Consider the following 110,233-nt stretch of genomic DNA (forward strand, 5'->3'; position numbering starts at 1 on the left):
GGTGCCGGGTTGCTCGCCGGTCGGATCGACGACGATCTGGCGGCGAAATTCCGGTTTGACCTTGAGGTAAGGCACTTCCGGCACGTTGAAGCCGCCGTCGGTGAGCGCGGCGTACATCACGTCAGGGCTGGTGATGTTCTTGTCGACGCTGATGCTCGGGCGGACCGGCCGGATCGAGCCGGTGGCGACGTCGTCGAGCTGGAGCGACGGCAAATCCAGCGTCTGGCTGCAGCCGGCGATGCCGAGCAGTGCCAGCGCGCCGGCGCCGGACAGCACCGTGCGGCGGGAAAGTTGTATTTCGGTTTCGATTGCGTGGCCATTGTACGGCGGCGTCAGACCTTGCGGCAACTCACGCATATTACCCAAACCCTACGCTGTCGGCGGGAAACACGGTCCGGCCGAATAGCAGGCATTTTCACCAATTATGGTTGAAAAAGCGTGAAGGCTGGCCGCCTGGTTTAACGAGGGGCTTTTTCGATTTTGCCTCTTTACATCTTCGCCGGGCCAAGGATTTATCCTCATCTTTGAGCTCAAGGAGAAGAAAATGTCCTTCGAAAACTGGGCCGCCTTTGCCGCCGCCTCGGCAGTCCTTCTGGTCATTCCGGGCCCGACCATTCTGCTGGTGGTGTCCTATGCGCTCGGCCAGGGCTGGCGTACCGCGCTGCCGATGGCGGTCGGCGTGGCGCTCGGCGACTTCACCGCCATGACATTGTCGATGCTGGGCATCGGCGCGCTGCTGGCTGCGTCGGCCACCGTATTCACCGTGCTGAAGGTGATCGGCGCCGGCTATCTGATCTATCTCGGCATCAAGCTGTTTCGCGCCGGCGGTGCGCTCAGGGCCGAACCGCGCACCGATGCGGTGTCGTCGGCGAAAATGATGGCGCATGCCTGGCTGGTTACGGCGCTCAACCCGAAAAGCATCACCTTCTTCGTCGCCTTCCTGCCGCAGTTCCTCGACCGGCATGCGGATTTCTGGACACAGATGCTGATTTTTGAGACGACCTTCCTGGCGCTCGCCTTCGCCAATGCCTTCGGTTACGCGCTGATCGCCGCAAGGGCGCGCACCGTGGTGCGCAATCCGAAGGCGATCCGCATCTTCAACCGCACCGGCGGCACGCTGCTGGTCGGCGCCGGCATCGCGACAGTGGCGATGCGATCGGGCAACTGAGGACAAGGCATGGCAGCAAGGAACGCATTCGGCCTGACGCTGTCGGGCGCGACGGAGGCCGGGCTTTCGTCCTACAGCCGGGCTGTGCGCGAATTGCAGTGCTTTATCGGCGATCCTGTCAGTTCCGTTGACCGGGCAATCGCCGACGATCCCGGCTTCGTCATGGCGCATGTGTTTAAGGGCTATCTGTTCGGCCTCGCCACCGAGCGTGACGCGACGGCGGTGGCCAAGGCATGTCACGAGGCAGCGCTGCCGTTACCGGCAACGGCGCGCGAGCAGGCGCATGTCGCCGCACTTGGCCACCTTGCAGAAGGACGCTGGCACGAAGCCGCTCGCCTGCTCGAGGATATCGCCATCGAGTTCCCGCTCGATGCGCTGGCGCTGCAGACCGGCCACCAGATCGACTTCTTCACCGGCAACGCCCGCATGCTGCGCGACCGCATCGGCCGTGCACTGCCGTCTTGGCAGAGCGGCATGCCGGGCTACCATGCCATACTCGGCATGCAGGCCTTCGGGCTGGAGGAAATGGGCGACTATGCGCGCGCCGAAAAGCTTGGCCGCACGGCGGTCGATCTCGAGCCGCGCGACGGCTGGGCCCAGCACGCCGTCGCCCATGTCATGGAGATGCAGAGCCGGCAGAAGGACGGCATATTGTGGATGCGCGCCAATCCCGAAGCGTGGACGCGGGAAAGCTTCCTGCAGGTCCACAATTGGTGGCACCTGGCACTGTTCCACTATGATCTCGGCGAGACCGACGAGGTGCTGGCGCTCTATGACGGGCCGATCTATGGCGAGCGCTCGACGCTGGCGCTCAACATGGTCGATGCCTCGGCGATCCTGTGGCGGCTGCATCTCGGCGGCGTCGACGTCGGCGATCGCTGGACGGCGCTCGCCGCCAATTGGGTGCCCAAGGCCAGCGCCGGCAACTATGCCTTCAACGACGCCCACGCGATGATGGCGTTTGTCGGCGCCGGCCTCGAAGCGCCGGCCCGCAACTTGCTCGACGCGCAGCGCGAGGCGATGCGCGGCAAAGACGACAACGTGGGTTTCACCAGGGATGTCGGCCATCCCTTGACGCTCGCCATCAAGGCGTTCGGCGAAGGCAATTATGCCGAGACGATACGCCTGATCCGGCCGATCCGGGCAATCGCCCATCGCTTCGGCGGCAGCCATGCACAACGCGACGTCATCGACCTGATGCTGGTCGAGGCGACATTGCGTTCGGGCGATGGCGCGCTGGCGAGGGCGCTTGCGGCGGAACGCGCCCTGGCGCGGCCGGACAGCCCGTTGTCTGCACTATTTTTGCGGCGCGCAACCGATCCCGCGGCGAATTGACCAAGGCTAAATCTTGCCTTAAAAACTGCCCCGGCGAGATTTTTTCGAGTGTCGAAAAAATCTTCGCGTGTTGACCGGAGGGCGTTTCCGGCGGCACGATTGCCGGGTTATCTTCGCCACCGTGTCGCAGGACAGGGCCGGGGAGCAAGGAAAAGACCGTCGCCGCCAGGCATGACGGACGTGGGAGGAAACATGTATCTCGGCCTCGATCTCGGCACGTCGGGCGTCAAGGCGCTGCTGATCGATGCCAGGCAGAGCATCGTCGGTTCCGGCCATGCGCCGCTCGATGTGTCGCGCCCGTATCCCGGCTGGTCGGAGCAGAATCCCGCAGACTGGATCCGGGCCTGCGAAGCGGCGATCGCCGAACTGCGGTCCACGCATACGAAGGAGCTCGCGGCGGTCAAAGGCATCGGCCTCTCCGGCCATATGCATGGCGCCACTCTGCTCGATGCCGGCGACCAGGTGCTGCGCCCTTGCATCCTGTGGAACGACACACGCAGCCACGCCGAGGCTGCCGCACTCGATGCCGACCCGCGTTTTCGCAAGCTGACCGGCAACATCGTCTTTCCCGGCTTTACCGCGCCAAAGCTCGCCTGGGTCAAGAACAACGAACCGGATGTTTTCGCCAAAGTGGCAAAGGTCCTGCTGCCGAAGGACTTTTTGCGGCTCTGGCTCTCCGGCGAGCACATTTCGGAAATGTCGGATTCGGCTGGCACGTCGTGGCTCGATGTCGGCAAACGAGCCTGGTCTGCCGAACTGCTCGCCGCCACCTCGCTCGACGAAAGGCAGATGCCGTCATTGGTCGAAGGCACGGCAAAGGCCGGTGCCTTGCGCAGCGAACTGGCTGCGAAATGGGGCATGCTATCAGGCATCCCGATCGCCGGCGGCGCCGGCGACAACGCGGCCTCGGCCTGCGGCATGGGCACGGTCGGCGCCGGCCAGGCGTTCGTTTCCCTCGGCACGTCCGGCGTGCTTTTTGCCGCCAACGCGTCCTATCTGCCCAACCCGGAAAGCGCCGTACACACATTCTGTCATGCGCTGCCCGGTACCTGGCACCAGATGGGCGTCATTCTGTCGGCGACCGATTCGCTGAACTGGCTGTCGGGAATCGCGGGCAAAGGCGCCGGCGAGCTGACCACCGAACTCGGCAACGCGCTGCAGGCGCCGACCGGCGTCTCCTTCCTGCCCTATCTCTCAGGCGAGCGGACGCCTCACAATGATTCCGCCATTCGTGGCGCGTTTACCGGGCTTGCCCATGAATCCGGCCGCGCGGCACTGACCCAGGCCGTGCTCGAAGGCGTCGCTTTCGCTTTCCGCGACAGTCTGGAAGCACTGGCCAAAGCCGGCACGACGCTGACCCGGGTGACGGCGATCGGCGGCGGCTCGCGCTCGCACTATTGGCTGAAGGCAATCGCCACGGCACTTGGCCTGCCCGTCGATATTCCAGCCGACGGCGATTTCGGCGCTGCCTTTGGCGCGGCCCGACTTGGCCTGGTCGCGGCGACCGGTGCCGATCCGCGCGCCGTCTGCGCGGCGCCGGCGACCGACGCCACGGTCGAGCCGGTCGCCGCCCTCGCCGATGCCTATGCGCAAGCCTATCAGCGCTATCGCCAGCTTTATCCGGCGATCAGAGGCGCCACGGCGTGAACGGTTTCCCGCCCTCGCCGCGGCCTGCCGAGAAGGCCTCACTGTGCCGGCACTTTGTCGAGAAAGCCGGTGACGCTTTTCAGCCGGCCATTTTCGATGACGCCGATATCCGTGCCTTCGATGACGGATTCGATGCCGTCCGGCCCAAGATTCCACGAAAAGCGGATGGAATCGGCGAAGCCGTCCGGCTTGCCCTTCAGCGAAAACCTAAAGCCGGCAAAGCGCTGCTGCACGCCGTCGATCAGCGCGGCAATGCCGTCATGGCCGTCGCCCTGCATGATCGGATCGCGGTAGCTGACGTCTTCGGTGAAGGTCGCCTTGAGCAAGGCTTGCCTGCGCGCGGCGTCGCTCTCGTTCCAGGCGGTGATGTAGTTTTCGGCAATGGTGTTGAGGTCGGTCATGGTCTGTCTCCTTCGTTGGGTGGCTTTGACACGAGCCTTTTCGACCAGCGTAAGCGCGAAACCAATTACGCCTGAGGTAATCAGGCAGAACCATGCGAGAGGAAGAGAACATGACCAGCGGTTTTTTCGGCGACATCCAACAGATCAGATATGAGGGACCGGATTCGACCAATCCGCTGGCCTACCGGTTCTACAATCCCGACGAGATTGTCGCCGGCAAGCGGCTTGAAGACCACCTGCGCTTTGCCGTCGCCTATTGGCATTCCTTTGCCTGGCCGGGCGGCGATCCGTTCGGCGGCCAGACGTTCGACCGGCCATGGTTCCCCAAGGCCGGCGGTACCGACACGATGGAGCTGGCCAAGCTCAAGGCCGACGTCGCCTTCGAGATGTTTTCGCTGCTGGGTGCGCCTTATTTCTGCTTCCACGATGCCGATGTGCGGCCGGAGGGCCGCGACTTTTCCGAAAGTGCGGCGCGGCTCGACGAGATCGCCGATTACTTCTCGGGAAAGATGAAGCAGACCGGCGTCAAGCTGTTGTGGGGGACTGCGAACCTGTTCTCCAACCGCCGCTTCATGTCGGGCGCCGCCACCAATCCCGATCCGGACGTCTTTGCCTATTCGGCGGCGACGGTGAAACACTGCATCGACGTCACCAAGCGGCTGAACGGCGAGAACTACGTGCTGTGGGGCGGCCGCGAGGGCTATGAGACGCTGCTCAACACCGACCTTGCCCGCGAGCAGGAGCAGGCAGGCCGCTTCCTCAATCTGGTCGTCGACTACAAGCACAGGATCGGCTTCGAAGGTACCATCCTGATTGAGCCGAAGCCGCAAGAGCCGACCAAGCACCAGTACGATTACGACGTCGCCACCGTCTATGGCTTCCTCAAGCGTTTCGGACTGGAGAATGAGGTGAAGCTCAACATCGAGCAGGGCCATGCGATCCTGGCCGGCCATTCGTTCGAGCATGAATTGGCACTCGCCAACGCGCTGGGCGTCTTCGGCTCGATCGACATGAACCGCAACGACTACCAGTCGGGCTGGGACACCGACCAGTTCCCCAACAATGTACCGGAAATGGCACTGGCCTACTATCACGTGCTGCAGGCTGGCGGCTTCAAGACCGGCGGCACCAATTTCGACGCCAAGCTCAGGCGCCAGTCGCTCGATCCGCAGGATCTGCTGATTGGGCACATCGGCGGCATGGATTGCTGCGCTCGAGGCCTCAAGGCAGCGGCACGCATGATTGAGGACAAGGCGCTGTCCGCCCCGCTCGCCGAGCGCTATGCCGGCTGGAATTCGGCCGAGGCCAAGGCGATGCTTGCCGGCAAGCGTACGCTGGAGGAGATCGCTGAGCGCGTCATCAAGGAGGAGATCGAGCCGCAGCCCAGGTCCGGCCGCCAGGAACTGCTCGAAAATATCGTCAATCGATACGTCTAAGGCGTACCGTTTTCACGGCCGCATTGTTCAGCGGCCGCTGGCTAAAGACGGCTTTCAGCAGGGCTGAGACCGACGACAAGGTTTGCCCCGTGCGAATGCGCGCGGCCCGTCCGCTGACCGGGTCTAGCGCTTGTCCTGGCCGTGATCGAGGCCTCTCAGGTAGGCGCAGAACATGTCGGCCATGGCGTCGGCGTAGGCTTCGATCTCCGTGGCGGTTCGAGGTGCCTCCGAGAACTGCTTCCCGACCGTGCTGAGCGTCGTCATGACCAGGTCGCCGGCCAATTCGCGAGTCACTTCCGAGGCCTTGGGCAGCGCCTCCTCCATGAAGGCCCGGATGATGCGGTCTCCGGACGCCCTTGCCGCCTGCGCCTCAGGCGCGTCGCGGTAAAGCGGTGCGGCGTCGTCGAGCGCCACACGTACCGCGGCCTCGTCACACTCCGAGCGGAGGAAGGTGCGGACAAGGGCGCGCAGCCGCTCGAGCGGCGGTTTCCTAATATCCTCGAGGATGAGGCGCAGCAGCTCGGTCGTCTGCCGCCATTCGTCGCTCTGGAGCCGGAACAGGATCGCCGCCTTGTTCGGAAAATACTGATACAGCGATCCGATGCTGATACCGGCCTTCTCGGCCACCCGCGCCGTGGTGAAGCGCTGCGCGCCTTCCCTCGCCAAAACCTGAACAGCAGCCTCCAAAATCGCAGCGACGAGCTCCGCCGAGCGGGCCTGCTTGGGCTGTTTTCGCGAGGAAATCCGGGGACTTCGGTGATCGCTCATGGAGGGGCGTGCCAATGCGATTAGCAAACGCGAATGATTAGTCGTATTTTGAGCGCCGCGCAAGAACGCATTCAATTCTGACTGGAGACCGATATGACTACACTGACGACAACGCCGCTCGCGCCCTTGCTGGATCGCCTGTTCGAGGAAGCCGCTGCGGCAACGAGCCCTGCGGTGGCGGAGCTCTCCGCCGAAGAGCGGATGCGCCTGGTTCGGAGCAAGACCGAATACCTCGATTTCTATGGGCAGCTAAAGGATCTCTGGCTTCCCGTTTCGCGAGAGACGGGCACGCTGCTCTACATGCTGGCACGAAGCAGCGGCGCACGTACGATCGTCGAATTTGGAACCTCGTTCGGCATCTCGACCCTGCATCTCGCCGCAGCCTTGCGGGACAATGGCGGCGGCCGCCTGATCACCAGCGAGTTCGAGCCATCCAAGGTGGCGCGCGCGCGGAACAATCTGACAGCCGGCGATCTCATCGACCTGGTGGAGATCCGAGAGGGGGACGCCCTGCAGACGCTTAGCGTCGATCTTCCCGAAACGGTCGACCTGCTTCTGCTCGACGGCGCCAAAGCGCTCTATCCCGAGATCTTGAGACTGGTTGAAAGCCGCCTCAGGCCAGGCGCCTTCGTCGTTGCCGATAACGCCGATCTTTGCCCAGAATACCTCGAGCGGGTGCGCTCGACCGGGAGTGGCTACATGTCCACGCCGTTCGGGGAGGACGTCGAACTGTCCACGCGGCTTGGCTGAAGCACCGCCTGACTTGCCGGAAAGATCGTGCCCAAGATGGGCGGCGGCGGACAAAACTTTGCCCAGCATCGCCCCTCAATCGCCTCGCTCTTGCCTTCAAACAGCCGTCACGAATCTCGTATAGTGTGGTTCGTGGCGGGAACAGAAGAAGGAGGCGAAACGATATGCAGCACGAACGCGAAATCGACGCCCTGCTCTCATCTGGCGAAGCCGGATCGATCATCGACCGGCTGATGGCGCTGCCGCACCCGAAGCATGGTGCGCGGAGTGCGAACGAATGGGATCGCGCGGTCGCCAGCCGCTTTGAGACCCATCTTGCGAGGCAAATGCGCTCGCAGATCGACGGCAACAGCGACCGCCAGGACGCTGCCTGATCCACCTTTGTCTATGCATGTCGTTATCCCAAAACCGCTACGCACTTTTGGGCGACATGCATTATCCTCGACGCAGCCTGACCGGCGCTTCGCCGAACGCTCTTGAAAACGCTCTGGAAAATGCCGCGGCGGACGAAAACCCCGTTCGCCCGGCAATGTCCGCCATGGCGATGCGCGTATCGACGACCAGCCGGCGCGCGGCGCCGAGGCGCAGCCTGAGGTAATAGGCGCCGGGCGTTTCGCCGATCGACTTGCGAAAGATGCTTTCCAGCGTCCGTGCCGTCACCCCGGCCCGCTTTGCCACGGCGGCGATGGTCAGCGGCTGGTCGACATGCGCTTCCATCAGCCGGATGGCTTGCGCCAACCGCGGATCGTAGCCGTCAAGGCGGCCGAGCGAGACCAGCGGCTGCGCGTCGGTCGCGGCGCGCGCCTGGTCGTAGATGAAGACGCTCGCGACATCGAGCGCCACGGCCATGCCGAGCCGCGTGCGGATCAGATGCAGCATCAGGTCGAAGGTCGGCGAGGCGCCGCCGGAGGTGAACACAGGCCCGTCGATGACGTAGCGATCGGGGCGCACGTCGACACCGGGAAAGGCCGACGAAAAATCCTCCATGTCCTCCCAGTGGGTGGTGGCGCTGCGGCCTTCGAGCAGGCCGGCGCGCGCCACCAGCCATGTGCCGGCCTCGACGCCGCCGCAGGCGCGTGCCGCACGCGCCGCACGGCGCAGTCCCGACAGCAAGGCTGACGTGGCATAGTTCTGCGTGCCGAAGCCGGCGACGACGACCAGCATGTCGGTTGTCTCAGCCGCATCGAAGCGGCCGCTGACCGCCACCGGCAGGCCGCATGTGGTGACCGGCGCTTCGCCCGTCACCGAGACCAGCCTGAAATCGAACAGGGTCTCGCCGGCGACGCGGTTAGCGGCGCGCAACGGATCGATGGCCGACGCGACGCACATGATCGACGAGCCGGAGAACACCAGCAGCGTCACCTTGAGCGGCAAACGTTCGGCACGAAAGATCGTCGGTTTTTCGTTTTTGATCACATGATCTTCGTAAAACGCAAAACAGTTTCCGGCAAGTCAGGCATTCTTGCCCTACGTTCTATTGGGAGAGAGTCCGATGCCGTTAGCGATGAACCGTGAGGTTTTCATTACCTGTGCCGTGACCGGGTCCGGCAGTTCGCAGGACCGCAGCCCGCATGTGCCGCGCTCGCCCAAGCAGATCGCCGATTCGGCCATCGAGGCGGCAAAGGCAGGTGCGGCGATCGTGCACTGCCACGTGCGCGATCCCAAGACCGGCAAGCCGCGCCGCGACGTGCATCTCTATCGCGAGGTAACCGAGCGCATCCGCGCGGCGGATGTCGACGTGGTGCTGAACCTGACTGCCGGCATGGGCGGCGACATGGTGTTCGGCTCGCCGGAGAACCCGCTGCCGCTGAACGAAAAAGGCACCGATATGGGCGGCGCGACCGACCGCGTGGAACATGTGCGCCAGTGCCTGCCGGAAATCTGCACGCTCGACTGCGGCACCATGAACTTCGCCGAAGCCGATTATGTGATGACCAACACACCCGGCATGCTGCGCGCCATGGGTGGCATGATGACGGCGCTCGGCGTCAAGCCGGAGATCGAGGCCTTCGACACCGGGCATCTGTGGTTCGCCAAGCAATTGGTCGAGGAAGAAGTGCTGAAGCCGGACGCATTGGTGCAATTGTGCATGGGCGTACCGTGGGGGGCGCCGGACGACCTCAATACCTTCATGGCGATGGTCAACAATGTGCCGCCGACCTGGAACTGGTCGGCCTTTGCCATCGGCCGCAACCAGATGGCCTATGTCGCGGCTGCGGTGCTGGCCGGCGGCAATGTCCGCGTCGGGCTGGAGGACAATCTCTGGCTCGACAAAGGCGTGCTGGCGACCAATGCGCAGCTGGTCGAGCGGGCGGTCAGCATCGTGTCGAATATGGGCGCCAGGGTCATCGGCCCGGACGAAGTGCGCAAGAAGCTGAACCTGACGAAGCGCGCACCGCTTTGAGCAGGGAAATCGGTTGGGAGGAGCCGCCGATGACCACCGTGAAATTCACAACCATGAAGGCCGGCGATGGCGGGGAGTCCGCCTTCCGGCCCTCCGTCAATCCCGCAACCGCCAGAACAAGAACCGGAGCCTCCGCATGAGCATCATCAACAAAGCGGCCGCCATCGGCGGCGGCGTGATCGGCGCCGGCTGGGTGGCGCGGCTGCTGTTGAACGGCATCGACGTGTCGATCTTCGATCCGGACCCCGAAGCCTCGCGCAAGGTCGGCGAGGTGATGAAAGGCGCGCGCCGCGCCTATAAGCAGATGCTGCCCGACGGCCTGCCAAAAGAAGGCAGACTGACCTTCGCCAAGACCATCGCCGACGCTGTCGCCGACGCCGATTTCGTCCAGGAAAGCGTTCCGGAGCGGCTCGACCTCAAGCACCGCGTGCTGGCCGAGATCGACCTTTATGCGCCGGCTAACGCCATTGTCGGCTCCTCGACTTCCGGCATCAAGCCGACCGACATGCAGGTGGCGATGAAGAAGCACCCAGAGCGGCTGGTCGTCGGCCATCCATTCAATCCGGTCTACCTGCTGCCGCTGGTCGAGATTGTCGGCGGCGAACAGACCTTTCCCGAGGCGATCGAAGTCGCCAAGGAGATGTATGCCTCGATCGGCATGAAGCCGGTGGTGATCCGCAAGGAGATCGAAGCCTTCGTCGGCGACCGCCTTCTCGAAGCCGCATGGCGCGAGGCGCTGTGGCTGGTCAAGGACGGCATCTGCACAGTCGAGGAGCTCGACGACATCATGCGCTATGGCTTCGGCCTGCGCTGGGCGCAGATGGGCATGTTCCAGGTCTATCGCGTCGCCGGCGGCGAGGCCGGCATGCGCCACTTCATGGCGCAGTTCGGCCCGTGCCTGAAATGGCCATGGACCAAGCTGATGGATGTGCCGGAGTTCAACGACGAACTGGTCGAGCTGATCGCCACGCAGTCCGACGACCAGGCGCACGGTCTGTCGATCCGCGAGCTCGAAAAGATCCGCGACGACAATCTGGTCGCCATCATGGAGGCGCTGTCGAAGCAGAACAAAGGCAAGGGCTGGGGCGCCGGTGCCTTGCACAAGGACTATACCAAGCAGCTGGCCAAGCTTGCGGCGAAGAAGCCCACCGCCTCCAAGGCGGCCGCAAAGGCCAAGGCGAGCAAGCCGGTGAAGGCCAAAGCTGAAATGCCGAAGAAAAAGAAGAAAGGCTGAGACCATGGATTTTGGTCTTTCGGAGGAACAGAAGCTCATCATCGAGACGACGCGCGCCTTCGTCGAGAACGAGCTCTACCCGCATGAGCGCGAGGTCGAGCGTACCGGCGTGCTGCGCCGCGAGCTGATCGAGGAGATCAAGGCCAAGGCGATCGAAGCCGGGCTCTATGCCGCCAACATGCCGGCGGAAGTCGGCGGCGCCGGGCTCGATACGGTGACCTGGCTGCTTTACGAAAAGGAACTCGGCCGCGCCAATTACGCGCTGCATTGGACCTGCGTGGCGCGGCCTTCCAACATCCTCTTGGCCGGCACGCCGGAGCAGCGCGAGAAGTATCTGTTCCCCTGCATCCGCGGCGAGAAATGGGACTGCCTGGCGATGACCGAGCCGGGGGCCGGCTCCGATTTGCGCGGCATGAAGGCAACCGCCGTGCAGGACGGCGACGACTGGGTGCTGAACGGCACCAAGCACTTCATCAGCCATGCCGACCTTGCCGATTTCGCCATCGTCTTCATGGCCTCGGGCGAAGAGGATTCGCCGCGCGGCAAGCGCAAGAAGATCACCGCCTTTTTTGTCGACAAGGGCACCAAGGGCTTTACGGTGCGCGATGGCTACCGCAATGTCTCGCATCGCGGCTACACCAACGCCATCCTCGAATTCGACGATTGCCGGCTGCCGGCGAGCCAGGTGCTCGGCGATTTCCACAAGGGCTTCGACGTCGCCAACTCATGGCTCGGCGCGACGCGCCTGCAGGTCGGCGCCACCTGCCTCGGCCGCGCCGAGCGGGCGCTTGGCCACGCCGTCGAATACGCCGCGCAGCGCCAGCAATTCGGCCAGCCGATCGGCAAGTTCCAGGGCGTGTCGTTCAAGCTCGCCGACATGGCGACCGAGCTGAAAGCCGCCGACCTGATGGTGTTCGAAGCCGGCTGGAAGTACGATCAGGGCACCGTCACCGATCAGGACATGGCCATGGCCAAGCTGAAGGCCACCGAAATGCTTGCCTTTGTCGCCGACGAGGCGATTCAGATCCATGGCGGCATGGGGCTGATGGACGACCTCCCGCTGGAGCGCATCTGGCGCGATGCCCGCGTCGAGCGCATCTGGGAGGGCACTTCGGAAATCCAGCGCCACATCATCTCGCGGGCGCTGCTGCGCCCGTTCGGGGCCTAAAGCATGATCCCAAAAAGTGGAATCCGGTTTTTGGAAAAGATCATGCTCAGACGAAAAGATGACAATGCATAGACTTGAACGTCTTCTGCGGCCGAAATCGATCGCCGTCTTCGGTGGCGCGCAGGCTGCTGCCGTCGTCGCACAATCGATCAAAATGGGCTTTGCCGGCGAGATCTGGCCGGTGCACCCTACCAAGGATGAGGTCGCCGGCCGCAAGGCCTATCGCTCGGTGGCCGATCTGCCCGGTGCGCCGGACGCCGCTTTTGTCGGCGTCAACCGGCATTTGACCATCGAAGTGGTCAAGGCACTGGCCGAGCGCGGCGCCGGCGGCGCTGTCTGCTTTGCCGCCGGCTTCCTCGAAACCGAGGCCTATGACGAGGACGGCGAGCGGCTGCAGGCCGAGCTGGTCGCCGCGGCCGGCCGGATGCCGATCATCGGGCCGAACTGCTACGGCCTGATCAACTACGCCGACGGCGCGCTTTTGTGGCCCGACCAGCATGGCGGCATCAGGCTCGCCGAGGGCGGCCGCGGCGTTGCCATCATCACCCAGTCGTCGAACATCGCCATCAACATGACGATGCAGAAGCGCGGCCTGCCGATCGCCTTTCTGATGACCGCCGGCAACCAGGCGCAGACCGGGCTTTCCGAAATGGCGCTCGGCCTGATCGAGGACGACCGCGTCACCGCGCTCGGCCTGCATATCGAGGCCTTCGATTCGGTAGCCGGCTTCGAAAGGCTGGCGGCACGGGCGCGCGAGCTGAAGAAGCCTATCATCGCCATGAAGGTCGGCCGCTCCGAGCAGGCGCGGCAAGCGACCGTTTCGCATACGGCGTCGCTGGCCGGCTCCGACGCGGCGTCTGGCGCCTTCCTGAAGCGGCTCGGCATCGCCCGGATCGATTCGATTCCCGCCTTCATCGAGGCGCTCAAGCTACTGCACGTCACCGGCCCCCTGCCCGGCTACCGGCTGTCGTCGATGAGCTGTTCGGGCGGCGAGGCGTCGATCATGGCCGACAGCGCAGAAGGCCGCTGGGTGAGATTTCCGCCACTCACCCCCGAGCACCGCACGCAGGTCAAATCGACGCTCGGGCCGCTGGTCGCGGTGGCCAACCCGCTCGACTACCACACCTTCATCTGGAACAACGAGCCGGCGATGACCGCCACCTTCACCGCCATGGTGTCGGGCGGCTTCGACCTCAACATGCTGGTGCTCGACTTTCCACGCCCCGACCGCTGTTCCGACACCGACTGGTGGGCGACGCTGCGCGCCTTCGAATCGGCGCTGAAGACCAACAAGGCGCAAGGCGCAATCGTGTCCTCGCTGCCGGAGAACCTGCCCGAGGAATACACCGCCGGGCTGATGGCGCGCGGCATGGTGCCGCTGTTCGGCATATCCGAGGCAATGGACGCCGCCCAGGCGGCAGCCTTTATCGGCTGGGCATGGCGCGAGCCGCAGGCGCAGCCGATCGACACTTCGGCTTCCGGCGCGCCGGCCGGCGACCATGTCACGCCTGATGAGGCCGAGGCGAAAGCGCGGCTCATCGAGGCTGGGCTTCCGGTGCCGAAGGGCGAGCGCGCCGGCAATGCGGTCGAGGCGGTGATCTCCTCGATGGCGCTCGGCTTCCCGGTGGCACTGAAGGCCTTGGGTGTCACCCACAAATCCGAACTTGGCGCGGTGCGGCTCAACCTCAGGGATGCCGAATCCGTCAGCACCGCCGCCCATGATCTCGGCCCGCTCGGTACCGGTCTTTATGTCGAGCGCATGGTGCGCGACGGCGTCGCCGAGCTGCTGGTCGGCTTCACCCGCGACCCGATGTTCGGCGCGGTGATGACGCTCGGCACCGGTGGCGTGCTGGTCGAGCTGTTGCGCGACAGCGTCACGCTGATGCTGCCGGCGACGCGCGACGACATCGAGGCCGCATTGCGCGGGCTCAAACTGTTCCCGCTGCTCGAAGGCTATCGCGGCCGGCCGAGAGCCGACATTGTGGCGGCCATCGATGCTATCGCAGGTATTGCCGCCTTCGTGCAGCAAAATGCCGGCGAGATCGAGGAGCTCGACATCAACCCGCTGATCGTCTGCACCGAGGGCAATGGCGCCTGGATCGCCGACGCGCTGCTGGTGCTGGGAGAGAAAAAGAATGTCTGACGTCATTTCAACCCGCCGCGAGGGCACTATCCTCGAAGTCACGCTCGACCGGCCCAAGGCCAATGCCATCGACCTGAAGACGTCGCGCCTGATGGGCGAGACATTCAAGGCGTTCCGCGACGATCCGGATCTGCGGGTCGCCATCGTCAAGACTGCCGGCGACAAGTTCTTCTGCGCCGGCTGGGACCTGAAGGCAGCGGCCGGCGGCGATGCGGTCGACGGCGACTATGGCGTCGGCGGGTTCGGCGGGTTGCAGGAATTGCGCGACCTCAACAAGCCGGTGATCGCCTGCGTCAACGGCATGGCGGTCGGCGGCGGCTTCGAACTGGCGCTGTCCTGCGACCTCATCTACGCGTCGGACCACTCCTCTTTCGCGCTGCCCGAAATCCGCGCCGGTACGCTGGCCGATGCGGCAACGATCAAGCTGCCGAAGCGCATCCCCTATCACGTCGCCATGGACCTTTTGCTCACCGGCCGCTGGATGGATGTCGCAGAGGCGCATCGCTGGGGTCTGGTCAACGAGGTGCTGCCCAAGGACAGACTCGAGGACCGCGTCTGGGAGATCGCCCGGCTGCTCGCCAGCGGCCCGCCGCTGGTCTTTGCCGCCATCAAAGAGACGGCGCGGGTGGCCGAATCGCTCACCTTCCAGGACGCGATGAACAGGGTGACGCGCCGCCAATTGCCGGCGGTTGACGCACTCTACGGCTCGGAGGACAATCTCGAGGGCTTTCGCGCCTTTGCCGAAGCGCGCGACCCGGTGTGGAAGGGGAAGTAGTTCCCCCTCACCCGACCTCCGCTTCGCTACGGCCACCCTCTCCCCGAGGGGAGAGGAGGTCGCCAACGGCGCCGCCAGGCCTCTTCTCCCCTCGGGGAGAAGGTGGCCGCGAAGCGGCCGGATGAGGGGGCATCGTTGAACAAGAAAGCAACGCGCCCATGACCGACTACAAAAAGCTGATCGACGCCGAGACCTGGGCCTTCATCGAGCGGACCAATTCCTACTATCCGCCGGATACGATCGACTACACAATCGATCAGCAGCGCGAAATCTACGACCGCATGTGCCGTGAGTTCTCTGCCGGCTATCCCCAAGGCGTCACTGCGGAAACCACCGCCATTGCCATACCCTGGCACATCCCGATCCGAATCTATCGCACCCCGGCGCCGGACGCAGCAGCGATGGTGCTGTATTTCCATGGCGGCGGCTTTATCCTCGGCGGGCTCGACAGCCATGACGACCTCTGCGCCGAGCTTTGCGCCCGGACCGGCTACGAGATCGTTTCGATCGACTACAGGCTGGCACCGGAACACCTTCACCCCGCCGCCTTCGACGATGCCGTCAGCGCCTTCGAATGGGCGTCGACCACTTACAAGCGTCCTATCCTGCTCTGCGGCGACAGTGCCGGCGGCAATCTCGCCGCCTCTGTGAGCCATGCGACGCGCGGCCACGCGCGCAAGCCGATCGGCCAGATTCTGGTCTATCCCGGCCTTGGCGGCGACAGCTCCACGGGTTCCTACGTCACCCACGCCGAAGCGCCGATGCTGACGGCACGCGATCTCGCTTTCTACAACGACATCAGGACCGGCGGCGAGGACCGAACCGGCGATCTCACTTTGTCGCCGCTCGCCGACGCCGACTTTGCCAATCTGCCGCCTACCGTGGTGATCACCGCAGAATGCGACCCGCTGTCGTCCGACGGCGAAGCCTATCGCGACCGCATCGTTGCAGCAGGCGGACGCGCCTGGTGGCTCGAAGAGCCGGGGCTGGTGCATGGCTATTTGCGCGCCAGACACACGGTCGGCCGCGCCCGCTCGAGCTTCACCCGGATTGTCGATGCAGTGGCGGTTCTGGGGAAGCGCGAATGGATCTGGTGAGGGATGTTCTCCTCGCCTCAATGGGGCTTTATCCGCCGGTATAGCTCTACTCGCGGCCGCGTCGCCGGCTGGAAACCCGCTTCAGCCAAGGTCCTAAATGAAAGGCGCTCATCAGCAGGTACATCGGGACCATGCCGCCCAGCGGTGAAGCATCTTGCGCGGCAGAGCAGATCATGTCCGGCGCTCCGCCAAGAAGCGTCAGCAACGCCATGGTTGCGAAGGTCGGCGCGGCCGCGAAGGACAGCCAGTCGGCTGCGCCAAGGGCGGCCGGGCTTGCGTTCTCATCCTGGATCGCATTGCCGGCGGATCCGCTTGCATGAATCTCGCTCATGTTTTTGTCCTGGAGTAGTGAGCGGGATGCGTTCGAATTGAACTGGCCATCCCGCTCCATCCACTTGTCTTAGCCGCATTTCTGCGACGCCAAAGATGTTCTATTCAGTGCGGTTCCGGAACGCGGCCTCTCCGGCGTCAGACACCTCGACCCACTTTTTGTCGGGGGCGGCTTCGGCGCCGTAGTTGTCATGCCAGTTCCACCACTTGTACGTCGGCGTCTGGGGATAGCCTTCGGGCGAATCCTCCCAGACCTCCTGGCGGCCTAGCGGCGTCAGGTCGAGGTAGCTCCATACGGTCCCCATCGCCTCGTCGCCGCGGTTGTTGATGAAGTAGGTGCGAAACACGCGGTCGCCGTCGCGGATGAACACGTTGTGGCCGTGCCACTCGTCAACGCCGAAGTCGGCATCGAAGCTGTCGGTGATGGTGTACCAGGGCATCTTCCAGTCCATCCGCGCCTTCAGCCGCGCAATGTCCGCCTGCGGTGCGCGCGAGGCGTAGGCTAAGGTGGTGTCGCGGGCGTTCAGATGGGCAAGGTTGCCGACCTGGTCTGCCCCCAGCGAACAGCCGCGGCAGGCGTGATCGGGCCAGCCGAATACGCCGGGTTCGAAGAAGGCGCGGTAGACGACCAGCTGACGGCGGCCCTCGAACAGGTCGAGCAGGCTCACCTTTCCGTCAGGCCCTTCGAACGTATAGGGCTTCTCCACCGCCATCCACGGCATCCGCCGGCGCTCGGCGGCCAGTGCGTCGCGAGCCCGGGTCACGGTCTTCTCTTTCACGAGCAGTTGCTGGCGCGCGGCCTCCCATGCGTCAGGCGAAACGACCGGTGGTGTCTTCATCGCGAGCCGCGTGGCCTGCTCGCCTGTGCCATTCTGATGTGCCGTCATTATGCTTCTCCCTTGCTGGTCTGTCGCCGCACCGGCGCGACGTGTTGCTGAATTGGTCATGGGCTAGGATAGGGGCGATAGCGGATTGGCGAGAGTGACAAGTGTGACGCGATTCCGACGGGTCCGCTGATCACGGCCGACTTCGCCGCCCGCGACGCTCCTGCGTTCATTCGTCCCCGGACTGCTGAATGGGCCGTGCGCCGGCCAGGTAGCGATCATTGTCAAACGGCTCGGCCTGGTTGCTTTCCGGGCTCCACAGCTGCCGGTGGGTTCGCGTGAGATCGCCGAGATAGACATGCAGCGCACCCGATCGCGCGTTGCCGGTGTTCGCAACCGCATGCACGGTATCTGACGGCAAGTGCACCACGGCAGGTGCGGCGATGTCCTGCCTTTCCGGGATATCGAGTTCGCTGCCGGCAACAGGGTAGATGAAGTTCGTTTCGCTACCCTTGTAGATGCCGATCAAGGCATCCATCAGGTGGTTGTGAGGCGGGTACTGCAGGCCGGGCGACAACGTGATGTGATAGATCGTCAGATTCGGGCTCGCATGCAGAAGCACCTCGTCGTCGTCTTCTTCATGAGCGAGTGTCCCCGAGGAGTGAAAACGCTTGGTGTAGTCACCCAGGACCACCCTTACCGCTTCGAGGGGATCTGGCCCTTTCGCGGCGTTGACGATATCATTGGCAGCAGCGTAGAGAGGCGAGTTGGCGAGTACAGGTATAGCAGTTGTCCTCCCTGAGATGCTCAGATTGCAGGTCTGAGATGTTCAACGCTACTGAATGCTGATGCCAGCGTCAACCGGACAGCCAGACGGATAAAATATGAAAATGACCAAGTTGACAGCCGAACCGGCAAGACCGGCCGCGGTCGAGGCCACAGCACTGTCGGCCGCCGACGTCCTTCGCAGGGAACAGGCATATGAGCAGTTGAGGAACGACATCATTGCCTGCGTGCTGCGCCCCGGTGAAGCTCTGACCGAGAAGCAGATCGGCGATCGATACCAGATCAAAAAGGCGACGATCCGCGCGGCGTTGGCCCGCCTGATGCAGGAAGGGCTGGTCAGGAGCGAGCCGCGCCGCGGCTACGTCGTCGCGACGCTTAGCCTGCGGGATGTCAACGAGATCTTCGACGTCCGCAGCTTGATCGAACCGGAAGTGTTCAGGGTGGCTGCATCGAACATTACCGAGCGAGGATTGGAGGATGTCAGGCTGGCAGCGAAAAAAGTGCTGAAGCCGGAGACACTACGCAGCCAAATTGCCTTCCTTGCGGCCGATCGTGCCTTTCGTCTGGCCCTTGCGGAACTCTCGGGAAATTTACGACTGGCGCATCTGCTGGACCAGATACTTGACCAGTCGGCGCGAGTTCTCCACCTCGGGTTCAAGTCGCGCGACTTCACCCAGCTGATCATCGCCCAGCAAAAGGATCTGGTTCTTGCCTGCGAGGCAGGCGAAGTTCCCGGCATCGTGAAACTTGCCCGTTCGCAGTGCCTGTTTCTCAAGAAGCAGGTGCTCGAGGCTTTGCTTGCGAGCTCCAAGATTCAAGACGTCAATTTGCAGCCCTTCGCCTGATGCACGCCGTTGGGCGCCAAATGGCTTACGCTACCGCTCGCGCGGCCGCCCGTCCGGCGCAGCGGCCGGAAAAGATGCAGCCGCCGAGAAACGTGCCTTCGAGCGCTGCATAGCCATGCATGCCGCCGCCGCCGAAACCGGCGGCTTCGCCCACCGCGTACAGCCCCTCGACCGAGTGGCCCTCGGCGCCAAGCACGCGGCTGTCGAGATCGGTCTCAAGGCCGCCGAGCGTCTTGCGGGTCAGGATGCTGAGCCTGACGGCGATCAGCGGGCCATTGGTAGGATCAAGCATCTTGTGCGGCCTCGCAGTGCGGATCAGCCGGTCGCCGAGATAGGCTCGCGTGCCGCGCAACGCGGTGATCTGCATGTCCTTGGAGAACGGATTGTCGAGCTGCCGGTCGCGAGCGCGGATTTCGCGCTCGACCTGCCCCAGTTCGAGCAGCGGCTCGCCGCCGACAAGTGCATTCATGCGGGCGACCAGTGCCGGCAAATCAGGCTCGACGATGAAATCCTCGCCCTTGTCCATGAACGCCTTGACCGGCGCGGGCACGCCGCTGGTGGCGCGGCCAAGCACCTGGCGCCAGCTCTTCCCCGTCAAATCGGGGTTCTGCTCGGAGCCGGACAGCGCGAATTCCTTCTGGATGATCTTTTTGGTCAGAATGAACCAGGAATAGTCGTAGCCCGTGCCCATGATGTGACTAAGCGTGGCCAGCGTGTTGAAGCCGGGATAGAGCGGCACCGGCAGGCGTTTGCCGCGCGCATCGAGCCACAGCGATGACGGGCCGGGCAGGATGCGGATCGCATGATCGGTCCAGATCGGCGCCCAGTTCCTGATGCCCTCGACATAGTGCCACATGCGGTCGCGGTTGATGAGCCTGCCGCCAGCCGCCTCGGCGATCGCCAGCATGCGGCCGTCGACATGGTCGGGAACGCCGGTGATCATGCGCCCGGGCGGCCCACCCAGCCGCTGCGGCCAATTCTTGCGGACCAGCTCGTGATTGGCGCCGATGCCGCCGGAGGCGACGATGACCGCTTGCGCCTTCAGCACAAAATCGCCGGCGATCTCGCGTAAGCTCTTGCGGCCGCGTTCGACATCGCTCGCCACCAAGATGTCGCCGCGCACGCCATCAACGACAGAGCCCGTCCGGGTCAGCTCATTGACCCTGTGGCGGAACCTGAAGCTGATCAGCCCGTGCTTCTCGGCCTCGCGCACGCGCTGCACGAACGGTTCGAGCACACCCGGCCCGGTGCCCCAGGTGATGTGGAAGCGCGGCACCGAATTGCCGTGGCCGACCGCATTGCCGCCGCCGCGCTCGGCCCAGCCGACCACCGGAAAGAACTTCATGCCGCGCTGCCTGAGCCAGGAGCGCTTTTCGCCGGCGGCGAAGCCGACATAGGCCTCGGCCCAGCGGCGCGGCCAGAGATCTTCCGTGCGGTCGAAGGCTGCGGTGCCCAGCCAGTCCTCGAGCGCCAGATCATGCGAATCGCGGATGCCCATGCGCCGCTGTTCGGGCGAATCGACGAGGAAGATGCCGCCGAGCGACCAGAACGCCTGGCCGCCAAGCGACTGCTCCGGCTCCTGCTCGACGATGATGGTCTTCTTGCCGGCTTCGGCCAGTTCGGCCGCCGCGACAAGACCGGCAAGACCGGCGCCGACAATGATCACATCCGCGTCGTCGGGCATTTTATTTGGCCCTGATCTCGGCCAAAAACCGGTCCCCACTTTTTGGGATCATGGCTCGCCTAGACTGTCTCCCAGCCTTCCTTCTCGCCGGCGCGGAAGATGGCATCGATGACCTTCTGGTTGAGCACGGATTCTTCCAGCGTGAAGACGCGGTCCTTGCCGCCCTGTGCCGCCCGTGCGAAGGCCTCGACCTCCAGACGGTACTGCTGCGTGCCGGGAAAGCGGAAAACCTGCGCCTCGCTGTGGTTCTGGTTGTGCAGCTCGATGCGGTGATGATCGTAGAGTCCGGCGTTGAACGGTGAGAACACTTCGATGAAGCCGTTCTCGCCGTGGAACACCATCACCTGCCGCGCTGCCATCTGCGTCGACAGATAGAACGACAGTTCGAAGTCGCCGAAATCGGCGCGGATCGAGGAATAGATGTCGGTGCCGAATGTCTTGTCGCGCTCGATCGTCGCCTGGACGCGCAGCGGCTCCTTGCCGGTCGAAAAGCGTGTCGACACCGTCGGGTAGACGCCGATGTCGGGCAGCGCGCCGCCGCCCAGATCGAGTTTGTTGCGCATGTTGTTGGGATCGACATTGTAGTAGGAGAACGCGCCCTGGACGTGGCGCAGCCGGCCGATGGCGCCGTTGGCGATCAGCTCGCGCACCTTGATCCATTGCGGATGGTAGACGACCATGAAGGCTTCGCAGACCAGGACCTTTTTGGCATCGCGCAGCTTGATCAGCGGCGGAATGTCCTTGACGTCGAGCGCCAGCGGCTTTTCGACCAGAACATGCTTGCCGGCCTCGATCGCCTTGGCCGTCCATTCGACATGCTGCGAGGTCGGCAGCGGAATGTAGACGCCGTCGATATCGCTGGAGACGAGCAGTTCCTCATAGGAACCGAAGGCGTGGCGCGCGCCGAAGCGTTCGCCCAGTGCACGGGCTTTCGACAGGTCGCGGCTGGCGATCGCCGACAGTACGCCGTTCTCCGCCTCGACCATCGCAGGCAGAAGCTGCTCGCGGCCGATCTTGGCCGTTGACAAAACACCCCATCGAAACATCAGGCTTCTCCTCTCGATTGCAGGCTTGGAGGTTTGCCCTAATTCAGGAGAAAAGCCAATGCGGGAGCATGGTGGCGAAAGGAGTGATCGCCTAAAGCTCGGATCGGTTCCGGATGTCGGCGCCGCCATTCGCAGAACTCAAGTTCTGCGACCGCTCAACCCCTTCTACCCGTCAGCGTCATGTCGAAATCGACGACGTTGGAATAGATCGGCGTGCCGACATCCATGCCGTAGCGCGACCGCAGCACCTTGCCGGTGACATGGAATTCTATCTTGCCCGCCTTGAGGCCGCCGAATTCGGCCGTGAACCTTTCCTGAAAGGTTTTGCCGCGCGCCGTCAGCCTGCCGGTAACCAGGGCTGACGTGTCGCTGGTGCGTTTGACGCTGATCGAGCGGAACTGGATCTCCGGGTTGTTTGCCGCGTCGAAGACCGCGTCCGAGCGGCATCGATGCGACTTTGGCCGGTACCGACGCTTTCGGGAAAGATGGTGAAATTGACCTGTGACCTGCCGACATCGCTGTTGTCGATGCGGATATTGCCCTTGAAGCGGGCGAAGGCGCCGTCGAACCCGCCGCCGCCGAGCTTGGCGATCGAGAAGTGAATGCTGGAGCTCCCCGGGCTGATCGTATAGCTGCCGGCCGCGTCACCAAGTGCAACGGCAGCGAAAACAGGCATGGCAAAGCAAGCGGCGGCCGCAAATCCGAAGATGCGCGCGTACATGGGCTGGTCCTTTGGGAGGCAACGCTTTCTTGCGTCCTCGCCCCATGAACGAATGAGCCGCCCGCTCTATTCCGCGTCGCGATGTGAAGGCGTGATCATGCGCGTCAGCACGGTATCCTTCAGCCAGAAATGATGGCGCAGCGCCGCGGCCAGATGCAAAGCGACAAGTCCGATGCCGGCATAGGCGAGATACCAGTGTGCTGCCGCCCAGAAGCTTTCAGCCGTGTCCGATTCGGCGAGCGGCAGGTTGGGCATGACGAACAGATTGAATGGCACGCTCGGGATCTCCAGCACCGAGACCGAGACCAGCGCCCAGCCGGACAACGGCAGAGCGAGCTGAAATGCATAAAGCGCAAGATGGACAAGGGGCGCCATGCGGCGCTCGAAAGGGCCGACCGAGCGCGGCAGCGGCGGGACCGCATTGCCAAGGCGCCAAGCGATGCGCAGGATCACCAGCCCAAGCAGCAGGAAACCGAAGGATTTATGCAGCTGGATCAGCTCAAAGGCGGCGCGCTGGCTGGACAGCCGCACCATGACGAAGCCGAGCGCGAACTGGCCGATGAAGATCGCGGCGATCAGCCAATGAAGGATGATCGCCGCCCAGCCATAGCCGGTCGTCTGGTTCTTGAGCAATGCGGGCATGATTGGTGAACGCTGGCGAGGTCGGCTTTCTTCCACCCTCCCCCTTGTGGGGAGGGTCGCGCAGCAAATGTCGCCAGGCGGCTTTTGCGAAGCGGGGTGGGGGTCTCGTAAGGCGCTGCTCCCACCCCGTCTCGCAGCCTCCGCTTCGCTCCGACTGCGAGCCGACCCTCCCCACAAGGGGGAGGGTGGCTTATCCGCCGACCTTGAAGAAATCGACAAAGGCCCTGAGCGCCGGCCGCATCTGGCGGCGGCTTGGGTAATAGACGAAGAAGCCATCGAAGGGCGGGCACCAGTCCTCCAGCACGCGAATGAGCTTGCCGGCGGCAATTGCGTCGCGGACATAATCCTCGAACACGAAGGCGAGCCCGGCGCCGTCGACCGCGGCGTTGGCTATCAGATGGTCCTCGTCGAGGATCAGCGGCCCCTGCACCGGTATCTCGATCTCCTCGCCGTTTTTCTCGAATTCCCAGCGATAGAGAATGCCGCTGGAGAAGCGGAAGCGGATGCAGCGGTGACCGGCAAGGTCGTGCGGGTGCTGCGGATTGGGGCTGGTCTCGAAATAGAACGGCGCGCCGACCACGGCGCCGCGAAGGTCTGGTCCGATGCGCACCGCGATCATGTCGCGCTGCAGGCTCTCGCCCAGCCGCACACCGGCATCGAAGCCGCCTTCAACCACGTCGGTGAAGCGATCCTCGATGACGATCTCCAGCACGATGTCCGGATAGGCAGAAGCAAAGGCACCCAGCCGCGGCGTCAGCGCCAGATGCGCGGCGGTACGCGGCACGGTCAGTCTGAGATTGCCGGCAGGCCGGTCGCGCGCCTCGATCGCCGATTCCAGCGCCAGGTCGATCTCCGACAGCGCCGGCCTGAGGCGCTCGAGCAGTTGCGCGCCCTCCTCGGTCGGAGCGACGCTGCGCGTGCTGCGCGCCAGAAGGCGCACGCCAAGACGCGCTTCCAGGCTGGACACCGCGTGGCTGACCGCCGATGGCGCGATTGCCAGCTCCTTAGCGGCGCCGCGAAAACTGCCGCATTGGGCGACGGTTGCCAGCACAGCGAGCTGTGAAAGATGGGTTCGCTTCATTGATCTATTTTTTGGAACAGCCTGTGCAAAAGAGAGCCGATTATCGAACGCAGCGCAAGACGCTATCTCTGCGGCATCACAACCATCACAACAAGGAGACGCGTGATGCAAACCCGCAAGCTTGGCAATGAACTTGACGTCTACCCGGTCGGTCTCGGCTGCATGGGGATGAGCTTCGTCTATGGCGGTCAGCCTGAGGCCGACGCGATCGCCACGCTGCGCCGCGCCGTCGACATCGGCGTGAATTTCTTCGACACGGCCGAGGTTTACGGCCCCTACGAGAACGAGATCCTGGTTGGCAAGGCGCTGAAGCCGGTGCGCGATCAGGTGACGATCGCAACAAAATTCGGCTTCAAGATTCTTGAGGAAGGCAACGGCGTCGAGCGCATGGCCGGCGTCGATAGCCGTCCCGAACACGTCAAGGCGGTCGCCGAGGCGTCACTCAAGCGGTTGGGCACCGAAGTGATCGACCTTTACTACCAGCATCGCGTCGACCCCAACGTGCCGATCGAGGATACGGTCGGCGCCATGGCCGAGCTGGTGCGCGAGGGCAAGGTGCGTGCGCTCGGTCTGTCGGAGGCGAGTGCGGCGACCATCCGCCGGGCGCATGCCGTGCATCCGATCGCTGCCGTGCAGAGCGAGTATTCCCTGTGGAGCCGCGATCCGGAGAAAGAGGTGTTTGCCGTCTGCCGTGAGCTCGGCATTGGCTTTGTCCCCTATAGCCCGCTCGGCCGTGGCCTGCTCACCGGCACGATTGCCAAGCCTGACGTTCTCGGCGCCGACGACTGGCGCCGTGGGTTGCCGCGCTTCCAGGCCGACGCCATGGCGGCCAATGCGGCGGTCATCGCCGTGCTGGAAAAGATTGCCGCCGAGAAGGGCGTGACGCCGGCGCAGCTGGCGCTCGCTTGGGTGCTGCATCAGGGCGACTTCATCGTGCCGATCCCCGGTGCCCGCAAGATCCGCCATCTCGAACAGAACACCGCGGCAGCGGATATCGTGCTGAGCCAGGCCGAGGTGGCCTCCATCGGCGACGCCCTGTCGCCGGAAAAGGTCGTCGGCAAGCGCTACACCGAAGAGCTGCTGGCGCTGGTCAACGGGTGATTGTCGCAATTTTCGGAACGGAAAGGGGCGCTTCGGTGCCCCTTTTTTCGTGCGCCGCGCCATGCAGAGGCTGGGAGACGTGGCGGGACAGCGCCCCCCTCTGTCCTGCCGGACATCTCCCCCACTTGGGGGAGATTGGCAGCTTCGCAGTCTCGCCCACCTTACAGCGTTGGTAGTTGGCGAAAGCCGAGGAGATCCGATCTCCCCCCTTGTGGGGGAGATGTCCGGCAGGACAGAGGGGGGCGCTGTCCCGCCAACGTCTGAGGAGAATACTAGGCTCACCACGGCACGACTGTGATCTCCGGCCAGTTTTCCCTGGCGCGGGCACCCTTGTTCTGATGCGTCTGCTGATTGTCCAGCGCCCGGTTCGGCGATATGCGAAATGAGAAGATGTCGTCGAGACCAAACGGCGCCACCAGCTCAAGCCGTCCATCCGCGTCATACCGAACGCCGACCGCATGCGTTTTCGAGGCGAACCAGGACAGCGCCTCGGCGGACGAGGACAGGCTGGGATAGGCGCTGCCGAAGCGCGCCTCGTACCACAGATGCACCCGCGCCTGATTGCGGATCTCGACCGGTAGGGGCAGATCGGCAAAGACCGGCGCGGCGCGGGCGATCACACTGTCCTCGGCCTCGTAGGAGAGATCGCTCTCATCGAAATAGAACAGGTCGACATCCCTGATGCCGTAACCCGACGGCTTTCCCGCCAGATGGTTCCAGACGCTGTTGTAGAGCGCGCCGGAGACGACCAGCCAATCGGGCAAGTCAAGCGTGCGCACCCGCGACTGCGTCTCGCCGATCAGTGGATCGGACGAGACGATATCGAGAAACACCGCCCGTTGAGTTTCGAACGAGAGCCCGGAATAGCGCAGATGGTTCATCGTCCTTTGGAGGGCGATTCGTCACCTGCTGGCAACCCCTCTAGGTCCTCAGCGCGCCATTCGTCTATTGTGCAATTATCGAAAAGGGTGTCGTGACGCCCATTTCTGCAGGGCTAGTTTCGCCCCCGCCCAAGGCTCATTGTTCGGTCGGTCTCGGACCAGAAGACTGGCTCCTCGATTGACGGCCATTCTTCGCCATACACAAAGCCTTCGATCGCATCTAGCTTTCCTTCAATCTCATCGAAGAACAGCACCATGCCGCAAAGAAGCTGGTCAGGTCCAACGCACGCTACCCGAAGCGAACTGAACACCCGACTCTCAAAACGCAATTCCGGGGGAACCGATGAGGGAATGATTGTGGTCATGAACCCTACGGGGTCGTGGCTGCGGTCTTTGACTTTCAGCCCGCTTGCTATGTCAGAAGAAATGCCCGCGAAACGACAGAACTCCCGAACGAAAAACATTTCGAGCGAGGTCAATTTCATCCAGCTATCCCCGCAGCACGCCGCCGGTCTGCTTGTGCACATTCTCGACGATGCGCTTGGCCAACGCCTCGAAATCCTCGTCGGTCAGCGTCTTTTCGAGCGGCTGGATCGACACCTCGATGGCGATGGATTTCTTCGCCGCGCCAAGTGAGGCCCCCTCGAAAACGTCGAACACCGAGACGCCGGAAATCAGCTTCCTGTCGGCGGCAAGGGCGGCGCGAACAAGTGTGCCGGCTTCGATCGCCTTGTCGACGACGAAGGCGAAATCGCGCTTGACCGCCTGGAAGGCGGACAGATCCAGCCTCGGCTTTGTCCGCGTCGGCTTGGCCTTCGGCTCGGGCACGGCATCAATGAAGACCTCGAAGCCACAAAGCGGGCCGGAGACGTCCAGCCCCTCCAACGTCTTCGGGTGGAACTCGCCAAACGTGCCGAGAACGACCTTCGGTCCGAGCTTGATCGTGCCGGAGCGGCCGGGATGATACCAGGCCGGACCGCCTGCCTCGATCTGCAGCCGGTCGACCGGCGCGCCGCAGGCTTCGAGCGCCGCGATCGCATCGGCCTTGGCATCGAACACACCGACCGCGCCGGCATTGCCGGCCCAGTGCCTGCCGGAGCCTTCGAGCCTGGCGGTGCCGCGCCGCACACCGGCGGCAACGCGCCGCTGCTGGTCGGGGCCGTCGCCCTCATAGGTGCCTGACACTTCGAACAGTGCGACGTCGCCGATGCCCTTGTCGGCGTTGCGCTGCGCTGCCGCAATCAGCCCCGGCAGCAACGACGGCCGCATGTCGGACATGTCGCTGGCGATCGGGTTGGCAAGCTTCAGCGCCTGCTGGCCGCCGCCGAACAATTCGGCATGTTTTGCCGGAATGAACGACCAGGTGACGGCCTCCATCATGCCACGCACGGCAAGCGCCCGTTTGGCGGCGCGGGTGCGGACCTGCAGCACAGTCAGGATCTTGGCGTTGACCGCGTCATGGGAGCCGAGCGGCTGTGGCGCGATGTTGTCGACGCCGTGGATGCGCATGACCTCTTCGACCAGGTCGGCCTTCCCATCGACATCCGGCCGCCAGGACGGCACGGTGACATTGACGACATCGCCCATGCCCTCCGGCTTGAAGCCGAGGCGGTCAAGAATGTCGAGGCTTGTCGAGCGCGGCACTTCGATGCCGGTCAGCCGCTTCACTTCCGACAATGGCAACGAGACGATCTTCGGCTGATGGCCGGCATAGCCGACGACGTCGGTTTGCGCCGGCGTGCCGCCGCAGAAATCGAGCACCAGCTTCGTTGCCAGCTCCACACCGGGAACCATCAATTCCGGATCGACGCCGCGTTCGAACCGGTAGCGTGCATCGGTGATGATGCCGAGCGTGCGGCCGGTGCGCGCGGTGGCCATCGGGTCCCAAAGTGCGGACTCGATCAGCACGTCGGTGGTGTTCTCGTCGCAGCCGGAATGCTGACCGCCCATGATGCCGGCGATCGACTCGACACCATCCTCGTCGGCGATGACGCACATCTCCGGCGTCAGCGTGTATTCGCGGCCGTCGAGCGCCAGCACCTTTTCGCCATCACGCGCCCGGCGCACGGTGAGATTGCCGGTGACCTTCCCAGCGTCGAAGACATGCAAGGGCCGGCCACGATCGAAGGTGACGTAGTTGGTGATGTCGACCAGCGCGCTGATCGGCCTCAAGCCTATGGCGATAAGCCTTTGCTGCAGCCATTTCGGCGACGGGCCGTTCTTGACGCCGCGCACCAGGCGCAGTGCAAAACCGGGACAGAGCTCCGGCGCTTCGATCGTCACCTTGACCGGCGTCTCGCCCTTGCCGGGGATCGGCTCTATCGGCTCGCTCTTCAGCGTGCCAAGCCCACTCGCCGCCAGATCGCGGGCGATGCCATAGACGCTGGTCGCATCCGGCCGGTTCGGCGTCAGATTGATCTCGATCAACGGATCGTCGAGATGGGCATAGGCGGCGAAGCTGGTGCCGACCGGTGCGTCGGCAGGCAGGTCGATGATGCCGTCATGCTCCTCGGACAGCTCGAGCTCGCGCTCGGAGCACATCATGCCGTGGCTTTCGACGCCGCGGATCTTGCCGACCGTCAGCGTCACGTCGATGCCGGGAATATAGGTGCCGGGCGCGGCAAAGGCGCCGATCAGGCCGGCCCGCGCATTTGGCGCGCCGCAGACCACCTGCGCAGGCGGCTTGCCGTCGCCGGTGTCGACGGTCAGCACGCGAAGCCGGTCGGCATCGGGATGCTGGACCGCCGTCAGCACCTTGGCGATGACGAAGGGGGTCAGGCTCGCCCGGTCGTCGACATGCTCGACCTCGAGGCCGATCGAGGTGAGACGCTCGACGATTTCCGCCAGCGAGGCGTCGGTCTCAAGGTGGTCCTTGAGCCAGGAGAGGGTGAGTTTCATGACTGTGTTCCGTCTGGTCTTTGCAGGCTGACTGGTCTGGGCACGCTGGTCTTCGGATGTCTCGGCAAGTCGTCGACCATATGCAGGAAGGCAAGCTGCTCGCCCACATAGGCATGGTGCGTCGGCCTGAAAGCGGCCGGCAGGTCCATGGCGCCGAGCATGAAGTAGATGTGGTCCTCCAGCCGCTCATCGACATAGGCAATCGGCGAGCCGCAGACCCCGCAGAAGGAGCGCGTCACCGGCCCGTTCTCGAACATCTTCAGCGCCTTGCCGGTGAAAACGACCTGGCCGGTCATGAAGCCGACAAAGGCCGAGACCGGCGCGCCGCTGGCCCGCCGGCAATCGCCGCAATGGCAATAGCTGACATGGTGCGGTTCGGCCGAGGCCTCGAACCGCACGGCGCCGCAGCGGCAGCCGCCGGTGTGCAGCGCTGTCATGCGCTCAAGCCCCCGAACAGCGTCGGCATGTCGAGCGGCCTAAAACCGTAATGCGACAGCCAGCGGACATCGGCGTCGAAGAAGGCGCGCAGGTCCGGCATGCCGTATTTCAGCATGGCGAGGCGGTCGATGCCCATGCCCCAGGCAAAGCCCTGATACTCGTCGGGGTCGAGACCACCGTAGCGGAGTACATTGGGGTGAACCATGCCGCAGCCGAGGATCTCCATCCAGTCGGAGCCTTCGCCGAAGCGCACCTCGCCCGGCCGCGAACGGTCGCACTGGATGTCGACCTCGAGGCTGGGTTCGGTGAACGGGAAGAAGGACGGTCGGAAGCGCATTTTCACGCTCGGCACCTCGAAGAAGGCCTTGCAGAACTCCTCCAGCACCCACTTCATGTTGGCGACGTTGGCTGATTTGTCGATCACCAGCCCCTCGACCTGATGGAACATCGGCGAGTGGGTGGCATCGGAATCCTGGCGGTAGGTTTTTCCAGGAATGACGATGCGGATCGGCGGCTTCTGCATCTCCATGGTGCGGATCTGCACCGGCGAGGTGTGGGTGCGCAAAAGCTTGCGCTCGCCCTTCTCATCCGGCTGGAAAAAGAAGGTGTCGTGCATCTCGCGCGCCGGATGCCCTTCCGGGAAATTCAGCGCGGAGAAATTGTAATAGTCGGTCTCGATGTCCGGACCTTCGGCGATGGCAAAGCCGAGATCGCCGAAGATCGCCGCGATCTCGTCGATAACTTGGCTGATCGGATGGATGCGGCCGCGCTCGGCCGGCGATTGCCGCACCGGCAGCGTGACGTCGACCTTCTCGGCGGCAAGACGTGCGGAGATCGCCACGTTCTTCAGCTCGGCGCGGCGCGCCGAAAGTGCCTCGGTGACGCGGTTCTTGAGGCCGTTGATCGCCGGGCCTTTGACCTGCCGCTCCTCGGCGCTCATCGAGCCGAGCGTCTTCAGCATCTCGGAGACCGAACCCTTCTTGCCGAGGGCCGAGACACGCACCGCCTCGATCGTCTGCTCGTCGGCGGCCGATGCAATCTCGGCCATCAGGGAATTTTCGAGAGTTTCCATGTCACTCATGTTCCAGACCCGATTGGAAGCAAAGAAAAACCCGCGCCAGCCCTGCCAGCGCGGGTTTCCCAAATCAAGTGTCGAATAGCTTGGGAAGCGCTGGTCTTAAGCGACAGCGCTTTCAAAAGCATTCGGCGTGGTATTCTTGAGGTATTCGAGCGCAACCTTGGCCTTGGCCACGAGTGCGGCGAAGGCCTGCGGCTCGTGGATGGCCATGTCCGACAGGATCTTGCGGTCGATCTCGATGCCGGCCTTGTTGAGACCGTCAATGAAGCGGCCATAGGTCAGGCCATGCTCATGCGTCGCCGCATTGATGCGCTGGATCCACAGAGCGCGGAACGAGCGCTTGCGGTTCTTGCGATCGCGATACGCATACTGCATCGACTTTTCCACCGCCTGCTTGGCGATGCGGATGGTGTTCTTGCGGCGGCCGTAGAAACCCTTGGCGGCTTTCAGAACCTTCTTGTGCTTGGCGTGCGAGGTGACGCCTCTCTTTACGCGTGCCATGTCATGATCTCCTTAACGCTGTCCAGACCGAATGCTCAGAGGCCGTTCGGCAGAAAATTCTTGATGACCTTCTTGCCATCCGGTTCAGCCAGAACCATCGTGCCGCGGGCATTTCGAATGAACTTGTTGGAACGCTTGATCATGCCGTGACGCTTGCCGGCCGCAGCCGACAGAACTTTACCGGTACCTGTGATCTTGAACCGCTTCTTAGCGGCCGACTTGGTCTTCATCTTGGGCATTTTGCTACTCCGTTTATATGCGCACCAATGCGCTTTTTGTTCGCTTCAGGCCGACCACAGCCCGAAAAGCAAATGAAACCGCCACGGCATGCCCTGCCGGGCGGTTTTTTAGGAACGGCGGTCCTATACGTCAAAGCGGGCCGGCGCGCAACACCCAGTGGTCACGGGAAACGGAACAGCACCGGCAGTATGCCAGCCTGCTGGGCGCCGTCGATCAGTTCGAAGGCCGGCAAGGCAACCAGGAACACCAGACCGTCGAGCAGCGTGGTCAAGAGCAGGCGCGGCTTGAAGCCGCCGGTATTGCCCTCCTGATACAGCGAAAGCTTCGGAAAGAAGCGCGGTACCCGCGCCACATAAGCCTCGAATGGGGCGCCGAGTGCGTATCTCAGGTACTTCTCCTCGCGCAAAATGACGATATGGAAGGCGGCAGCGCACAGGACTGCAAAGCCGATCATGGCGGTGACCGAGCCGATCTGCGCGCCGACGCCGGCGGCCGCCACGGTGGAGAAGACATAGAGCGGGTTGCGGGTGATCGAATAGGGCCCGCCGGTAACGACTTCGGAGGATTTTCGCCCACCGATATAGAGCGTCGACCACAAGCGTCCGACAATGCCGAGAAAGATCAGCAGGATGCCGACCATTTCGATCGTTTCATGCACTGGCGTATCGGGCGGAAAAACCGACTGCCCGAACAAAAGCATCGCGAACAGGACGACGACGACCCCGGCAAGCACCATCCTGCGCGTGTGCTGGTAGCTGCCCAGCCCATATTTGGCTTCCGGATGTTTGACTTCCGAATGCTTGACTTCATTGACCATGTCGGGAATCCGATCGTCGAGGGAACCAGAGCGTCTTCGCTCTCGCCGGCGATCGCAGCGTCTGGACAAGAAACAGGCGCCCCGCCGATCGCCGGGACGCCTTGCAACATGATTCAGGCAGATTTTAGCGGGGCGCCAGCACCATCATCATCTGGCGGCCTTCGAGCTTCGGTTCGGCTTCGACCTTGGCGATGGGCGCCACTTCCTCGCGAACCTTGTTCAGAAGCTGCATGCCGAGTTCCATATGCGCCATCTCGCGACCACGGAAACGCAAAGTCAGCTTGACCTTGTCGCCTTCCTCGAAAAAGCGCCGGACGGCCTTCATCTTCGTCTCGTAGTCGTGGCTGTCGATGTTCGGGCGCATCTTGATCTCCTTGATCTCGATGACCTTCTGGTTCTTGCGCGCCTCGGCCGCCTTCTTCTGGTTGGCGTATTTCAGCTTGCCGAGATCGAGGATCTTTACGACGGGCGGCACTGCATTGGGCGATATCTCGACCAGATCGAGCCCAGCCTCTTCGGCGAGCAGCAATGCGTCGTTGATGGAGACATCGCCGCGGTTCTGGCCTTCGGCGTCGATTAGCTGGACCCGGGGAACCCGGATGTCGCGATTTGAGCGCGGGCCTTCCTTGGTGGGCGCCGCTGCTTTGAAAGGTCTGCGAATGGTCGTGGTCTCCTTGAGCCGTTTCGTTAAGGGGTTCTTCAGTTCAGATTGCGAACGCGCAATGTGGTGAGCGCGCGGTCGGAGTCAATAGCACAGCATTCTCAGGAAATCACCTGCTCGATGAATGCATCGCTGCACCAAGCAAAGAAAACGCAGAGCACTTTTCGTCGAACCCCCGCTTGTGCCAAAACACCGTCACGAGGGAACACGTCATGAGCGCCACCACCCCGATCTTTCTGGACGTCGACGGGACGAGCATCGCCGTCAGGCATGCGGCAGGCACTGAGCCCGGCATCGTCTGGCTTGGCGGCTACAAATCCGACATGCTGGGCACCAAGGCCGAAACGCTGTCGGAATGGGCGCTTGGGGAAGGTCGCGCCTTCCTGCGCCACGATTATTCCGGCCATGGCGAGTCAGGCGGCGCCTTTACCGACGGCACCATCTCGAAATGGCTAGACGAGAGCCTGGCGGTTTTCCGCCGCTTCACCCAGGGCAGGCAAATCCTGGTCGGCTCGTCGATGGGCGCCTGGATTGCGCTGCGCATGGTGCAGGAATTGCGCAAGGCGGCCGAGAACAGCGTCGCCGGTCTTGTGCTCCTGGCCCCGGCGCCTGATTTCACCTTCGAACTGATCGAGCCGGTGCTGACTGAGGCGCAGAAGCGCGACCTCCGGGAAAAGGGCCTTTTCGAGGAGCCGTCGGACTATTCCGCCGAGCCTTACATTTACACGCGCGCACTGATCGAGGACGGCCGCACCAACCGGGTGATGACCGGCCCGATCGACACGCATTGCCCGGTCCACATCCTGCAAGGCCTGGCTGACCCCGACGTGCCGCCGAGCCATGCGCTGAAGCTCGTCGGCCTGCTTCCGGCCGACGATGTCACGCTGTCACTCATTCCCGACGGCGACCACCGCCTGTCGCGGCCGCAGGATCTGGACATGCTGGTGCGGGCGATCGACGCGATGGTGCGGCAGGCCGGGTAGCCGCCGTTGATCGCGGCCATAGATCGCAGATGCTGCAACTGAAGGTATTCAGCCGTTGCGGAATGTATAAGCATATCCGTTGATGGCCGGAGCGCCGCCGAGGTGGGCGTAGAGCACTTTCGATCCCTTGGGAAAGTAACCCTTCTCCACGAGATCGATCATGCCCTGCATGGATTTTCCCTCGTAGACCGGATCCGTGATCATGCCTTCAAGGCGCGCGCAGAGACGGATCGCTGCCTTCGTCTCCTGCGAGGGGACGCCGTAGACCGGATAGGCATAATCTTCGATCAAGACGACATCGTCCTCATCGAGCTCCTTGCCGAGTTCGACCAGCATCGCGGTGCTCTGCGCGATCTTCAGCACTTGCGCCTTGGTCGGCGCCGGGGTGCAGGATGCGTCGATGCCGATCACCTTGCGCTCGCGGCCGTCCTTGGCGAAGCCGACCAGCATGCCGGCATGAGTCGAACCGGTGACGGTACAAACGACGATGTAGTCGAAGGCAAAACCGAGCTCCTTCTCCTGCGCGCGGACCTCCTCGGCGAAGCCGACATAGCCCAGGCCCCCATATTTGTGTACCGAAGCCCCGGCCGGAATTGGATAGGGTCTGCCACCCTTGGCCTTCACATCCGCGATTGCCTGTTCCCAGCTTTCCCTAATCCCGATGTCGAAACCCTCATCGACCATCTGGACATCAGCGCCCATGATCCGGCTCAAAAGGATATTGCCGACGCGATCGTAGACGGCGTCCTCGTGGGGCACCCAGCTTTCCTGCACGAGGCGGCATTTCATGCCGATCTTCGCCGCGACGGCCGCCACCATGCGCGTATGGTTGGATTGAACGCCACCGATCGACACCAGCGTGTCGGCGTTTGAGGCGATCGCGTCCGGGACGATGTATTCGAGCTTGCGCAGTTTATTGCCACCGAAGGCAAGGCCGGAATTGCAATCCTCCCGCTTGGCATAGAGATCGACCTTCCCGCCGAGATGACCACCAAGCCGCTCCAGTTTCTCGATATGGGTCGGCCCGAAAGTGAGCGGATAGCGTTCGAATTTCTCGAGCATGAGAGTGCCCTCCCTTGTTCCATTCATTGCGGTGTGGTGCGATGAACACTATCAGCTCTGCCTTGAAAGGTGCTCTCAAAGATCGAGCCTGAAATGTCCAAAATATCGCTTCATGGCATTGAAATGTCATATATATTCGATTCTTAATTAGAATAACGGAAGAATCTTTCATGCGCGCACCGCTCGACCGGATCGACCTGAAAATGTTGCGCCTGCTCCAGGGCAATGGGCGACTGACCAATGCGGAGCTGGCGCAGTCGGTCGCTGTCAGCCCGGCGACGTGCCACCGCCGGACGCAACGCCTGTTCGATGAAGGCTACATCAGCCATGTCAGAGCGATGGTGACCCCGCAGAAGGTCGACAGAGGCGCGTTGGTGATGGTTGGCGTCGTACTCGACCGTTCGACCCCGGAGAGTTTCGCGGAATTCGAAAAGGCCGTCGCCAAACTGAAATTCATCCTCGACTGCCATCTGGTGGCAGGCGACTTCGATTATTTTCTGAAGATCAGGGTTGGTGACATGGCGGATTTCAACCGAATCCACGGGGACCAATTGATCGCACTGCCCGGCGTTCGCCAGACGAGAACCTTCTTCGTGATGAAAGAAGTCGTCGACAATGCGCCTCTGGATTTTTGAACGGACGGCTTCGAAGCGTCAAACCATTGCACTCAGCCAGCAGACGCGATCGGCGCTGGATTTTCACTACAGAACCGTCGGCGGCATTGCCACCTTACGGGCCTGGCTGCTCTTTTCCTCGATACGCTCAAAAAGCGATAATCATTTCAGCCGCTTGTCCGGTTTTGGCGATTGCTGTCTTGAATCGCCGTTTTCTTCATCCCATTTCGATTCCACGCAGCCGGATTTGGCTGTCTCCAACTGAAGGATTGGGAGAAAATGAACACATCTGCATTGATCCGTCCGGCTTGGACGCCGGCGACCATCGCGTTGATGGTGATCGGGTTCATGGTGTTCTGGCCGCTCGGCTTCGCCATGCTCGCCTACATCATCTGGGGCGACCGGCTCGAAGGCTTCAAGCGTGACGTCAACCGCGCGACCGACGGCATCTTCGCCGGCTGCCGCCGCCGTTCCGACAAGGCCGCGCGCTGGGGCCATGGCTCCGCCCGTACCGGCAACGTCGCTTTCGACGACTGGCGCGAAAAGGAACTCGAGCGGCTGGCCGAAGAGCGCCGCAAGCTCGACGAGATGCTGGGCGAGTTCGACGACTATGCGCGCGAATTGCGCCGCGCCAAGGACCAGGACGAGTTCGACCGCTTCATGGCCAATCGCAACAAGCCGACGTCGCCCACGACCACCGGGCCGACGACCAACAACAAACCCAGCGGCAAGTCCACGCCAGGCCTGCTCGACGAGTAAAGGTCCTTGCCCCGATAAATAATTCAAAAACGGCGTCGCGTCAGCGGCGCCGTTTCTTTTTTGTTCTATTCGTTTCCCTCGAATCGCGTATCGTCCCGGCATGTCCTTCGGCTTCTTCCGCACCCCGGCGAAACCCAAGCCCACGCCCGTCGTGGAGCGCGAGCATTGCGTTGCCGGCCGCACGCTGCCGCTCAAGATCGTCGAGAACGACCGCGCCCGCCGCCTGACGCTGCGCATCGACTCCGGCGGCCGCGGCCTGCGCATCACCGTGCCGCCGGGGCTGCGCCGCGGCGAGGTGGAAAAATTCCTCGACCGCCATCAGGACTGGCTGGAGCAAAGGCTGGCCAAGGTGCCCAACCGGCCGCAGGTGCGGCCCGGCATCAAGGTACCGGTGCGCGGCGTACCGCATCGCATCGTCCATGAACCGTCGAAACGCGGCACCGTCACGTTATCGCGCGACGAGCGCGGGCCGCTGATGATCGTGCATGGCGAGCGTGTGCATCTGCCGCGCCGCATCGCCGATTTCCTCAAGCGCGAAGCCAAGCGCGAGATCGAGGCGCTGGTGACCAAGCACAGCGCCGCGATTGGCAAGCGGGCCAAGGCGATCCGTTTCAAGGACACGTCGAGCCGCTGGGGATCCTGCACGTCGGACGGCAATCTGTCGTTTTCCTGGCGCATCATGATGGCGCCGCGGCCGGTCATAAACTACCTCGTCGCGCACGAAGTGGCGCATCTCAAGGAGATGAACCACGGCCCGAAATTCTGGAAATTATGCGAGCAGCTTTGCCCGGACACCGAGCGCTGCAAGGACTGGCTCAAGCGCAATGGCGGCGCGCTGCAGGCGATCGCGTTCGAGTGATTGATGCCTGCGCGGATCGAATACCGGCTGATTGGAGCGGGCTGGGCGATGTCACGGTTGGGGACCTTCAGGCGACCGTGGCGGCGTCTTATCTGGGCGATGCCCTCAACGAGCTGCTTGGCGCTACGCTGAACGCGCTGAAAGGCACCAGGTATTCGGTCGCACGCTTCTGTGATGAACCCGGTGAGTATCGCTTCGTCCTGGTGCCGGAAGGCGCTTTTGTCAGAGTGCAGATACTGGAATTTTCAGAAATCTGGTCTGACGAGCCAGACGACTTCGGCGAGGTGAAACTTGAAGCCACATGCGGGTTGCGAGAGTTTGCAGAAGCAGTTCTCAGTGCCGCGCGTGAGGTTTTGAACACACATGGCCTCGAAGGTTACAAGGAAAACTGGCGCAAACATGACTTTCCGTTGGAGGCCATGAACAACCTAAGTCGCGCGTTGAGAGGAGGAACACTCCATTGACAGAGTGCGCTTTTGATCAGGGCTTAATTGCTCAATCGTCATTCGCCGCGTTCAACTCCTCCGGCCGCAATCCCTCATCGGCGTGGCGCGGCCAGGGCAGGAAATCCTTCTCGAAGCCATCGTTGCTGAAATAAACCAGCGCCCGGTGGGCCTCGGCGCCGTTGAAGGCTGCCTTGTCCATCAAATGAGCGATGACCTCATGGGCCTGCGCCAGCTTTTGCCTGAGTTCCGCGACGGTCTTTTCCGGCATGGTCTTTGTTCTCCCGCCTCTGTGCCTGAGCAAGTAGCGCGTTCCGCTCTTACATTAGCAAGGTAGCGCGTTCCGCGCTGGCGGCAAACAGGATGCTTTTTCTCGACTCTTTGGCCGTTTCGTGCCAATCCCCGCGCCATGACGCTCGACATCAAGATATGCGGGTTGAAGACCGACAAGGCACTGGCTGCGGCATTGGCCGGCGGCGCCAGCCATGTCGGCTTCATTTTCTTTGCCAAAAGCCCGCGCTATGTCGAGCTGGCGGAAGCCGGCCGCCTGCGCGAAGCGGCGCGCGGCAAGGCCAAGGCGGTTGCCGTGACGGTCGACGCCAGCGATGCGTTCCTGGATGAGATCGTCGAAAAGATGCAGCCCGACATGCTGCAGCTTCACGGCGCCGAGCCGCCCGAGCGGGTGGCCGAGGTGAAGGCCCGCTACGGCTTGCCGGTGATGAAGGCGCTGCCGGTCAGCGAGGCTGCCGATCTCGGGCGGGTCAAACCCTTCATCGGCATTGCCGACCGCTTCCTGTTCGATGCCAAGCCGCCTAAGGGTTCGGAATTGCCGGGCGGCAACGGTCTTGCCTTCGACTGGCGCATTCTGGCTGGCCTTGACGCCGGCGTCGATTACATGCTTTCCGGTGGGCTCAATGCCGGCAATATCGGCGACGCCTTTCGGCTGGCGAACCCGCCCGGAATAGATGTTTCCTCGGGCGTGGAGAGCGAGCCGGGCGTCAAGGAACCGGCGCTGATCGAACAATTTTTCCGCGCCGTCGGGGCAGCACGCGACAACCGCGCCGCCTGACCACGCTTCAAACCACAGACCAGGAGATCGGCGATGGACAAGCCGGCGATACCGAATTCCTTCCGCACCGGCCCCGACGAGCAGGGCATGTTCGGCATTTTTGGCGGTCGTTTCGTTGCCGAAACGCTGATGCCGCTGATCCTCGAGCTGGAGCGGCACTGGAACGAGGTCAAGAACGACCCGGATTTCAAGGCCGAACTGACCGATCTCTCGACGCATTATGCCGGGCGGCCGTCGAAGCTCTATTTCGCCGAAGGCCTGACCAGGCATCTTCGTGAGGTGTCCTCGGCGAAGGGCCTCGGCGGCGGCGCAAAGGTCTATTTCAAGCGCGAGGACCTGAACCACACCGGCTCGCACAAGATCAACAACTGCCTCGGCCAGATCCTGCTCGCCAAGCGCATGGGCAAGACGAGGATCATCGCCGAGACCGGTGCCGGCCAGCATGGCGTCGCTTCCGCTACGGTGGCGGCGCGTTTCGGCCTTCCCTGTATCGTCTATATGGGTGCAACCGATGTTGCCCGGCAAAGCCCCAACGTCTTTCGCATGAAGCTTTTGGGCGCCGAGGTGCGGCCGGTAACCGCCGGCCACGGCACGCTGAAGGACGCCATGAACGAGGCCCTGCGCGACTGGGTGACCAATGTCGAGGACACCTATTACCTGATCGGCACCGCCGCCGGCCCGCATCCCTATCCGGAGCTGGTGCGCGACTTCCAGTCGGTGATCGGCACCGAGGCGCGTGCTCAGATCCTCGAACAGGAAGGCCGGCTGCCCGACACGATCATCGCCGCTGTCGGTGGTGGCTCGAATGCCATTGGCCTGTTCCATCCCTTCCTCGACGACAGGCAGGTCCGCATCATCGGTGTCGAAGCCGGCGGCCGCGGCCTCGACGGCATCGAGCATTGCGCTTCTATGAGTGCCGGCGCGCCCGGCGTGCTGCATGGCAACCGCACCTATCTGCTGCAGAACGCCGACGGCCAGATCATGGATGGCCATTCGATCTCGGCCGGTCTCGACTATCCCGGCGTCGGTCCCGAGCATTCGTGGCTGCGCGATTCCGGCCGCGTCGACTATGTGCCGATCCTCGACGACGAAGCGCTGGAGGCGTTTCAGCTGACGACGCGCGTCGAAGGCATCATCCCGGCGCTGGAATCCGCCCACGCCATCGCCCATGCGGTGAAGATCGTGCCTGATATGGACAAGGACCAGATCGTCATCGTCAATCTGTCCGGACGCGGCGACAAGGACGTGCATACGGTGGCCAATATGCTGGGCATGGAGATCTGATCATGACCACGCGCATCGACCGCCGCATGGCGAAGCTGAAGGCCGAAGGGCGCCCGGCGCTCGTCACCTATTTCATGGGCGGCGACCCCGACTACGACACGTCGCTGTCAATCATGAAGGCGCTGCCCGGCGCCGGCAGCGACATTATCGAGCTCGGCATGCCGTTTTCCGATCCGATGGCCGACGGCCCGGCGATCCAGGCGGCCGGCCTGCGCGCGCTGAAGGGCGGCCAGACTCTGGTCAAGACGCTGAAGATGGCCTCGGAATTCCGCGCCGGCGACAGTGAAACGCCGATCGTTTTGATGGGCTATTACAATCCGATCTACATCTACGGTGTCGAGCGCTTCCTGAGCGACGCGCTGGCAAGTGGCATCGACGGGCTGATCGTCGTCGACCTGCCACCGGAGATGGACGAGGAGCTTTGCATCCCGGCACTCAAGGCCGGCATCAATTTCATCCGGCTGGCGACGCCGACCACCGATGACAAGCGCCTGCCCAAGGTGCTGCAGAACACGTCGGGTTTCGTCTACTACGTCTCGATGACCGGCATCACCGGTTCGGCGCTGGCCGACACCGGCAAGGTGGCGGCAGCGGTCAAGCGCATCAAGAGCCATACCGACCTACCGGTCTGCGTCGGCTTCGGCGTCAAGACCGCCGAGCAGGCGCGCACCATCGGCGCGTCGGCCGACGGCGTCGTCGTCGGCACCGCGATCGTCAATGCGGTCGCCAACGTGCTGGGGCCGAAAGGCGAAAAGACTGCCGATCCGGCCGAGGCCGTCGCCACGCTGGTCAGCGGCCTTTCGCAAGGGGTGCGGGCCGCCCGCCTTGCTGCCGCCGAATAGTCTTCCTACGTCTTCGTAAGGACAGGAGCCGAAGCGATGAACTGGATCACCAATTACGTCCGCCCGAAGATCAATTCGATGCTCGGCCGCCGCACCGACATGCCGGAAAACCTGTGGATCAAGGATCCCGAGACCGGCGAAATGGTGTTCCACAAGGATCTGGAGCAGAATCAGTTCGTCATCCCGTCCTCCGGCCACCATATGAAAATCTCGGCCAAGGAACGGCTGAAATTCTTCCTCGATGACGGCAAATACGAAACGCTCGAGAACCCCAAGGTGGTGCAGGATCCACTCAAGTTCCGCGACGAGAAGCGCTATGTAGACCGGCTGAAGGATGCCAAGGCCAAGACCGGCCTGGAAGATGCCATCATCAATGCGCTGGGCACGGTAGAGGGCCTGCCGGTGGTGGTGACGGTGCAGGATTTTGCCTTCATGGGCGGGTCGCTCGGCATGGCGGCCGGCGACGCCATTGTGCATGGTTTCGAGGTCGCCTTGCAGCGCAAGCGGCCGCTGATCCTGTTTGCGGCCTCCGGCGGCGCCCGCATGCAGGAAGGCATCCTGTCGCTCATGCAGCTGCCGCGGACCACGATTGGCGTCGACAGGCTGAAGGAGGCCGGCCTTCCCTACATCGTCGTCCTGACCAACCCGACGACCGGCGGCGTCACCGCCTCTTACGCCATGCTGGGCGACGTGCACATTGCCGAGCCCGGGGCGCTGATCGGCTTTGCCGGACCGCGCGTCATCGAGCAGACCATCCGCGAAAAGCTGCCCGACGGCTTCCAGCGCGCCGAATATCTGATGGAACACGGCATGGTCGACATGGTGGTGTCGCGGCTGGAGATGCGCCAGACGGTTGCGCGGCTGCTGAGAATGCTGCTCAAGCTGCCGGAAGAGCAAAAACCACAGGAGCCGGAAATCCTGCCGCCGGTGGCGATCCCGGCCGAAGCCCGGCCGCAAGCCTGACGCGACATCAGGCGGCGCGAGCGGCTGTTGTGTGCCGTTGTGCGCGCGCTTAGGATTCCTTCATGACCACGCTTGCCGCCGACCGCGAAATCGAAAGCCTGATGGCGCTTCACCCGAAGGGCTTCGACCTTTCGCTCGACCGCATTTCGCGGCTGCTCGAACGCCTCGGCAACCCGCAGGACCAGTTGCCGCCGGTCATCCACATCGCCGGCACCAACGGCAAGGGCTCCTGTGCCGCTTTTTCGCGGGCGCTGCTCGAAGCAGCCGACTACCGCGTCCACGTCCACACTTCGCCACACTTAGTGAACTGGCACGAGCGCTACCGGCTAGCCGCCGATGGCGGCGGCAGGCTGGTGGACGACAAGGTCTTCGCCGAAGCCATCGCTCGTGTTGCCGAGGCCAATCAAGGTCAGAAGATCACCGTCTTCGAAATCCTCACCGCCGTCACCTTCCTTTTGTTTTCCGAACATCCGGCCGACGCGGTCATCCTTGAGGTCGGCCTTGGCGGCCGCTTCGACGCCACCAATGTCATCGCCGAGCCGGCGGTGTCGGTGATCATGCCGGTCTCGCTCGACCACGAAGCCTATCTCGGCGACCGTGTCGAACTGATCGCCGCCGAAAAGGCCGGCATCATCAAGCGTGGTTGCCCGGTCGTCATCGGCGCGCAGGAAAGCGAGACGGCGCAGCAGGTGCTTATCGAAACCGCCGAGCGGCTTGACTGTCCCGCCTTCGTCTATGGCCAGGATTTCCTCGCCTATGAGGAAAACGGCCGCATGGTCTATCAGGACGAAGACGGATTGATGGACCTGCCGCCGCCGCGCCTGCCGGGGCGCCACCAATTCGCCAATGCGGCCGCGGCGATCGAGGCCGTCAAGGCGGCGGGCTTCGAGATCAGCCACCGCACTGCCGAGAAGGCGATGGCCAGCGTCGTCTGGCCGGGCCGTATGCAGAAGTTGCCGCAAGGCAAGCTGAGCGAACTGGCACCGAAGGGCGCCGACATCTGGCTCGACGGCGGCCATAATCCCGGCGCCGGCGTGGTCGTCGCCGAGGCGCTGGCCGAGCAGGAGGAAAAGAACCCGCGTCCGCTGTTCCTGATCTCGGGCATGATCAACACCAAGGACCAGAGCGGCTATTTCCGTGCCTTCAAAGGGCTGGTCCGGCATGTCTACACCGTGCCGGTGAGCCTGAGCGAGGCCGGAGTTCCGAATGACGAACTGGCGACCCGCGCCACCGAGGCCGGGCTGTCAGCCGAGCCGGTGAGTTCCGTCGCCAATGCACTGATGCTGCTGCGCGATACATGGGACGGACCGCCGCCGCGCATCCTGATCGGCGGATCGCTTTACCTTGCCGGCGCGGTACTGGCCGAAAACGGCACGCCGCCGACCTGAGGCGTGCATTCGCCCGGGCCGCGATGACACCAGACCTATCAGACCACCGCGAGGAGCCAGTCATGATCAAGGTAAAGCAGCTTGCTCACGTGTGCATTTTCGCGAATGACCTGGAAGTGACGCGAAGCTTCTATCGGGACGTCCTCGGCATGGACACCCAGTTCAATTTCCTGCGCGACGGGAAGATTTTCGGTTTTTACCTCAATTGCGACAGCCGTAGTCACGTCGAGGTGTTCCAGAAAGACCATGCGAGTTATAGCGACTTGAACCAGATCAACCATTTTTGCCTCGAAGTGGAAAACATCGACGCCGCAATCGCCCATGTGCGGTCGAAGAGCGTTGAAATCACTTCAAAAAAACGCGCGTGCGATGACACGTACCAGGCTTGGATTCGCGACCCTAACGGCGTGAAGATAGAACTGTTCGAATATACGGAAGAAAGTGCGCAATTCGTCGGAGGCGATCGTATCGCGGATTGGTGATCGCGCCTTGCCGGACGCTTATGGCGGCGCAGCCTACACGTTGGTGGATTACTTCAGCTCGACCTCGATGAAGGCGAATTCGCCATCGTTTGTGCTGATGACGTCATGTTCGACGCCCTCGTTGCGGAAATAGGGCGCACCCTTCTTCATTTCGGCGAAGGATTCGCCGTCCTTGGTCAGGAGCTTCACCTTGCCGTCGGTCAGTGGCACGATCACGTAGTCGTGGCCGTGGCGGTGCCAGCCGGTGTTGTCGCCCGGGGCGAAGCGGTATTCGGTGACGATGACGCGCTCATTGTCGATGAAGACGGTGGCCTTGGCGGATCCGGTCATGTCGCTTCTCCTGCTTTAAGCCAGACAAGAGCATAAGACGGCAAGTGGCGAGTGCCAGATCTGCGGATCGGTGACGCCAAGAAAAAGCCCGGCGCGAGGCCGGGCTGTTCTGCAAAATTTCAATCGGATCAGGCGAGACTGCCGTTGATCCAGTGCGACAATGCGGTCTTCGGCGCAGCACCGACCTTCATGTCGGCGACTTCGCCGCCCTTGAAGATCATCAGCGTCGGGATCGAGCGCACGCCGAACTGCGCGGCCAGCTCAGGATTCTCGTCGATGTTGAGCTTGGCAATCTTCACCTTGCTGCCGAGTTCGATGGCGATGTCCTCGAGCGCCGGGGCGATCATCTTGCACGGGCCGCACCACTCCGCCCAGAAATCGACCACGACGGGCTCCTTGGCGTCGAGCACGTCGGCCTGGAAATTGCTCTTGTCGACCTTGACGGTGGCCATGCTGAGATCCTTTCGATTTTTTCGTCGCACCAAATGTGGTGGTGATCGCGTCTTTCTTCAAGCAGGTGTTGTGTCACGCTCCCGTGAGTCGAGCAAGGGCACCGTCCATGGCTGCCGCCGGCAGCTCGATCAGCCGCGGCGCCTCAGTGAACAGCAGCGCCGCCGAGACCTCGCATCCCGGATAGAGCGGCTGAAGCAGCGCGCGATAGAGTGCGAGCTGCAGAATATAGGCGGGCGGTACTTCGGAGAGCATCGCCGGTGCTGGCCGGTTGGTCTTGTAGTCGACGATCGACACGCTGCCGGGCGTTACCGCCAGCCGGTCGATTTTGCCGGAGATCGAACGTAGTTTTCCCCGCACCTCCAGGCTGCCCATGATGGCGACCTCGGCACGCGAGTTTGGTGCAAACAGCGGCGCGAAGCGGCTGTCGGCAAGAATTCTGGAAACCGCGGCCAAGGCTTTTTCGCGCTCGTCTTCCGGCCATTCCGCGCCGGCGTGCGCCAGGTAGCGTTCGGCAGCATTCCGGTGTTCGCCCGCGGCGATGCCGGGCAGCATCTGCAGCAATTTGTGCAGCGCCAATCCGCGCATAACGGCAAAGCCGGGCTCGGCCTCGGCATCCAGCACCGGCGAACGCGTGTCGACTACGGCTTGCCTCGCTTCGTCGATCAGCACCGAGGCGCCGGATGGCGACAACGGCCGCGGCAGCTCCTCGAAGGGCGGCAGGGGCTGGAACAGGGTTTTCGGCAAAGGAGCGGCGCGTTCCACCTGCCGTGCTTCATCCACTGCCGCCAGTGGCATGGGCGGCAGCTTCGTCACCTGAAAGCGGTGCACGGCTTCGGCGGTAGCGGGGTGCCGTCGTTCCTCGCTTTCGGCTGCGCCGACCAGCGCGCGGCTGACGATCGAATGCCAGGTGCCGGTGTTCGGCGCCCGCTTGCCATGGTAGCCGCAGACGATCAGCCGATCCTCGGCGCGGGTCATGCCGACATAGAGCAGCCTGCGGTATTCGTCGTCGGCGAGCTCGCGAGCGCGGGTCGATGCGGCGCGTGAAAATACATTGGCAACATCGCTGGCCGAACGCCAGAGATAGCCCTTGCCATCCCAGCAGTCGCCCGAGCCTTCGAACGGCATCAATCTCGGCAAATGCTGGTCGCTGAACGGCGCGGAGCCGCCATCGACCAGGAATACCACCGGCGCTTCCAGGCCTTTGGCGGCATGAACGGTCATGACGCGAACCTCGTCGCGGGTCTGGTCCATCTCGCGCTTGATCTCGGGGCCGGCGTTTTCCAGCGTCGACAGGAAGGATTCCAGTCCGGGCAGGCCGGTCCGCTCCTCGGCCAGGCAGAAATTGAGGAATTCGTCGAGGATATCGCCGGCCTCCGGCCCGAGCCGCGCGATCATCTTCTTGCGCAGGCCGTCGCGGGCGAGAGCTCCGGCATAAAATTCGAACACCGGCTTGAATGCGGCTTCGTTCGACCATGTGTCGAGCCGGCTGACGACGGCGGCCAAGGTCTCGCTTTCGCCGGCATGCCGGCGCAGCGAAGCGATCAACGAGACAGCGGGCGGCCTCTCGGAAGCGAGGGCGAAAAGCATCTCTTCCGAGATATCGAAGATCGGGCTGCGCAGCACGGCGGCGAGCGACAAATCATCTTCGGGCTGGATGAGAAAATGGCCGAGTGCGATCAGGTCCTTCACCGCGATGTGTCCGGGCAGGCTGAGCCGGTCGGCGCCGGCCACCGGAATGTCGCGGCGCTTCAGTCCCCGCGTCAGCGCATGGACGAAGCGGTCGCGCTTGCGCACCAGCACCAGCACATTGCCGGGCCGAAGTTTCTTGCCGCGGCCTTCGATGACCTCACCGCTGCCGATCCAGCCGGCAATGGTTGCTGCGACGTTTTCGGCAACGCGCACCGCCGGCGCGTGGGCATGGTCGACCGCTTGCGTCCAGTCGTCGGGTTCGTCGACGACATCTGCGCCGATCGACGGCCAGACCTCGACGTAACCCGACGCATCGGTGCGGATCGCCTTATGGTCGAGCGGATCGGGATCATGGCTGATGCCGCGCCGCACGATCGGATCGACAAAGACGCGATCCACCGCCGCAAGCACGTCGTCGGTCGAGCGGAACGACCAGGTAAGCTTGAGATCGGCGAAGGCGGCGTCGGCACCACGAACTTTGCCGGCAAACAAAAGCCGGCTGTCGGCAAACGAATCCGGGGCGGCACCCTGGAAGGAATAGATCGACTGCTTTTCGTCACCGACGGCAAAGATCGTACGGTGGACGGCGTCGCGCGCGCCGAGCCCGGCAAAGAACTCCTCCGCCAGCCGCTTGACCACCTCCCACTGGTCGGGACTGGTGTCCTGCGCCTCGTCGAGCAGGATGTGGTCGATCCCTTGGTCGAGCTTGTATTGCACCCATGGGCCGGCATCGGGCCGTGCCAGCAGGTTGACGGTGCGGGTGATCAGGTCGTTGAAGTCGAGAAAGCCGCGGGCGCGCTTCAACTGCTCGTAGCGGGCGATCAGCCAGTCGGCGATGGTCAGCGCCGCACGCGTGCCTTCCAGCATCCTGAACAAGGCCAGCCGGTCGGAGATTTCGAGAACGGCGTCGACCGCCGCCAGATAGCGTTCGGCAAGATCGGGCAGCCGGTCGAGCAGCGCCTTCTTGAACGTCTTTGCCGGATCATAGGGCTCGCCGTCGGCCCTCAGGAAAGCCTTGGCAAGCAGATGCAGACGTCGGACGGCGTCATCCTCCGCGAAGGCAAGACGGGCGTAGGGCAGCAGATTGTTCAGCACGATGCGCGCATCGGCGGCCTCGGCCGCCCGGGAAAAGGTGACGAGATAATCCGGCAGGAAGCCGGGCAGCGGCCAGACCGCGGCGGCTATGCCTTCGGCGGTCTGGCCGGTGCGGAAGTGGAACTCATCGCACAGCGGCTGAAAACCATCGCCGCCGGCCGCGACGATGAAGGCGCGCAAACCGTCGCGCTTGCGCACAATCTCGGACAGCAGTGCGTCGAGCCCATGTTCGCCACCGCGCTCCAGCACGGTGGCAAAAGCCTCGGCCAATGCTGCGTCGCCTGCAACGCCGCCCGAAATCATGTCGCGGCGGGCAGCGGCGAACAGCGAAGCCTCCATTTGCGGATCGAGCATTTCGAAATGCGCGGGGATGTTGGCTTCCAGCGGGAACTGATGCAGCACCGATTCGCAGAAGGCGTGGATGGTCTGGATCTTCAGCCCGCCCGGTGTTTCCAGCGCCTCGGCAAACAGCCGTCGCGCCCGGCGCATGGTCTCGCGATCGGGCTGGCGGCCGTCCAGCGCCTCTATCCGTGCCGAGAGCTCGGCGTCGCCAAGTGCCGTCCAATGCGACAGGGTCGAAAACACCCGGTTCGACATGTTGGCGGCGGCGGCACGCGTATAGGTCAGGCACAGGATCTTGGACGGATCGGTGCCGCGCAGCAGCAGCCGGATGACGCGCTGGGCGAGCACATGGGTCTTGCCCGATCCGGCATTGGCCGACACCCAGGCGGAATTTTGCGGATCGGAGGCGCTCGCCTGGCTGGCGGCGGTGTCACTCGGGATGGGATAGGCCTTCTTCATGCCTCCCCTCCCTCGTCGTCGGCGTCGCCGCCGGCGGACCATTCGAGCACGCGGGCGAGATGGTCGTAGTCGCCGTCGGTCTCGCCCTCGCGGAACGGCAACGCCCGCGACAAATAGCCGGTCGTCGGGTCGGCATAGTGGATCAGCAGTTTTTCCAACCGCGCCCACGCCTCTTCGGCGAGATCGGCAGCGGTTCGCGGCTTGCGGTTGTGTTCGAGGATCGATTCCTCGAACACCTCGCCATTCGGCCTCAGCCGCACGAAGGCCAGTTGCGACGGCTCGCGTGCGCCAAGCTCCTTGAAGGCGCCGCGCCGCAGCAATGCGCCCTCCAGCGCGAGCTGCGGCGACAATAGCGTGTGCGCCTGCGCCTTGGATGGCGAGGAGCCGGTCTTGTAATCGAGAATGTCGGCCATGCCGCCGGCCAGCAGATCGATACGATCGGCATAGCCGGACAGGGTCACGCCGGATCGGCCGACGCCGGTCTTTTCGGCGCGTTCCTCGGCGTGCCGCCGTGCCACCGCTGCGGCCCGGCCGCGCTCCCATTCGATGATGCCGGTGGCAAGCTTTTCGAAGCGTGGCCACCACACCGCCTCGACATCGGCCGGCAGGGCCGCCTCGGCAAAGCAGGAGCGCCCGGCGGCGATAAGCCCATCCAGCGCCTCCGGCGTGCGCGGGTCGGCCACCCTCGCTGAGAAGAGGTGCAGAATGGCGTGAAACAGCGTGCCGCGCTCGGCAGCGCCCGGATCGCGAACGACCGGATCGAGCGGCATCAGGCGGAGGATCCTTTTGGCGTAGACGGCATAAGGATCGCGCCGTAGCGTTTCGATCTCGGTGACCGAGAAATGGTGCGGCCGCACGGCGAGCGGCGGTTTCGGCTGCGGCCGCGGCGCAAAATCCTGCTTTTCGCCGGCATCGAGTGCCCGTGCCCAGGCAAGCAGTTCATCGCCGCGCCGACGAAGTGCCGCAGCGTGCTCCTCGCCGACGAAGGTAAGGATACGCTGCAGCCAGCGCGACGGCACCGACGGTGCGTCGCCGGAGCGGGCGGAGCGCGCCAGCACCACGTTTTTCGCGCCCATCGCCATCTGGAAATCATGGGCGGCAAGGCCGATGCGCCGTTCGGGTGGTTCGAGATCGATGCCGGTCTTCATCAGCCGCGACATGAAGCGGTCACTCTCCGGCTTGCGCGGCCACACGCCTTCGTTGAGCCCGCCGACGACCAGCGTATCGACGTCCTGAAGCCGCGCTTCCAGCACGCCCCAGATGGCGATGTTCCTGTCGGTGCCCTGCGCCGGCTTGACCGTTTCGGGCGCGATCAGCGCCTCCATCACATCAGGCCATTCGTCCGCCGCGAAGGAGAACCATGCCGACGCGGCGACCAGCCCGCGCAGCAACTCCGCCAGCTTTTCGCCCGCATCGCCGGCATAGAGCTCGCTCAGGCTTTCATCGGCAGCACGGCCGAGGCTTTCGAGCGCGACGACGCTGGCCCGGACAAGCGTGGCAAGATCGGCATTCTCCTCGCCGCGAAAGGCATGCAGCGGCGCCAGTGCAGCAGTTAGTCGGATCAGAAGATCGCGGGCTTGTTCGATGCGCCTGACCGAGCGCCGCGGCCGCCAGAAGGGTCGGCGGCGAGGGCCGCCGTCGTCGAATTCGAGGAGCCGGGCATCGAAGAGTTGCGGCAGCGACGCGACATCCGGGCGCCCGGTGCCGCCACGCAGCGCCACCAGTTCGACGATTTCGGCCGCATGGCGGACGCTTGCCCGCTCCAAACCGAGGCCGAGCAGGGGGTGCTTGAGCAGCGACAGCAAGGCGACCGGGTCGCCCGGACGGAACGCCGCTTGAAGCGCCAGCCTGAGCCGGCCGGCGGCTGGCGGGTTGATGAGCGGCGTACCGCCGGCATCGTCGGCGGCCCCGCCGAACCGCACCAGCGCGACGGCGCCGCGCCCCGCCCGCGCGCGGTCGCCGGTGACGAGTGCGGCGCGCCGGCCGGGCCGTTCGACGGCCTGTTTGAGCGCGACGGCGATCGCCACGGCTTCGTCGCGTTCGCTGGCAGCTTCGAGAAGCGTCACACCGGCGAAGGCCTCGGCAATGTCGCCGGCGGTGAAGCGGGCGCGCGTCTCGGCCCAGAGTTCGGTGGTTTCCGCCGGCCGCAGGGCCTCGCCGACAAGTGCGGCGCGCAGCGTAAGCGGCCGCGGCGCAACAGCAATCTCGTCGACATCGGCGCGCAGCACGCCGATCTTGCCGATCAACTTTGCCAGACCGTATTGCGGGTGGCCAAGCAAGGCCGGGCGCACACCCGGTGCGGTAATCGCGGCAAAGGACGGTTCGTCCAGCGTCCGGTCGAGGCCGGGCAGCACGACGGCGCCATTGGGCAAACCGGCGATCGCGGCAAGCAGCTCGGCCGTGGCGGGGATAGACCCGGTGGAACCGGCGGCGATCACCGGTCCGGCGGGCGGATTGCGCTTCAGCCGCGCCGCCTCCAGCCTTATCAGGGCATTGCGATGCGCGGCCGGATTGGAGCGATGGCGTTCCTCGAGGAGCTTCGGCCAGTTCTCGGTCACGATGGTCAGGAAATCGAGCGTCACCTGCCACCAGCCTGCCAGGTTGCCGGTTACAAGATCGGCGAGCCTCGCCCAATCCGTGCCTTCGGTCTCGATCTCATCCATCAGGCGTGCAAGGTCGCGCGCCAGCCAGATGGCGTCGGCCGCCGAAGCCGGGATGACGATCTCCTCGTCGAACAATGCCGCGACATGTGCCGGCAGGCGGCGTTTCCACGCCCGCACCAGCGGCGCAAGCAGCAACAGGCGCTCGACCGCGGCGATCGGCGGCGCAAGGTCGATGGCGGCGGAAGCTCCTGCCTCGAAGGCGGCTTCATCTTCATCGAACTCACCAAGTGGGCGGATGACCGGCAGGATCGCCGAGCGGCTTCCCGATCGCGAGAGAGCATCGACGAAGACGCCGCGAAGCGCTCGCGCGGCACGGCGTGTCGGCACGTAGATGGTGAGATCGGCCAGCACCAGCGGATCGCCATCATGGGCAAAACCGGGAACAAGGCGCCCTGCAAGCAGCGCCTCGGCCAGCGTCGGCAGGAACGGCGCTCCAGGCGGGATCGAGAAAACGCGGCGGGAGCCGCTCATTTCGACTCGGTAAGAGCGCCGGGTGCCTCAGCAAGAGCATCGGGCGACCCGGCAAGCGCGGCGGCGACCACTGCTTCCGCCCGCGGGATCGCGTCAGGCGTGCCGACAGTGATCCAATGGCCACGCATCGTCATACCGAACAGGTGGCCGGCGGCGATGGCCGCATCGAAATAGGCGTTGAGCGACAGCGGGCCGGCCGGCGCATCCTTGAAGATGCGCGGATGGACGATTGCCGCGCCGGCATAGATCAGGCCGGCGGGATCGTTGTTCGCACGCCGCAAGGCGCCGCCCGACGCCATCAGGAAATCGGTGCCGCCGCTATGTCCGGTTGCTGACTGGAGATCCGCAAGCATCAGCAGAATGTCCATTGTCGCGCCCTTCCATGCAAGGGCAAGACGCCTGAGATTGGAAACGCCGCTGTCGATCCAGAAGGTGTCGGCATTGAGCACATAGAAGGGTGCCCGCAAACTGGGCAGTGCCTTGACGATACCACCGGCGGAGTCGAGCAGGCCGCTGCTCTCATCAGATATGATAATTTTCGGCACGCTGCGCTTGGCAACATGGTCCACGATCTGTTGCGGCAGGTAATGGACGTTGACGACGGCCTTGGCGACGCCTGCCTCGGCAAGGCTGTCCAGCCCCCAGTCGAGCAATGCCTTGCCGGCGACCTTGATGAGCGGCTTCGGCATCGTCTCGGTTATCGGCCGCATGCGCTTGCCGAGCCCGGCGGCGAGCACCATGGCGGTCGTGGGCATCGGTCCCTCGTCCGACGCCTTCAGGCCCAAATCCTTAGTCGTCAAATCGACCGTTCCTCCAGCAAGCCGTGGGCGATGTAGAAATCCTGCAGCCCGGCCAGCGCCGGCTGCGCCAGCGCCCGGCGAAGATAATCGCGGATGCGCGGCAGGTGCTTCAGATAATAAGGCTTGCCGTCGCGTTTTTCGAGCCGCACGAAGATGCCGAGTATCTTGGAATTGCGCTGTGCGGCCATGATTGCATAGGTTTCGAGGAATTCGTCTTCGTCGAAGACGCCGGCCGCGCGTCGCGCGGCGATATAGGCGGCGAGCGTGTGCTTTTCGATTTCAGGTGAGATGGTGACGCGCGCGTCCATGGCGAGCGAGGCGACGTCGTAGGCGGACGGACCGATCAGCGCATCCTGGATATCGACGACGCCGAGGCGATCGTGACCGGAACGTTCACCACGCCAGATCAGGTTGGGCGAATGAAAGTCGCGCAGCATCAGTGTGTATTCGCGCTCCTTGAGTCGGTCGAGCACCGCATTCCATTCACTGCGATAGCCGGTGCGCAACGCCTCGCTTGGCGGAGCGCCTGATATCGCCGGCACGTACCAGTCGACCAGCAATTCGGCCTCGATCATCATAGCGTCGCGGTCGAAAGGCGGCACCTCGTGGAAGGCGCCGGGGCCGGCCTGCATGCGGGCGGGCCATGTTTTGCCGTGCATCATGGCAAGCAGTTCGGCCGCCGCCGCATAACGCTCAGCCACCGGCTGGCCGCGCTTGCCGAGAAACCCTTGGGAACCGAGATGTTCCAGCAGAAGAAAACCCTGGTCGAGATCCTGGGCATGAATTTCCGGGACGCTGACGCCACCGGCCCGCAAGGCCCGGTCGATGGCGACGAAAGCCGAAACGGATTGCGCGGTGTGAGCGATCTCGGCATAGGGTTTGCCGTCGCGGACTGGCGGTCCGAGCACCAGCCTTGGCGAGTTCATCAGCACGCGTGGCGGAAATCCGGCAAGCGTGACGATCTCGTAAGAGCGGGCCGAGGCATCACCGATGAAATATCGCCGCTGCGCTTCGCCCCAACCGGCCTGCCCGAGAAAATCCCGCATGGCCAGCGATCGCGCCGCGCGCTCGAAGGCGGCGCCCTGTCCCGACAGTCTCGCCAGGCGGCCGTCGCCCTGCTGGAGGAGTTCGACCAGCACCGAAGTTTTCGGCAAATATGCCTCTGCCCGCTCCGGCCATTCGACCAGCGCAGCGCCTTGCGTCAGCGCCTCGTCGAAACCCAGCTCGTCCAGCTCGGATGCCGTGCCCAGCCGGTAAAGGTCGAAATGATGGACCGGCACACGCGTGTCGTAGCTCTGGACCAGCGTGAAGGTCGGGCTCGGCACGTCGAGGCCGGCATCGTCGGCCAGTGCCCTGATCAGCGCCCGCGCCAGGGTCGACTTGCCGGCGCCGAGATCGCCCTTGAGGGCCAGCACGTCGCCGAGGCGCAGCGACATGGCGAGATCCTCGCCAAGCCTTGCCGTCGCAGCCTCGTCGGCGAGAAAACGCTCCAGCACCAATACCGCCATCGAACGCGCTACTCGGCCGCCGCGCGGATGCCGGACGGCGTGTCGGGAAAGGCGCAAATAACCGTGGTGCCCTTATCCCTGCCTGTCTCGATGCGGACGCTGCCGCCATGCAGTTCGACAAAGCTCTTGACGATCGACAGGCCGAGCCCGGCGCCACGGCGGCGACCGCCATTGGTGCGCGGCTCGAAGCGCCGGAACACCGAGTCAAGCAGGTCCGGCGGCATGCCGGGGCCGTCATCGTGAACGGAAAATTCCACGCCGTCGGCAAGTTGGCGGCAGGCGAGCGTTATGGTGCTCGCCTCCGGTGCGTAATTGGCGGCATTGCTGAGCAGATTGTAGAGGATCTGGCGGATGCGGATCTCGTCGCCGTGGAAGGTTTTCGGCGCGGCCGCCGCGTCGATCCTAAGCTTGATCGCATGTTCCTCCAGCCGGTCGGCGACCAGTTCGGCGGCGGCTGTAATGGTTCGATCGATGTGAACTTCGGAAATGTCGAGTTCCATGATTCCGGCATCCACCGTCGCCAGATCGAGGATGTCGTTGACGATGGTGAGCAGGACCGAGGAGGACGAGCCGACATGCCCGACATATTCGCGTTGCTTCTGATTCAACGGGCCAGTCGACGGCAGTGAAAGAAGCTCGGTAAAGCCGATGATGTTGGTGAGTGGCGAGCGCAGCTCATAGGAGACGTGCTGCACGAACTCGTTCTTGATCTGGTCGGACTTTTCCAGCGCCTCGTTCTTGTCCTTCAGCGCCCGCTCGACATTGACGCTGTCGGTAACGTCGACGAAGGTCATCATCACCTGGCCGTTGGGCAAAGGGATTGCCGCGTAGCGCAAAACAGTGCCGTTGTTCAATTCGGTCTGGCCGTGACGGTCGCGGCGCTCGTCGTCGAAGCCGGTGATGGCGGCAACGAACCCGCCCCACGGACTGTCGACGGCACGGCGGTCGCAAAGGTCGCGGATCGTCGAGACATGGACGTTGGGTTTTGAGGCATCGGCATCCAGCCCCCACAGTGCGGCAAAAGCCGGGTTCGACAATCTCAGCCTGCCGTCGGGGCCGAACACAGCGACGCCTTCGGCGAGGTTGTCGAGCGTCTCGCCCTGGACCCGTACCGCGGTCTGGTAGCGGCTTTCAAGGTCCATCTTCTCGGTCAGGTTCTCGAACACCCAGGTCACGCCGCCCTTGGGCTGCGGGTTGGCGACGACGCGAATGGTCTTGCCGTCCGGCAGATGCCACCAATGCTCCTGCGATTCAACCGCGCGGTAAGCGCCGAGCAAGCTCTCTTTCCAGCGCCGCCATTCGGGCTGCTCGGCGATCTTGCCTTCGCTGCGTAGGCGGTCGAGCAGCAAGGCGTTATCCGGCGCGCTGTGCAGGAAGCCGCTGTCGAGGCCCCATAGTTTCTGGAACGCCTGATTGAAAAACCGCAATTTCTCGTCGGTATCGAAAATCGCCACGGCTGTGTTGAGCTGATCGAGCGTATCGGCGTGGCTCTGCACGGTCCGCTCATATTCGCCACGGATGGCCTCGATGGCGCTGATGTCGCAGGCAAGACCAGCCGAACCGTCCGCCCCGGCAAAATCGGTCACGGCAAACCTACGTCGGTCGCCTTCGATCACCGTGGAGAGCGTCTGTTCGAAGACGGGATGCGACTTGTGCTGCGCAGCGATCGTCTCGCGCGCCTGGCCGCCGAGGAATTCCTTGCCATCACGAACCGCCGCTTCGGCATTCACGGCCTCGACCGCTTCGGCATAGGACCGATTGACCCATTTCAGCCGCCCGTCGACGGTGCGCAGCCATGACGGCATCTTGAGCGCATCCAGAAGCCCGATCAGGGTCTCATGGTCGGCGGCGAGGCGCTGGTTCTCGATCTTCAGCCTGGCCTGGCTTCGCTGTGTCTCCGAAAGCGAGACGAAGCGAACCAGCACATGCGCCGCACTCTTGCGGCCATGAACCTCGAGCGGCTGGCCGGCCTGCGATTCGATGACGAGATCGAAGGGCTTTGCCTTTTCCCGCAGTGCCGCCACGGCGTGCTCGAGCGCCGCCGCCGAACGCGGCATCAGCCAGCGGCCGAACGCCAGGAAGGCAGCACGGTCCTCCGGCGCGCCGCTCTCGATCGGCAATGTCCCGACAAGCTCGGGTTTCTTGTTTTCGGCAGCCCATACGACCACGCGCTGGTCGCGGGAATGGAGCAGCGCCTCTGAGCGCTGCAGCGCGGCATTGACGTCGGCGATGCGGGTCCTGAGTTCGGCATTTTCCGCCGAGGTGCGCGCCCTTTCGCGGATCAGAACGATGGCCGACAGCAATGCCGCCCCCATGACGCCGACGAACATGGCGAGTTGCATGACCTCGACCGTGCTGACCGACAGCCCGGCTTTTTGCGCCACGCGGGTTTGGGCATGTGCTGCAAAGCCAAGCAGCGGACCAGCCAGCGCCGAAGAAGCAAGCAGCACCCCGACGCGGCTGCCGGCGCGCCATAAAAGGCTGCCGCCCCTGGCAGCGGAGCCTGTGGTCTTCGAATCGTTTCGGCCGCCGGAAACGGCCTGTCCCGCGCAAGGCGGGTTATCCCCCGGCATGTCTTGGTCCTCTTCGCCGCCTGAATGCAAGACCGCCCTGATGCGTGCGCCGGGCCTCGTCCCCGGACCGCGAATCAGCACCATAGCGCTTGCGCGAATCGGCGTGAAGAATCAATCAGCGCAAAAATAAAGCCGGGCGAAAAGTCAATCGCCCGGCTTCAATATCTAGTGGCAAGCGCCGCCGTGGTTAATAGCGGTAGTGTTCCGGCTTGAACGGTCCCTGTGGGGTGACGCCGATATAGGCGGCCTGTTCGCCGGACAGTTCGGTCAGGCGGGCACCGAGCTTGTCGAGATGCAGGCGCGCGACCTTTTCGTCGAGATGCTTCGGCAGGACGTAGACCTGGTTCTGGTACTGGCCGGGCTTGGTGTACAGCTCGATCTGGGCCAACACCTGGTTGGTGAAGGACGCCGACATGACGAAGCTCGGGTGGCCGGTGGCGTTGCCGAGGTTGAGGAGACGGCCTTCCGACAAAAGGATCATCCGCTTGCCGTCCGGGAAGGTGATCATATCGACCTGAGGCTTGATGTTGGTCCACTTCAGGTTGCGCAGCGACGCCACCTGGATCTCGTTGTCGAAGTGACCGATGTTGCCGACGATTACCATATCCTTCATCAGGCGCATGTGGTCGAGGGTAACGACGTCCTTGTTGCCGGTGGTGGTGATGACGATGTCGGCCGTCGGTGCCGCGTCTTCGAGCGTGACCACCTCGAAACCGTCCATCGCCGCCTGCAGCGCGCAGATCGGATCGACCTCGGTGACCTTGACGCGGGCGCCGGCGCCCTTGAGCGAAGCCGACGAACCCTTGCCGACATCGCCATAGCCGCAGACGACGGCGACCTTGCCGGCCATCATCGTGTCGGTGCCGCGGCGAATGCCGTCGACAAGCGATTCCTTGCAGCCATATTTGTTGTCGAATTTCGACTTGGTCACGGAATCATTGACGTTGATCGCCGGAAACGGCAGCAGGCTCTTCTTCTGCAGTTGGTAGAGCCGGTTGACGCCGGTCGTCGTTTCTTCGGTGACGCCGCGGATCGCTTCCTTCTGCTTGGTGAAGAAGCCGGGCGATGCCTGCATGCGCTTCTTGATCTGGGCAAACAGGATCTCTTCCTCTTCGCTGCCCGGATTGGACAGCACATCCTCGCCGGCCTCGGCGCGGGCGCCGATCAGGATGTACATGGTGGCATCGCCACCATCGTCGAGGATCATGTTGGAGGTGCCGCCATCGGCCCACTGGAAGATCTTGTCGGTGTAGACCCAATAGTCCTCGAGCGTCTCGCCCTTGACGGCAAACACCGGAATGCCGGCCTCGGCAATGGCCGCGGCGGCGTGGTCCTGGGTCGAGAAGATGTTGCAGGAAGCCCAGCGGATATCGGCGCCGAGCGCCTTAAGCGTTTCGATCAGCACCGCCGTCTGGATGGTCATATGCAGCGAGCCGGTGATGCGCGCTCCCTTGAGCGGCTTCTTGTCGCCGAATTCCTCGCGGCAGGCCATCAGGCCCGGCATTTCGGTTTCGGCGATCTCGATCTCCTTGCGGCCCCAGCCGGCAAGCGCGATGTCTGCGACCACATAGTCCTTGCTACCCATCATGGCAGTGCTCCGATCAAGAATTGATTGCGGGACGCGCCTGCCCCGAAAGGCGTGTCGAAAGGCGCGAGTTGCCGGCCTGACTAGCAGATCGAGAGTTGGACGACAATGGGATATAAAGAAATCTTTATCCGTGCATGTCTTCGGCGACGACCCGGCGCGAGAGGGCGCCGTCAGCTTTCCTCGCCGAAACGGGAAGCAACCAATTGCTCCAGCGCCTCGATGACCTCTTCGGCCTCCGGGCCGCTGGCGGTGACGCGGATCGAATAGCCGGGGCTCGCCGCCAACATCATCAGGCCCATGATCGAGGTGCCGCCGACCTTGACGCCGTCCTTCTCGACCTGGACCGTGGCATTGAAGCCGCTGGCAATTTGAACGAACTTGGCCGAGGCGCGCGCATGCAGGCCGCGCTGATTAACAATCGGAAAGTCGCGAACGATCTTGTCCTTTTCCGGCAACAGTGCGCTCATTTGCTGCTCAGGAGCTGACTGGCGACATTGATGTATTTGCGGCCGGCAGCCTGTGCCTCATCCAGCGCGGCCGTCATGTTGTCGCCTTTGCGAACGCTGGACAGCTTGATCAGCATCGGCAGGTTCATGCCGGCAATGACCTCGATGCGGCCGGATTCCATCACCGAAATGGCGAGGTTGGAGGGCGTGCCACCGAACATGTCGGTCAAAACGATGACGCCCGATCCCGTATCGACCCGCCCGACCGCGTCGATAATGTCGCGGCGGCGCTGTTCCATATCGTCGTCGGCACCGATCGCCACGGTCTCGAAATTGTCTTGTGGCCCAACGACGTGTTCCACGGCATGGCGGAACTCGGCGGCCAGTTGACCGTGCGTTACAAGCACGAGTCCGATCATTCTTTGGTGGCTCCCGTCATCGCCGCTTCACAGGCGCATTTTATGCTCGCCGACCATCCCAGGTGGCGGGAGCGCTATCTTGTCGACGCAAGGCCCGTTGACAAGCCCAAAATTGCGCCGGCCCAAGCCAATTTGACGCATTGCAGCAAAAAATCGAGATTGGATCACAGGAAAGGCGCAATCGACAGGCGCGACATCACTGCCGACAGGGCCGCCGCGACGTTGCGCCCGGCAAGATCGATGCGCGGCACTGGAACGCCAGCTATGATCTCTGTCAAATCTTCCTGGAAGCGGACCATCTTGCCGGCCGGCACCAGTCGGACAACGAGGTCGATCACGCAGCCCGGCTCAAACGGTATCGGTTTTGGGCCGAATCCCGGCACTTCGACGAGGCCGGCGATGCTGGCAGGCGCGCGGCAGACCAGCCGCCCTTGGCGAACGGCGGCATAGAGCTGGTCATCGCCGATCAGCCGGGAAAACAACCCGCGCTGTCTACAATGATCGATCAAGGTGAGCGCCAGCGTAGTCTTGCCCAAGCCGGACGGTCCGGTGATGAGAATGCCGCGATCACCGATGAGGATCGCAGTGCCGTGAATGTTTTCAGGCTGCACAATTTGACCAGGCGTGATTGGAATTCATGTGTCAGCCTTCGGCCGGCAGCGTCACCACGAAGCGCGCGCCCTTGATCTCGCCGGGCTTGGTGCCCGGGATGTTCTCGGCGCTCAGCGTGCCGCCATGCGCTTCGACGATCTGCCGGCTGATCGACAGGCCAAGGCCCGAGTTCTGGCCGAACGCCTCACCGGCCGGCCGGTCGGTATAGAACCGCTCGAAAATGCGATCGATGTTGTCGGCCCGGATGCCGGGGCCGTTGTCGTCGATGGTGACGATATTGAACTTGCCGGCGCGCGCCAGCGATATGGTGATGTGGCCACGTTCTTCGGGAACGAACGAGCGGGCGTTCTCGATCAAATTGGTGATCACCTGGCCGATCCTCAGATCATGGCCGACGACGAAGTAGCCTTTCACGCCCTGCGACAGTTTGGCGACCTTGAATTCGATCTCGACCGCCTTCTTGTTGCGCGTCGCCTCGCGCGAGACGGCGACCAGATCGGTGATGAACTTCTTCAGGTCGACGGTTCCCGCGTCTTCCCGCGCGAGCTCGGCATCAAGACGGGAGGCATCGGAAATATCGGTGATCAGGCGGTCCAGCCGCCTCACATCGTGCTGGATGATGTCCATCAGCCGGCTGCGCGAATTGTCGTTCTTGGCCAGCGGCAATGTCTCCACCGCGCTGCGCAGCGAGGTGAGCGGGTTCTTCAACTCGTGCGAGACATCCGCGGCAAAACTTTCGATCGCCTCGATGCGGGCGTAGAGCGCATTGGTCATGTCGCGCACGGCGATCGACAGATTGCCGATCTCGTCCTGCCGATCGGAGAAGTCGGGGATTTCCTCGCGGTTCTTGACACCGCGGCGAACCCTGACGGCTGCCGCGGAAAGCCGGCGCAGCGGATTGGCGATGGTGGAGGCCAGCAGCATCGACAGGATGGCGGTAACCAGGGCGGCGATGCCGAACACGCGCAGGATCGCCTTGCGCTCGGCCGCGACGATCTTGTCGATGTCGCCGCCTTCGGTCGACAGCATCAGCACGCCGAGAACGGCACGGAAGCGCTGGATCGGCACCGCCACAGAAACGATCTGCTCGCCCTGCTCCGAGATCCGCACGATAGTCGACGGACTGCCGGTAAGCGCCTTGACCACTTCCGGAAACGCGGCGCCGTTGCCACCCGGCTGCTCGCGATAGACGGGCAGCTGCTTGTTGCGGAAGAAATCGAAGACGAATTTCTGGATGCGCTCCAGAAGGTCGGGCTTTTCCTCTTCGACCGGCGGCAGGTCGTAGCGAAGGATCTGGCCGCGCGAATAGAGATGGCGGGAATCGAGCAGCAGGTTGGCGTCGCGGTCGTAAATGCGGGCGCGCGTCCGCGTCGGCGAGATCAACCGCCTGAGCACCGGCGCCACGCGCTCCGGATTGATCGGGAAATCGAGGTTGTCGAGCTGATCGGAGCCCGGGCCGAGGCTTTCGCCGGCCTGCAACTCGAGCAGCTTCTCCGGATCGATGCTGATCGAATCGGTCTCGACCGTCGCCGATGCGGCGATCGCCCCGGCGATGATCTCGCCCTGGGTCATCAGGCTTTCGACACGGGCGTCGATCAGCCCGTCACGAAAGGTGTTGAGATAGAGAATGCCGGTGACCAGGACAGCAAGGCCGGCAAGGTTGAGAAAGAGGATGCGCCGCGTCAGGCTGGAAAAGATGTGATGGCCGAGAAATCGGCGCATCGGCACCGTGATTTTCGACACGAAGGCGGGCAGAATCCGCGGCGGGCGCCTGGCGGCGCCCGACCGTCTCACTCGCTCTACTTCCACTGCCATCGAATAGCAGCTCCCGCTCGACTCAAGCTTCGCGGAACCGATATCCGACTCCGTAAAGGGTTTCGATCATTTCGAAGTCATCATCGACGGCCTTGAACTTTTTGCGCAGCCGCTTGATGTGACTGTCGATGGTGCGGTCATCGACATAGACCTGCTCATCATAAGCCGAATCCATCAGCGCATCACGGCTTTTTACGACGCCCGGACGCTGGGCCAGCGAATGCAGGATGAGGAACTCGGTGACAGTAAGCGTCACCGGCTCGCCCTTCCAGGTGCAGGTGTGGCGCTCCTGGTCCATGACAAGCTGGCCGCGCTCAAGCGATCGAGCCTGCTGGTTGGGCGCCTTGGCAGCCGCCTCGCGGGTGCTGGCGCGGCGCAGCACGGCGCGGACGCGTTCGACCAGAAGACGCTGCGAGAAGGGTTTGCGGATGAAGTCGTCGGCGCCCATCTTGAGGCCGAACAGTTCATCGATCTCGTCGTCCTTGGAGGTCAGGAAGATCACCGGCAGGTCGGATTTCTGACGCATCCGGCGCAGCAGCTCCATGCCGTCCATGCGCGGCATCTTGATGTCGAGGATGGCGAGGTTCGGCGGGCGCGCCGCCAGCCCCTCCAGCGCCGACGCCCCATCCGTGTAGGTTTCGACCCGATAACCCTCGGATTCGAGGGCGATAGAAACCGAAGTCAGAATGTTGCGATCGTCGTCGACAAGCGCGATTGTTGCCATTTCAAGCGGCTCCCTCATAGCTGTCCCTTCTTTCGTCGAGAAGGGGCTTTTGCAGGACAAATTAGGTACAAAATGTGGCATAGACTCTATCCGCTGTCACGCGCGGCATGCCGGCAGCCACAATTGTACCTCGATATGGATTGGACGAATGAACATCGCCAATCCTTTGGGCAACCACCAATGTTTTCGCACATATAAACGATTTAAACAACTTTCAAAATATTTAAATCGATTAATGATTTGATATCATTCGCCTTTTCTGATTTTGACGTTTTTAGCTCCTGCAATTGGGGTTCCGGAAATTCGCCGGTAAAGACGCGGTAAATCGAAGAAGGGACACCCATGTCGGAAGCCGGCAAACGCAATCCTGCATGCGCAATCGATCGGATCGGCCTGAGAACCACGGGCGTGGTGCGCTATAATTTCGGCGCGGCTGCGCTGTACGAGGAGGCAATCCGCCGCGGCGAGGCCCGACTCACCGCCCATGGCGCGCTTGCCGCCGAAACCGGGCAGCACACCGGCCGCTCGCCCAGGGACAAATTCGTGGTGCGCGACGAAAGCACCGCACCGCATGTGTGGTGGGACAACAACAAGGCGATTTCGCCGGTCCAGTTCGATGCGCTGCTTGGAGATTTTCGCCTCCATGCAGCCGAAAAGGACCTTTATGTACAGGACCTGGTCGGCGGTGCCGACGAGGAACTGAAGCTGCCGACCAGGGTGATCACGGAGCTTGCCTGGCACTCCTTGTTCATCCGCAATCTGCTCATCCGGCCGGCAGCCGCCGAACTCGAGCATTTCGTGCCCGATTTGACGATCATCGACCTGCCGTCGTTCCGCGCCGATCCCGCCCGCCACGGCACGCGCGGCGAAACGGTGATTGCCGTCGATCTTTCGCGCATGATCGTGTTGATCGGGGGCACCTCCTATGCCGGCGAAATGAAGAAGTCGGTGTTCACCGTGCTTAACTATCTGCTGCCGGCAAAAGGCGTGATGCCGATGCATTGCTCGGCCAATGAAGGGCCGGCCGGCGACGCGGCCGTTTTCTTCGGCCTTTCCGGGACCGGCAAGACGACGTTGTCGGCCGACCCGTCGCGGACGCTGATCGGTGATGACGAGCATGGCTGGGGACCGCATGGCATCTTCAATTTCGAAGGCGGCTGCTATGCCAAGACGATCAAGCTTTCCGCCGAAGCCGAGCCGGAGATCTTCGCCACCACCCAGCGCTTCGGCACGGTGCTGGAAAATGTAGCGCTCGACACCGGCCGTGTGCCGGATTTCGACGATGGCGGGCTGACCGAAAACACGCGCTGCGCCTACCCGCTCGACTTCATTCCAAACGCCAGCAAGACGGGGCGCGCCAACCACCCGAAGAACATCATCATGCTGACCGCCGACGCATTCGGCGTGATGCCGCCGATCGCGCGGCTGACCCCGGCGCAGGCCATGTACCATTTCCTCTCCGGCTATACCGCCAAGGTGGCGGGGACCGAGAAGGGCGTGACCGAACCCGAAGCGACATTTTCGACCTGCTTCGGCGCACCGTTCATGCCGCGGCATCCATCGGAATACGGCAATCTGCTGCGCGAGCTTATCGCATGCCACGGTGTCGATTGCTGGCTGGTCAACACCGGCTGGACCGGCGGCGCCTACGGCACCGGCAAACGGATGCCGATCAAGGCAACGCGGGCGCTGCTTGCGGCAGCGCTCGACGGTTCGCTGAAAGCGGCCGACTTCAGGACCGACGCCAATTTCGGGTTTGACGTACCGGTGACGGTTGCCGGCGTCGACCGCACCATTCTCGACCCGAGATCGACCTGGATCGACAAGCCCGCCTATGACCGGCAAGCGGCAAGGCTGGTCGGTATGTTCGTCGACAATTTCGAAAAGTTCGAAGCCCATGTCGACGCCACCGTACTCGGCTCTGCACCACGCATGCAGGTCGCAGCGGAATAGCCCCCGCCACATGGCGACGCTTCAAGGCCCGGTTTCGATCGGGCCTTTTCTTTTTTCGCCTGCCGCGCCATGACTGCGGCATGAACGCCGACGACAAGATCATCATTACCGACGATGCGGTGATTAATCCGGGCGACCTGCACGAGGACTTCATCCGTTCGTCCGGCCCGGGCGGCCAGAACGTCAACAAGGTGGCGACGGCGGTGCAATTGCGCTTCGATGCCGCCAATGCACCGGGCCTGTCGGAGCGCGTGCGCGATCGGACCATCAAGCTCGCCGGCCAGCGCGCCACCAAGGACGGCGTCGTTGTCATCGAAGCCGGACGCTTCCGCACGCAGGAGCAGAACCGGGCCGACGCCCGCGCGCGGCTGACGGCACTGGTCGCCAAGGCCGCCGAACCACCGCCACCGCCACGCAAGAAGACCAGGCCATCCAAGGGCGCGGTCGAAAGACGGCTAAAGGGCAAAGCCGGGCGCGGCTCGATCAAGAAGCTGCGCGGCCGGGTCGAGGATGATTGACGGCCGCGGCGCTGCCGAAGCGGCTTCGGATTCCAGATCGCCGGTGTAAGGTTCGCAGCCACTGTCGGAGGCGGATTTCGGGTCGCCGTCTTCATGAGTTGGTGGCATCATTTTCTCAAAAGACCCAATGAAACGATCAAGCTGATGCTCGTGCTGCCCAAAGGCGTCCGCCATATGCCCGGCTACCTGTCGCGTGCCTCGCAGGAAGCGCTGGTGGAAGATGTCAGGAAAGTCGTGCAGGAAGCCCCGCTGTTCGTGCCGGCAATGCCGCGCACCGGCAAGGAGATGAGCGTGCGCATGACCAATTGCGGCCCGCTGGGCTGGGTCACCGACAAGGAGCAAGGCTATCGCTACCAGCCGACCCACCCGGTGACCGGGAGACCTTGGCCGCCGATCCCGGAGGTACTGCTCGAACTGTGGCGAGACGTGTCTGGCCATGCGCACCCGCCGCAGGCCTGCCTGATCAATTTCTATTCGCAGGACGCCAAGATGGGTCTTCACCAGGACCGTGACGAGATCGATCTCTCCGCACCTGTCGTCTCGGTCTCACTCGGCGACGATTGCCTGTTCCGGGTCGGCCAGACCACGCGCGACGGCGCCACCAAATCGTTCAGGCTGAAGAGCGGCGACGTCGTCGTGCTTGGCGGCGAAGGGCGGCTCTGCTTTCACGGCGTCGACCGCATCTACCCGTCGACCTCGGCGTTGCTCAAGAACGGCGGCCGGATTAATCTGACGCTGAGGCGGGTGACTAAAGCGATGTAAAGCCGATGGAATCGGACGGGCTAGGGGCTGGGGCGAACATAATCGTTACGCAGGTAGATGCGTAGGCGCTTGTCTTCGGCGAGCACGCGGTAGCGGGCCAGAATGGCGTCGAAGCCAAAACGCTCGATCAACTGGCGTGTCCAAGGGCCGTCATCCTGGAAGATGATGACATCGGGTCGCAGTCGCTCAAATTCTTCACGTTTGCTTTCGGCATAGCGCACCATGATGGCTTGGTAACGCGCCGCCTCGCTGGCATCGCCGGAGAGAGCCGCCCGCCGAGACAGATCGAGCGAATACGCTCCGAGCCAATCGCTGACATGCGTCGAAACGAACTGGCCGTCGACCATGCGGCTCAGCGGATGTCCGGCGGAAAGATCCGGGCTGATCAATGCAACGGTTGGTCGATCGGTTGCGGCGCGAATGGCATCAGCCAACACGTAGTCCGTTTGCTCGACGGTCGAGTACGGCAAGAAAGCGGCCGCAACCCCCACCAGCACCAAGGCCCGCGGAGGAACCCCGATACGAGAGAGCAGCCATACCGGTTGCCGCTCGCTTCTCGGCAAAGCCAGCAAGCAAAGAATGGTCGCTATGGCGTAAAAAATCGTGGGATAGGCGTGATAGGTCCAGCCTTTGGCCTGGTAGAACAGCGGGAACAAGCCGGCAATCGACGCTGCTAGCGCTATAGCCGCCAGTTCTGGAAAACGCCCAGTCGGCCACAACCACCAGATCAGCAACGGGAGACACCAGCAGGTTATACCGTAGCACGCCACAATCGGCAGAAAGATGCGCTCTTGAGCATAAACGTCCGCCAGCTGCGGATAGACGTCGCGCAGGAATTCCGGATAGATCAGGGTGACCGCTGCCAGGTAGGCGATGCAAACGCCGCCGATCACCCAGTGTTCCAGGGCGAACACCGGTCTTAGGCTGCGCCGATGCGCTGCAACGAGCAGCGCCGGCGCCAGCACCATGATCGCATAATAAGGCTTGATCAGCAGAAGCGCCCCGCCAGAAAGGCCGGCCAGCCCGGCGAGACCTGAGCTTGGTTGCGTGCTTGCCTCTTTTCGCGCCCGCCAGGCATGCAGCGCCAGCAGCGGCATGAACAGCGCGATGCCGATGTGCTCGCGCTCACTGAAGACGTTGCCCGGGAAGATGACCAGCATCGCGTAGAAGGCCGGGCCCAGCGCAAACAGCAAGCGCGTTTCCGTGAACCCGGCGCGTTTGATGATGGCGCCGGAGAATAAAAGCCCGATCAATGCGGCCAGGTATGTCCAAGCCTGAACCAGGATTTCGGGAGCAACCCCCAGCATCCTGGCCGCAGCCACCGGCGGTAAATAGAGCCATACACTGAATGGCGGGTTGGTCTCGTGGATTTGCGAGTAAAGCCGCTCACCGGAGAGCATACGCTCGCAGACAGTGGTCAGCCAACTCGTATCCGGAATGGTTCCCCAGCGCATCTGCCAAGCGATTGAGAGGACCGTGATTGCAGCGAAGGCAAAAACACTGCGGCTGGAAACCAGCGATTCTGCCAAATCCTGGCTGCGCCACCGACTCCAGGCGCCGACGTCATCCGAGACGCTCATGATGCTGCCGGCATCTTTGGACCCGGGGCAAACACCCATCGATCGAGGATGAAGTAATTGATTGCCGGCACGGCGACACAGATGATGGCGATCGGCAACACTGGTCGCGTGCCAAGGCCATCGACCAAGACCAGGGGCAACAACCAGGAAAAACCAATGCCCAGCGCAGTCAGGAGGAAAAACCGGGGTGCCTCGAACGCATGCGTCCCCGGCGATACAAAAGTCACATATTTGTGGCCGAGATAGGAAAAGATCGCAGCGATGATGTAGGCGGCAACCGAAGCCAGTGCAGCCGGCAGGACGGGACCCGGAAGCGCGGACAGCAAGAAAGCGCAAACGGCATAGATCAGCGTCGATGCAATGCCAATCAGCGCGAAGCGCGATAGTCGACGATACGAGCGAGTGCCCATTACGCGGTCAAGCTGCCAATTTCTCGTTGAGGCGACCGGTTTCGACCGCGCCCTTCCTGCGGAACACCGCCAGCAGCGAAACACCGAAGGGCAGACTTGCGTTTGGTATGATGCGGCCCTCCGCCGAAAACACAGCCTTCATCGCCGCATTCAGTGGTTTCGGCGGCGTTGCATGGCCGGCTGGCAAGGTTGGCGTACGCAACCTGTCCAGCAGTCGTGCCAGTGCCGCTACAGGAAAGAGCGCGGCATTTGTATAGCTCAGCCGGTCGATGGTGAAGCCAGCCTTCTCAATTCGTTCACGCAGCAGGCTGCGTGAATAGCGCCGCATATGATGCAACCCCACGTCATGCGTGCTCCACAACCACTGGTGTGCGGGCACCGTAAGGACGACGCTGCCGCCTGGTTTCAGCATTTGGCGGATCGCGGCCAGCGAAGCCTCGTCTTCGGCGACATGTTCCAGCACGTCGAACAGGCAGACGAGGTCGCAGCTTTGCGGCGCGACAGGAATGTTGTCCGGCAGGTGTCCGGCAAGGAAGTCGCGGCCGGTCTTTTCCCGGGCGATCCGGCGCGCGAGATCGCTCATCTCGACCGCCGTCACGGCGCCGAACTGCTCGACCATCCGGATGTTGCCGCCGGTGCCGGCGCCGATCTCGACGATGCGCGCCTTTTCGGGCAGGCCGATGCTGCGAATGACCGCCTCGGCGATGGCACGCCGCCCGCAGAACCACCAATGCTCGTCTTCCGTGGCGGCCATCTGCCGATAGGCGTCGAGCTCCATCAGTCCATTCCCTCATATTTGCGGCGCACGATGTAGATCGGACGCTGCTTGATCTCGGCGTAGACCCTGCCGAGGTACTGTCCGATGATGCCGATACCGAGCAACTGGATGCCGCCAAGGAAAAGAACACTGACCAGCAGCGAAGCGTAGCCGGGCACATCAACGCCAAAGATCATTGTCTTGGCGATAATCAGCATGCCGTAGAGGAACGACAGCACGGAAATCGTTGCGCCGACATAGGTCCAGATTTCAAGCGGAGCGGTGGAGAAGCTGGTGATGCCTTCCAGCGCGAAGTTCCACAGCTTCCAGCCAGAGAATTTCGACTGGCCGGCGATGCGCTGATCGCGGACGTATTCGACCGTTGCAGTGCGGAACCCGACCCAGGCGAACAAGCCCTTCATGAAACGACGGCGTTCGGGCAAGGAGCGCAGCGCTTCGATGACCTGACGGTCGATCAGCCGGAAGTCGCCGACATCGTGTGGGATCTTCTGCTGCGCGATCCAGTTGTGAACGCGGTAGAACATCGAGGCGGAGCGCTGCTTGAGAAAACTGTCGCTCGACCGATTGGCTCGCTTGGCGAGAACGACCTCGAAACCCTCGCGCCACTTTTCCACAAGCAGCGGAATGACATGCGGCGGATCCTGCATATCGACATCCATGGGGATCGCTGCATCGGCATCGCAGCTGTCGAGGCCGGCGGTCATCGCGGCTTCCTTGCCGAAATTGCGTGAAAGGTCGATTACGCGGATGCGTGGATCGGCCTCTTGGGCTTCGATCAGCTTTTCGAGTGTTCTATCGCTGCTGCCGTCGTTGACGAAGATGAACTCGAGGGCAACGCCTTTATTCTTCAGCGGAGCGGTGCTTTCGCACACGGCCTTCAGAAATGGAGCAATCGCGCCTTCCTCATTGTGGACCGGTACGATCAGAGCAATCGTGGCGGTCCCGCTGCCCGGACGTGCGACGCGGCCAGATGCCGGCCGATCAATATTAAGGAATGGCGCATTCATTGTTTGCCGAGCCCGCAGATCAGGCCCGACAATAGGAAGACTGGGTTAAGATGACTTTAAGGAATGCCTCGGGATTTCACAGTTTTCGGAGCGCCACTTCCTCGACCAGATGGTTGGCGCCCTTGCGCAGGATGAGATCGGCTCGGGCGCGCGTCGGCAATATATTCTCGCGCAGATTCTTCAGATTGATGTTGGCCCACAGGCCCTCGGCGATGGCGCGGGCCGCATCCTCGGAAAGTTGCGAATAGCGGTGGAAGAAGGAGGCCGGGTCGCGGAAGGCGGTTTCGCGCAGCCGCATGAAGCGGGCAATATACCAGTGATGGATCAGCTCTTCTTCCGCATCGATATAGATGGCGAAGTCAAAGAAATCCGATAGGAAAGGCACGATCTTGCCGTCCTTGGGCAAGTTGCCCGGCTGCAGGACATTGATGCCTTCGAAGATCAGGATGTCCGGCCGGTCGATGGTCTGGAACTCGCCCGGGATAACGTCATAGGTCAGGTGCGAATAGACCGGCGCGCGGACGTTGCGCTGCGCCGATTTGATGCCGGACAGGAAGCGCAGCAGCGCGCCGACATCGTAGCTGTCGGGAAAGCCCTTGCGCTCCATCAGGTTGTTGCGGCGCAGGACCTCGTTCGGCAACAGGAAACCGTCGGTGGTGACCAGGTCGACCTTGGGGCTCGACGGCCAGCGCGCCAGCAGCTCCTTTAGGACGCGCGCCGTGGTGGATTTGCCGACGGCGACGGAACCGGCAACACCGATGATGAACGGTGTCTTGGCCACGTCCAGCGCGTTGAAGAAGGCCTGGCGCTGCCTGAACAGGAGTTGACTGGCTTCGACATGAGCCGACAACAGCCGTGACATCGAAAGGTAGATGCGCTCGACCTCATGGAGATCGACCGGATCATTCAGCGACCGCAGACGATGGATCTCGTCTTCGGTGAGCGTCATCGGCGTATCGGCGCGGAACCGCGACCATTGCTCGGCCGAGAAGAACCGATAGGGTGAATACTTCTCGGTAGGAGCGAGCTGGTCCATCGAGTTCCTCCGCAGCGATCAGCCCCGGTCCAGCCGAGACGCCTTTTCGGCGACGCCCGAACGACCGGTGCGGTGTTCGAGCTCCTTGAGCACATCGCTCAGCGGAATGCCCGCTATGCCGAGAACGACAAGCCAATGATAGATGAGATCGGCGCTCTCCGAAACAAGCGCGTCCCGGTCGGCGCTGACGGCTGCGATCACCGTTTCGACCGCCTCTTCGCCGAGTTTCTGCGCCGCCTTGCCTATGCCGCGCTGAAAGAGCTTGGCCGTCCACGAATCCGGATCGCCGGAACGTGCGCGTTCGCCAATGATCTTCTCCAGATCGGAGAGCGAGAACTCAGTCATGACGCCGTTTACAGCCTCTTCTTAGCCGGAAAGGCTCTAGGACCGATTACCCGGCGAGTCCAGCCGCATCGGCAGTCCGGCTCGAGCCATATGCATCTTGGCTTCGGCGATGCTGTAGGTGCCGAAATGGAAGATCGAGGCTGCCAGCACCGCGCCTGCATGGCCGTCGCGAATGCCTTCGACCATGTGATCGAGCGTGCCGACGCCACCGGAAGCGATGACGGGCACGCGTACGGCGTCGGCGACCGCGCGGGTAAGCGCTATGTCGTAGCCGGCCTTGGTGCCGTCGCGGTCCATCGACGTCAACAGGATCTCGCCGGCGCCGAGATCGACGATCCGCCGAGCGAACTCGACGGCATCGATGCCGGTCTTCTCGCGGCCGCCATGGGTGAAGATCTCCCAGCGATCAGCCTCGCCCGCAGCGGACACTTTCTTGGCATCGATAGCGACGACGATGCACTGGTTGCCGAATTTGTCGGCTGCTTCGGCGACAAAATTAGGGGTCTTCACCGCCGCGGTGTTGATCGACACCTTGTCGGCGCCGGCGAGAAGCAGCTTCCTGATGTCGGCGACCTGACGGACGCCACCGCCGACGGTCAGCGGCATGAAACATTGTTCGGCCGTCCGGGCGATGACATCGAAGATGGTCTCGCGGTTTTCCGACGAGGCGGTGATGTCGAGAAAGCAGAGCTCGTCGGCGCCGGCCGCGTCATAGGCCTTTGCCGCTTCGACGGGATCACCGGCATCGACCAGGTCGACGAAATTGACGCCCTTGACGACGCGACCGTTCTTGACGTCGAGACAGGGGATGACGCGGGCTTTCAGCATCAGATTCTCTCGATCGCCGCAAGAAAATCGACAAGCAGTTGGCCGATGACGGGCGGAATCTCGGCCTGGGAATCAAAGGCAGGGTCGTAGGCCGAGAGCGTCACGCCGACGATCGGGATGGACCTGGCCAGCCCGCAGGCAAGTTGCCGCAGCTGTTCGGGGCTCGGACCGCCTGGATGCATGTAGCGGTTCACCTGCAGCACATCCGGATCGAGGACGTCCAGGTCCAGATGCAAATGTGCCCGGGCAGCCCCTGCCGCTGTGAGCTTTCCGACTATATCGAGTGCACCGGCACATTCGGTGCGCACGATCGGCAAAGGTTCCAGCAGGCGCTTTTCGTCGGGATCGAGGTCGCGGGCATCGACCAGCATGCAGCGCACCGGGTCTATCGGCCGGAATCCCGGAATCGCTGCTGTCATCGGACGCCAGCAGAGCCCGAGTGTCGCCGCCAGCGCCATGCCGTCGAGAAAGCCGTAGGCGGACGTCTCCGGCGTGTTGAGATCGCCATGCTGATCGATCCAGATGATCGTATCAGCCGCTTCACCGGCCACCGCACCGGCGGCGGTCAGGCAATTTCCAGCAAGGACAATGGGGAAGCGTCCTCCGTCGCCGGCGAGGCCGACCTTGGCCGCGACGGCGTTGCAGACGGCGAAGCCGGTTGCGATTTCGCGCCCCTGCTCGTCTCCCACCTTGCCGATATCTTCGACGGCGACGTCGTGGCGAGCCATGGTCAGGGCTTCGACGAGCCCACCGGCGATGATGGCGTCCGGCCCCTGGCCGCACCCTTCATGATGGTGCCCGCTGTCATAGGGGGCGAGGATAATCGAGACTTTCATGATCACGCCCCTGCCATCGGCTTGCCGCGCAGGATTGCCAGCGCCTCGGCCGGGTCGATGCGGCCGTCGTAGAGCGCGCGGCCCGAGATCGCGCCTTCGAGCTTCCGCGCATCGGGCATGGTCATGCGCACGATGTCGGCGATCGAGGCAAGCCCGCCCGAGGCGATGACCGGAATCGAAACCGCCTCAGTGAGATCGATGGTGGCGTCCCAGTTGATGCCGGTCAGCACCCCGTCGCGATCGATGTCGGTGTAGATGATGGCGGCGACGCCGGCGCCTTCGAATTTCTTCGCCAGTTCGACGACGCCGAGGCTCGAGGCCTCGGCCCAGCCTTCGACTGCGACCTTGCCGCCCTTGGCGTCGATGCCGACGGCGATCTTGCCCGGGAATGCCTTGCAGGCCTGCCTGACCAGATCCGGATCGCGCACGGCCACTGTGCCGAGGATGATACGGGCCAGCCCGCGGTCGAGCCAGTCCTCGATCTGCGCCAGGGTGCGGATGCCGCCGCCGAGCTGCACCGGGTTGCTGGTCGCCTTGAGAATGGCGCCGACAGCTGCGCTGTTGACGCTCTGGCCCTTGAAGGCGCCGTTGAGGTCGACCACGTGCAGCCATTCGAAGCCCTGCTCTTCGAAGGCGCGCGCCTGAGCGGCGGGATCGTCATTGTAGATCGTCGCAGTCGCCATGTCGCCATGCTTGAGGCGCACGCATTTGCCGTCCTTGAGGTCTATCGCCGGAAACAGGATCACCTTCAGGCGCCTTCGACGATGACAAAGTGGCCGGTCGAGCCGGCGAGCCTGTACTTCAAGACCTCCTGGTATTCAGGCGAGCCGTAGCATTCCATCGCCTTCTCGTAGGATTCGAATTCCACCAGCACATGGCGATTGCCTGTCGGCCCTTCCGGGCTGGTATGCCGCCCGGCTCGCACCGGGAATTTCGCGCCGTATTTCGCGAAAGCCGCGGCGTTGGCCTCGATATACTGCTTGTAGATCTCGGGATCGCGGACATCGACCATCGCCATCCAATAGCCCTTCTTGCTCATGATTCAGGGCCTCCATTGCAGGAAGTTGGTGATCAAAGCGAGACCGAGTGCCTGGCTCTTCTCGGGGTGGAATTGCGTTCCGGCGAGATTGCCGCGCGCGACAGCGGCCGTCACCGGGCCACCATAGTCGGCAACCGCCAGCACCTCATCCTCCTTCTGCGCATCGAGATGGTAGGAGTGGACGAAATAGGCGTGCAGTCCCTTCCCGCCCGTCGCAATGCCGGAAAACAATGGGTGCTTGCGCCTGAGATCGAGCGTGTTCCAGCCGATCTGCGGGATCTTCAGCGCCGGATCGGCCGGCGTGATCTCCTTGACGTCGCCGGCGATCCAGCCAAAGCCCTTTGTAACGGTCTTTTCCAATCCTCGCTCCGACATCAGCTGCATGCCGACGCAGATACCGAGGAACGGCCGCGCCTTGGCGATCGCCACCTCCTCCACTGCCTCCCACATGCCGGCAACCGCATGCAGTCCAGCGGCGCAATCGGCATAGGCGCCGACGCCCGGCAGGACGATGCGGTCGGCGGTCCTGACCCGCTCGGCATCGGCGGTGAGCTCGATCGCGGCGGCGATGCCGGCTTCATGCGCGGCGCGCTCGAAGGCCTTGGTGGCCGAGCGCAGATTGCCCGACCCGTAATCGATGATCGCGACCCGCATCTCAGGGCTTTCCCGGAATATGGGTCAATCCCAGCGCCATACCCATCTGCGCCGGCCGGGCAAGTGCTGCGTCCGGGACGATGCGCTGCGCAGGGGCCTGTGCATTCGAATCCGCATCGGCTTCCAATGCATAGCGGATGTCGGCATCGTCGAGCCTGTCGGCCTCGACGACGCCCCACTCATGCCAGCCGCGGCGGCGAAGGGCTGCAATCCGCAGGCCCTGTCCTTCCAGCCCGACATAGAGCGAGACAAGCAGCGACAAAAGCGAGCCGGCGGTTTCTAGGCCCAGCCTTTCGCCAAGCATCGAAAGCAGGCCCATGGCGACAAAGGCCAATGCCGCCTCGACCCACAGCCGATGCCAAGCCAGCCAGAGCGGCGGCACCAGCAAGCCGAGCCAGGCAAAACCGTCGCGGACAAAGGTAGCGTCCGCTCTTCCGTTGCGGCCCGGCGGCTCCATCACGACATAGATGGCCATGGCGCTACCCTTTCAAGGATCCCTTGGTGGAGGGAACCGCGTCCGGCTGGCGCGGGTCGCGCTCAAGCGCCAAACGCAGCGCACGCGCCACGGCCTTGAAGCAGGTCTCGGCGATATGGTGGTTGTTGGCACCATAATGATTGGTGATATGCAGCGTGATTCCGGCATTCTGCGCCAGTGCGTGGAAGAATTCGCGCACCAGCTCGGTGTCGAAGGTGCCGATCTTCGGCGACGAGAACGAAACATTCCAGACCAGAAAAGGGCGGCCGGAGACGTCGATCGCCGCCCGCGTCAGCGTCTCGTCCATGGCGAGATCGATCGAACCATAGCGCATGATGCCGCGCCGCTCGCCCAGCGCCTTGGCCAGCGCCTGGCCGAGCGCGATGCCAGTATCCTCGACCGTGTGGTGGTCGTCTATGTGCAGGTCGCCCTTGGCCTTCACCGTCATGTCGATCAGCGAATGGCGCGACAACTGGTCCAGCATATGGTCGAAGAAGCCGACGCCCGTCGAAATGTCGGATTTGCCCGAGCCGTCGACCTGAACCGACACGGAGATATCGGTTTCCTTGGTCTTGCGGCTTATCTCGGCGGAACGGGGCGCCATGACCTCATCCTTGTCTCAGGTTTGCACGGTTCAGGCGTTCACATGCCTGAAAACGAAAGCCTTCTAGCAGCATGACCCGGCGATTGCCAGTTACCGCTGCGGAGCGATATCAGACCCTGCGGATGGCCGGTTTGCAATCATCCGGCCTATGCATACATATGGCCGATCAAGTCACTCGTAACGCGCCAATCGCCTTGATGGGATCGGTGCTGATCGGAGCAGAAAATGTCGAATGAACTGACCATGCATGCCACGACCATCCTGACCGTGCGCAAGGGCGGCAAAGTGGTGATCGCCGGCGACGGCCAGGTCAGCCTCGGCCAGACCATCATGAAGGGCAACGCCAAGAAGGTGCGCCGCATCGGCAAGGGCGGCAACGTCATCGCCGGTTTCGCCGGCGCCACCGCCGATGCCTTCACGCTGCTGGAGCGGCTCGAAGCCAAGCTCGAACAATATCCCGACCAGCTGACGCGCGCTTGCGTCGAGCTCGCCAAGGACTGGCGCACCGACCGCTATCTGCGCCGACTGGAAGCAATGATGCTGGTTGCCGACAAGTCGGTCTCGCTGGCGCTGACCGGCACCGGCGACGTGCTGGAACCCGAATTTGGCGTCATGGCGATCGGCTCGGGCGGCAATTACGCGTTGGCCGCAGCACGCGCCCTGATGGATACCGACAAGGACGCCGAGGGGATCGCCCGCAAGGCGATGCAGATCGCGTCCGACATTTGCGTTTACACCAACAACAGCTTCGTCGTCGAAACGCTCGATGCCGCCTGAGCGGAGTCTCCGCTATGATTTTCGGCCGGTGACCGAGAAGGACCTGCCGATGATCGCCGGCTGGCTTGCCGAGCCGCATGTCGCCGAGTGGTGGGACGATCCAGGGACCGAGATTGCAGAGATCCGCGGGCATATCGACAGCATTTCGGTCGAGCCGCTTATTGTCGAGCTCGACGGCAAACCCATCGGCTATCTGCAGAGCTACGATCCGCATCTTGAGGACGGCCATCCCTATAGCGACCAGCCGTTCGGCACGCTCGGCATCGATTTGTCGATCGGCGTGCCGGAGCTTGTCGGGATCGGTCACGGCTCGACGATCGTCCGGCAGTTCGTCGAGCAGCTTTTCGAGGAAGGCGCGCCGCGCGTCATCATCGACCCGGACCCTGCCAATGCACGGGCTATCCGTGCCTATGAAAAGGCCGGTTTCAGGGCTATCGATCGCAGGAAGTCGGAATATGGCGATGCCGTGCTGATGGCGATTGATGCCCACGAGGGTGACGCCGAACAGGGTGATGCCGAAGTGGGCGACGCAGAAGAGGGGCAATAGCAGCATGAGCGTATCCAGCGACAAAACCGTCTCGGCCTATGAAGACAGTTGGCGAATGGGGCTTCTGCTGGTTCTCGGCCTGGTCATCTTCCAGGCCGGGGCCCTTTACGGCATGGGGCGGACGCCGATTTGCACCTGCGGTTATGTCAAGCTGTGGCATGGCATCGTGCAGAGTTCGGAGAATTCCCAGCATATTTCCGACTGGTACAGCTTCTCGCACATCATTCACGGCTTCCTGTTCTATGCGCTAGCATGGTTCCTTTTCCCGCGCTCGCCGATCGGGCTCAGGCTGGCCTTTGCGGTCGTCATCGAGGGCGGCTGGGAGCTGCTCGAGAACAGCCCTTTCATCATCGACCGCTACCGCGCCGGCACGATCTCGCTCGACTATTATGGCGACAGCATTATCAATTCGGTGTCGGATACGCTGGCCATGGTGCTGGGGTTTGTCATGGCGCGAAGGCTCCCTATATGGGTGATCGTAACCCTCGCCCTCATCTTCGAATTCGGTGTCGGCTATCTCATCCGGGACAATCTGACACTCAACGTGATCATGCTGCTGCATCCGTTCGAGTCCATTCGGCAGTGGCAAAGTGGAATTTAGTGACATGAGCACATTCTCTCCCCGCGAAATCGTTTCGGAACTCGACCGCTTCATCATCGGCCAGAAAGACGCCAAGCGTGCCGTGGCGATTGCCTTGCGCAACCGCTGGCGCCGCCAGCAGCTCGAAGGCCAGATGCGCGAAGAGGTGATGCCGAAGAACATCCTGATGATCGGCCCGACCGGTGTCGGCAAGACCGAGATTTCGCGCCGCCTGGCGCGCCTTGCCGGTGCGCCTTTCGTCAAGGTCGAAGCCACCAAGTTCACCGAGGTCGGCTATGTCGGCCGCGATGTCGAGCAGATCATCCGCGACCTGGTCGAGATCGCCATCGGGCTGGTGCGCGAGAAGATGCGCGAGGACGTCAAGGCGCGTGCTCACATCAACGCCGAGGAACGGGTACTCGAAGCGCTCGTCGGCAAGACAGCGAGCCCGGCCACCCGCGACAGTTTCCGCAAGAAGCTGCGCGATGGCGAGCTCGACGACAAGGAGATCGAGGTCGAAGTGGCCGATACCGGCAATGGCGGCATGCCCGGCTTCGAGATTCCCGGCATGCCGGGCGCCAATATCGGCGTGCTCAACATCAACGACATGCTGTCGAAGGCGATGGGCGGCAAGAAAACCAAGATGCGCAAGACGACCGTCAAGGAGTCCTACGGGCTGTTGATCGGCGACGAGTCCGACAAGCTGCTCGATCAGGACGAGGTGGTGCGCAGGGCACTCGAATCGACCGAGAACGACGGCATCGTCTTCCTCGACGAGATCGACAAGATCGCCTCGCGCGAAGGCGGCATCGGTGCCGGTGTGTCGCGCGAGGGCGTGCAGCGCGACCTGCTGCCGCTGGTCGAAGGCACCACGGTTGCGACCAAATACGGGCCGGTGAAGACCGATCACATCCTGTTCATCGCTTCGGGTGCATTCCACGTCGCCAAGCCATCCGACCTGCTGCCCGAATTGCAGGGCCGCCTGCCGATCCGCGTCGAGCTGCGGGCGCTGGAGAAGGACGATTTCGTCCGCATCCTCACCGAGACTGAAGCGAGCCTGATCAAGCAGTACATCGCGCTGATGAAGACCGAGGGCGTCGACCTGGTCTTCACTGATGACGCGATCGACTCGTTGGCCGGCATCGCCGTTGACCTCAACGCAAGCGTCGAGAACATCGGCGCCAGGCGGCTGCAGACGGTGATGGAGCGGGTGCTGGACGAGATCTCCTATGACGCACCGGACCGCAACGGCACCTCGGTGACCATCGATGCCGCCTATGTGGAGAAGCATGTCGGCGACCTCTCCAGAAACACGGATTTGTCGCGTTTCATCCTGTAGGAGACGCTTCATCCTCAAAGAGGCCGGGGAACTGCTCCCGGTCTCCGCCAAATTCAGCCCGGCATCCCCGATGTGTGGCTAAATGGAAGCATCCGGCGAGCTTTCGTCCCGTCGGGTGCAGGCGTCTCTCGACTCCCGTTGGAGCATTACCTAGTTTGCCCGGCGATTATTTGGGCGGCGGCACATGAAAAAACTGATCCTCGTCATTCTCGGGCTGACGCTGGCGGCAGCCATGTTCGCCGCGCAAGCGGCAACGATGGTGCCGCCGGGCAACCGCAACACCGAGCAGCCCGACATACCGGGCGCTTCGAGCCGGCGCACCCAGGCGACCAACACCACCTTCCAGGCGAAATACCGCAAGGTCTTTGCGCTGCTCCAGAACGATGCCGAACTGCGCGGCAAGATCAAGCAGGCAGCCGCGGCCTATGGCATCGACCCGATGCATATCGTCGGCGCCATCGTCGGCGAGCACACCTACAATGTCGATGCCTACGACCGGCTGCAGACCTACTACGTCAAGGCGATCTCGTATCTGTCGAGCAAGCTCTCCTTCGCCTATGACGGCCAAGACATCACCGATTTCGTGCAACGGCCGGAATTTGCCAAGTGCGCCGGCAAATCGGACAGTTACGAGCTCTGGGAGTGCCGCGAGCAGGTGTGGAACCGGTCGTTCCGCGGCAAGACCGTCGACGGCGAGAGCTTTCCCAACGACCGTTTCGGCGCGACTTTCTTCCAGCCCTATTATGCCGGCCAGACTTTTGGCCTTGGCCAGCTCAATCCGCTGACGGCACTGCAGATGAGCGATCTCGTGCACAAGGTTTCCGGCCTGCCGGAGCTCGACGTCGGCGACCCGAATGCGGTCTACAAGACCATCATGGATCCGGACCTGACCCTGCCTTATGTCGCGGCAACGATCCGGAAGTCGATCGACGCCTATAAGACCATTGCCGGCTTCGACATCTCGGGCAATCCCGGCATCACGTCGACGCTCTACAATGTCGGCAATCCGGAACAGCGTGCCTATGCGCTGAAGGCCGAGAACGACAAGCGCCGCGCTGCGGGCGAGCCGGAAAAGCTGCCTGAGGAAAATTACTATGGCTGGCTGGTCAACGACAAGTTGCCGGAGCTGAAGGCGCTGTTTTAGCCGAGCCCATTCGGCCAATTATCCCCCCCGGCAGCTCAAGCCGCCAGCAGCGATTTCAGTTTGACGGTCTGCGAGCCTAGCGCTTCCGGCGCTGGCTTTGCCCGCTTTGCAATCAGCATCTCGGCCAGCCTTATGTCGCGCGCGACCGCATTGCCGGGGCCGATGCCACTTGCCGCAACCAGCCTGCCGTCCTCGGCGAGATGGAACAGGATGAACGCGCCGTCGCCGAGGTCGCGGCGCACGATGCTGCGGCCTTCGTCCGACAGGCCGGCGATCTGCAAGGTCAGGCCGTACTGATCCGACCAGAACCACGGCACCCCCGCGTGGGCCTCGCCGGCGCCAAGCATGTTCCTGGCGGCAAGCGCACCCTGCTCCTGCGCATTGCGCCAGGCTTCGAGCCGCACGCGCCGGCCGCCATAGATGGCGAGCGGAAACGAGCAGCAGTCGCCGGCGGCAAAGATGTCCGGGTCGCCGGTGCGAAGCGCGGCGTCGACGGCGATACCATTGTCGATGGTCAGCCCCGCCTCCGCGGCAAGTCCGGTCACCGGCACGGCGCCGATGCCGATCACGGCAAGATCAGCGACAATGCCCTGCCCGCTGGCAAGCGCGATGCGCACTTCGGCGCCATCATCAGCGATGGCGGCGATGCCCTCGCCGCACAGGATTTTCACGCCTTCGGCCTCGTGCGCCGCGTGGATGATTTGCGCAATCTCGGCCGGCACGCCGCGCATCAAGATGCGCGGCTGCGCCTCGATGACGGTGACCGCCGCACCCAGTCTGCGCGCCGCCGCGGCGAGCTCGAGCCCAATGAAGCCACCGCCAATGATGGCGACGCGATTTCCGGCGCTGAGATGAGCACGAATAGCCAGCGCATCGTTGAAGGTCCGGAGATAGACGCAGCGCCCGCCAAGACCCGGCATCGGCAATTTGCGCGGCACCGACCCAGTGGCCAGCAAGAGCCTGTCGTAAGGCAGGACCGAGCCGTCCGACAGGCGCACGGTATGTGCAGCACGGTCGATCGGGACCGCCCGAACTGAATGGATGTGCCTGATCGACCGCTCGGCAAAGATCTCGTCACTGGCGATTGCCGTGATCACCGGCGCTTCGGCAACCATCGCGTTCTTCGACAGCGGCGGCCGCTCATAGGGCAGATGCGGCTCGTCGCCGACCAGCGTCACCGGGCCATTATAGCCGAGATCGCGCAGCGCGAGCGCTGCCCGCCCGCCGCATTCGCCGGCGCCGATGATGACCATTCCTTTCGCCATCACCGTCACCCAATCTGGATCAGAACTTTGCCGGCGTCGACCTTGACCGGATAGGTCCTTAGATCGACGCAGACCGGCGCGCCCCTGGCAGCCCCAGTCTTGTAATTGAAGCGGCCGTTGTGCTTCGGGCACTCGATGATGTCGTCCATCACGAGCCCGTCGGCCAGATGCACCTTCTCATGGGTGCAAAGCCCGTCGGTGGCGAAATAGCCGTCGTCGGGGCTGCGATAGATGGCAAAGGTGCGGCCGCCATGATCGAACCGCATCACGTCCTCTTCGTCGATGTCCCCGGCGTCACAGGCCTCGATCCAGTCGCTCATCTCTCCTCCCGGCAGAATTTTTTGGCCCGGCATGGGCTTGGGTTCATTCGGCTGCCACAGGAGCAGCAGCGTTATCGCTATGGAAGTCCTCGCGATAGGGCCTCGCCGTCGGCGGCAGTTCACGCTTGATGAAATAGTCTTCATTGCGCAGCTGCCGCAGGAAGGCCGGTATCATCTCGCGGTAACCGGCCAGGATAGACGGTGTCGGCGCCGGCAGATCGTGCTTGATCAGCTCATGCAGCCGGGGCAGCGCATGATAGGGCACCATCGGGAACATGTGATGCTCGACATGGTAGTTCATGTTCCAGTAGATGAAACGGCTCACCGGGTTCATGTAAACGGTCCGGCTGTTGAGCCGGTGATCGGTGACGTTTTCAGCCAGGCCGCCATGCTGCAGCAGGCCGACCATCACATGGTGCCATGCGCCGTAAAGCCTGGGCAGCCCGACCAGCATCAGCGGCAGGAACGAGCTCGTATAGAACGCCAGCGCGATAGTCGCGGCATAGATCGCCGTCCAGATGCGGGCAATGCGGATTGCCTTCGGCTGCTCCTGCTCGGGTATGAAGGTCTTTTCGGCCGGGCTGATTATGCCGGCTGCATTGCGCAGCATGTCGCTGATCGCATGCCATGCGTCGAGAATGCCGACGAAGTTGAGCACGACGCGCAGCAGATCGGGTGGGCGCATCACCGAGATCTCCGGATCGCGGCCGACGATGATGGTATCGGTATGGTGGCGCGTATGGCTCCAGCGCCAGGTCACCGGGTTGCGCATGATCATGAAGCAGGCGATCTGATAGACCACGTCGTTCATCCACTGCGTCCTGAAGGCGGTGCCGTGGCCGCATTCGTGCCAGCGGGAATCGGTGGAGGAACCGTAGAGGACGCCGTAGATTAAGAAGAACGGCAGGCACCACCAGCTGCCCCAGAGCAAGGCGCCGCCGTCGCCGCTCAGGACCAGGGCGCCGAGCCAGATGATGGTATCGCGGATCGCCGGACCGTCGGAGCGCTGCATCAGCTCCTTCATCTGCTTGCGCGACACGTCGGTGTGGTACCACTCGGCCGCCGTCAGCCCGCTCTCGACGGCGAGCCTCGCGTCGCGGCCGATCAGGCTGTAGTCACGCCGGGACGCTGCTACAGAGGTAGTGTTCCCGGTTCGGAGTCCAATGTCCACCATGGCGGAGGCCTCGATTATGTTCTGCCATACTAAAATAACGCTTGGGCTTGATAGGCTCAATATCACAAAGATAGTTTCTATCATTTTCCATCAGAATGGTGTAAAAGGGCCGGACTGTGGAGTAAGGCAGCGATGGCGAAACGGCCGACGATCACCGACCTGGCACGCATTTCAGGGGTCAGCGTTGCCACCGTTGACCGGGTGCTGAACAACCGCTTGCCGGTGCGCGAGGAAACCGCGCGCCGCGTTTATGAAGCGGCGACCAGCATCGGCTATCACGCAGCCGGGCTGATCAAGCAGCGGATGCGCCATGAATTGCCCGAATACCGGCTCGGGTTCCTGCTGTTGAGGCGGGAGGACGTCTTCTACAGCGATTTTGCCCGCGAGCTTGAGCTGGCGGTGTCGCAGTCGCCGCGCTTTCGCGGCGTAGCGACCATCGACTTCGCCGCTTCGCTGGCGCCGGACGAGATCGTCGAGCGAATGCGCAAGCTGGCCGCAAAATCCAGGGCTGTCGCCCTGGTCGGACCTGATCACCCGACACTGACGGTCGCCGTCGAGGCTCTCAAAGCCAAGGATGTGCCGGTATTTTCCCTGCTTTCCGACTTCGCGTCCGGCATTCGCGAGGGCTATGTCGGCCTCGACAATCGAAAGGTCGGCCGCACCGCTGCCTGGATGATCTCGAAGGCCGCGAAGAAACCGGGCAAAGTCGCGCTCTTCGTCGGCAGCCATCGCTTCCATGGTCACGAGCTCCGCGAGATCGGCTTTAGATCCTTCTTTCGCGAGCAGGCGCCAGAATTCACCATACTCGAGACGCTGGTCAATCTGGAAGCGAACCAGATCACGCATGATGCAATGATCGAGCTTCTGGCCCGCCATCCTGATCTCGCCGGTTGCTATGTCGCCGGCGGCGGCATGGAAGGCGCGATCTCGGCGCTGAGGGAAGCGATGCCGGCAGAGATGCCGGCGGTGGTCTGCAACGAGATCACGCCTGACTCCCGTGCGGCGCTGGCGGATAACATCCTGACCATGGTGATCTCGACACCACTGGCGGCGCTTTGCCGGGAGCTTGTAGCGCTGATGGCGCATGCCATCGAGACCGGTGCCGCGAATGCGCCGGGTCAGACCTTTCTGCCCTTCGACATTTATCTACCGGAAAACATCTGAGGTCGCGGCCATTGCCGCTGCATGATGTAATCTATCAGGACGGCTTTCAGGCCTGGCTTGCCTGAGCGTTCGTCTAAAAGAGCTCGAAATGCCGAAAATCCATTCCTCACGGCGAAATCTCGCTTGACGCCCTCACGCGAAATGGAATAAATATTTCACTAACTGGGCATTTTGGTTCTTTCGTTCCGGAACACCTGTTTCAGGCAAAATGCCTTCCGGAACTGAAGCGGGCAATCGGGAGAGATTCCCTGGGAGATCGGGGATTCCGGGTAGATCGGTGCAGCCGGACACCAATGTGGAGGAGACATAAAATGAAGAAACTGCTTTTGGGCGTCGCGTTTACGGCGCTGATGAGTTCGTCCGCTCTCGCTGCCAAGATCGGCGTGTCGATGGCGTTGTTCGACGACAATTTTCTCACCGTGCTGCGCAACGGCATGATCGAGCAGGCCAAGGGCATGGACGGCGTTGAGCTGCAGGTGGAGGACGCGCAGAACGACGTCGCCAAGCAACTTGACCAGATCAAGAATTTTGCCGCCTCGGGCGTCGACGCCATCATCGTCAACCCGGTCGACACCTCGGCCACCCAGGCGATGTCGGACGCAGCCGCCGCGGCCAAAATTCCGCTGGTCTATGTCAACCGCGAGCCGGTCAACGTCGACACGCTGCCCGACAACCAGGCCTTCGTCGCCTCGAACGAAGCCGATTCCGGCACGCTCGAGACCAAGGAGGTCTGCCGCCTGTTCAAGGAGGCCGGCAAGAAAGAGGCCAATGTCTACGTGATCATGGGCGAGCTGTCGAACCAGGCAGCGGTGCAGCGCACCAAGGACATTGACGACGTGATCGCCACTCCGGACTGCAGCTTCATCAAGATCATCGACAAGCAGACATCGAACTGGAAGCGCGAAGCAGCGCAAAACCTGATGACCAACTGGCTGTCGACCGGCAAGCCGTTCGACGGCGTCATCGCCAACAATGACGAAAGCGCCATCGGCGCCATCCAGGCGATGAAAGCTGCCAACATCGATATGAAGTCGGTTGTCGTCGGTGGCGTCGACGCTACCCAGGACGCGCTTGCAGCGATGCAGGCGGGCGATCTCGATGCAACCGTGTTCCAGGACGCGGCCGGCCAGGGTGCCGGCGCGCTTGACGCAGCGCTCAAGCTAGCGAAGGGCGAGAAGGTCGAGCACAAGGTCTACATCCCGTTCCAGCTGGTCACGCCGGCGAATATCGACAAGTTCCTGAAGAAGAACTGAGGCCGCGGACCCATTCGAAACGGAGCGGCGCGCCAAAATAAGACAGCGCCGCTCCTCCTTTCCCTCTCGGCCTGAAGAGCGGCCGAGTGGAGACCGTGGCTGACGGAGGAAGCACGATTGGCACAGACATCTCACGGCGTCGGCGGGCTCAGCTATGATGCGAAGCGGCGCGCATGGCCGGCCGAATTCAACGTCTTCCTGGCGCTCGTCATCCTGGTCGGCGCTTTCGAGCTGATCGGCCGGGTTTTCCTTGGCGACAGCTTCCTGTTCAATACCCGCGACAATATCGATGCAATCTTCAATGAGGCACGCCTGCAGATCATCATCCTGCAGGTGTCGATCGTCGGCATCATTGCCATCGGCGTGACGCAGGTGATCATTACCGGCGGCATCGATCTGTCCTCGGGTTCGATCGTCGGCGCCACGGCGATGATAGCCATGAGCTTCGCCCAGGTGGCGACGGTCAATGGCAACCCGAATCCCAAGGCAATGTTCATCGCCCAAGGCTGGACCGATCTGCCGGTAATCGTTCCGGTGCTGGTCGCGATCGGCTGCGGTCTGCTGGCCGGCCTGGTCAACGGTGCATTGATCGCCTACACCCGCATTCCGCCGTTCATCGCCACGCTCGGTATGATGGTCACCGCGCGGGGCATCGCCAAATGGTGGTCGAAGGGCCAGCCGATCTCGTTTCCGACCGAGAGTTTCGCCGCCATCGGCAAGGGGCTGATGCCCGTCATCATTTTCATATCCCTGGCAGTGCTGTTCCAGCTGATCCTGAGCTACACCAAATATGGCAAGCACTGTTATGCCATCGGCTCCAATGAGGATGCCGCGCGCATGTCCGGCATTAATATCGCCAACCACAAGATCCTCGTCTACGTCATTGCCGGCGTCCTCGCCGCGCTCGCCGCCGTGGTGCTGAGCTCCAAGAATCTCACCGCCCAGGCCGGCATGGGGGTGATGTATGAACTCGACGCGATCGCCATGGCGGTGATCGGCGGCGTCTCGCTGTCGGGCGGCCGCGGCTCGATCATCGGGACGGTGATCGGCTCGCTGATCTTCGGCGTCATCATTTCCGGCTTCACCTTTTTGCGCCTCGACGCCTATTACCAGGAGATGGTCAAGGGCGTGATCATCGTCGGCGCAGTCGTTCTCGACCAGTGGCGCCAACGCCTGCGGGCAATGAGGGCTTGATCATGTCGGACATCGTCCTGAAGACCGAAAACCTGACCAAGTATTATGGCGGCGTCCATGCGCTGGAAGGTGCGAACTTCGAACTGCGTAAGGGCGAGCATGTCGCCATTATGGGCGACAATGGCGCCGGCAAATCGACCTTCGTACGCCAGATTACCGGCGTCGAGCAGCGCACCAGCGGCAAGATGTGGTTCGACGGCAAGGAAGTAAATTTTGCCGGCCCTATCGAAGCGCGCGAGGCGGGCATCGAGACGGTGTTCCAGAATCTGGCGCTGGCCGACGATCTCGACGTGCCGTCGAACCTGTTCCTCGGCCGCGAAAAGGTGCTGTTCAATCTCGGGCCCTTCTCGATCCTCGATCGCAAGTTCATGCGCAAGGCGACCGAGGCCGCCTTGGTCCGGACCGCGGTCAAGATCCCCAACCTTTCCAACACCATCCGCCACATGTCGGGCGGCCAGCGCCAGTGCGTGGCGATCGCCAGAACCGCGACCTTTGCTTCCAAGCTCATCATCATGGACGAGCCGACGGCGGCACTCGGCGTGCAGGAAACGATGCAGGTCGAAAACATCATCCGCACGCTGAAGGAAAATGGCGAACCGCTGATCCTGATCTCTCACAACATGCGCCAGGTGTTCGATTTGGTCGACCGCATCGTCGTCTTCCGGCGCGGCCGCATCGTCGCCAATTTGCGCAAGCAGGACACCGATGGCAACGATATCGTCTCCTATATCACCGGCGCCAAGACCGGGCAGGCGGAACTTGCGGCCTAAAGGCCAACGCCGGGCCACAGGCGCCGACACGCCTTCCCTTCCGAACCATCCTCAAAGGAAAATCTTCATGCCTCTTCGCTTTGCTCTTCTCGGTGCCGGCCGTATCGGCAAGGTCCACGCCCGTGCGGTCGGCTCCAATCCGCAGGCCAGGCTGGTTGCGGTTGCCGACGCCTTCGAGAAGGCGGCGACCGATCTGGCCACAGCCTATGGCGCCGAAGTGCGCAGCATCGACGCCATCGAGAAGGCCGGGGATATCGACGCGGTCGTCATCTGCACGCCGACCGACACCCATGCCGATCTGATCGAGCGCTTCGCCAAGGCGGGCAAGGCGATCTTCTGCGAGAAGCCGATCGACCTCGATGCCGGCAGGGTGGAAGAATGCCTGGCCGTCGTCGACAAGGCCGGCGCGACTTTGATGGTAGGCTTCAACCGCCGCTTCGATCCGCATTTTGCCGCCGTGCGCAAGGCGATCGACGACGGCGCCATCGGCACCGTCGAGATGGTGACCATCACCTCGCGCGATCCCGGTCCGCCGCCGCTCGACTATATCGGCCGCTCCGGCGGCATCTTCCGCGACATGACCATTCATGATTTCGACATGGCGCGCTTCCTGCTTGGCGAGGAACCGATGGCAGTCAGCGCGCATGCTTCGGTGCTGGTCGACAAGAAGATCGGCGAGGCCGGCGATTTCGACAGCGTCAGCGTCATCCTCGAAACCGCCTCCGGCAAGCAGTGCGTCATCTCCAACTCGCGCCGCGCCACCTATGGCTACGACCAGCGCATCGAGGTGCATGGCTCGAAAGGCATGATTGCGGCCGAGAACCAGCGGCCGGTGTCGATCGAACTGGCCAATGAAAAAGGCTATACGCGGCCGCCGCTGCACGACTTTTTCATGACCCGCTACCTCGACGCCTATGCCAACGAGATCGCTGCCTTCATCGCCGCGGCGACGACAGGCAACAAGGCGGCGCCGAGCGGCAAGGACGGGCTGGTGGCACTGAGGCTGGCGGATGCGGCGCTGAAATCGGCCAAGGAAGGCAAGACCATTCGCCTCGACAAGAGCCACTGAACATCAAGCACAGGAGCAAGGCGATGAACGGTTCCGCCGGTCGCAATTCCGAAACACGCGCCATCGTCACCGGCGGCGCACAAGGCATCGGCTTCGCCGTCGCCGAGGCGCTGGCCGATGAGGGCTGCCGGGCGCTGGCGCTGATCGGCCGCTCCCAGCAAAAAGGCGACAAGGCTGTCGCCGCTCTCAAGCGGGCAGGCGTCGACGCCATCTTCATCCGTGCCGACGTCTCAGAGGTGGCCGACTGCAAGCGCGCCGTCGAAACGGCGATCGCCCATTTCGGCACCGTCAACGCGCTGGTCAACGCCGCCGCCACCTCGGCCCGTGGCTCGCTGGTCGAGACCTCCCAAGACCTCTTCGACCAGATATTCCAGACCAATGTGCGCGGCCCGTTTTTCCTGATGCAAGGCGTGGTGGCGCATTTGCTGGCGCGCAAGGCGCCGGGCTCGATCGTCAACGTACTGTCGATGTCGGCGCATTGCGGCCAGTCGTTCCTGGCGCCCTATTCGTCGAGCAAGGGAGCGCTGGCGACGCTGACCAAGAATGTCGCCAATGCCTATCGCGGCAGCCGCATCCGCTGCAACGCGGTGCTGCCCGGCTGGATGGACACCGAGGGCGAGGCGATCGTGCAGAAGAAATGGCATGACGCGCCAGACGACTGGCTGGAAAAGGCCGAAGCCGCGCAGCCGATGGGCCAACTGGTGAAGCCGGCGCAACTTGCCCGGCTGATCAGCTATATGATCAGCCCGCAGTCCGGCGTCATGACCGGGTCGCTTGTCGATTACGACCAGAGTATCGCAGGGTCGTCACCGGAGTAGCATCAGTTGAAAACGTCGGGGCCTCAGGTCCGGTGTGCATTGTGCAACCCCGCCAACTCGACCTGAACGTCGGCCAGCTCTTGCTTCAGTAGGCAAATATCCTCCGGCGTAGCTGGCGTCCCGGAGGCGTTGGCCTCGTAGGCGCTCAACATAGCTTTGGCTGCTCTTAGGCGTGCCTCTGCCGCCGCTCACAGCAGCGCATAAACATCGACGGGTTCTTCGGGATCTTGGTCCATATCGTTGAGCGTATAAGAGTTTGGGCCGGATCGCGACGGGCAGGGCCGTCAAAATTCAAACTGAGGGGAGCGTGACAAGCACCTCGGCTTCGGCTATAGGGCTGGCATGATCAACCCGACCGCCTCGTTTTGGTACTTTAGCTACTCGCTGGCGGCGGGAGGATTGCGCTCGATCTGAAGATTGCAGCATCAACATCCGAACAGCCGCCAGACCTGGCGGCTTTTTTGTTTCAGCCGGCAGGTCTCCCAATCAGGAGCAGAAAGCCGTGTTGACCACCACAGATGATCTTCGGGTCAAGGAACTCAAAGAACTGAGCACGCCGGAAGAGGTGATGCGCGAGATACCGCGCACGCTGACGGCGACGCGCACCGTTACCGCCTCACGCAACGCGATCCATTCCATCTTGACCGGCGCCGCCGACCGGCTGGTGGTCATCGTCGGCCCTTGTTCGATCCACGACCCGGTCGCCGCCGTGGACTATGCCAGCCGGCTAGCGGCGCTGCGCGAGACCCTGTCGGACCGGCTGGAGATCGTCATGCGCGTCTATTTCGAGAAGCCGCGCACTACGGTCGGCTGGAAGGGCCTGATCAACGATCCCGACCTCGACGGCAGCTTCAACATCGACAAAGGACTGAGGATGGCCCGCAACGTGCTCTCGGCGGTCAACAATCTCGGCCTTCCCTCAGCGACCGAGTTCCTCGACATGACAACTCCGCAATACATCGCCGACCTCGTCGCCTGGGGCGCGATCGGCGCGCGCACGACAGAGAGCCAGATCCATCGCGAGCTCGCATCGGGCCTCTCCTGCCCGGTCGGTTTCAAGAACGGCACCGACGGCAATCTGCGGATTGCCGCCGAGGCGGTGAAGTCCGCCGCCCAGCCGCATCATTTCATGGCGGTGACGAAGGGCGGGCGCAGCGCCATCGCGACGACCACCGGCAACGAGGACTGCCACGTCATCCTGCGCGGCGGCATTGTGTCCAACTATGACGCGGCAAGCATAGCTGCTGCCTCAGCTGAGCTCGGCCGGATCGGCGTGGCACCTCGGCTGATGATCGATGTCAGTCACGCCAACAGCAACAAGAAGCCGGAAAACCAGCCGCTGGTGGCGGCTGACGTGGCGGGCCAGATCGCGGCGGGCGACGAGCGCATCATCGGCATCATGATCGAGAGCAACCTGGTCGCCGGCCGGCAGGACGTCGTGCCCGGCAAGCCGCTCGTCTATGGCCAGAGCATCACCGATGGCTGCATCGACTGGGAAACCACCGAGACAGTGCTGCTCGGCCTTGCCGACGCCGTCGAGCGGCGCCGGTCGGCGCGACACGCCATGATCGCCGATCGCCCGGGAGCCGCCTGAGGCCGGCACTGCCCCCTTCTCCCCTTGCGGGAGAAAGGGAAACCAGCGCCCGGCTTACTACCGCACTGCGATCCAGCGCTGTTCCGCGAACGAGCGCGCCATCGCGTGCACGGTGCGCTCGATCTCCAGGCCTTCGTCGAAGTCGATGATCCGCGCCGGCTTGCCGGCAAGGCGCGTCAACAGTTCGCGGCATTCGATGATCTTGAGATCGTTAAAGCCGAGGCCGTGGCCGGGCGCCGGCAGGAAAGCGTCGTAAGGCCTGTGGTGCGGCGCCACCAGGATGGTGCGGTAGCCTTGCTCGGTCGGTCGATCGGCCGTCAGATAGAGCTGGAACTCGTTCATCCGCTCCTGATCGTACAGGATCGAACCCTTCGAACCAAAAATCTGGATGGCGATCCGGCCCTTGCGGCCCCACGCGGAACGGTTGACCAGCAAGGTGCCGGCGATGCCATTTTCGAGATGCATCAGGATGCTGGCGATATCGTAGGTCTCGACCGCGCAGCGCCCGCCTGAGGCGACGCGGCGGTCGGCATAAGGCTTGGCCATGTCGCACATGACGCGGGCGACACGACCGAACAGGACCGCAATGAGCGACAGCGGGTGTACGGCGAAATCGTCGAGAGCGCCATAGCCCGACGCCGCCTCGTGCTTCCAGAAGAACAGCGCCTGCGGATCGGCCATGAAGTCCTCGTCCATCTCGATGCGCAGATGGTTGACCTCGCCGATGATCTTCTCATCGAGCAGTGCACCGATATGGCGGATTGCGGGGTTCTGGATGTAGTTATAGCCGAGCGCGGCGACTTTGCCGGACTTTTGGGCCGCCGCCGCCATTGCTTGCGCCTCGGCGAAGCTCGGCGCCATCGGTTTTTCGCACCACAGATGCTTGCCGGCTTCGAGGATGGCGATGGCCATTTCCGGGTGGAACTGGTTCGGCGTGGTCAGCGAGACGACATCGACTTCCGGGTCGTCGACAACGGCGCGCCAGTCGCCGGAGGCCTTGGCGAAGCCGAATTCGGCCGCACGGCGTTTGGCAAGGTCCTCGTTGACCTCGCCGAGATGGACCAGCCTTGGCTTGGCCACGTCGGGAAAGACGGTGCCGACCGCATTCCAGGCAATCGCGTGGCACTTGCCCATGAAACCAGTACCGATAAGACCTACCCCGACCATCTGCTTTGCCTCCGCTACGTGCAAATTTGTGTGGATGAATTAGTCCATTTTGTTTGTAAATGGAACGCTTGTCTCATTTTTTATGGTGTTCTTGCACAGGCCCGCTATGATGGGGCACAGAGGGAACCGACGATGAGCCTGGGCGGAGCGACGATGGACGAACGGGTGCCTCGCGATTTCGAAACGCTGCGGGCGACGATCCTGGAGCGGCGTCAGAGCCTGCCGAAACGTATCGCCCAGATCGCTGCCTACGCGCTCGACAATCCCGACGATATCGCCTTCGGCACCGCTGCCAGCATCGCCGCCTCCGCCGGTGTACAGCCTTCGACCCTGATCCGCTTTGCCCAGCAGCTTGGCTTCGACGGCTTTACCAGCCTGCAGCTGGTATTTCGCGAGCGCCTGCGCGAACGCAACTCGTCCTATGACGAGAGGCTGGCGGCGTTGCGCGCCAAGGCCGAGGAAGGCGCCGGTCACCGGGCGATTTTCGACGGTTTTGTCGCCGCAGCCAGCACGTCGCTCAACGACATTTCGCGCACGCTGAACGAAGACCATTTCGAAGATGCGATCGCCGTGTTGGCCAAGGCCGAGACCATCTATGTGCTGGCCAAGCGCCGCTCCTACCCGGTCGCCTCCTACATCGCCTATGCGCTGGGCAAGCTCAAAATCCGCAACCAGCTGATCGAATCGGCCGCCGGTCTGAATGCAGAGATGATCGGTTTTGCCTCTCCAAGGGATGCCGTCATCGCCATCAGCTTTTCGCCCTATGCTCCGGCCACCATCGAGGAGGCGCGGGTCATTTCCGAGCAAGGGGTGCCGATCGTGGCGATTACCGACAGCTCCTTTTCGCCGCTCGCCCAGTTCGCCAGGGTCTGGTTCGAGGTCGCCGAAGCCGATTTCGCCGGCTTCCGCTCGCTGTCGGCGACGATGGCTTTGGCCATGGCGCTGACCGTTGCCGTCGGCGAGAAGCGGCGCGACGGCGGCCGCAAGCGGAAGGCTTAGATCACCTCTATTGCCGTTTCGCCTTCTGCCAAAAGCCGCGCTGCGTCGCGGGCAGGCGGCGATCCGAACTGGCGGGCATACTCCCGGCTGAACTGGGAAGCACTCTCATAGCCGACAGCGAAGGCGACACGCGCCACGTTGCCCGGCTGGGCAATCAGCAGATGGCGGGCTTCCAGCAAGCGGATTTGCTTTTGATACTGGATTGGGCTCATGGCCGTCGCCGCCTTGAAGTGGCGATAAAACGCAGCGCTGCTCATGTGGGCGATTTCGGCCAGATCCCCGACCCGGACCGGCTGATGGGGATGCGAACGGATCCAGGCGATCGCCCGGCCAATCCGGGACAGATGGCCATCGGCGCGCGCAAGCTCACGTAGCTTTCCGGCCTGGGGGCCTTGCAGAAGCCGAAACAGTATCTCCCGCTCGAGCAAGGTTGCGAGCACGGGAATCTCCGCTGGCCGGCCAAGCAGCCGCATCATTCGACGCAACGCGTCGAGCAGGTCGTCATCAACGGGAGAGGTGGAGAAACTGTCGCCGCCGAGGGCCGGCCGGTGGTCGACGAGGAGCGCGGCGACGGCCTGCAGGTCAAGGGTCAAGCCAATGGCCAGGTAAGGGCGCGCGGCGCTCGCTTCGACTATCTGGCTGATAGTGGGCGTCTCGACAGTGTAGATGAAATAGCTGGCCGGATTGTAACGAAGTGCCCGGTCGCCGATCAGAACCGTCTTCGCGCCCTGCAATACGAATAAGATCCCCGATCCCCACACCCCCGGCAATGGCGCCGTGGCGACTTCGCTGCGGCCGATCGAAACGCGGGGAATCGCCGTTCTTGTTCGTCGCCCGCGCGCATGGCGGCCGGCGATCTCGATCAACTCCTGCAGGATGAGAGTGTGAAGGCGGCCGCCAAAGCCGTCAGCGCGGCCAACTCCTGCCTCGACGTGCTGGTGAACAATGCCGGCGTCGCCATCAACTACGACCTGCCGCCGAGCCGGCAGCGGGTCGCCGACATCCAGGCCACTTACGACGTCAATGTCTTCGGCCCGATCCGCGTGACCCAGGCATTCCTGCCGCTGCTGCTAGCAGCACCTGCTGCCCGTATCGTGATGGTGAGCAGCTCCACCGGGTCCATCGGCCGGACGCTTGATCCCGCCACCGCGAACCACGCCGTCAATATGATGGGCTACGGCAGCTCCCAAGTCAGCCTTGAACGCCATCACCGTGGCCTTCGCCAGGGAGCTCGCGTCCCAAGGCATCAAGGTCAACGCTGCGGCGCCCGGCTACACCGCCACCGATCTCAACGGGTATAAAGGTCACCGCACGGTGCAGCAGGCGGCCGAGATCGTCGTTCACCTGGCGACCTTGGACGCCGATGGCCCGACCGCCGGGTACTTCAACGATGATGGCCCGCTTCCTTGGTAAATCAGCTGGTTTCAGCGGCAGACGCTTGACGTTCGTCCGACTTCAAAGTTTCTCGCCGCGCGGACCTTTGCACAGCACTTTTCAGCGAAGGAATGCCCGTTCCATGTTGACTATGGATTGGAATTATTATTTCATATTGCCGGCGCCACGCTGCCGCTCGCGCGTGTTACCCAAGACAACAAAGCCGATGGGAGGTTCGAATGGGCGAAGCCGTGGAAGCGAGATATGCGCCGCTCGACGTTATCACAATCGGCCGCGCTTCCGTCGATCTCTATGGCCAGCAGATCGGCTCGCGCCTGGAAGATATCACCTCCTTTGCCAAGTCGGTCGGCGGCTGCCCAGCCAATATCGCAGTCGGCACTGCCAGGCTCGGGCTGCGCTCGGCGTTGCTCACCCGCGTCGGCAATGAGCAGATGGGCCGCTTCATCCGCGAGCAGCTGACCCGCGAGGGCGTTTCCGTCGACGGCCTCAGGACCGATCCTGAGCGGCTGACCGCCCTGGTGCTGCTGTCGGTCGAGGATGAAGGCGTCTCGCCGATGATCTTCTATCGCAGCGATTGCGCCGACATGGCGCTTTCGGAAGACGACATCGATGAGGCGTTCATCGCTTCGGCACGCGCGGTGGTCGTCACCGGGACGCATTTTTCGCGGCCAAACAGCGACGCCGCGCAGCGCAAGGCGATCCGTGTCATGAAAGCCAAGGGCGGCAAGGTGGTGTTCGACATCGACTACCGCCCCAACCTATGGGGCCTCGCCGGCCACGCCGAAGGCTTCGAGCGCTATGTGAAATCCGACCGCGTCTCGGCGCAGTTGAAGACGGTGCTGCCCGACTGCGATCTCATCGTCGGCACCGAAGAGGAGATCATGATCGCCTCCGGCGCGGACGATTGCCTGAGCGCGCTGAAAACCATCCGGTCGCTGTCGGCGGCAACCATAGTGCTGAAACGCGGCGCCATGGGCTGCATCGTCTATGACGGGCCGATCAGCGACGACCTCGAGGACGGTGTCGTCGGCAAGGGGTTTCCGATCGAGGTCTACAATGTGCTTGGCGCCGGCGACGCGTTCATGTCGGGCTTCCTGCGCGGCTGGCTCGGCGAGGAAAGCCTGGCGACGGCGGCGACCTGGGCCAATGCCTGCGGGGCATTTGCCGTGTCGCGGCTGCTCTGCGCGCCGGAATACCCGACCTTCGAGGAATTGCAGTTCTTCCTGAGGAACGGCAGCAAGCATCTGGCGCTGCGCAAGGACGAGGCGATCAACCACATCCATTGGGCGACGACGCGCCGGCGCGACGTCCCCTCGCTGATGGCATTCGCCTGCGACCACCGCGTCCAGTTGGAGGACGTCGCGGCAAAAGTGGGCGCCGATCCGTCGCGAATCCCGGCTTTCAAGGTGCTGACGGTCAAGGCTGCGGCCAAGGTCGCAGCTGGTCGCGCCGGCTATGGCATGCTGCTCGACGAAAAATACGGCCGCGAGGCGATGTTCGAATTCGCTCACCATCCCTTCGCCTGGCTCGGCCGGCCGGTGGAGTTGCCGGGCTCGCGGCCGCTTCGCTTCGAATTCTCGCAAGATATCGGCTCGCAACTGACCGAGTGGCCGGTCGACCATTGCATCAAGTGCCTGTGCTTCTACCATCCCGACGATCCGGCGGCGCTGAAAACCGAACAGCAGCAGAAGCTGCGGGCTTTGTTCGAAGCAGCGCGCAAGGTCGGCCGGGAATTGCTGGTCGAGATCATCGCCGGCAAGCATGGCAAGCTCGACAGCATGACCATCCCTCGGGCGCTGGAGGAACTCTATGCGCTCGGCATCAAGCCCGACTGGTGGAAGCTCGAACCGCAGGCGTCGGCCGGCGCATGGGCAAAGATCGAGGCGGTGATCCTGAGGAACGATCCGTGGTGCCGCGGGATTGTGTTGCTTGGCCTGGAAGCGCCGCAGGACGAACTGGAAGCGGCCTTCGCCGCCACCGCTAAGGCACCCATCGTCAAGGGTTTCGCCGTTGGTCGCACCATCTTCATCAACGCGGCCGAGCAATGGCTTGCCGGCAAGATGTCGGACGACGAGGCGGTTGCCGATATGGCGTCGCGCTTCGAGAGATTGACCGAGGCATGGCTTGCCGCGCGCGGCCGCAAAGCGGCATAAGAAGGCGCGGCATAAGGACTGCGGAGGAACCGACATGACCAAGACAATCCGCCTGACGATGGCGCAGGCGCTGACCCGCTTTCTTGCTCGACAGATGACTGAGATAGACGGCAAGAAAGTGCCGATCTTCGGTGGCGTCTGGGCGATCTTCGGCCACGGCAACGTCGCCGGCGTCGGCGAGGCGCTCTATCAGGTCCGCGACGAGTTGCCGACCTTCCGCGCCCATAACGAGCAGGCGATGGCGCATGCGGCGATCGCCTATGCCAAGGCCAATTTCCGCCGCCGCTTCATGGCGGCGACCAGTTCGATCGGCCCCGGTGCGCTCAACATGGTGACGGCGGCAGCCCTTGCCCACGTCAACCGGCTGCCGGTTCTGCTTCTGCCCGGCGATGTCTTCGCCAATCGCATCCCGGACCCCGTCCTGCAGCAGGCCGAGGATTTTTCCGATGGCACGGCGACGGTCAATGACTGCTTCCGGCCGGTATCGCGCTATTTCGACCGCATCACGCGGCCGGAGCAGATCATACCGGCGCTAAATCGCGCCATGCAGGTGCTGACCGATCCCGCCGAATGCGGCCCGGTGACGCTGGCGCTGTGCCAGGACGTGCAGGCCGAGGCCTATGACTACCCCAAGAGTTTCTTTGCCGAACGGCTCTGGACTCAGCGCCGGCAGCGCCCGGACCGTAGGGAATTGGCGGCGGCTGTTGCGGCGCTGAAGAGCGCGAAGAAGCCATTGGTGATTGCCGGCGGTGGCGTGCTCTATTCGCAGGCGTCGGGTGAACTGGCCAGACTGGTGCAGGACGCGGGCATTCCGGTCTGCGAGACGCAAGGCGGCAAATCCTCGCTGCCGGACGATCATCCGCTGAACATGGCTGCGGTCGGCGTTACCGGCACTTCGGCGGCCAACAGGCTGGCCGAAGAGGCCGATGTCGTGCTTGCCGTCGGCACCAGGCTGCAGGATTTCACCACCGGCTCCTGGGCTTTGTTCAAGAATTCCGGCAAGACCATCATCGGGCTCAACGTCCAGCCTTTCGATGCCGGAAAGCACCAGGCGCTGCCGCTGGTCGCGGATGCGATGGAAGGGCTCGCCGAATTCGCTGCGGCGCTGAAGGGCTGGAAGGCTCCTTCAGGCTGGACCGACAACGCAGTCAGTGGCAAAAAGGACTGGCAGGCGGATGCCGGCAAGGTGACGGCGTCGACCAATGCCGCCTATCCGTCCGACGCGCAGGTGATCGGCGCCGTGCAGCGCGCCATGGGCTCCGGCGTGGTACTGCTCCATGCCGCCGGCGGCCTGCCGGGCGAATTGCACAAGCTGTGGCAGGCGAGCGCGCCCGGCTCCTATCACGCCGAATACGGCTTCTCGACAATGGGCTACGAAATCGCCGGCGGGCTCGGCGCCAAGATGGCCAAGCCGGACGAGGAGGTTGTCGTGATGATCGGCGACGGCTCCTACCTGATGCTCAATTCCGAGATCGCGACCTCGGTGATGCTCGGCCTCAAGCTGACCATCGTGCTGCTCGACAACCGCGGCTATGGTTGCATCAACCGGCTGCAGATGGCAACCGGCGGCGCCAACTTCAACAATCTGCTGAAGGACGCGCGTCACGAGACCTTGCCCGATATCGACTTCGCCGCGCATGCTGCGAGCATGGGTGCGATCGCCGAAAAAGTGCCCTCGATCGCCGGGCTGGAAACGGCGCTGGCGCAAGCGAAGAAGAACACGCGAACGACGGTGCTGGTCATCGACACCGACCCCCTGGTTTCGACCGACGCCGGAGGAAGCTGGTGGGATGTCGCAGTGCCGGAAGTCTCGGCGCGACCACAAGTGAACGCGGCGCGCAAGAAATATGAAGAAGCGCTAAGTGGGCGGGCTCTTTAAGCCCTCCGCGAAGACCGCCTCGAACGTCTGAAATTGGAGTGACGACTTGAAAGCCAAACTGGGCATGTCCCCCATTGCATGGTGGAACGACGATCTTGTGGAACTCAGCGATGATGTGTCGCTGGAAGAGTGCCTGCGCCAATCGCGTTCGGCTGGTTTCACCGGCATGGAGATGGGCCGCCGTTTTCCCAATGATCCGGAAATCATGCTGCCGATCCTCAGGCAGGCCGACGTGACGCTTTGCGGCGGCTGGTTCTCCGGGACGCTGGTCGACGAGGATATGTCGGGGAATAAGGATCGCATCCAGCCGATGATCGATCTGTTCAAGGCGGTGAATGCGCCTTGTATCGTCTATGGCGAGGTCGGCCGCTCCATCCAGGGCGACCGTTCCAAGCCGCTCGCCAGCAAGCCCAGGCTTTCGGACGACGAGATGAAAGCCTACGCCAGGCGGCTCACGCAGTTCGGCGAATGGTGTGCCGAGCAAGGCATGCCGCTCTCCTATCACCATCATATGGCGGCGGTGGTCGAGACAGAGCCCGAATTGGATGCCTTCATGCGCTATTCGGGAGAGGGCATTCCCCTACTGCTCGATGCCGGTCACCTGGCCTTTGCCGGCGGCGATGTGCTGCGCGCGATAGACAACCACCACCGGCGCATCAACCACGTGCATGTGAAGGACGTACGCATGGAAGTGATCGAAAGACTGGATCGCAACAAGCAGTCTTTCCTCGACGCGGTGGCGCTTGGTGCCTTCACCGTGCCGGGAGACGGCTCGCTAGACTTTGGCGCGATTGTGCAGAGGTTCGCCGAACATGGCTATGAAGGCTGGTTCGTGGTCGAGGCCGAGCAGGACCCGAAGAAGAACCCGCCGCTCAAGATGGCGCAAGTCGGCTACAAGGAGTTGATGCGGGTGATGACGGCCGCGGGCTATACGGTGGAGACACAGGGCTTTCCGAATGCTTGAGAGTTTGCGAAGAAGGGCTGATCCGATGCCGGGGTTGATTGGATGAAAGACTCTGAGCACCCGTTCTTCCGGCCGCTATGGCGCCGCGTTGCCATTGTCGCGGTCTGCCTGGTCTGGTCGGTGATCGAGTTCGCCACCGGCACGCCGTTCTGGGGCGTGATCGCGCTCGGCTTCGCCGGCTATGCCGTCTGGCAGTTCTTCTATCTCTATAAGCCAGCTAATGAAGACAAGGCATCGGCGGACGCCGAACCGAAGGAATGACCATGTCGAAGCTGCTCGTCAAAGCCAATAAAGGCCACGGCCGCATCGCCCATGTGACGCCGCAAAGCGCGGGCTGGAGCTATGTCGGCTTCGATCTGCATCGGTTGAGGCCAGGCGAGAGCGCTTCCGGGCAAACCGCGGATCGTGAGGTTTGCCTGGTGTTTCTCACCGGCAAGGGCAAGGTGAAGGCCGGCGGCAGGGATCTCGGCCTGCTGGGCGAACGCATGTCGCCGTTCGAGGGCAAGCCGTGGTCGGTCTATGTGCCGCAGGGCTCGGAGTGGTCGGTGAGCGCGGATACCGATCTCGAACTTGCCGTCTGCTCGGCGCCGGGGCTTGGCGGCGGCCTGCCGGTCCGCGTCATTGCGCCGAAGGACCTCGGCCAGGAGGTTCGCGGCAAGGGCACCAACACGCGCTACGTCACCAACATCCTGCCGGAGGGCAAGCCGGCCGATTCCTTGCTGGTGGTCGAGGTCATCACGCCCGGCGGCCACACGTCGAGCTATCCGCCGCACAAGCACGACCAGGACAACCTGCCGGCCGAATCCTATCTCGAGGAAACCTATTATCACCGCCTCAATCCGCCGCAGGGCTTCGCTTTCCAGCGCGTCTACACCGATGTCGACCAGAACGGTGCTCGTTCGATCGATGAGGCGATGGCGATCGAGGACGGCGACGTCGTGCTGGTGCCCAAGGGCTATCACCCCTGTGCCGCCTGCCACGGTTACGACCTCTATTACCTCAACGTCATGGCCGGGCCGAAGCGGACGTGGAAATTCCACAACGCGCCCGAGCACGAATGGCTGATGAAGGCCTGATAGCGGCCCCGTCCGCGTCGGCAAACTGGCCCAAGGCGAAAAAATCGTCGGCTAATGACCCGCCTGGACAACTTTGTTATCAGGAGCGATCACCAGCTTCGTCATTTCGTCATGCAAATCGCCTATGGCAGCGGGCTGACGAGGACTTTCGATGCGCTACGCGATTTATTTCACCCCCCGGCAGGACGAACCGCTGGCACGGATCGCCGCCAATTGGCTCGGTCGCGACCCATTCGGCGCCGCCACAAGGCCGGTTGAGGCGGTGGGCGAACTGTCGGCGGCGGAGGTCGCCTTCCATACCGCCTCGGCGCGCCGCTACGGTTTCCACGCAACGCTGAAGGCGCCCTTCCGGCTGGCCTCGAACGAGACGGAAGCCACGCTTCGCGCGGCACTGGACAACTTTGGCGAGGCGATGCCGGTGGTGATGATCCCGCGCCTCGTCGTCAGCCAGATCGACGGCTTTTTCGCGCTGGTGCCGGAAGCACCGCTGCCGGCACTCAATCGCTTCGCCGACGACGTAGTGCGCGGTTTCGACCGCTTTCGCGCGCCGCTGACCGAGGCCGAGATCGAACGGCGCAGCCCCGATTCGCTGAAGCCCGACGAATTCCGCAATCTTTGCCAATGGGGCTATCCCTATGTCTTCGAGACGTTTCGTTTCCATATGACGCTGTCCGGCCGGGTCTCGTCACAGGAAAGCCCTCGTCTTCGCTTAGCAATCGACAGCCTGTTTGCGGACGTGCTGCAAAGGCCGGTGCCGGTGGACGCGCTGACGCTGTTTGTGGAAACTGAACCTGGCGCGCCGTTCATGGTGCTGTCTCATCACGCGCTCGGGTGTCGCCCGGCCAGAAGAACTGCCTGAAATGACTATTTGTTTTAACCGCAAGCGACGCGAATTGATTCCAATTGGCTGCACAAATGCTGCAAGGACTGCCTGAAATGACCGCCGAGACCGTTCTTGACAACGCCCGCATCGTGCTCGCCGACCAGATCGTCGAAGGGTCGATCGTGCTGCGCGACGGCATGATCGCCGCCATCGATCCCGGTCCCGGCCGCAGCGGCGAGGACATGGGCGGCGACTTCATCATTCCCGGCCTGGTCGAGCTCCACACCGACCATCTCGAAGGCCATTACGCGCCGCGGCCGAAAGTGCGCTGGAACCCGATCGCCGCTGTGCTCGCCCATGACGCGCAGGTGGCGACCGCCGGCATCACCACCGTGCTCGATGCCTTGCGCGTCGGCATGGACGAGGACGCCGACCTAACGGCTGCCGACATACGCAAGCTGGCCGACGCGATCGAGGACAGCGTCCAGCAGGACCGGCTCAGGGCCGACCATTTCATCCATCTGCGCTGCGAGGTTTCGGCGCCGGACTGCCTCACAGCCTTCGCCAATTTCGACGGCGACGAGCGGCTCAGGCTGGCGTCGCTGATGGACCATGCGCCGGGACAGCGCCAATTCGTCGATCTCGAAACCTATGCCTATTATTACCAGCGCAAGCTGAAGCTGACCGATCGCGATTTCCGGAAATTCTGCGAAAAGCGGATGGCGGAATCGGCGAGGAATTCGAGCCCGAACCGCAGCTTCATCGCCGCTGCCTGCCATGAGCGCGGCATCGTGCTCGCCAGCCATGACGACGCGACCGTCGGCCATGTCGACGAAGCGATCGAGCAAGGCGTGCGCGTCGCCGAGTTCCCGACCACCGAGGAGGCAGCACGGGCTTCGAAAGAGGCAGGGCTCGGCGTATTGATGGGCGCGCCGAACGTCATGCGCGGCGCTTCGCATTCGGGCAATGTCTCGGCCCGCACGCTGGCCGGCGACGGCCTGCTCGATATACTGTCGTCGGACTACATCCCCTTCAGCCTGATCCAGTCGGCCTTCTTTCTCGGCGACGTGGTCGAAGGTATCTCGCTGCCGCAGGCGGTGGCCATGGTTTCGAAGAACCCGGCCGAGGCGGTCGGCCTCACCGATCGCGGTGTCATCGAGCCCGGCCGGCGCGCCGATTTGGTTCGCGTGCGCGTCGACGACCATGTCCCGGTTGTCCGCACGGTCTGGCGGCAGGGACGCCGGGTCGCATGATGGTGTCGGCGTCGATCGAGCGTGAATTGTCCGCGGCGGCGTTTCCGATCCGCGACGGCGTCCTTGTCGCCGTCGTCGGGCCGAGTGGTGCCGGCAAGGACACGGTGATCGGCTATGCGCGCACTGTGTTTGCCGACGAAAGCCGGCTGGAGTTCGTGCGCCGGGTGATCACCCGGCCGAGCGATGCGGCCACCGAGGATCACGACACGCTGGCCGACGCGGCCTTTGTCGAGGCCGAAGCGGATGGTGCCTTCGCCATTTCCTGGGAGGCGCATGGCCTGCGCTACGGCATCCCGGCCGAAGTCGACTGGTCGGTCTCCAACGGCCGTGTCGCGGTCGCCAATGTCTCGCGCGCGATTATCCCGGCGCTGCGCGAGCGTTACGCCAATCTGGCTGTCGTCGAGATCACGGCTACACCGGAGATCCTGGCCGAGCGGCTGGCATTGCGCGGTCGCGAGTCGCGCGGCGAAGTGCTGGCGCGGCTGGCGCGCAGCGCCAATGTGGCGCTGTCCGGACCGGGTGTCACCTCGATCGACAATAGCGGCCCTCGTGAAGCCGCCGGCGAGCGCTTCGCCGAGGTGCTGCGCAAGGCCATGGCCTTCTCCGACATGTCGGGCCTTATCTAGAGCCTGCCCATCCCGATGCATCGGGATGGGACTCTATCTTCTTGTTTGACCAATATCTTTCCGGAAACCGGTATCCACTTTTCGGGATTATGGCCTCATGCGGCGTGCCGGTCCCGACCGGCGTGACGAGTGTCAGTGGCGTTGGTTGCCGAAGGCCGCACCTGCGTATCCGCTGGCGTATCCAGAACTGCAACGTGATGCCGATACACCATTTCCCACCCCTTCCAGCCGGTAAACAGCAGTATGCAGACCACTATGAACGACAACAGCGCGCCCCATGGTCGGACCGCGGCTTCGGCGCCTTGGGCATAGCGAAGATAGAAATTGATCAATGCCACAACGACCGCGGTCAAGTTGCCCAGCATGTGGTACCAAGCGTCGGGCAAGGCGCGGATGCGCGGCTCGTTGAGGAAGTCGATAAAACCGGCTGTGGCAGCTAGAAGTGCCATTACGACGGCTGCCCCGATCAGCCACATCGATGCCTGTGCCCAGAAGGCATCAGTAGTCCCCCAGAAAACCAGATCGGTGACAAACGCACCGACAAGAAAAGCGACAGGAAAAGGAATCAGCATCGGGTGGAGGGGGTGACTTCCTACTTTGGCGGTGCTTACAGGATTCGTGGCCATTGGATGCCTCCAATAGAAAAGCCTAAATCAACGCTCAGATACGAGTTTCGTTCCAAATAGAGATTGATCTGAAACTGCCGTCGCGAAGCTCAGCACTGATTTTTCATGCCACCTGCCAATGGCAATTGGCGTGCTTCATCCAGTTATTTTTGCGTCACTCCGCGGCAGCACCCGCCACACTTTTGCGGGTGGCCTCGAGCATTAGCCGCCGCGCCCGGAACACGCCCCATTGCTGGTCGACCAGCACGCCGATGAGGATCACCCCGCCCATGACAGCGAAGTTGAGCGAGGAGGGGATGCCGAGCAGGTTGACGAGGTTCTGCAGCTCCTGCAGCAGCACCGTGCCGAGGATGACGCCGATCAGCGAGCCTTCGCCGCCACGCAGCGAGAAGCCGCCGAGCACCGCCGCTGCAATGGCGTAGAGTTCATAGAATTGGCCGTGGCTCGCCGGCGAGATCGAGCGTGTGTACATGGCGAAATAGATCGCCGACAGCGCCGTCAGCACGCCGCAGATGACATAGGCGGCCATGACGATGCGGCCGGTGCGGATGCCGGAATATTTCGCCGCTTCCTCGTTCTTGCCGATGGCGTAGAGATAGCGCCCGAACACTGAGCGGTGCAGCACCACCCACATCACGACGGCGATGACGATCAGCGCGATGAAACTGTTCGGCACGCCCCAGGACCGCCCGGCGGTCAGGAATTCGAGTTCCGGGAAATTCTGTCCGAAGGCAAAGCCGGCGGTGCCGTCGGCGGTGTAGAAGCGCGCCACGCCGCGATAGATCAACAGGCCGCACAAGGTGACCACGAAAGGCTGCAATTTGAGCCGCGTGATCAGCCAGCCATGCGCCAGCCCGATGATGCCGCCGAGCACCAGGATCAGCGGCAGGGCGACCGGCCAGGCCATGCCGCGCGTGGCGATGAAATCGATGAACAGCACGCCGAGCAGCGCAACCACCGAACCGACCGACAATTCGATGCCTCCGGTGATGATGACGAAGGCCTGGCCGATCGACAGAATGCCGAACAGCCCGATCAGGTTCGACGTGTTGGCGAGATTGATCGGCAGCAGGAAGCGTGGATTGATGATCGCCACCACCGCGCCGACCACCAGGATCAGGATCAGCAGGCCGAGATCTTTCTTGCTCATCGTCGTCTCCCCAATGGCCGCTGCCTATTTCGGCTGCTTGCCCACCGCCAGCAGCAGCACGTTTTCCTGGCTGAACTGTTCCTTGTCGAGAATGCCGGAGATCTGGCCCTCATGCATGACGGCGATGCGGTCGGACACGCCGATCACCTCCTCCATGTCGCTGGAGATCATCAGCACGGCGACGCCGGCATCGGCCAGCCCCCGCATCAGCCCGTAGATTTCGGCCTTGGCGCCGATATCGATACCGCGCGTCGGCTCGTCGAGGATCATCACCTTCGGCTTCATCGCCAGCCATTTGGCCAGCACGACCTTTTGCTGGTTGCCGCCGGACAGCGTGCCGGTGCGCGTCTGGACGGAGGGCGCCCTGATGCCGAGATTGGTCTTCTGCTTCTCGGCGGTAGCAGCTTCCGCGCTGGCCGAGACCAGCGAGCGCCGCGAATGCGCCGGCAGATTGGGGAGCGAAATGTTCTGGGCAATCGACAGGTCGAGCAGGATGCCGGTCAGCTTGCGATCCTCGGGGACGAGGAAGATGCCGCTTGCCACCGCATCCGCGGCTTGCGCGACGACCAGTTCCTTGCCGTCGAGCAGCATGGTGCCGCCAAAGCTCTTGTCAATGCCGAACAGGACGCGCGCCAGCTCCGTCCGGCCGGAGCCGACGAGACCGGCGAGGCCGAGGATCTCGCCATGCCTGACATCGAGGTCGACGGGCCGGTCGGGATAGGCAGCGGTGCGAATGGCCTTGACCGACAGCGCGACTGAGCCCGGCGGGCGCGCCGATTCCGCGGCCTTCTCCCTCTCCTTCAGCATGCGGCCGATCATCAGCTTGACCATCTGGTCGTGATTGATGGCGCTCTTCGGCAAGGTTCCGGCGAGCATTCCGTCCCTGAGCACGACGACGCGGTCAGCGACGCGCTCGACCTCGTGAAGGCGGTGCGAGATGAAAATGACGCTGATGCCGTCCGCCTTCAGCGCCTTGATGACGCCGAGCAGCTTGTCGGTTTCGGCGATCGGCAGGCTCGAGGTCGGTTCGTCGAGGATGACCAGCCTTGCCTTGATCGACAGCGCCTTGGCGATTTCGACCATTTGCTGCTGGGCCAGCGACAGCGCCGACACCGGCGTATCGGCCGAGAAATTGGCGCCGACGCGTTTTAGCAGCGGCGCCGCCAGCGCTCGCAGCCTGGCGCGGTCGACGAGCTTGAGCGGGCCGGCACGCAGCGGTTCGCGGCCGAAAAAGATATTGGCGGCGACGTCAAGGTTTTCGAACAGATTGAGTTCCTGGTGGACGAAGGCGATGCCCGAACCGATGCTGGCCTCGACGGTCAGACCGTCATGGTCGAGACCATCGACGGTGATGGTGCCGGTGTCCGGCCGGGTCACGCCGCCGAGGATCTTCATCAGCGTCGATTTGCCGGCGCCGTTTTCGCCGACCAGACCGATGACCTCGCCGGGCCTGACCTCGATCGAGAACCCGTCCAGCGCGACGACGCCGGGATAGGTCTTGCGCACGCCGTCAAGGCTCAGGAACGGAGCGTCCGTGGATGCAACGATGGATGGGTCGGAATAATTCATCACGCCTGACAGCAGTCGGTGAGCCGTTTTGGCCTCAGACTGACGGGCCTCGCAAGGCGCGTCAATAGAATCGCCGGCTCAAGGCGGACCCTGAGCCGGCGCAACTTATTTCGCTCACTTTCCAGACATCGCCTTGAGGTTGGCGGCGTAGGTGTCGACATCGTCCTTGCCGATGATCTTGGTCGGCACGATGATCAGCCCGTCGGCGGGAACGCCCGACTTGTCGCCCTCGAGATAGGCGGCCATCAGCTTCATGCCCTTGTAGGCCCATTCGAAAGGCTGCTGCACGACGGTGGCGGCGACGGTGCCTTCCTTGACGCCGCCCAGCGTGATCGGATCGTCGTCGAAACCGACGACGGTGATCTGGCCGAGCTTGCCGGCATCGCGCAGCGCTTCATAGATGCGCGGCGTGTTGTAGGAATAGAAGCCGACCATGCAGGTGACGTCGGGGCTGGCGACCAGCGCGTCCTCGACGTTCTTCTTGGCGCGGGCCTGGTCAATGTCGTCGCCACGCACGTCTACCAGCTCGATCTTGGTGCCGGCGAGGCCGTCCTTCATGCCCTGGATGCGCTCCTTGGCATTGTCGGCGCCGAGCAGGCCAACGAAGCCGAGGCACTTGCCGCCGTCGGGCATTGCCTTCTTGGCGATCTCGGCCGCCTGCTTGCCGGCATCGACATTGGACGAGCCGATATAGGCGACACGCTTGGTCTGCGGCGCGTCGCTATCGGTGGTGAACAATGCCGTCTCCGAGGCGATCTTGTTCAGCCCGTCGGTCGACGTCTTGGGGTCCACCGCCGAAACCATGATCCCCTTCACGCCGGCCGTCACCAGATCGTCCATCAGGCGCTGCTGTATGGCGACCGAGGACTGTTCCGGATATTTGAGCTCCAGATTATAGTTGGGCAGTTCGCCTTGAGCCTTCTTGACGCCGGCTTCGGCCGCCTTCCAGAAATCGGAAGCGCCGTTGACGACGAAGGCCAGCGTCGGCTTGTCGTCGGCGCGCGCAATTGCCGTGACGGACAGGCCGAGCAGCAGGGCCGCGGCGGCGACGGACGTATTTCGTATCACAGATTTCATGTTCAACCTCCCATTTGAATCAGTCGTGTCGCTGATGTGAATTTGCGGATTGCGGCTTGGACGCCCCTCCTCCTCAAGGGTTCCGGCAGCGAAAGAACGGCGCCAATCCAGCCACGATCCAAACTCTAGACACTCGTTTGCGGTTAGTAAATAGTCCGATTTGTCTGACATTTTCGTGATTGCGCGACGCATTTACGCCGGCCCGAGAGCCGCCAGACATCGCGTCGCACGCTCGATTTGCCGCGCCCAGCATGATCCATGCCGGGCATGACAAATTGACTTTAGAACGTCGCGAGTTATTAGTAAACAGTATTAGTTTTCTTGGTTGGAACGTCGCTTGCCATGAGCGGCAAGGCCTTGGCCGCCGCGTGGAGCAGAGAGACGCCAGGGGATCGAGCGGACCGTCGATGGCTTGCGCAGCGGCAGAAATCCGCGAGAAATCAAGCTTTGTGGCGAGATTGTCGTTTGCGCCGCCGTATGGCGGGCGATGGGATTCGATTGATAATAATGATAAATTTGATTTCCGTTTATAAACGCGGCATGTCGGACCGGCTTGCCGCTCGCGACGAGATCCGGTTAGACGGGCCGGGGTGGGAAACATGAAACCATGAGCGAACCGACGGATCTCAGCGATCCCGATGTCTCCAGGCGGCGCAAGCCGTCGGGGAAAAACCCCAAAGGCCGTGTCACCATGACCGACATCGCCAGGGCCGCCGGCTGCTCGCAGGCGACGGTTTCGTTCGTGCTCAACAACACGCCGGGCATCAGGCTGTCGCAGCAGACCCGCGAGCGGGTGATCGAGGCGGCGCGGGCTCTCGGTTACGCGCCGCCGGTGTTTTCCGCCTTGCGAGCCCCTGTTGCCTCATTCGAAGGGCTGGACGGGGTAATCGGCTTTGCCGTCGACCAACTGGCGACCAGCCCGGAGGCGGTCGTCGCCATTGAGGGGGCGCGGCAAGCCTCATGGAATGCCGGCAATGTGCTGCTGGTGGCGCAGACCATGGGCGACGAGGTCATGGAGCCCCGGGCCATTGCGGCGCTGACCAAGCGCGGCATTTCGGCGCTGATCTATATGACCATCTTCACCCGCGAGATCGTCGCGCCGGACTATCTCTACGGCCTCGACATTCCGGTCATCCTGCTCAATTGCTACACCGCCGACTATGCCTTCCCCGCCGTGGTGCCGAGCGAGATCGCCGGCGGCCAGAGCTCCACCCGGCACCTGATCGGCCATGGCCACCGGCGCATCGCCACCATCACCGGCGAGCCCTGGATGCAAGCGGCGCAGGACCGCCTGAAGGGCTACCGCCGGGCGCTGGCGACGGCCGACATTCCGTTCGATCCGGCCCTGGTCGTCGAAGGCGACTGGTCGGCGAGCGCCGGCTATGCCGCAACCGTCAAGCTGCTGGCACTGAAGGACCGGCCGACCGCGATCTTCTGCCAGAATGACCGCACCGCGATCGGCTGCTACGAGGCGCTGAAGGAGGCCGGCCTGCACATCCCGCAAGATATTTCGGTTGTCGGCTATGACGACGAGGAGATCGCGCGGCATCTGTTCCCGCCGCTGACGACGTCGATCCTGCCGCATATGGCGATGGGGCAATGGGCGATCGAGCAGCTCGAAGTGCCGGCTCCGCCCGGTCGGGGACGGTATCCGATCACCAAGCTGGAGTGCCCGCTGGTGGAACGGGAGTCGGTGGGCGCCGTGGCGCGGTGAGGCGAGGCGGGCCGGCGATCGACAATTGCACAGGCTTGACATCGCGCCCGGCATAGACCCGATTGAGTCCATGAGATTGCAAAGCTGCTATAATTTTCACGACTTTCGCAGGCTGGCAAAACAGCGCCTGCCGGGGCCGATCTTCGACTATATCGATGGCGGCGCCGACGACGAGACGACGCTGCGGCGCAACACGGCCGCGTTCGAGGACTGCGATCTCGTCCCCAACGTGCTTGCCGGCGTCGGGCAGATCGACATGTCGGTCACCGTCATGGGCCAGAAACTGGCGATGCCGGTCTATTGCTCGCCAACGGCTCTCCAGCGGCTGTTTCACCACAGCGGAGAGCGTGCCGTCGCCGCGGCGGCGGAAAAATTCGGGACGATGTTCGGCGTCTCCTCGCTTGGCACGGTCAGCCTGGAAGAAGTCCGCAAGCACCGGATACCGCAGGTCTATCAGTTCTATTTCCACAAGGATCGCGGCCTGAACCGCGCCATGATGGAGCGCGCCAAGGCAGCCGGCGTCGAGGTGATGATGCTGACCGTCGACAGCGTCACCGGCGGAAACCGTGAGCGCGACCTGCGCACCGGCTTTTCCATCCCCTTTCGGCTTACGCCCGGCGGGATGATGCAGTTTGCGATCAAGCCGAGATGGGCCATCGACTATTTGGCGCACGAAAAATTCAGCCTGCCGCAGCTGGATGGGCATATCGATCTCGGCGGCGGAGCGCTTTCCATCAGCCGCTATTTCACCGAGATTCTCGATCCATCGCTGGATTGGAAGGACGTCGAAGAGATGGTGCGCTTCTGGAACGGCCAGTTTTGCCTAAAGGGAATCATGAGCGTTGCCGACGCGAGAAAGGCCGTCGACATCGGCTGCACCGGCATCGTTCTGTCAAATCATGGCGGCAGGCAGTTGGACGGCTCGCGCAGTCCCTTCGACCAGCTGTCGGAGATCGTCGACGCGGTGGGCGACAAGATCGACGTGATCATCGACAGCGGCGTCCAGCGCGGCACCCATGTCCTGAAAGCTCTGTCGCTGGGCGCCAAGGCCGTCGGCCTCGGGCGCTACTACCTCTTCCCGCTCGCAGCGGCCGGACAGGCCGGCGTCGAACGGGCGCTCGGCCTGATGCGAACCGAGATCGAACGCGGCATGCGGCTGATGGGCTGCAGGTCGGTGGCCGAGCTTTCGAGGGGGAATGTGCGGTTTCGGTGACGGGGCCGAGGCGGCGGGACGAGCCTTCCGACATGCAGATACTATATCGACCCGTTGCCGCTCCTGCCGCCCATCTCGAAGACGGCCTCGCCGGAAACAGCATCCGTATATCCGCCCTCCAGCTGCTGCAACGTGTGCCGGAACCGCTCAAGATTGCCTAGCATCTTGGGCCGTGCATCGACCATGTGCTGGAAAGTGTCCCACTCTCCAATCGAGAAGAAGGCGCCATCTCCAGATTTGATGAGAGCCATCTTCCGCAATCCCTCGAAATTGCGCGGGGCGCTGCTGAACAGTTCGACGAATTCATCTTCACTACCCGGCTTGACCTGGAAGCGGACGCTGTTGAATGCCGTCATGTACGTTCCCCCGTGAAAGACCTGAAGAACCTCGAATATGCGAAAGCCCTAAGGCACCTCAAACCCTTCGAACAAGTGTACAGGAAATCGGAAGGTTGGCTTCAGTCACCTCAGGCCGAACGCCTGTTTCTGGCGCTGTTTTGGCAGGAAGAGGACAACGCTCGATCTCATCGGCGCGCCCTTCTAACCAGCAATGAAACGCGCTGTTAACGCCGTTCGCGGGTGACAGGATGTTGGCCGCAGTTCGAAGGTGTAGTCTGCATCTCGCTGTCAGTTGCGGAGGCGGAAATGAATTTGCTTCGGATTGCGCTCTTGTGCACGGCCATGATCGACCTTGGAATGCCGGCTGTTCGCGCTGAGGATCGGCCTGTGCCGCCGAACAACAAAGCCGCAACAGCGCAGCCGCCCGTTCATTGTGAAGGCCAAAACTGTCTCCCGCCGGCGAACAATCCTGTGCAGGAATGCACCGGCCAAGATTGCACGCCAACTCCGCCGACAGAACCAGGTCCGGAGATTAAGCAGGCCGACTGAGTAGCATCAACGGACCATCCCTCTTTTAGAAGGGATGGTGCTCACTCCTCGCGACCTTCCGGCCGCCACCGGCGCCAGCATTCACGCTCGAGGCCGGCCTTACATGATTGCGCCAGGATCCCCCAGCCGCAATCCAAAACCTGGAGAACTGTCCCTAATTAGTGTCTCACCCACGAGGCGCAGTCCACTATGTC

At 63.1% G+C, this 110,233-nt stretch carries 113 protein-coding genes and 1 pseudogene (1 of these 114 running past the window's edge); 55 read left to right on the forward strand and 59 right to left on the reverse strand.

What is annotated here, in order from left to right; genetic code table 11:
• A protein-coding gene (locus NKJ08_RS00505; RefSeq protein ID WP_352780760.1) for a L,D-transpeptidase crosses the window boundary here: on the reverse strand, positions 1-357 show its 5' end (the start). 408 nt of this gene lie to the left of the window's left edge; only the first 357 of its 765 coding nucleotides appear in the window; it begins with the start codon at positions 355-357; its stop codon lies off the left edge, out of view.
• Positions 358-544: 187 nt separating this feature from the next.
• Here NKJ08_RS00505 and NKJ08_RS00510 point away from each other — a divergent pair, with 187 nt between their 5' ends.
• The 3 genes from NKJ08_RS00510 (at position 545) to xylB (ending at position 4,150) form a co-directional block, all read left to right on the forward strand.
• Positions 545-1,168 carry a LysE family translocator gene (locus NKJ08_RS00510; protein ID WP_352522461.1) on the forward strand — a complete coding sequence of 208 codons (624 nt, stop codon included), beginning with the start codon at positions 545-547 and terminating at the stop codon, positions 1,166-1,168.
• A 9-nt stretch (positions 1,169-1,177) separates the two neighbouring features.
• On the forward strand, positions 1,178-2,503 hold the full coding sequence (locus NKJ08_RS00515) for a tetratricopeptide repeat protein (RefSeq protein WP_352780763.1): 1,326 nt from the start codon (positions 1,178-1,180) through the stop codon (positions 2,501-2,503).
• Between the two features lie 192 nt (positions 2,504-2,695).
• A complete protein-coding gene (gene xylB, locus NKJ08_RS00520; RefSeq protein ID WP_352780766.1) occupies positions 2,696-4,150 on the forward strand; it encodes a xylulokinase in 1,455 nt (484 codons plus the stop codon).
• A 38-nt stretch (positions 4,151-4,188) separates the two neighbouring features.
• Here xylB and NKJ08_RS00525 read toward each other — a convergent pair whose 3' ends face one another.
• Entirely contained in the window at positions 4,189-4,551 is a 363-nt protein-coding gene (locus NKJ08_RS00525; RefSeq protein WP_352780769.1) for a nuclear transport factor 2 family protein, read from the reverse strand.
• A gap of 110 nt (positions 4,552-4,661) precedes the next feature.
• Here NKJ08_RS00525 and xylA point away from each other — a divergent pair, with 110 nt between their 5' ends.
• On the forward strand, positions 4,662-5,987 hold the full coding sequence (xylA, locus tag NKJ08_RS00530) for a xylose isomerase (RefSeq protein WP_352780772.1): 1,326 nt from the start codon (positions 4,662-4,664) through the stop codon (positions 5,985-5,987).
• A 123-nt stretch (positions 5,988-6,110) separates the two neighbouring features.
• On the opposite strand, the gene NKJ08_RS00535 is transcribed toward xylA, so the two are convergent.
• Positions 6,111-6,755: a TetR/AcrR family transcriptional regulator gene (locus tag NKJ08_RS00535; RefSeq protein ID WP_352780775.1), complete on the reverse strand. Its 645-nt coding sequence runs from the start codon at positions 6,753-6,755 to the stop codon at positions 6,111-6,113.
• A 93-nt stretch (positions 6,756-6,848) separates the two neighbouring features.
• On the opposite strand from NKJ08_RS00535, the gene NKJ08_RS00540 reads away from it, so the two are divergent.
• Entirely contained in the window at positions 6,849-7,505 is a 657-nt protein-coding gene (locus tag NKJ08_RS00540) for an O-methyltransferase (protein ID WP_352522455.1), read from the forward strand.
• Positions 7,506-7,669: 164 nt separating this feature from the next.
• Positions 7,670-7,879, forward strand: a complete 210-nt coding sequence (locus tag NKJ08_RS00545) for a hypothetical protein (protein ID WP_095484432.1) — start codon at positions 7,670-7,672, stop codon at positions 7,877-7,879.
• Between the two features lie 61 nt (positions 7,880-7,940).
• Here the strand turns inward: NKJ08_RS00545 and NKJ08_RS00550 are convergent, their stop codons facing one another.
• Positions 7,941-8,921, reverse strand: coding sequence for a GlxA family transcriptional regulator (locus tag NKJ08_RS00550; protein WP_352522454.1), 981 nt, complete (start codon positions 8,919-8,921; stop codon positions 7,941-7,943).
• 76 nt (positions 8,922-8,997) lie between these two features.
• Here NKJ08_RS00550 and bcoG point away from each other — a divergent pair, with 76 nt between their 5' ends.
• The 6 genes from bcoG to NKJ08_RS00580 all read left to right on the forward strand — a co-directional run bounded on the left by bcoG (position 8,998) and on the right by NKJ08_RS00580 (position 16,326).
• Positions 8,998-9,909 (forward strand): 3-dehydrocarnitine:acetyl-CoA trimethylamine transferase BcoG, encoded by a 912-nt coding sequence (gene bcoG / locus NKJ08_RS00555; protein WP_352522453.1) that lies wholly within the window; start codon positions 8,998-9,000, stop codon positions 9,907-9,909.
• 136 nt (positions 9,910-10,045) lie between these two features.
• Positions 10,046-11,143, forward strand: coding sequence for a carnitine 3-dehydrogenase (locus NKJ08_RS00560; RefSeq protein WP_352522452.1), 1,098 nt, complete (start codon positions 10,046-10,048; stop codon positions 11,141-11,143).
• Between the two features lie 4 nt (positions 11,144-11,147).
• Positions 11,148-12,311, forward strand: a complete 1,164-nt coding sequence (locus NKJ08_RS00565; protein ID WP_352780778.1) for an acyl-CoA dehydrogenase family protein — start codon at positions 11,148-11,150, stop codon at positions 12,309-12,311.
• 64 nt (positions 12,312-12,375) lie between these two features.
• Positions 12,376-14,454: an acetate--CoA ligase family protein gene (locus NKJ08_RS00570; protein WP_352780779.1), complete on the forward strand. Its 2,079-nt coding sequence runs from the start codon at positions 12,376-12,378 to the stop codon at positions 14,452-14,454.
• Positions 14,447-15,229, forward strand: a complete 783-nt coding sequence (locus NKJ08_RS00575; RefSeq protein WP_352780781.1) for a carnitinyl-CoA dehydratase — start codon at positions 14,447-14,449, stop codon at positions 15,227-15,229. The genes NKJ08_RS00570 and NKJ08_RS00575 overlap by 8 nt, the downstream gene beginning before the upstream one ends.
• Positions 15,230-15,387: 158 nt before the next feature.
• A complete protein-coding gene (locus tag NKJ08_RS00580; protein ID WP_352780784.1) occupies positions 15,388-16,326 on the forward strand; it encodes an alpha/beta hydrolase in 939 nt (312 codons plus the stop codon).
• 46 nt (positions 16,327-16,372) lie between these two features.
• On the opposite strand, the gene NKJ08_RS00585 is transcribed toward NKJ08_RS00580, so the two are convergent.
• The 3 genes from NKJ08_RS00585 to NKJ08_RS00595 form a co-directional block, all read right to left on the reverse strand.
• A complete protein-coding gene (locus NKJ08_RS00585) occupies positions 16,373-16,657 on the reverse strand; it encodes a hypothetical protein (protein ID WP_352522447.1) in 285 nt (94 codons plus the stop codon).
• 100 nt (positions 16,658-16,757) lie between these two features.
• Positions 16,758-17,543, reverse strand: coding sequence for a DUF899 domain-containing protein (locus tag NKJ08_RS00590; RefSeq protein WP_352522446.1), 786 nt, complete (start codon positions 17,541-17,543; stop codon positions 16,758-16,760).
• A 166-nt stretch (positions 17,544-17,709) separates the two neighbouring features.
• Entirely contained in the window at positions 17,710-18,174 is a 465-nt protein-coding gene (locus tag NKJ08_RS00595) for an autotransporter (protein WP_352780786.1), read from the reverse strand.
• Between the two features lie 196 nt (positions 18,175-18,370).
• Between NKJ08_RS00595 and NKJ08_RS00600 the strand changes: the two genes are divergently transcribed.
• Positions 18,371-19,111, forward strand: a complete 741-nt coding sequence (locus NKJ08_RS00600; protein ID WP_352522444.1) for a GntR family transcriptional regulator — start codon at positions 18,371-18,373, stop codon at positions 19,109-19,111.
• Between the two features lie 25 nt (positions 19,112-19,136).
• On the opposite strand, the gene NKJ08_RS00605 is transcribed toward NKJ08_RS00600, so the two are convergent.
• The 5 genes and pseudogenes from NKJ08_RS00605 to NKJ08_RS00625 form a co-directional block, all read right to left on the reverse strand.
• Positions 19,137-20,795 carry an FAD-binding dehydrogenase gene (locus tag NKJ08_RS00605; RefSeq protein WP_352780788.1) on the reverse strand — a complete coding sequence of 553 codons (1,659 nt, stop codon included), beginning with the start codon at positions 20,793-20,795 and terminating at the stop codon, positions 19,137-19,139.
• 59 nt (positions 20,796-20,854) lie between these two features.
• On the reverse strand, positions 20,855-21,841 hold the full coding sequence (locus NKJ08_RS00610; RefSeq protein WP_352780791.1) for a Gfo/Idh/MocA family protein: 987 nt from the start codon (positions 21,839-21,841) through the stop codon (positions 20,855-20,857).
• Positions 21,842-21,996: 155 nt separating this feature from the next.
• A pseudogene (locus NKJ08_RS00615) lies at positions 21,997-22,562 on the reverse strand (YceI family protein).
• Between the two features lie 66 nt (positions 22,563-22,628).
• Positions 22,629-23,204: a cytochrome b gene (locus tag NKJ08_RS00620; protein ID WP_352522441.1), complete on the reverse strand. Its 576-nt coding sequence runs from the start codon at positions 23,202-23,204 to the stop codon at positions 22,629-22,631.
• 190 nt (positions 23,205-23,394) lie between these two features.
• Positions 23,395-24,285, reverse strand: coding sequence for a LysR family transcriptional regulator (locus NKJ08_RS00625; RefSeq protein ID WP_352780793.1), 891 nt, complete (start codon positions 24,283-24,285; stop codon positions 23,395-23,397).
• A 105-nt stretch (positions 24,286-24,390) separates the two neighbouring features.
• Between NKJ08_RS00625 and NKJ08_RS00630 the strand changes: the two genes are divergently transcribed.
• The gene (locus NKJ08_RS00630; RefSeq protein ID WP_352522439.1) at positions 24,391-25,386 is read left to right on the forward strand and encodes an aldo/keto reductase; all 996 of its coding nucleotides are present in this window, start codon (positions 24,391-24,393) and stop codon (positions 25,384-25,386) included.
• A gap of 278 nt (positions 25,387-25,664) precedes the next feature.
• Here the strand turns inward: NKJ08_RS00630 and NKJ08_RS00635 are convergent, their stop codons facing one another.
• From NKJ08_RS00635 to infC, 9 genes are all read right to left on the reverse strand, one after another.
• On the reverse strand, positions 25,665-26,267 hold the full coding sequence (locus tag NKJ08_RS00635; RefSeq protein WP_352780796.1) for a nucleotidyltransferase family protein: 603 nt from the start codon (positions 26,265-26,267) through the stop codon (positions 25,665-25,667).
• A gap of 113 nt (positions 26,268-26,380) precedes the next feature.
• On the reverse strand, positions 26,381-26,752 hold the full coding sequence (locus NKJ08_RS00640; protein WP_352522436.1) for a hypothetical protein: 372 nt from the start codon (positions 26,750-26,752) through the stop codon (positions 26,381-26,383).
• A 4-nt stretch (positions 26,753-26,756) separates the two neighbouring features.
• Positions 26,757-29,165, reverse strand: a complete 2,409-nt coding sequence (gene pheT / locus NKJ08_RS00645) for a phenylalanine--tRNA ligase subunit beta (RefSeq protein ID WP_352780798.1) — start codon at positions 29,163-29,165, stop codon at positions 26,757-26,759.
• Complete coding sequence (locus tag NKJ08_RS00650) at positions 29,162-29,602, reverse strand: GFA family protein (protein ID WP_352780800.1); 441 nt, start codon at positions 29,600-29,602, stop codon at positions 29,162-29,164. The genes pheT and NKJ08_RS00650 overlap by 4 nt, the downstream gene beginning before the upstream one ends.
• Positions 29,599-30,684: a phenylalanine--tRNA ligase subunit alpha gene (pheS, locus tag NKJ08_RS00655; RefSeq protein WP_352522433.1), complete on the reverse strand. Its 1,086-nt coding sequence runs from the start codon at positions 30,682-30,684 to the stop codon at positions 29,599-29,601. The genes NKJ08_RS00650 and pheS overlap by 4 nt, the downstream gene beginning before the upstream one ends.
• 96 nt (positions 30,685-30,780) lie before the next feature.
• Entirely contained in the window at positions 30,781-31,182 is a 402-nt protein-coding gene (gene rplT / locus NKJ08_RS00660; protein ID WP_352522431.1) for a 50S ribosomal protein L20, read from the reverse strand.
• A gap of 35 nt (positions 31,183-31,217) precedes the next feature.
• Positions 31,218-31,421: a 50S ribosomal protein L35 gene (gene rpmI, locus NKJ08_RS00665; RefSeq protein ID WP_006201248.1), complete on the reverse strand. Its 204-nt coding sequence runs from the start codon at positions 31,419-31,421 to the stop codon at positions 31,218-31,220.
• Positions 31,422-31,582: 161 nt separating this feature from the next.
• Positions 31,583-32,239: a methyltransferase family protein gene (locus NKJ08_RS00670; protein WP_352780802.1), complete on the reverse strand. Its 657-nt coding sequence runs from the start codon at positions 32,237-32,239 to the stop codon at positions 31,583-31,585.
• Between the two features lie 124 nt (positions 32,240-32,363).
• Entirely contained in the window at positions 32,364-32,900 is a 537-nt protein-coding gene (infC, locus tag NKJ08_RS00675; RefSeq protein WP_023677573.1) for a translation initiation factor IF-3, read from the reverse strand.
• Positions 32,901-33,112: 212 nt separating this feature from the next.
• Between infC and NKJ08_RS00680 the strand changes: the two genes are divergently transcribed.
• Positions 33,113-33,883 (forward strand): alpha/beta hydrolase, encoded by a 771-nt coding sequence (locus NKJ08_RS00680; RefSeq protein ID WP_352780804.1) that lies wholly within the window; start codon positions 33,113-33,115, stop codon positions 33,881-33,883.
• 48 nt (positions 33,884-33,931) lie between these two features.
• On the opposite strand, the gene NKJ08_RS00685 is transcribed toward NKJ08_RS00680, so the two are convergent.
• Complete coding sequence (locus NKJ08_RS00685) at positions 33,932-34,945, reverse strand: 1-aminocyclopropane-1-carboxylate deaminase (RefSeq protein ID WP_352780806.1); 1,014 nt, start codon at positions 34,943-34,945, stop codon at positions 33,932-33,934.
• Between the two features lie 170 nt (positions 34,946-35,115).
• On the opposite strand from NKJ08_RS00685, the gene NKJ08_RS00690 reads away from it, so the two are divergent.
• From NKJ08_RS00690 to NKJ08_RS00710, 5 genes are all read left to right on the forward strand, one after another.
• Positions 35,116-35,580, forward strand: coding sequence for an Lrp/AsnC ligand binding domain-containing protein (locus tag NKJ08_RS00690; RefSeq protein ID WP_352522427.1), 465 nt, complete (start codon positions 35,116-35,118; stop codon positions 35,578-35,580).
• On the forward strand, positions 35,561-35,824 hold the full coding sequence (locus tag NKJ08_RS00695) for a hypothetical protein (protein WP_352522426.1): 264 nt from the start codon (positions 35,561-35,563) through the stop codon (positions 35,822-35,824). The genes NKJ08_RS00690 and NKJ08_RS00695 overlap by 20 nt, the downstream gene beginning before the upstream one ends.
• 14 nt (positions 35,825-35,838) lie before the next feature.
• Complete coding sequence (locus tag NKJ08_RS00700) at positions 35,839-36,318, forward strand: DUF2852 domain-containing protein (RefSeq protein ID WP_352780808.1); 480 nt, start codon at positions 35,839-35,841, stop codon at positions 36,316-36,318.
• A 100-nt stretch (positions 36,319-36,418) separates the two neighbouring features.
• Positions 36,419-37,177, forward strand: coding sequence for a M48 family metallopeptidase (locus tag NKJ08_RS00705; RefSeq protein ID WP_023677568.1), 759 nt, complete (start codon positions 36,419-36,421; stop codon positions 37,175-37,177).
• Positions 37,174-37,641 (forward strand): hypothetical protein, encoded by a 468-nt coding sequence (locus NKJ08_RS00710; RefSeq protein ID WP_352780811.1) that lies wholly within the window; start codon positions 37,174-37,176, stop codon positions 37,639-37,641. Before NKJ08_RS00705 ends, NKJ08_RS00710 begins: the two co-directional genes overlap by 4 nt.
• Before the next feature lie 31 nt (positions 37,642-37,672).
• On the opposite strand, the gene NKJ08_RS00715 is transcribed toward NKJ08_RS00710, so the two are convergent.
• Positions 37,673-37,891, reverse strand: coding sequence for a hypothetical protein (locus NKJ08_RS00715; RefSeq protein ID WP_352780814.1), 219 nt, complete (start codon positions 37,889-37,891; stop codon positions 37,673-37,675).
• Positions 37,892-38,029: 138 nt separating this feature from the next.
• Between NKJ08_RS00715 and NKJ08_RS00720 the strand changes: the two genes are divergently transcribed.
• The 6 genes from NKJ08_RS00720 (at position 38,030) to NKJ08_RS00745 (ending at position 43,648) form a co-directional block, all read left to right on the forward strand.
• On the forward strand, positions 38,030-38,689 hold the full coding sequence (locus NKJ08_RS00720; RefSeq protein WP_352780816.1) for a phosphoribosylanthranilate isomerase: 660 nt from the start codon (positions 38,030-38,032) through the stop codon (positions 38,687-38,689).
• A gap of 33 nt (positions 38,690-38,722) precedes the next feature.
• Positions 38,723-39,973, forward strand: coding sequence for a tryptophan synthase subunit beta (trpB, locus tag NKJ08_RS00725; protein ID WP_352780819.1), 1,251 nt, complete (start codon positions 38,723-38,725; stop codon positions 39,971-39,973).
• Between the two features lie 2 nt (positions 39,974-39,975).
• Positions 39,976-40,815, forward strand: coding sequence for a tryptophan synthase subunit alpha (trpA, locus tag NKJ08_RS00730; RefSeq protein ID WP_352522420.1), 840 nt, complete (start codon positions 39,976-39,978; stop codon positions 40,813-40,815).
• A 36-nt stretch (positions 40,816-40,851) separates the two neighbouring features.
• Positions 40,852-41,778, forward strand: a complete 927-nt coding sequence (accD, locus tag NKJ08_RS00735; protein ID WP_352522419.1) for an acetyl-CoA carboxylase, carboxyltransferase subunit beta — start codon at positions 40,852-40,854, stop codon at positions 41,776-41,778.
• Positions 41,779-41,840: 62 nt separating this feature from the next.
• Positions 41,841-43,166 carry a bifunctional folylpolyglutamate synthase/dihydrofolate synthase gene (locus NKJ08_RS00740; RefSeq protein WP_352780822.1) on the forward strand — a complete coding sequence of 442 codons (1,326 nt, stop codon included), beginning with the start codon at positions 41,841-41,843 and terminating at the stop codon, positions 43,164-43,166.
• Positions 43,167-43,228: 62 nt separating this feature from the next.
• A complete protein-coding gene (locus NKJ08_RS00745; RefSeq protein WP_352780825.1) occupies positions 43,229-43,648 on the forward strand; it encodes a VOC family protein in 420 nt (139 codons plus the stop codon).
• A gap of 48 nt (positions 43,649-43,696) precedes the next feature.
• Here the strand turns inward: NKJ08_RS00745 and NKJ08_RS00750 are convergent, their stop codons facing one another.
• The 13 genes from NKJ08_RS00750 to NKJ08_RS00810 form a co-directional block, all read right to left on the reverse strand.
• Positions 43,697-43,978 carry a cupin domain-containing protein gene (locus NKJ08_RS00750; protein WP_352780828.1) on the reverse strand — a complete coding sequence of 94 codons (282 nt, stop codon included), beginning with the start codon at positions 43,976-43,978 and terminating at the stop codon, positions 43,697-43,699.
• Positions 43,979-44,106: 128 nt separating this feature from the next.
• Positions 44,107-44,430 carry a thioredoxin gene (gene trxA, locus NKJ08_RS00755; RefSeq protein ID WP_352522415.1) on the reverse strand — a complete coding sequence of 108 codons (324 nt, stop codon included), beginning with the start codon at positions 44,428-44,430 and terminating at the stop codon, positions 44,107-44,109.
• A 73-nt stretch (positions 44,431-44,503) separates the two neighbouring features.
• Positions 44,504-48,016, reverse strand: a complete 3,513-nt coding sequence (gene addA, locus NKJ08_RS00760) for a double-strand break repair helicase AddA (RefSeq protein ID WP_352780831.1) — start codon at positions 48,014-48,016, stop codon at positions 44,504-44,506.
• Positions 48,013-51,150 (reverse strand): double-strand break repair protein AddB, encoded by a 3,138-nt coding sequence (addB, locus tag NKJ08_RS00765; protein ID WP_352780834.1) that lies wholly within the window; start codon positions 51,148-51,150, stop codon positions 48,013-48,015. Before addB ends, addA begins: the two co-directional genes overlap by 4 nt.
• Positions 51,147-51,905, reverse strand: a complete 759-nt coding sequence (locus NKJ08_RS00770; RefSeq protein ID WP_352780837.1) for a nucleotidyltransferase family protein — start codon at positions 51,903-51,905, stop codon at positions 51,147-51,149. Before NKJ08_RS00770 ends, addB begins: the two co-directional genes overlap by 4 nt.
• Before the next feature lie 41 nt (positions 51,906-51,946).
• Positions 51,947-53,458, reverse strand: coding sequence for a tRNA (adenosine(37)-N6)-threonylcarbamoyltransferase complex ATPase subunit type 1 TsaE (tsaE, locus tag NKJ08_RS00775; protein ID WP_352780839.1), 1,512 nt, complete (start codon positions 53,456-53,458; stop codon positions 51,947-51,949).
• An 8-nt stretch (positions 53,459-53,466) separates the two neighbouring features.
• On the reverse strand, positions 53,467-56,031 hold the full coding sequence (locus tag NKJ08_RS00780) for a sensor histidine kinase (RefSeq protein ID WP_352780842.1): 2,565 nt from the start codon (positions 56,029-56,031) through the stop codon (positions 53,467-53,469).
• A gap of 187 nt (positions 56,032-56,218) precedes the next feature.
• Positions 56,219-57,619: an adenosylhomocysteinase gene (gene ahcY / locus NKJ08_RS00785; protein ID WP_352780844.1), complete on the reverse strand. Its 1,401-nt coding sequence runs from the start codon at positions 57,617-57,619 to the stop codon at positions 56,219-56,221.
• A 170-nt stretch (positions 57,620-57,789) separates the two neighbouring features.
• Complete coding sequence (locus tag NKJ08_RS00790; RefSeq protein WP_352522408.1) at positions 57,790-58,086, reverse strand: HPr family phosphocarrier protein; 297 nt, start codon at positions 58,084-58,086, stop codon at positions 57,790-57,792.
• Positions 58,083-58,484, reverse strand: a complete 402-nt coding sequence (locus NKJ08_RS00795; RefSeq protein ID WP_352522407.1) for a PTS sugar transporter subunit IIA — start codon at positions 58,482-58,484, stop codon at positions 58,083-58,085. The genes NKJ08_RS00790 and NKJ08_RS00795 overlap by 4 nt, the downstream gene beginning before the upstream one ends.
• 164 nt (positions 58,485-58,648) lie before the next feature.
• Entirely contained in the window at positions 58,649-59,095 is a 447-nt protein-coding gene (locus tag NKJ08_RS00800; protein WP_352780848.1) for an HPr kinase/phosphorylase, read from the reverse strand.
• A gap of 31 nt (positions 59,096-59,126) precedes the next feature.
• On the reverse strand, positions 59,127-60,911 hold the full coding sequence (locus NKJ08_RS00805) for a sensor histidine kinase (RefSeq protein WP_352780850.1): 1,785 nt from the start codon (positions 60,909-60,911) through the stop codon (positions 59,127-59,129).
• Positions 60,912-60,933: 22 nt separating this feature from the next.
• Complete coding sequence (locus NKJ08_RS00810; RefSeq protein WP_023677547.1) at positions 60,934-61,635, reverse strand: response regulator transcription factor; 702 nt, start codon at positions 61,633-61,635, stop codon at positions 60,934-60,936.
• 342 nt (positions 61,636-61,977) lie between these two features.
• Between NKJ08_RS00810 and NKJ08_RS00815 the strand changes: the two genes are divergently transcribed.
• From NKJ08_RS00815 to NKJ08_RS00825, 3 genes are all read left to right on the forward strand, one after another.
• The gene (locus NKJ08_RS00815; protein WP_352780853.1) at positions 61,978-63,588 is read left to right on the forward strand and encodes a phosphoenolpyruvate carboxykinase; all 1,611 of its coding nucleotides are present in this window, start codon (positions 61,978-61,980) and stop codon (positions 63,586-63,588) included.
• Positions 63,589-63,668: 80 nt separating this feature from the next.
• Positions 63,669-64,106, forward strand: coding sequence for an alternative ribosome rescue aminoacyl-tRNA hydrolase ArfB (gene arfB, locus NKJ08_RS00820; protein ID WP_352522402.1), 438 nt, complete (start codon positions 63,669-63,671; stop codon positions 64,104-64,106).
• Between the two features lie 144 nt (positions 64,107-64,250).
• Positions 64,251-64,868 (forward strand): alpha-ketoglutarate-dependent dioxygenase AlkB family protein, encoded by a 618-nt coding sequence (locus tag NKJ08_RS00825; protein WP_352522753.1) that lies wholly within the window; start codon positions 64,251-64,253, stop codon positions 64,866-64,868.
• 20 nt (positions 64,869-64,888) lie between these two features.
• Here NKJ08_RS00825 and NKJ08_RS00830 read toward each other — a convergent pair whose 3' ends face one another.
• The 13 genes from NKJ08_RS00830 to hisB form a co-directional block, all read right to left on the reverse strand.
• Complete coding sequence (locus tag NKJ08_RS00830) at positions 64,889-66,448, reverse strand: hypothetical protein (RefSeq protein WP_352780856.1); 1,560 nt, start codon at positions 66,446-66,448, stop codon at positions 64,889-64,891.
• Positions 66,445-66,858 carry a GtrA family protein gene (locus tag NKJ08_RS00835; RefSeq protein ID WP_352780859.1) on the reverse strand — a complete coding sequence of 138 codons (414 nt, stop codon included), beginning with the start codon at positions 66,856-66,858 and terminating at the stop codon, positions 66,445-66,447. The genes NKJ08_RS00830 and NKJ08_RS00835 overlap by 4 nt, the downstream gene beginning before the upstream one ends.
• A 7-nt stretch (positions 66,859-66,865) precedes the next feature.
• Positions 66,866-67,636 carry a class I SAM-dependent methyltransferase gene (locus tag NKJ08_RS00840; protein ID WP_352780860.1) on the reverse strand — a complete coding sequence of 257 codons (771 nt, stop codon included), beginning with the start codon at positions 67,634-67,636 and terminating at the stop codon, positions 66,866-66,868.
• Positions 67,636-68,643, reverse strand: a complete 1,008-nt coding sequence (locus tag NKJ08_RS00845) for a glycosyltransferase family 2 protein (protein WP_352780861.1) — start codon at positions 68,641-68,643, stop codon at positions 67,636-67,638. The genes NKJ08_RS00840 and NKJ08_RS00845 overlap by 1 nt, the downstream gene beginning before the upstream one ends.
• 76 nt (positions 68,644-68,719) lie before the next feature.
• Positions 68,720-69,679, reverse strand: a complete 960-nt coding sequence (coaA, locus tag NKJ08_RS00850) for a type I pantothenate kinase (RefSeq protein ID WP_352522394.1) — start codon at positions 69,677-69,679, stop codon at positions 68,720-68,722.
• A gap of 18 nt (positions 69,680-69,697) precedes the next feature.
• Positions 69,698-70,024, reverse strand: a complete 327-nt coding sequence (locus NKJ08_RS00855) for a phosphoribosyl-ATP diphosphatase (protein WP_352522393.1) — start codon at positions 70,022-70,024, stop codon at positions 69,698-69,700.
• Between the two features lie 36 nt (positions 70,025-70,060).
• Complete coding sequence (hisF, locus tag NKJ08_RS00860; RefSeq protein WP_352522752.1) at positions 70,061-70,855, reverse strand: imidazole glycerol phosphate synthase subunit HisF; 795 nt, start codon at positions 70,853-70,855, stop codon at positions 70,061-70,063.
• Positions 70,852-71,688, reverse strand: coding sequence for an arginase family protein (locus NKJ08_RS00865; RefSeq protein ID WP_352522392.1), 837 nt, complete (start codon positions 71,686-71,688; stop codon positions 70,852-70,854). Before NKJ08_RS00865 ends, hisF begins: the two co-directional genes overlap by 4 nt.
• A gap of 2 nt (positions 71,689-71,690) precedes the next feature.
• Positions 71,691-72,434 (reverse strand): 1-(5-phosphoribosyl)-5-[(5-phosphoribosylamino)methylideneamino]imidazole-4-carboxamide isomerase, encoded by a 744-nt coding sequence (hisA, locus tag NKJ08_RS00870; protein WP_352522391.1) that lies wholly within the window; start codon positions 72,432-72,434, stop codon positions 71,691-71,693.
• Between the two features lie 2 nt (positions 72,435-72,436).
• Complete coding sequence (locus NKJ08_RS00875) at positions 72,437-72,727, reverse strand: DUF1330 domain-containing protein (protein ID WP_352780864.1); 291 nt, start codon at positions 72,725-72,727, stop codon at positions 72,437-72,439.
• Positions 72,728-72,730: 3 nt separating this feature from the next.
• On the reverse strand, positions 72,731-73,381 hold the full coding sequence (gene hisH, locus NKJ08_RS00880; RefSeq protein ID WP_352522389.1) for an imidazole glycerol phosphate synthase subunit HisH: 651 nt from the start codon (positions 73,379-73,381) through the stop codon (positions 72,731-72,733).
• 1 nt (position 73,382) lies between these two features.
• Complete coding sequence (locus tag NKJ08_RS00885; protein WP_352522388.1) at positions 73,383-73,856, reverse strand: DUF2628 domain-containing protein; 474 nt, start codon at positions 73,854-73,856, stop codon at positions 73,383-73,385.
• A gap of 4 nt (positions 73,857-73,860) precedes the next feature.
• Positions 73,861-74,460, reverse strand: coding sequence for an imidazoleglycerol-phosphate dehydratase HisB (gene hisB / locus NKJ08_RS00890; RefSeq protein ID WP_352522387.1), 600 nt, complete (start codon positions 74,458-74,460; stop codon positions 73,861-73,863).
• Positions 74,461-74,685: 225 nt separating this feature from the next.
• Here hisB and hslV point away from each other — a divergent pair, with 225 nt between their 5' ends.
• The 5 genes from hslV to NKJ08_RS00915 all read left to right on the forward strand — a co-directional run bounded on the left by hslV (position 74,686) and on the right by NKJ08_RS00915 (position 78,847).
• Positions 74,686-75,237 (forward strand): ATP-dependent protease subunit HslV, encoded by a 552-nt coding sequence (gene hslV, locus NKJ08_RS00895; RefSeq protein ID WP_352522386.1) that lies wholly within the window; start codon positions 74,686-74,688, stop codon positions 75,235-75,237.
• On the forward strand, positions 75,227-75,784 hold the full coding sequence (locus NKJ08_RS00900) for a GNAT family N-acetyltransferase (RefSeq protein WP_352522385.1): 558 nt from the start codon (positions 75,227-75,229) through the stop codon (positions 75,782-75,784). The genes hslV and NKJ08_RS00900 overlap by 11 nt, the downstream gene beginning before the upstream one ends.
• Before the next feature lie 4 nt (positions 75,785-75,788).
• The gene (locus NKJ08_RS00905; protein ID WP_352780865.1) at positions 75,789-76,385 is read left to right on the forward strand and encodes a DUF2585 domain-containing protein; all 597 of its coding nucleotides are present in this window, start codon (positions 75,789-75,791) and stop codon (positions 76,383-76,385) included.
• 4 nt (positions 76,386-76,389) lie between these two features.
• Entirely contained in the window at positions 76,390-77,703 is a 1,314-nt protein-coding gene (gene hslU / locus NKJ08_RS00910; protein WP_352522383.1) for an ATP-dependent protease ATPase subunit HslU, read from the forward strand.
• Positions 77,704-77,887: 184 nt separating this feature from the next.
• A complete protein-coding gene (locus NKJ08_RS00915) occupies positions 77,888-78,847 on the forward strand; it encodes a DUF1402 family protein (RefSeq protein WP_352780867.1) in 960 nt (319 codons plus the stop codon).
• A gap of 35 nt (positions 78,848-78,882) precedes the next feature.
• Here NKJ08_RS00915 and NKJ08_RS00920 read toward each other — a convergent pair whose 3' ends face one another.
• From NKJ08_RS00920 to NKJ08_RS00930, 3 genes are read right to left on the reverse strand one after another with little or no spacing between them, the layout of a single operon-like run.
• Entirely contained in the window at positions 78,883-80,112 is a 1,230-nt protein-coding gene (locus NKJ08_RS00920; RefSeq protein WP_352780870.1) for an NAD(P)/FAD-dependent oxidoreductase, read from the reverse strand.
• A gap of 5 nt (positions 80,113-80,117) precedes the next feature.
• Entirely contained in the window at positions 80,118-80,432 is a 315-nt protein-coding gene (locus tag NKJ08_RS00925; RefSeq protein WP_352780873.1) for a MocE family 2Fe-2S type ferredoxin, read from the reverse strand.
• 43 nt (positions 80,433-80,475) lie between these two features.
• The gene (locus tag NKJ08_RS00930; RefSeq protein WP_352780876.1) at positions 80,476-81,606 is read right to left on the reverse strand and encodes a fatty acid desaturase family protein; all 1,131 of its coding nucleotides are present in this window, start codon (positions 81,604-81,606) and stop codon (positions 80,476-80,478) included.
• 132 nt (positions 81,607-81,738) lie between these two features.
• On the opposite strand from NKJ08_RS00930, the gene NKJ08_RS00935 reads away from it, so the two are divergent.
• The 7 genes from NKJ08_RS00935 to NKJ08_RS00965 all read left to right on the forward strand — a co-directional run bounded on the left by NKJ08_RS00935 (position 81,739) and on the right by NKJ08_RS00965 (position 89,468).
• Positions 81,739-82,770 carry a LacI family DNA-binding transcriptional regulator gene (locus tag NKJ08_RS00935; protein WP_352780877.1) on the forward strand — a complete coding sequence of 344 codons (1,032 nt, stop codon included), beginning with the start codon at positions 81,739-81,741 and terminating at the stop codon, positions 82,768-82,770.
• A gap of 311 nt (positions 82,771-83,081) precedes the next feature.
• A complete protein-coding gene (locus tag NKJ08_RS00940) occupies positions 83,082-84,023 on the forward strand; it encodes a sugar ABC transporter substrate-binding protein (RefSeq protein WP_352780880.1) in 942 nt (313 codons plus the stop codon).
• 117 nt (positions 84,024-84,140) lie between these two features.
• Positions 84,141-85,217 (forward strand): ABC transporter permease, encoded by a 1,077-nt coding sequence (locus NKJ08_RS00945; protein ID WP_292655972.1) that lies wholly within the window; start codon positions 84,141-84,143, stop codon positions 85,215-85,217.
• 2 nt (positions 85,218-85,219) lie between these two features.
• Positions 85,220-85,987 (forward strand): ATP-binding cassette domain-containing protein, encoded by a 768-nt coding sequence (locus NKJ08_RS00950; protein WP_352522375.1) that lies wholly within the window; start codon positions 85,220-85,222, stop codon positions 85,985-85,987.
• 67 nt (positions 85,988-86,054) lie between these two features.
• Positions 86,055-87,056 carry an inositol 2-dehydrogenase gene (iolG, locus tag NKJ08_RS00955; protein WP_352780884.1) on the forward strand — a complete coding sequence of 334 codons (1,002 nt, stop codon included), beginning with the start codon at positions 86,055-86,057 and terminating at the stop codon, positions 87,054-87,056.
• 23 nt (positions 87,057-87,079) lie between these two features.
• The gene (locus NKJ08_RS00960; RefSeq protein WP_352780887.1) at positions 87,080-87,874 is read left to right on the forward strand and encodes an SDR family oxidoreductase; all 795 of its coding nucleotides are present in this window, start codon (positions 87,080-87,082) and stop codon (positions 87,872-87,874) included.
• A 502-nt stretch (positions 87,875-88,376) separates the two neighbouring features.
• On the forward strand, positions 88,377-89,468 hold the full coding sequence (locus NKJ08_RS00965) for a 3-deoxy-7-phosphoheptulonate synthase (protein ID WP_352780889.1): 1,092 nt from the start codon (positions 88,377-88,379) through the stop codon (positions 89,466-89,468).
• A gap of 57 nt (positions 89,469-89,525) precedes the next feature.
• On the opposite strand, the gene NKJ08_RS00970 is transcribed toward NKJ08_RS00965, so the two are convergent.
• The gene (locus NKJ08_RS00970; RefSeq protein ID WP_352780891.1) at positions 89,526-90,635 is read right to left on the reverse strand and encodes a Gfo/Idh/MocA family protein; all 1,110 of its coding nucleotides are present in this window, start codon (positions 90,633-90,635) and stop codon (positions 89,526-89,528) included.
• Between the two features lie 153 nt (positions 90,636-90,788).
• Here NKJ08_RS00970 and NKJ08_RS00975 point away from each other — a divergent pair, with 153 nt between their 5' ends.
• Positions 90,789-91,634 carry a MurR/RpiR family transcriptional regulator gene (locus tag NKJ08_RS00975; protein WP_352522751.1) on the forward strand — a complete coding sequence of 282 codons (846 nt, stop codon included), beginning with the start codon at positions 90,789-90,791 and terminating at the stop codon, positions 91,632-91,634.
• Here NKJ08_RS00975 and NKJ08_RS00980 read toward each other — a convergent pair.
• Positions 91,631-92,509: an AraC family transcriptional regulator gene (locus NKJ08_RS00980; RefSeq protein WP_352781143.1), complete on the reverse strand. Its 879-nt coding sequence runs from the start codon at positions 92,507-92,509 to the stop codon at positions 91,631-91,633. The two genes, NKJ08_RS00975 and NKJ08_RS00980, sit on opposite strands and share 4 nt — an antisense overlap.
• On the opposite strand from NKJ08_RS00980, the gene NKJ08_RS00985 reads away from it, so the two are divergent.
• The 10 genes from NKJ08_RS00985 to phnN all read left to right on the forward strand — a co-directional run bounded on the left by NKJ08_RS00985 (position 92,477) and on the right by phnN (position 101,803).
• Entirely contained in the window at positions 92,477-92,935 is a 459-nt protein-coding gene (locus NKJ08_RS00985; RefSeq protein ID WP_352780893.1) for an SDR family NAD(P)-dependent oxidoreductase, read from the forward strand. The genes NKJ08_RS00980 and NKJ08_RS00985 overlap by 33 nt on opposite strands.
• Positions 92,847-93,047 carry a Rossmann-fold NAD(P)-binding domain-containing protein gene (locus NKJ08_RS00990; protein WP_352781144.1) on the forward strand — a complete coding sequence of 67 codons (201 nt, stop codon included), beginning with the start codon at positions 92,847-92,849 and terminating at the stop codon, positions 93,045-93,047. Before NKJ08_RS00985 ends, NKJ08_RS00990 begins: the two co-directional genes overlap by 89 nt.
• Before the next feature lie 200 nt (positions 93,048-93,247).
• Positions 93,248-95,182, forward strand: coding sequence for a bifunctional 5-dehydro-2-deoxygluconokinase/5-dehydro-2-deoxyphosphogluconate aldolase (locus NKJ08_RS00995; protein ID WP_352780896.1), 1,935 nt, complete (start codon positions 93,248-93,250; stop codon positions 95,180-95,182).
• A gap of 34 nt (positions 95,183-95,216) precedes the next feature.
• The gene (iolD, locus tag NKJ08_RS01000) at positions 95,217-97,061 is read left to right on the forward strand and encodes a 3D-(3,5/4)-trihydroxycyclohexane-1,2-dione acylhydrolase (decyclizing) (protein ID WP_352780899.1); all 1,845 of its coding nucleotides are present in this window, start codon (positions 95,217-95,219) and stop codon (positions 97,059-97,061) included.
• A gap of 46 nt (positions 97,062-97,107) precedes the next feature.
• On the forward strand, positions 97,108-98,025 hold the full coding sequence (gene iolE, locus NKJ08_RS01005; protein ID WP_352780902.1) for a myo-inosose-2 dehydratase: 918 nt from the start codon (positions 97,108-97,110) through the stop codon (positions 98,023-98,025).
• Between the two features lie 42 nt (positions 98,026-98,067).
• Complete coding sequence (locus tag NKJ08_RS01010; protein WP_352522365.1) at positions 98,068-98,286, forward strand: DUF3329 domain-containing protein; 219 nt, start codon at positions 98,068-98,070, stop codon at positions 98,284-98,286.
• 2 nt (positions 98,287-98,288) lie between these two features.
• Entirely contained in the window at positions 98,289-99,101 is an 813-nt protein-coding gene (gene iolB, locus NKJ08_RS01015) for a 5-deoxy-glucuronate isomerase (protein ID WP_352780905.1), read from the forward strand.
• Positions 99,102-99,252: 151 nt separating this feature from the next.
• On the forward strand, positions 99,253-99,960 hold the full coding sequence (locus NKJ08_RS01020) for a DUF1045 domain-containing protein (RefSeq protein WP_352522363.1): 708 nt from the start codon (positions 99,253-99,255) through the stop codon (positions 99,958-99,960).
• 77 nt (positions 99,961-100,037) lie between these two features.
• Entirely contained in the window at positions 100,038-101,177 is a 1,140-nt protein-coding gene (locus tag NKJ08_RS01025; protein ID WP_352780908.1) for an alpha-D-ribose 1-methylphosphonate 5-triphosphate diphosphatase, read from the forward strand.
• On the forward strand, positions 101,174-101,803 hold the full coding sequence (gene phnN / locus NKJ08_RS01030; RefSeq protein ID WP_352780911.1) for a phosphonate metabolism protein/1,5-bisphosphokinase (PRPP-forming) PhnN: 630 nt from the start codon (positions 101,174-101,176) through the stop codon (positions 101,801-101,803). Before NKJ08_RS01025 ends, phnN begins: the two co-directional genes overlap by 4 nt.
• A 95-nt stretch (positions 101,804-101,898) precedes the next feature.
• Here the strand turns inward: phnN and NKJ08_RS01035 are convergent, their stop codons facing one another.
• The 4 genes from NKJ08_RS01035 to NKJ08_RS01050 all read right to left on the reverse strand — a co-directional run bounded on the left by NKJ08_RS01035 (position 101,899) and on the right by NKJ08_RS01050 (position 106,225).
• The gene (locus tag NKJ08_RS01035) at positions 101,899-102,429 is read right to left on the reverse strand and encodes a DUF2231 domain-containing protein (protein ID WP_352780914.1); all 531 of its coding nucleotides are present in this window, start codon (positions 102,427-102,429) and stop codon (positions 101,899-101,901) included.
• Positions 102,430-102,583: 154 nt separating this feature from the next.
• The gene (locus NKJ08_RS01040; RefSeq protein ID WP_352522359.1) at positions 102,584-103,579 is read right to left on the reverse strand and encodes an ABC transporter permease; all 996 of its coding nucleotides are present in this window, start codon (positions 103,577-103,579) and stop codon (positions 102,584-102,586) included.
• A 24-nt stretch (positions 103,580-103,603) separates the two neighbouring features.
• Positions 103,604-105,148, reverse strand: a complete 1,545-nt coding sequence (locus tag NKJ08_RS01045; RefSeq protein WP_352522358.1) for a sugar ABC transporter ATP-binding protein — start codon at positions 105,146-105,148, stop codon at positions 103,604-103,606.
• A 114-nt stretch (positions 105,149-105,262) separates the two neighbouring features.
• On the reverse strand, positions 105,263-106,225 hold the full coding sequence (locus tag NKJ08_RS01050) for a sugar-binding protein (RefSeq protein ID WP_352525957.1): 963 nt from the start codon (positions 106,223-106,225) through the stop codon (positions 105,263-105,265).
• A gap of 251 nt (positions 106,226-106,476) precedes the next feature.
• On the opposite strand from NKJ08_RS01050, the gene NKJ08_RS01055 reads away from it, so the two are divergent.
• From NKJ08_RS01055 to NKJ08_RS01065, 3 genes are all read left to right on the forward strand, one after another.
• Entirely contained in the window at positions 106,477-106,758 is a 282-nt protein-coding gene (locus NKJ08_RS01055) for a hypothetical protein (RefSeq protein WP_352780918.1), read from the forward strand.
• A gap of 74 nt (positions 106,759-106,832) precedes the next feature.
• Positions 106,833-107,939, forward strand: a complete 1,107-nt coding sequence (locus NKJ08_RS01060; protein ID WP_352780920.1) for a LacI family DNA-binding transcriptional regulator — start codon at positions 106,833-106,835, stop codon at positions 107,937-107,939.
• Between the two features lie 70 nt (positions 107,940-108,009).
• A complete protein-coding gene (locus NKJ08_RS01065) occupies positions 108,010-109,152 on the forward strand; it encodes an alpha-hydroxy acid oxidase (RefSeq protein ID WP_352525953.1) in 1,143 nt (380 codons plus the stop codon).
• Between the two features lie 41 nt (positions 109,153-109,193).
• Here NKJ08_RS01065 and NKJ08_RS01070 read toward each other — a convergent pair whose 3' ends face one another.
• Complete coding sequence (locus NKJ08_RS01070) at positions 109,194-109,508, reverse strand: antibiotic biosynthesis monooxygenase family protein (RefSeq protein ID WP_352525951.1); 315 nt, start codon at positions 109,506-109,508, stop codon at positions 109,194-109,196.
• Between the last annotated feature and the right edge of the window lie 725 nt (positions 109,509-110,233).

This window comes from Mesorhizobium sp. M0244 (assembly GCF_040321795.1).
In the GTDB taxonomy this organism is placed as follows: Bacteria; Pseudomonadota; Alphaproteobacteria; order Rhizobiales; family Rhizobiaceae; genus Mesorhizobium.

What these genes read in the sequence shown, in the direction of transcription:
- NKJ08_RS00510 (WP_352522461.1), top strand. Translation starts at nt 545, where the DNA reads ATGTCCTTCGAAAACTGGGCCGCCTTTGCCGCCGCCTCGGCAGTCCTT.
- NKJ08_RS00515 (WP_352780763.1), top strand. Translation starts at nt 1,178, where the DNA reads ATGGCAGCAAGGAACGCATTCGGCCTGACGCTGTCGGGCGCGACGGAG.
- xylB (WP_352780766.1), top strand. Translation starts at nt 2,696, where the DNA reads ATGTATCTCGGCCTCGATCTCGGCACGTCGGGCGTCAAGGCGCTGCTG.
- NKJ08_RS00525 (WP_352780769.1), bottom strand. Translation starts at nt 4,551, where the DNA reads ATGACCGACCTCAACACCATTGCCGAAAACTACATCACCGCCTGGAAC.
- xylA (WP_352780772.1), top strand. Translation starts at nt 4,662, where the DNA reads ATGACCAGCGGTTTTTTCGGCGACATCCAACAGATCAGATATGAGGGA.
- NKJ08_RS00535 (WP_352780775.1), bottom strand. Translation starts at nt 6,755, where the DNA reads ATGAGCGATCACCGAAGTCCCCGGATTTCCTCGCGAAAACAGCCCAAG.
- NKJ08_RS00540 (WP_352522455.1), top strand. Translation starts at nt 6,849, where the DNA reads ATGACTACACTGACGACAACGCCGCTCGCGCCCTTGCTGGATCGCCTG.
- NKJ08_RS00545 (WP_095484432.1), top strand. Translation starts at nt 7,670, where the DNA reads ATGCAGCACGAACGCGAAATCGACGCCCTGCTCTCATCTGGCGAAGCC.
- bcoG (WP_352522453.1), top strand. Translation starts at nt 8,998, where the DNA reads ATGCCGTTAGCGATGAACCGTGAGGTTTTCATTACCTGTGCCGTGACC.
- NKJ08_RS00560 (WP_352522452.1), top strand. Translation starts at nt 10,046, where the DNA reads ATGAGCATCATCAACAAAGCGGCCGCCATCGGCGGCGGCGTGATCGGC.
- NKJ08_RS00565 (WP_352780778.1), top strand. Translation starts at nt 11,148, where the DNA reads ATGGATTTTGGTCTTTCGGAGGAACAGAAGCTCATCATCGAGACGACG.
- NKJ08_RS00570 (WP_352780779.1), top strand. Translation starts at nt 12,376, where the DNA reads ATGCATAGACTTGAACGTCTTCTGCGGCCGAAATCGATCGCCGTCTTC.
- NKJ08_RS00575 (WP_352780781.1), top strand. Translation starts at nt 14,447, where the DNA reads ATGTCTGACGTCATTTCAACCCGCCGCGAGGGCACTATCCTCGAAGTC.
- NKJ08_RS00580 (WP_352780784.1), top strand. Translation starts at nt 15,388, where the DNA reads ATGACCGACTACAAAAAGCTGATCGACGCCGAGACCTGGGCCTTCATC.
- NKJ08_RS00585 (WP_352522447.1), bottom strand. Translation starts at nt 16,657, where the DNA reads ATGAGCGAGATTCATGCAAGCGGATCCGCCGGCAATGCGATCCAGGAT.
- NKJ08_RS00590 (WP_352522446.1), bottom strand. Translation starts at nt 17,543, where the DNA reads ATGACGGCACATCAGAATGGCACAGGCGAGCAGGCCACGCGGCTCGCG.
- NKJ08_RS00600 (WP_352522444.1), top strand. Translation starts at nt 18,371, where the DNA reads ATGACCAAGTTGACAGCCGAACCGGCAAGACCGGCCGCGGTCGAGGCC.
- NKJ08_RS00605 (WP_352780788.1), bottom strand. Translation starts at nt 20,795, where the DNA reads ATGCCCGACGACGCGGATGTGATCATTGTCGGCGCCGGTCTTGCCGGT.
- NKJ08_RS00610 (WP_352780791.1), bottom strand. Translation starts at nt 21,841, where the DNA reads ATGTTTCGATGGGGTGTTTTGTCAACGGCCAAGATCGGCCGCGAGCAG.
- NKJ08_RS00620 (WP_352522441.1), bottom strand. Translation starts at nt 23,204, where the DNA reads ATGCCCGCATTGCTCAAGAACCAGACGACCGGCTATGGCTGGGCGGCG.
- NKJ08_RS00625 (WP_352780793.1), bottom strand. Translation starts at nt 24,285, where the DNA reads ATGAAGCGAACCCATCTTTCACAGCTCGCTGTGCTGGCAACCGTCGCC.
- NKJ08_RS00630 (WP_352522439.1), top strand. Translation starts at nt 24,391, where the DNA reads ATGCAAACCCGCAAGCTTGGCAATGAACTTGACGTCTACCCGGTCGGT.
- NKJ08_RS00635 (WP_352780796.1), bottom strand. Translation starts at nt 26,267, where the DNA reads ATGAACCATCTGCGCTATTCCGGGCTCTCGTTCGAAACTCAACGGGCG.
- NKJ08_RS00640 (WP_352522436.1), bottom strand. Translation starts at nt 26,752, where the DNA reads ATGAAATTGACCTCGCTCGAAATGTTTTTCGTTCGGGAGTTCTGTCGT.
- pheT (WP_352780798.1), bottom strand. Translation starts at nt 29,165, where the DNA reads ATGAAACTCACCCTCTCCTGGCTCAAGGACCACCTTGAGACCGACGCC.
- NKJ08_RS00650 (WP_352780800.1), bottom strand. Translation starts at nt 29,602, where the DNA reads ATGACAGCGCTGCACACCGGCGGCTGCCGCTGCGGCGCCGTGCGGTTC.
- pheS (WP_352522433.1), bottom strand. Translation starts at nt 30,684, where the DNA reads ATGAGTGACATGGAAACTCTCGAAAATTCCCTGATGGCCGAGATTGCA.
- rplT (WP_352522431.1), bottom strand. Translation starts at nt 31,182, where the DNA reads ATGGCACGCGTAAAGAGAGGCGTCACCTCGCACGCCAAGCACAAGAAG.
- rpmI (WP_006201248.1), bottom strand. Translation starts at nt 31,421, where the DNA reads ATGCCCAAGATGAAGACCAAGTCGGCCGCTAAGAAGCGGTTCAAGATC.
- NKJ08_RS00670 (WP_352780802.1), bottom strand. Translation starts at nt 32,239, where the DNA reads ATGGTCAATGAAGTCAAGCATTCGGAAGTCAAACATCCGGAAGCCAAA.
- NKJ08_RS00680 (WP_352780804.1), top strand. Translation starts at nt 33,113, where the DNA reads ATGAGCGCCACCACCCCGATCTTTCTGGACGTCGACGGGACGAGCATC.
- NKJ08_RS00685 (WP_352780806.1), bottom strand. Translation starts at nt 34,945, where the DNA reads ATGCTCGAGAAATTCGAACGCTATCCGCTCACTTTCGGGCCGACCCAT.
- NKJ08_RS00690 (WP_352522427.1), top strand. Translation starts at nt 35,116, where the DNA reads ATGCGCGCACCGCTCGACCGGATCGACCTGAAAATGTTGCGCCTGCTC.
- NKJ08_RS00695 (WP_352522426.1), top strand. Translation starts at nt 35,561, where the DNA reads ATGCGCCTCTGGATTTTTGAACGGACGGCTTCGAAGCGTCAAACCATT.
- NKJ08_RS00700 (WP_352780808.1), top strand. Translation starts at nt 35,839, where the DNA reads ATGAACACATCTGCATTGATCCGTCCGGCTTGGACGCCGGCGACCATC.
- NKJ08_RS00705 (WP_023677568.1), top strand. Translation starts at nt 36,419, where the DNA reads ATGTCCTTCGGCTTCTTCCGCACCCCGGCGAAACCCAAGCCCACGCCC.
- NKJ08_RS00715 (WP_352780814.1), bottom strand. Translation starts at nt 37,891, where the DNA reads ATGCCGGAAAAGACCGTCGCGGAACTCAGGCAAAAGCTGGCGCAGGCC.
- NKJ08_RS00720 (WP_352780816.1), top strand. Translation starts at nt 38,030, where the DNA reads ATGACGCTCGACATCAAGATATGCGGGTTGAAGACCGACAAGGCACTG.
- trpB (WP_352780819.1), top strand. Translation starts at nt 38,723, where the DNA reads ATGGACAAGCCGGCGATACCGAATTCCTTCCGCACCGGCCCCGACGAG.
- trpA (WP_352522420.1), top strand. Translation starts at nt 39,976, where the DNA reads ATGACCACGCGCATCGACCGCCGCATGGCGAAGCTGAAGGCCGAAGGG.
- accD (WP_352522419.1), top strand. Translation starts at nt 40,852, where the DNA reads ATGAACTGGATCACCAATTACGTCCGCCCGAAGATCAATTCGATGCTC.
- NKJ08_RS00740 (WP_352780822.1), top strand. Translation starts at nt 41,841, where the DNA reads ATGACCACGCTTGCCGCCGACCGCGAAATCGAAAGCCTGATGGCGCTT.
- NKJ08_RS00745 (WP_352780825.1), top strand. Translation starts at nt 43,229, where the DNA reads ATGATCAAGGTAAAGCAGCTTGCTCACGTGTGCATTTTCGCGAATGAC.
- NKJ08_RS00750 (WP_352780828.1), bottom strand. Translation starts at nt 43,978, where the DNA reads ATGACCGGATCCGCCAAGGCCACCGTCTTCATCGACAATGAGCGCGTC.
- trxA (WP_352522415.1), bottom strand. Translation starts at nt 44,430, where the DNA reads ATGGCCACCGTCAAGGTCGACAAGAGCAATTTCCAGGCCGACGTGCTC.
- addA (WP_352780831.1), bottom strand. Translation starts at nt 48,016, where the DNA reads ATGAAGAAGGCCTATCCCATCCCGAGTGACACCGCCGCCAGCCAGGCG.
- addB (WP_352780834.1), bottom strand. Translation starts at nt 51,150, where the DNA reads ATGAGCGGCTCCCGCCGCGTTTTCTCGATCCCGCCTGGAGCGCCGTTC.
- NKJ08_RS00770 (WP_352780837.1), bottom strand. Translation starts at nt 51,905, where the DNA reads ATGCCCACGACCGCCATGGTGCTCGCCGCCGGGCTCGGCAAGCGCATG.
- tsaE (WP_352780839.1), bottom strand. Translation starts at nt 53,458, where the DNA reads ATGGCGGTATTGGTGCTGGAGCGTTTTCTCGCCGACGAGGCTGCGACG.
- NKJ08_RS00780 (WP_352780842.1), bottom strand. Translation starts at nt 56,031, where the DNA reads ATGCCGGGGGATAACCCGCCTTGCGCGGGACAGGCCGTTTCCGGCGGC.
- ahcY (WP_352780844.1), bottom strand. Translation starts at nt 57,619, where the DNA reads ATGATGGGTAGCAAGGACTATGTGGTCGCAGACATCGCGCTTGCCGGC.
- NKJ08_RS00790 (WP_352522408.1), bottom strand. Translation starts at nt 58,086, where the DNA reads ATGAGCGCACTGTTGCCGGAAAAGGACAAGATCGTTCGCGACTTTCCG.
- NKJ08_RS00795 (WP_352522407.1), bottom strand. Translation starts at nt 58,484, where the DNA reads ATGATCGGACTCGTGCTTGTAACGCACGGTCAACTGGCCGCCGAGTTC.
- NKJ08_RS00805 (WP_352780850.1), bottom strand. Translation starts at nt 60,911, where the DNA reads ATGGCAGTGGAAGTAGAGCGAGTGAGACGGTCGGGCGCCGCCAGGCGC.
- NKJ08_RS00810 (WP_023677547.1), bottom strand. Translation starts at nt 61,635, where the DNA reads ATGGCAACAATCGCGCTTGTCGACGACGATCGCAACATTCTGACTTCG.
- NKJ08_RS00815 (WP_352780853.1), top strand. Translation starts at nt 61,978, where the DNA reads ATGTCGGAAGCCGGCAAACGCAATCCTGCATGCGCAATCGATCGGATC.
- arfB (WP_352522402.1), top strand. Translation starts at nt 63,669, where the DNA reads ATGAACGCCGACGACAAGATCATCATTACCGACGATGCGGTGATTAAT.
- NKJ08_RS00825 (WP_352522753.1), top strand. Translation starts at nt 64,251, where the DNA reads ATGCTCGTGCTGCCCAAAGGCGTCCGCCATATGCCCGGCTACCTGTCG.
- NKJ08_RS00830 (WP_352780856.1), bottom strand. Translation starts at nt 66,448, where the DNA reads ATGAGCGTCTCGGATGACGTCGGCGCCTGGAGTCGGTGGCGCAGCCAG.
- NKJ08_RS00835 (WP_352780859.1), bottom strand. Translation starts at nt 66,858, where the DNA reads ATGGGCACTCGCTCGTATCGTCGACTATCGCGCTTCGCGCTGATTGGC.
- NKJ08_RS00840 (WP_352780860.1), bottom strand. Translation starts at nt 67,636, where the DNA reads ATGGAGCTCGACGCCTATCGGCAGATGGCCGCCACGGAAGACGAGCAT.
- NKJ08_RS00845 (WP_352780861.1), bottom strand. Translation starts at nt 68,643, where the DNA reads ATGAATGCGCCATTCCTTAATATTGATCGGCCGGCATCTGGCCGCGTC.
- coaA (WP_352522394.1), bottom strand. Translation starts at nt 69,679, where the DNA reads ATGGACCAGCTCGCTCCTACCGAGAAGTATTCACCCTATCGGTTCTTC.
- NKJ08_RS00855 (WP_352522393.1), bottom strand. Translation starts at nt 70,024, where the DNA reads ATGACTGAGTTCTCGCTCTCCGATCTGGAGAAGATCATTGGCGAACGC.
- NKJ08_RS00865 (WP_352522392.1), bottom strand. Translation starts at nt 71,688, where the DNA reads ATGAAAGTCTCGATTATCCTCGCCCCCTATGACAGCGGGCACCATCAT.
- NKJ08_RS00875 (WP_352780864.1), bottom strand. Translation starts at nt 72,727, where the DNA reads ATGAGCAAGAAGGGCTATTGGATGGCGATGGTCGATGTCCGCGATCCC.
- hisH (WP_352522389.1), bottom strand. Translation starts at nt 73,381, where the DNA reads ATGCGGGTCGCGATCATCGATTACGGGTCGGGCAATCTGCGCTCGGCC.
- NKJ08_RS00885 (WP_352522388.1), bottom strand. Translation starts at nt 73,856, where the DNA reads ATGGCCATCTATGTCGTGATGGAGCCGCCGGGCCGCAACGGAAGAGCG.
- hisB (WP_352522387.1), bottom strand. Translation starts at nt 74,460, where the DNA reads ATGGCGCCCCGTTCCGCCGAGATAAGCCGCAAGACCAAGGAAACCGAT.
- hslV (WP_352522386.1), top strand. Translation starts at nt 74,686, where the DNA reads ATGTCGAATGAACTGACCATGCATGCCACGACCATCCTGACCGTGCGC.
- NKJ08_RS00900 (WP_352522385.1), top strand. Translation starts at nt 75,227, where the DNA reads ATGCCGCCTGAGCGGAGTCTCCGCTATGATTTTCGGCCGGTGACCGAG.
- NKJ08_RS00905 (WP_352780865.1), top strand. Translation starts at nt 75,789, where the DNA reads ATGAGCGTATCCAGCGACAAAACCGTCTCGGCCTATGAAGACAGTTGG.
- hslU (WP_352522383.1), top strand. Translation starts at nt 76,390, where the DNA reads ATGAGCACATTCTCTCCCCGCGAAATCGTTTCGGAACTCGACCGCTTC.
- NKJ08_RS00915 (WP_352780867.1), top strand. Translation starts at nt 77,888, where the DNA reads ATGAAAAAACTGATCCTCGTCATTCTCGGGCTGACGCTGGCGGCAGCC.
- NKJ08_RS00920 (WP_352780870.1), bottom strand. Translation starts at nt 80,112, where the DNA reads ATGGCGAAAGGAATGGTCATCATCGGCGCCGGCGAATGCGGCGGGCGG.
- NKJ08_RS00925 (WP_352780873.1), bottom strand. Translation starts at nt 80,432, where the DNA reads ATGAGCGACTGGATCGAGGCCTGTGACGCCGGGGACATCGACGAAGAG.
- NKJ08_RS00930 (WP_352780876.1), bottom strand. Translation starts at nt 81,606, where the DNA reads ATGGTGGACATTGGACTCCGAACCGGGAACACTACCTCTGTAGCAGCG.
- NKJ08_RS00935 (WP_352780877.1), top strand. Translation starts at nt 81,739, where the DNA reads ATGGCGAAACGGCCGACGATCACCGACCTGGCACGCATTTCAGGGGTC.
- NKJ08_RS00940 (WP_352780880.1), top strand. Translation starts at nt 83,082, where the DNA reads ATGAAGAAACTGCTTTTGGGCGTCGCGTTTACGGCGCTGATGAGTTCG.
- NKJ08_RS00950 (WP_352522375.1), top strand. Translation starts at nt 85,220, where the DNA reads ATGTCGGACATCGTCCTGAAGACCGAAAACCTGACCAAGTATTATGGC.
- iolG (WP_352780884.1), top strand. Translation starts at nt 86,055, where the DNA reads ATGCCTCTTCGCTTTGCTCTTCTCGGTGCCGGCCGTATCGGCAAGGTC.
- NKJ08_RS00960 (WP_352780887.1), top strand. Translation starts at nt 87,080, where the DNA reads ATGAACGGTTCCGCCGGTCGCAATTCCGAAACACGCGCCATCGTCACC.
- NKJ08_RS00970 (WP_352780891.1), bottom strand. Translation starts at nt 90,635, where the DNA reads ATGGTCGGGGTAGGTCTTATCGGTACTGGTTTCATGGGCAAGTGCCAC.
- NKJ08_RS00975 (WP_352522751.1), top strand. Translation starts at nt 90,789, where the DNA reads ATGGACGAACGGGTGCCTCGCGATTTCGAAACGCTGCGGGCGACGATC.
- NKJ08_RS00985 (WP_352780893.1), top strand. Translation starts at nt 92,477, where the DNA reads ATGGCGGCCGGCGATCTCGATCAACTCCTGCAGGATGAGAGTGTGAAG.
- NKJ08_RS00995 (WP_352780896.1), top strand. Translation starts at nt 93,248, where the DNA reads ATGGGCGAAGCCGTGGAAGCGAGATATGCGCCGCTCGACGTTATCACA.
- iolD (WP_352780899.1), top strand. Translation starts at nt 95,217, where the DNA reads ATGACCAAGACAATCCGCCTGACGATGGCGCAGGCGCTGACCCGCTTT.
- NKJ08_RS01010 (WP_352522365.1), top strand. Translation starts at nt 98,068, where the DNA reads ATGAAAGACTCTGAGCACCCGTTCTTCCGGCCGCTATGGCGCCGCGTT.
- iolB (WP_352780905.1), top strand. Translation starts at nt 98,289, where the DNA reads ATGTCGAAGCTGCTCGTCAAAGCCAATAAAGGCCACGGCCGCATCGCC.
- NKJ08_RS01020 (WP_352522363.1), top strand. Translation starts at nt 99,253, where the DNA reads ATGCGCTACGCGATTTATTTCACCCCCCGGCAGGACGAACCGCTGGCA.
- NKJ08_RS01025 (WP_352780908.1), top strand. Translation starts at nt 100,038, where the DNA reads ATGACCGCCGAGACCGTTCTTGACAACGCCCGCATCGTGCTCGCCGAC.
- phnN (WP_352780911.1), top strand. Translation starts at nt 101,174, where the DNA reads ATGATGGTGTCGGCGTCGATCGAGCGTGAATTGTCCGCGGCGGCGTTT.
- NKJ08_RS01035 (WP_352780914.1), bottom strand. Translation starts at nt 102,429, where the DNA reads ATGGCCACGAATCCTGTAAGCACCGCCAAAGTAGGAAGTCACCCCCTC.
- NKJ08_RS01040 (WP_352522359.1), bottom strand. Translation starts at nt 103,579, where the DNA reads ATGAGCAAGAAAGATCTCGGCCTGCTGATCCTGATCCTGGTGGTCGGC.
- NKJ08_RS01045 (WP_352522358.1), bottom strand. Translation starts at nt 105,148, where the DNA reads ATGAATTATTCCGACCCATCCATCGTTGCATCCACGGACGCTCCGTTC.
- NKJ08_RS01050 (WP_352525957.1), bottom strand. Translation starts at nt 106,225, where the DNA reads ATGAAATCTGTGATACGAAATACGTCCGTCGCCGCCGCGGCCCTGCTG.
- NKJ08_RS01055 (WP_352780918.1), top strand. Translation starts at nt 106,477, where the DNA reads ATGATCCATGCCGGGCATGACAAATTGACTTTAGAACGTCGCGAGTTA.
- NKJ08_RS01060 (WP_352780920.1), top strand. Translation starts at nt 106,833, where the DNA reads ATGAGCGAACCGACGGATCTCAGCGATCCCGATGTCTCCAGGCGGCGC.
- NKJ08_RS01065 (WP_352525953.1), top strand. Translation starts at nt 108,010, where the DNA reads ATGAGATTGCAAAGCTGCTATAATTTTCACGACTTTCGCAGGCTGGCA.
- NKJ08_RS01070 (WP_352525951.1), bottom strand. Translation starts at nt 109,508, where the DNA reads ATGACGGCATTCAACAGCGTCCGCTTCCAGGTCAAGCCGGGTAGTGAA.